We start from the raw sequence: 114,850 nt of genomic DNA on the forward strand, positions 1-114,850 counted from the left end.
GAACTTGCGGCACTGAACTTTCTCACGGGTGGTGTCACCACCGTCAACTCAATGGATGTCCGTCCCAGCGGAGGCGCAGAGACGTTCGGCGAGGCGGGTCTCCGCGGGTTCTTCGGGGTAGCGCTCTCGGACCTCTTCTGGGATATCCCGGTTGACGAGCAGTTCAACCGCGCCCGTGAGTTCATAGATGACTACCACGGCGCGTTCGACGGACGCATCCGGGCGACGATCGACCCCCACGACGACTGGTCGTGTACCCGCACGCTGTGGGAGCGCACTGCCGACCTCGCCGCCGACCACCCCGATTTACTCGTTCACACGCACCTGCTCGAACTGGAAGCGAGCAACACGATGGCGCGCTCGAACGGAGCCGAAGACTCGCTTGACCTTCTTGACGACGTCGGCCTCCTCGACGACCGGCTCGTGGCCGCGCACTTCCGGCTCGCCGATGATGAAGACATCCAGCGGACGGCCGAGGCGAACGCGTCGGTGGCACACTGCCCGTCAATCTTCAGCTACTGGAACACAGACGGTGATGTGCAGTGGACGCCGGTGCCGGAACTGCGCGCCGCGGGCGTCGATGTCGGTCTGGGCATCGACGACCACTACTGGCACGATTCCTACAGTTTGTTCGGCGAGGCGAGGCAGGCCCGGCTCGCAGCGAACCTCAAGCGCTCGACCGGCCAGTACGACTCGATGGGACTCGTGCGAATGCTCACTATCGAAGGGGCGAAGGCGCTTGGTGTCGACGACGAGATCGGGAGCCTCGAACCCGGAAAACGGGCCGATATCATTCTGCTCGACGTTGAGAAGCCGAAATTCACACCACTGACCAACATCCCAGCACAGGTGGCTAATAACGCAGCACCGGCTGACGTGGAGACGGTGATCGTGGATGGCGACGTACTGATGGAAGATGGCGACGTGAAGACGATGGATGCCGATGCGGTGCGCGACCGCGTTGAGACCGCGGTGGACCGTTTCGAATCGGAGACAGACTGGGAACTCGGCATCGGTAGGAGTGAGCCCCCGAGTACGATGGATGTCGTCCGCGACCTGCCAAAACGTGGCCCCAGTCAGTTGCTCGGAAGACTCGCGTTCCAATCAGTTAGAGATAAGTTTTTATTCTGATATGAGACATCGAACCTTGATATATCAAGTTATTGGATTTTAGCCTATAGAGTACTTCATTTCAGTTTCACCGAGCCTACTAGTAGAAACTCATCCGGTAGTGTCACGGGCGTACATTTCGAGTGTGCTATTAGAACTATCTGTAAATAGCATAGATCGTTTTATACAGCGTCTTCCGTTAAACGGGATACTTCGGTATTGACGCCACTTTCCCGCTGGATCTCTGAAAACAGTCGATGACGACGAGCCCGAGAAGCGGTCTACCGGGGGAACCCACATCCGTCGGGTTCGGCTGTCTCTGTTCTATACACCGTGGGAATGCACGACGGTCCGTTTTCTCATATTAAAACGATACGTCTTAGCATTCCTCCGTGGGGTATGTGGACTCCCCGTCTTGATTTGCTCGGACGAAGGCCCGCCGGAGGACTGTCAACAGAACGTACGTCTCGTATTTCTGGGTTCGGCAGTGCTCACAGGGTTGCATCTCTGCCGTGATCTCGTCGGTCACGTCGTCGTACTCGTCGGTCAGCGTGGCGAGTGCTGTCTCGATCTGTGGCTGGACTGCGTCGATCATCTCCTCGATAGCGGGATCAGCTGATTCCGGCAGCGAGTACGAGAGAACGGTCGTGTTTGCCCCGTAGTATTTGATTGTCCCACCCCGACCCTCCTCGAATCGAACCACATCGACGAGGCCCGCGTCCCGAAGTTCGTTGATGTGGTGGCGCACGGTGTTTTCTGTCCGGTCGATCCCGCGATCAGCGAGGCGCTCGTGTACGTCACTCGCCGTCAGCGTCTCCTCAGCAAGAATATCGAGAATTATCGCTCGCATCGGTTCATCGATAGCATCGGAGACCTTCGTATCTCGAACGGCGACATCCTCGAGTTCGTGCTCGACATCGGACGAGCTCATAAGCGAACTAACGGTCCGTGCACGCTAAGTAATAACGACCGTCATTCGAACGTGGCTCGACGCCCGCTCTCGAGGGAGTTCTGAAAGCTCTAGACGACTCGTTTGTCCGTTCAAACACCACGTATCCCCATTCAAACATATCATCTAAAAAATACTTATGGCATTGTGGATGCTACGTTGCATTGCAATGAGCAAGACAACGGAACTCCGCGTGATGGACTTCGACTGCCCGAGCTGTGCGAGCACGGTCGAACGCGCCCTCTCGAATCAGGACGGCGTCGAAGACGTCGAGGTACACTACTCGACCGGCCGCGTCGAGATCGACTATGATGACACCGTCGCCGACCCCGGCACGTTCGAACAGACTATCGAGAACCAGGGCTACACGCCCCAGCCCGCCTGAGGAGACTAATCATGGACACCCAATCAGCCACACAATACTATCGCAAACACCGGAAGGCCGTCGTCGTCGCGGTGAGCGGCCTGCTGTACGCCGGCGGGTGGAGTCTCGGCTACGTTTCGGCCTTCGACACGGCGAGCGCCGCGGTCTTGATCCTCGCGGCGATCGTCGGCGGCTACGACATCGCCAAGACTGCCTACTACGAGGTCAAGAGCCGGACGCTGGGCATCAAGACGCTCGTGACGTTGGCTGCCGTCGGCGCAATAGCCATCGGATCGTATTGGGAGGCCGCCGCGGTGGTCTTCCTGTTCGCACTGGGGTCGTACCTCGAAGGGCGGACGATGCGCAAGACGCGCAACGCCCTCGAAGCGTTGCTGGAGATGACGCCCGACACGGCAACAGTTCGCCGGAACGGCGAGCAACAAGAGGTGCCCGCCCGGGAAGTCGAAGAGGGCGAGGTCGTGATCGTCAAACCCGGCGAGAAGATTCCCGTGGACGGGGAAGTCGGTAAGGGTGAAAGCGCAGTCAATCAGGCGCCAGTCACTGGCGAGAGCGCGCCCGTCCACAAAGGTGATGGCGACGAAGTCTACGCCGGGACGATTAACCAGGAGGGCTCGCTGGAAGTCCGGACGACCGGCTCTGGGACGGATACCACGCTCCAGCGGATCATCCGCCGCGTCGAAGAGGCCCAGGAGGCCCAGTCACCGACCGAGAGCCTCATCGACCGCTTCGCGAAGTACTACACGCCCGGTGTGCTCGCGCTGTCTATCGGCGCCTACGCAGTCACACAGAACGCGACTTTGTCACTGACGCTGCTCGTCATCGGGTGTCCGGGCGCGCTGGTGATCGGGCCGCCGGTCAGTATCGTCTCGGCTATCGGTAACGCCGCACGTTCGGGCGTCCTCATGAAGGGCGGCGAGCATCTCGAACAGGCCGGCAAGATGGACCTCGTCGCCTTCGATAAGACCGGCACGCTCACCAAGGGCGAAACGACCGTGGCCGACGTTGCAGGGTTCGACGCCGAGGCCGGTGAGGTACTGAAACTCGCGGCTATCGCCGAGAAGAAGAGCGAACACCACCTCGGCGACGCCATCCTCGAGGCGGCGCAGAACCGTCCGACCGCGGTCGCCGATGGCGGGACGGCAGCTGTCCGGGCAGACACCGAATCAGCACCCACGGAAGCACGATCAGTCCCCGACCCCGAGAGCTTCGAGGTGATCGCTGGCAAGGGCGTCATCACCCACCATGGCGGCCGCGAGATCGTCGTCGGCAATCGAAAACTGCTCGACGAGCGCGACATCGAGATCCCCGAGAAAGTCGGCGACTACGTCCGCGAGCGCGAGGAGCGGGGCGAGACTGTCGTCCACGTGGTGCGTGACGGCGTCGCCGTCGGTGCCATTGCTATGCGCGACGCACTCCGCGAGGCCGCGCCCGGTGTCGTCCAGCAACTCCAAGACGCAGGCATAGAGACGGTGATGCTGACCGGCGACAACGAACGCGTCGCGGCCGCAGTGGCCGACGAGGTCGGCATCGACGACTATCGGGCGGAGCTACTCCCCGAAGACAAGCAGGCGGTCATCGAGGACTACCGCGAAGCGGGCCACGTCGTGGCAATGGTCGGCGACGGCATCAACGACGCACCGTCCCTGGCGACCGCCGACGTGGGCATCGCTATGGGCGCCGCCGGGACCGACACCGCCATCGAGACTGCCGATATGGCACTGATGGCCGACGACCTCGAGCGCATCCCGTACGCGGTAACGCTGAGCAAGGCGACGCGCTGGAACATCTACGAGAACGTCGGCCTCGCGGTGCTGACGGTGACGCTGCTGCTGGCTGGCGTGCTGACGAGCTACGTCACACTCGCGCTCGGGATGCTCGTCCACGAGGCCAGCGTCCTTGCCGTGATCGGCAACGGGATGCGGCTGCTGCGGTACTGAACGAAATCGAATCGCGAACGAGCGATTACACACAGCTCACAATGTCAGAGAACACGACTCCGACCGACACAGACCGTACTGAAGAGCACTGGGCCGTCGAATACGACGCTGAACCGATCCGCATCCGCGACCCCGTTGCGGAGGCGCTTGCGGTCCTCGAACCAGGCGAACCGTTCGTCGTCACGTACGAGGACGTAGTAAAGGCGGCAGGCCACTCCTGTCCGACCGCATCCGGCGCCTATCGCATCGCCCAGTTGGGCCTCGACGCGCTGTATCCGGACGGTCATCCGGTCCGAAGCGAGATCGGAGTGCTCGCCGCAGGGCCGCGCGACGACGCCACCTACGGCGTCATAGGGCGCCTCATCTCGTACGTGACCGGTGCAGCCCAGAAAGACGGCTTCGCTGGGCTCGCCGGTGGTCACGGCAATCGCCAGAATATGCTGGCGTTCGACGCGTTCGACTCTGATAGTGCTGCCCCAACGTTCCGTTTCCGCCGAACCGATACTGACGAAACCGTCGAGGTGACCTACCACGTCGGCGACGTTCCGGATGGCGGGACAGTACTCGGCAACCTCCAACAGATCATCGAGGGGACAGCGAGCAATGAAGACCGCGAACTGTTCGCCGACCTGTGGCACAGCCGCGTCCAGAGTGTCCTCTCCGACGACTCGCTATTCACTGTAACGATCATCAAACACTAACCAAAGAACGCTCGATTGTAGTTCCACAGAGCCTACTAGTAGATTTTCGCCCGGTAGTGTTCCGGGCGTACACTACGACCTTTTACTACGCGAGCGACTGCGTCGCTCGCTTGCAAAAGCTCGACCAAAAGCACTCCTCGCTCCCGTTGGTCGCTCGTCGGCCTCGCGCTCACAATCCGTTCGCGCGAGTGAACCGGGCGTCTTTGCGAGCGCAGCGAGCAAAGGCTCGGGAGACGACCGAAGGAAGGTCTCCCGGAGACCTACCGAGCTCTCTGAGCCACTCGGTCGCCGAACGCCCGATTACAAATTCCATGAACCTACTAGTAGAAGTTCGGCCGAGAGTGTTCCGGGCGTACATCCTTTCGATTGTCTCGGTCATAGATTGAGCCAACATGCAGCGTTCCTCCGTGAGTCACTCATCTGGAGAGAAAAGGATAGGTGAGTTGGACGTGAATCGCCGACGATGACGGACTCGCTCTGGTATCCGTCGGTCGAAGACGTCCTCGACATCCACGAGGACATTATCTCGGAGTACCCCAACACCAGCCCAGGCGTCCAGAGTCGCGGAGATATCGAATTCGCACTGGAGTACATCAGCGAAGGGAGCTTCGGATCAGTCCCAGAGACGATCCACGAGAAGGCCTTTCACCTACTTCGGCTTCTCGTCGCCAATCATCCGTTCGTGGACGGAAACAAACGAACCGCACTCAACACGACGACGGTGTTCTATCTGCTCAACGGTCACCGGTTCGAATACGACGACGAAATCAGAGAGACATTGGCGACGTTTGGCACCGACGAGACGGCCGTTGATGAGGACGACGTGATCGAATATCTCCGGATACACACGACAGAAGTCGATTTGAACGAAGTGATCGAACGATGGCGAGGTGACCTCGTCGAGTATGGACTCGATCAACTGTCCGACGAATTATCAGACCCGAACGATTAACTGGACTCGTAGTCAAGATGTTGATATGGCGACCGAAGAGCAGACAGGTGAACCAACGCCACTCGACGACGTGATGGAAGACATTCGTCGAGAGCTTGTGTTGCGAGTCGCCAAGGCAGACCGGGACGAACACCGCGATATTTACGACGCCCTCGAAAACGAATAGCGTGCTCACGTCCGTCTGTTCTCAATTCGCCGAAGCGTGAGTTTACTTCCACTGAGCCGACTAGTAAACTCGCCCGGTAGTGTTCCGGGCACACAATGGGCCGCTTCGAGCGCTTGCTTTGCCTGTCATCCGCTCGAGAGACGCTAGCCAAACCTCAAAATCGCGCACACATTCTCAGAGATGGCGACGATCGAAATCGACGACGTTTACGACGCGTTGCAGCTCTCAGAGAAGGAGCGGTCGTCCGCGATGAAGCGGGAGTTAGTAGTCTCGCTGTACGCCCGTGACGGTATGTCCGTCGGGAAGGCACGTGCGCTGGCGGCACTGTCGAGGTACACGTCGTGGGCGACGGACATGAGTACCCCGGAAGCTGGATCAACTGATTACGTTGGACCTTGCCAGCGGGCAACCACACCAGTGGCACCGTCGACAGTCGCGTACACGATGACTTCCTCGCCCGCTGGCTCTACGGCCGTTTCGAGGGTCGTACCGACATCGATGGGCGCGTGGCTGCCCAGTGAACCGACGCGATCAGCGAACAGTCCAGGTGCCTCCTGTGGCTGTGCGATGAGTGTCTCAGCGTCGGTGTCTGCGACAATCTCGATCGTGAGTGAGCCGAACTCACCACCGTCGGGTGAGTCGTAAGTGAACGACAGCGCATCTTCTGGAACCGCTTTGCTGGCTGTTTCCTCGGACAGTTCGGCCGTCGGGACGGACTGGGTTGTGAGTTTACCGACTGCACCCTCGTCGTTGAGTACGGAGACAGTCACAGCGTCTCCGTCCTGATCGACCGGCACAGATATACTATCACCGTTGCTGATAGAGCCCTCTTGGGGCCGGATTTCGGTAGAATTACCTGTATCAGTATCGAGTCGGATCGCCGCCGCGTCGGTCTCTTCGGTGATTGTAACCCAGAGTTCCCCGAACTGCTGGTCTGGTTGGGGCTCGTACTGGAAGGTGAGTGCGTCTGGAGCGACTAATTCTGCAGCTGCCGCCTCCGAAAGTTGCTCGTCTCCAGCACTGTCGGCGCTCGTCAGGCCCAGGCTCTCGACGCTGTAGGTACCACTCGCGATGAGACGGCCGTCACTCACGTCGATCGATGCCGAGTCGTCGACGGCCGCTGTCCCGAACGACGTCTCGATTGTCTCTTGTCTGCCCTCACCGAGATCGGCCGCGTCGAGGGCGAACTGCGCTTCGAACGTGTCGCTGCTCGCGTCGAAATCCACTGCCGCAACCACGTTCTCGCCAGAGCGGGGCCTGAACTGCGGGCCGGGATCGAGCTGTAGGTCCCCAAAGAGTTGCTCACTTGTCGCCGCCCCGAACTGACCGACCACGAGATCGCCAGTCCCGGCCTGTTCGAGCAGTGCTGTAGCGGCTTCGTCAGTCTCGAAGATTCGGGACCGATTCCCGACGTCGGTGGCAATCGTCTGGTCGAGTCGGCTGGCGTCTGGCCCAGCGATGACTGTCTCGTCTGTGACTGCTACTGCAGGCGGATCGTCTACCGAATCGGGAACGTCAACGGGCTCGTACCGGTCGTATCCCCGTTCTGTGCTAGTTTGTTCGTAGGCGATGCCAAACGTTTCGTCCGTGGACTCGATCAGTCGGTCGTGTAGCTGGTCGGTTGCGAAAGATCCCTCGGCGATTATAGTCTCGTTGGTGATGGTTAGCTCGTTCACCGTCGAGTCGGACGTAGCCCTGGGGTTGATGGCCTGGGCGAGTCCGACATACGAAAGCGACAGTCGGCCAATGCCGACAGCAGCCCCACCGAGCACGAGCGGATACAGAGCCAGCGGATCATCGACGGATCGATCCGAAGAGCCACCAGAGTCAGCGACGGTATCGTCGGGTAAATTGTCCAGATTAGCGTAGGCAAAGAACAACCCACGATTGTCTCTCGTCAACCACTGGCCGTAGGGCAAGTCGCCCGCCGGATCGAACGTCTCCGTTGGGGAGTCGTCGACCGGCGTCTCGTCCGTCGGACCGTCGTCGGTTGTGTTGTCGGTCGGAGCCTCGGTTGCTTGCTGACTGGTATCACCGCTGCAACCGGCCAAAGCTGCTGTCAGAGTGCCCATTCCGAGCAGGAATCGGCGTCGACTCTGGGTCGTCTGTATGGTACTGTCAGCGTCGTTGTTGAAGCGTGAAGGCATACGAGTGAACACCTCTATGAGGGCTAGGAGGATTGCTCTTTGATGAGTCTCCGAACAGCGTTTCACATCGAGAAACGGTCTGATTGTCGCTATGAGTAACTCCGAGTGTATTGATCCAGAAGTCACCACAGTGCTTGCTGTGGCCACGACTCGATCGATTTTCGTCGCCGATGGCGACCGCAAACAGGAAGACAGCGAGAGACGGAAGTTGCACGGGTGAGGTTTTCAGCGACGTCGTGCCCAGATTACACTCTCGTTGGACTGCTACCGACTCCAGTGAACTGAGTGAAAAAACAACGGACTATCGGGGGACGGCACTAGGTGTGATCAAAGAGTCAGGAGGTAGCCGATCCAGAGCAAGAGTGCGATCGTCCCCATGCCGACCAGCAAGTAGCTGTACAGCTCTTTGGTCTCACCATGCACCTTGTACCCGCTATAAATAGAGACAACGCCCGCAATTGGCATCAGGAGTAGTGAAATGACAGCACTGATTGCACCGACTGCAAGATACCGGTCTGTTTTGGTCTCGAGCATTTTCCTTCAACTATATCCTAAATACTTGGTTAGTATTTAAAGTTGTGGTGCCCAGGGGCCACAGACGTCATCACCGGGCTGTATGCGGAAGATACCTCGCTCGTTATCGGGGAGGTGACCCCAGTCGATGGTGGTGAGACCCAACGGTAATGCAATCCCTGGCTGCGTGATAGATAGCCAACCCAGCGCGCAGTGATTGTCCGTTCGCTGCTCGGGGCATCACTCACATTCGGCAGTGGTGATGCGATCGATTTGTGCTCCAATGGCAGTTTTCAAGGGCTCGATCGACTGTTCGGGCGCATAGACGGTCAGTCGACGCGTCCGCGTACCAATCAGCAACGAGACGAGCAACTCGGCTTCGACTTTCGTGTCGAGGTCCTCGAATTCACCGGCGTCGATGCCGCGTGTCAGAATATCTTCGATGAGATCCGTGATCGTCTCTTCGACGGCGAGGTATTGGTCCCGAACGGCCGTATCGTGTGGTGCGTTCATCCGAAGCTCGAACATCGCCAACATGACCCGATACGGCTCCTCGGAAACGGTCGTTGGCAGAAGGGTTTCGACGAGATTCTCAAGTTGTTCTCTCGGCGAATCGTCTTCATCGGGGAGTTCGTCGAGGAATCTGTCGAGGATGTAGCTGAGAAAGTCGACCAACAGCTCGTCTCGTCCGTCGTAATGATAATAAATCAGCGTCTTGCTGTGGTCGAATTCGTCAGCGATATTCTGGATCGTCAGATCGCTGTACCCGTACTGGCTGATCGCGTCGTACGTCGCTTCCATGATGTCCCGCTTTCCCGGATCCATATTCGATGGGAGTATCTTTGCGAGTCACCGTGGAAAGCGTTGTTTTTGACCGTCCCGCTCTTTTCGAGAGACAACACTCCATACGGAAGAGTTGTCAGGCCAGTATGGCAAAGTGCCACGCGTCAGGGCACGAGGGGGCCGCAATTTGTCGGTATTGCATACGTCGCTTCGACAGCTGTATTGTTTTAGATACGCAAATCTACATCCACAATTGAGTTCATCTGAGTTGTAGCGGACGTGTTCTGGGACCATTCCGTCTTGCAGTTCTTCCCGATCGTCCCAATACAAAAAGCTATACCCCTGGCCGTGTAAGTGAGTGTATGGAGCAAAACGTCGGTACGACGGACCGCCAAGTTAGGACGCTGCTCGGTGCGCTTGCGGGCGCTGTTTCGCTTGCGATCCTCGCAAAAGTCGTCTCGCTTCCGGCGATCCTCTCACCGATCCTCGGTGTGGTTGCACTCATGATGCTTGGCACTGCAGCGACGGGGAGTTGCGGGATGTATTCCTTGCTCGGGATGGACACCTGCTCGATGGATTCGACGACTCGATAGGCCAAGACTTCCTGTTATCGGTTGGATGCGACCGTCTCAGCGAGCGCCTGCTCTAGGTCAGCCTGCAGATCTTCGAACGACTCTAACCCGACACTCAGCCGGACGAGCCCGTCGGTAATCCCGGTTTCTCGGCGTTCAGCAGCCGGAACGGCCGCGTGGGTCATCGTCGCTGGATGTTCGAGCAGGCTCTCGACGCCGCCGAGACTTTCCGCAAGCGTGAACACATCGGTACTGGAAACGAACTCCCGGACAGCGTCGAGATCGGCCGCCAGATCGACGCTGAGCATCCCACCGAAGTCATCCATCTGTGCCGCTGCGATCTCGTGGCCAGGATGGGTGTCGAGCCCCGGATAATAGACCGTCTCGACGGCCGGGTGGTCGTCCAGCCACGCCGCCAGCTTCCGGGCGTTGTCGGTGTGTTGGTCCATCCGGACGGGGAGGGTCTTGGTCCCCCGAAGGACGAGGAAACACCCGAACGGGTCCGGCGTCGCGCCGACGCTGTTCTGATAGTAGCCGAGTTGTTCGTCGAGTTGCTCGTCGTCGGTGACCAGCGCCCCGCCGACGACATCCGAGTGTCCGCCGAGGTATTTCGTCAGCGAGTGGGCCACGATGTCCACACCGTGTTCGAGTGGACGTTGAAGATACGGCGTCGCGAACGTGTTGTCCACCGCGAGCAACGCGTCACCCTCGCTCGCGACCGCCGATATCGCTTCGATATCTATAATCTGCAGCAGGGGATTCGTCGGCGTCTCGATCCAGACGAGTGCGGTCTCGTCGGTGATCGCCTCGGCCACGACGTCCGGATCAGTCGCGTCGACGAACGAAAAAGCGAGGTCGTAGTCCTCGTAGACGCCGGTAAACAGTCGGTGGGTGCCGCCGTAGACGTCCCGTCCGACGACGACATGATCGCCCGCCTCGAGCAAGTTCAAAACCGTATTGATCGCCGCCATCCCGCTGGCGAACGCCCGGCCGTATTCGCCCCCTTCGAGGCTCGCCAGGTTGTCTTCTAGGGCCGTTCGCGTCGGATTACCCGTCCGTGAGTATTCGTAGCCGCGATCCTCGCCGGGCGCATCCTGAGCGAACGTCGAAGAGGCATAGATCGGTGGCATGATCGCGCCAGTCTCTTGATCCGGTTGCCAGCCGGCGTGAATCGCGCGCGTCTCGAAGTCCGCGGGATCGAATCCGTCGCCAGTCATTATTTCCCCTCCCACTCCTCGAAGGATCCGTAAATGTCCTTCGAGAGATATCGCTCGCCCCCATCGGGAAACACCGTCGCGACGGTCTCGAAGGGCGCATCTCGCTCACCGGCCGCGATCTCCTCGGCCACCTGTCGAGCCACGACGCTCGCCGCGCCGGCACTCGAGCCGACGAGATGACCCTCCGCGGCGGCGAGTCGCTTTACTTCAGCGTGGGCGTCTCGGTCGCTCACTGGCCGAAATTCGTCGATCTCGTCGGGGGCGAGCAAGTCGGTCACGTCGGGATCGTGCGTCCCGATGCCCTCGATTTTGTACGGCCCCTCCTCACGCTCGGAGCCGAGTAGCGAACCAAACATCGAGCCCTCGGGTTCGACGGCGACGACGTGGACATCGGGCACTACCTCGCGGACGGCGCGAGTGATCCCTGTCAACGTGCCCCCGGAGCCGACGCCGACGACGATCGCCCCGACCTCGCCGTCGAGCGCGTCGATGATTTCCGGGCCGGTCGTCCGGTAGTGTGCCTCGACGTTCAACGGGGTCCCAAATTGCTGGGGAACGACGGCGTTGTCGAACGTGTCGGCGATCTCGCGGGCGCGTTCGGTGGCCGCGGCCATGCCGCCATCGCCGGAAATATGTTCGATCTCCGCGCCGAGGGCGGCCATCAATCGCTCTTTCTCGACGCTAAAGCCATCCGGCACGACGAAGATCGCATCGAGATCTAACTGCGTCGCGGCGATCGCCATGCCGATACCAGTGTTACCAGCGGTCGGCTCGACGATCGTCCCGCCTGGCTCGATGTCGCCACGGTCGAGCAATCCTTCGAGGATGTACTTCCCGATGCGATCTTTCACGCTACCGCCGGGATTGAACGTCTCCAGCTTAGCGTAAACCGGGACCGTAGCCGGTGATACGTCGAGTTCGACCAGCGGCGTCTCGCCGATGGTGTCCAATACCGATGCCTTGGGAGTGTCGTGTGTTGTCATATCTGTCTGGGACTCGAAGTTAGTCGATGTCGATCCGATCGGAGATGAACGAACAATCAACAGCGACAACAGCGGGCCTGGGCAGAGACGAACGACGAAGAACGTGGGTCGGTTTCTGCGTGTCGGCGATTGCGCTGTCGCGGATCTGTCAGGCCGGAGCCGTCGACCGAGTACGATCGACTGCCCACAAACGTATCTCGGCTCGTCAGAGGCCGATCCATGAAAACCAGTAGGTGCTGCCGATTTATTGCAGTTGTCCTTTCGAAATCCGACGTAGAGTGGCCAAGCCAGCGTAGATCCCTCAACCGAGAAGCGAGGACCGCTTGTACAGCCACCAACGGAGACGGTCCCGTTTCGACTGTCCGTCGCGAGCGGACGAATCTCCGCCACGCGAAGGTTTAACACTCGATTTTGACTAGTGTACGGCGTGCCCTCTCCCTTCGAGGTACTGGGCGTCGACCCTGGCACACCCCAAGATGGAATCCACGACGCGTACCGAGAGCGTGTCAAAGAGGCCCACCCCGACCAAGGTGGGTCAGTCGCCCAGTTCCGTCGTGTTCAGGCAGCCTACGAGACACTCCTCGAAAGAGAGTACGAAGCCCAATCGGCCATCTCGGACCCACCAGCCGAGACAGGTGCGCGGACGGCCGTCGAGTTCGTCGAGTACGAAGCGATCGTCGATCGGGGCTGGGGTCTCGATGACTCCGATCTGTTCGAAAAATCACGAGCGGCCGGGATCAACGGGAGCGAGTACGGGCGAATCGCCGTCGACCAGGACGCCCCTTTGCTGGAGTCGATCGAAGACCGTGGGTTCGCCTGGCCCTATTCCTGTCGCGGTGGTGCCTGTGCGAACTGCGCCGTCGCCGTCCTGGAAGGAGAGCTCTCACAACCAGTTAACCACATCCTGCCGGAGGAAGCCATCGAGCAGGGCATCCGGCTGTCCTGTGTCGGGAAACCACAGACGGACCACCTGCGCCTCGTCTACAACGTCAAACACCTCCCGTCGATCGAGGACCTCAGACTCCCACCGCGCCCGGTCGACCGACGGGGGATTGAGTGACCAGCGTACCGGTCAAAGCACCATTTGAACGGGCTTGGGGATGGCTCGGGATACCGAGGCTGCCGATCAAAGAGCCGTTTGAGTGATCGCCAATCCCTTTTTGATGGGCACTGTACCTCGTCGTCATGGGAACGCTATTGCCACGCCGGGGTGAGCGGACCGAAACCGCGGACGAGCCACGGGTCCTGGGGCTGTCCGACGAAGCCGCAGACGAAGCGTTCGCCGCACTGTCCTCCCAGACGGCTCGACAGGTGCTGGCGCTCGTCTACGAAGACCCCGCAACACCGGTCGAAATCCGGGACGAGATCGGGACCTCGTTGCAGAACGTCCACTACCACGTCGAAAAATTAGAAGGGGCTGAGTTGATCGAATCTGTCGGGACTGATTACTCCGCGAAGGGCAACGAGATGAGCGTCTACGCCCCGACCAGCGAGGCCCTAGTGCTCGTGGCCGGCGAACAGGAAGACCAGTCGCTGTTGAAACGTGCGGTCGCTCGGGTGCTCGCTGGCGTCGGCGTCCTCGCTGGTGGGGCGGTGGCGTTCGGCGTTGTGGCAAACCAGTGGCTCGATGGGGAGACGACCCAAGAGTCCGGCGGGCAGATCGGCATCCAGGCCACGGAAACAGGGTCCGAAGAAGGACTCGCGGCGTTGCTGACCGACCCGGCAGTGGCGTTCTTTCTCGGCGGCGCGTTCCTCCTGGTCCTCGTCGGTGCCTGGTGGACTGTCCGCACTCGTTGACCCGCTTTGGCGGATTCGCCACCGTCGATGATCGGAGTCTCAGACACGGATGGCAAGTGGTTTTGGGGAGGACTGTCAATTGCCACTCGGTATGGACGTACAGTCCGTTTCCGCCCTCGATGCGGAGCAGCGACGTGCGCTCTTCGAGCGAGACTCCGGTATTGGCGAAATCCGAGAGGACGTTGCCGAGATCGTCGACCGCGTCCATCGTGAGGGCGACGACGCGCTCTATGAGTTCTGTGAGCGCTTCGACGGCGTCGAGGTCGAGGCTTTCGAGATCAGCGACCGTGCCGCCCAGGCCTACGAGTCCATCGACGACGAGGTACGCGAGGCCATCGAGACGGCCGCCGAGAACATCCGCACCTTCCACGAGCGACAGGTCCCCGAGGACTGGACGGTCGAAACCGATGACGGTCGCGAACTCGGCCGGAAGTACTATCCTCTCCAGTCGGCGGGCGTCTACGCGCCCGGTGGAACCGCAGCCTATCCCTCCAGCGTGCTGATGGGTGTCGTTCCGGCGAAAGTCGCAGGTGTCGATCACGTCGCCGTCGCGACCCCGCCCGCCGAACAGATCAACCCCGTTACGCTCGCAGCGATGCACGCCGCCGGTGCCGACGCTGTCTACCAGATCGGCGGTGCCCAGGCGATCGCCGCACTGGCGTATGGCACCGAATCGGTCGAGTCCGTCGACGTGATCGTTGGCCCCGGCAATCGGTGGGTCACGGCGGCCAAAGCCGAAGTCCGGGGCGATGTCCGGATCGACATGTTGGCCGGCCCCAGTGAAGTACTGACGCTCACGGACGACACTGCCGACCCCGAGGTCGTCGCCGCGGAAGTCGTCGCCCAGGCCGAACACGATCCCAACGCGGGCGTCGTCGCAGTGACGCCGAACGAGGGCCACGCCGAGGCCGTCGCCACAGAGATCGAGCGCCAGGTCCCCGAACGCGAGCGCGCAGACATCGCCAGAGAGGCCCTGGACAACGACGCAAGTGGCGTCTTCGTCGCCGACTCGATGGACGGGGCTGTCGAATTCAGCGACGACTACGCCCCGGAGCACATTTTCGTCCACGCCGCAAACGAGCGGGAGTTGCTCGAAGAGATAACCCACTACGGCTCGGCGTTCGTCGGTGAGTTCACGCCCGTCGCTGCCGGTGACTACGCCAGCGGGACCAACCACGTCCTGCCGACCGGTGGGTCGGCAAACATCGCCAGCGGACTGTCGGTCGATGACTTCATTCGACCGGCGACCTACCAGCAACTCTCCGAGGACGGACTCGAAACGCTCCGCGAGACGATTACGACGCTGGCCGGGGCCGAAGGGCTCGAAGCCCACGCCCACAGCGTCGAAGCGCGCTTCGAGGACTGAACCACACCCACGATCGCCACTGGTGTCGACTGGCTACTCGTTTTCCCAGCCAAGCCCCTCGCCAGCCGTCTGGTCGAGTTGGCCACCATCGACGGACGATAGTGGAGCATCGAGGATTCGAACCGCCTGCTGAGTGTCACAAGAGGTGTCTGGCTGGTCGCGTCGATGGTCCTGTCCGATGCGAGACTCGGGCACGCAGCCCCCACCCGTGGTCGACCCGTCGATAGGAGCCACGACAGCCTCCCTTCGCTCTCAGGAGAGTCACTCACCAGGCGAGGCCCCTTCACAGCTACCGCAGCCAGCAAGGCGAGACACGTTCGTGTCGCTGTCGCCTCAGTCGTCCGCAAGCGACTGGCCGAGGCGGTCTACGCCAAACGACTGCAGACTCTGTAAGCCGTTCAGCGCGATGAGGCCGAAGCCGACCTTCGCGACGACGTCGATGTACGTGATGACGAGTGAACTCGTCTCGGCGTCCATGAAGCCATACCCAGTGGGTGCGAGCAGCCAGATCACCGGGTAGATCAGCCACAGCACGATCACGAAGTTCCGGAGTTTCCGGTACAACCCCGCGGTCGTGACGTCCTGTTGATCGGCGGTCTCTGCGGCCTCGACGACCAACAAGTAGACGACGATGACGAAGACCAGACTCCCGGCGAGGAAGAACAGTTCTTTCAGGGGACTGGTCACGAGTGCCCCGGCAAAGCCGAGGACGATCGTCGCAGCTTGCAAGCCGGCAGCCGTGAGCGTCAGCCGGCGATCCGCACCGGCGATGACGGCGATGAAGACCACGTGCAGCGGCGTGGTCAGCAGCCAGTCGGCGTACCGTGGGAGCGACACCGTCGCTCCGTTGGCGGCCCCGATATCACCGATGCCCAGCGCCATCAGACCGTAGGCGACTGTCGCGATGAGTGTCACGACGACGACGTCCGCGTAGCTGCGGCGCCACTCCGATGGGAGCACCAACAAGCCGTACCCGAGGCCGATACTTCCGAGTGCCATTCCCAGCGTCCCGAGCGTGAACCAGAGCGTAATATCGAATTCGACCATCGATTAGTCCTCCCTCACGTCTGCAGTGGTTGTGTTCGTCTCTGCGACCTCGAAGCGATCGAGCAGCGACTGTAGCTCGTCGGCCTGTCGGCGTAAGGCACCCGCCGATTCGGAGACTTCTGCGATCGAGTCCGTCTGCTCGTCGGCCGCCGAAGCGACGGTATCTGCCTCCTCGGTCGTCTGGCGGCTGATCGCCGTCAGATCCTCGACCATGGCCATGACTTGCTGGGCCGTATTGGCTTGGTCTTCGGTCGCATCGTCGATCTCCTGGATGCCACGATCGGCTTCCTCGGCGTGTTCGACGATCGTTTCGAGTGACTCGACGGCCTCGGTGACCGTCTCGACGCCCTCGCCCATGCGCTCGCTCGTCGTCTCCATCGTTTCGACGGTCTCGTCGGCCTGTTCCTGAATCGCCTCGATACGAGCTTCGATGTCACCAGCCGCGTCTTTTGTCTCCTCGGCCAGGCTCTTGATCTCGTCGGCGACCACCGCAAAGCCTTCACCACCACCCGAGTGGGCGGCCTCGATCGAGGCGTTGATCGCCAGCATGTTCGTCTGTTCGACGATCTCGGTGATCAGATCGACGATCTCGCCGATCTCTTCGAGGTCGGCCGCGAGATCGTTGATCGCCTGTCGGGTCCGTTCGGTCTCGTCTTCGATCGCGCCCATCTCCTCGATCGCATCCTCGGCAGCGTCTCGACCCGTTTCGCCGACTTCGGCCGCTTCTCTGGACGTTGCGGCCACTTCCTGGGCCGAGCTGGCGACTTCCTCGGCCGAGGCCGAAAGCGTCTCCATCTCGTCGGCGATGTCCCGCAAGCGCTCGCTTTGCTCGCTCGCGCCGTCGAAAATTTCGTCGATCGATTGGCTGACTTGCCGGCTGGCGTCGCTAACGCGGTCGGCGTTTTGCCTGACTGTGTTGCTAGAGCTTGCGACTTCCGAGGCAAAGGATTCGACGTCTGCGATCGTCGACTCCAGGGCATCTAAGGTCGCATTGAGCTCTGTACCGACGATTTCCATCGCCTCGTTCTCGCTTTCGGGGTCGACTCGCCGAGTCAAGTCGCCGTCGGCAACGTCGTCGAGAACGTCGCCGTAGGCGGCGGCTTTCGCTTCTAGATGTGAGGACAGAGCCTCCATCTCCGCCCGCTCGGATTCGGCATCTTCGCGGGCCTGTTGGGCCGCTTCAGTCGCGCTTTCGGCCTCGTCGATTTTGTCACGGAGAGAATCACGCATGTTTTGGAACGATACGTACAGGGTGCCGATCTCGTCTTCACGGTCGGTCGACAGATCGACTTCGAGGTTCCCCTCGCCCATCTCCTGGGCACGACCGGCCAGGCGACGCAGTGAGAGGGCCGTGTTCGAGCCGATCGTCACCCCGATCAACCCGAGGTTGATGATCGCGAGCAACACGAGCCCGAGGAGATCGGCGTTGATCTGGTTCGAGACGGCGTAGGCGTCTTCGACGGACGTATGAACCATGACTGTCCAGTCCTGGCTCGTCAGCTTGCTCGAACCCATGAGCATCCCGTCATTCCGCGAGAACTCCGACTCACCGGCCGAAAGCGTACTACTATGGCCCTCGTGTTGGGTCAGAATCTTGCTCGTATTCGGATGTGCAACGTACTCGCCGGCGTCGTTTACGACGACTGTCTCCGTACTGTCCCCGGCCGAGAGGGCATTCGCGCGGGCTTCGAGGTCAGTCATGTACACGAGTGCGCGGTCGTCGGCGCCTTCGATCGGCGAGATGATGGCGATGATCGGATGATCGACAACCGGGACCGAAAACGGCGCCGAGACGTAGACGTCGTCCGGGCTGTCGAAAGCGGGCGGGTTAGTCGCGAAGGCCGCGCCCTGATCGGCCGGATTGACACCGACCATCGCATCGCTGGAGCTCGTCAGAAACTCCATCGACTCGGTATCTAAGTAGTGGACCGCAACGACGTCGTCGGGAACGGCGTTACCCTCGACCATTCCCGTCAGGCGGTCGCGGATGCGATCAGTCTCGCCGGACCCAAAGACCGGCAGTTGCGTTGTCTTCCGTACGTCCTGCTTGATCGCCGACACCCACGTATCCAGTTGGGCCGCTTGGGCGTTGGCCTGCGTCGTGAGATCCTGGTCGACATCCGAACGAAGCTGCCCGGTCGCCTGTGCGCTGATGACCAATCCGAAAGCGAGCATCACCACGATCGCGAACGCGAGGGCGGCCCCTAGCCGCGCCGTATACCGTTCGCGGACAAACGCCGGAAGCAATCCAGAGTTGTCTGCTGGCATTACCGGACCTCACGAGGCACCACACTGTAAATGCCTGCACCCGATTTTCAGCGGTGATAACCTGCGTTCGCCACGCCGATAGACGCTCAGCCACCCCAACAGTCATTATCGGTGCGTGTGAACGTAGCCCACTCGGAGAGAAAAATGGCCGAACGCGGCGACGCAAACGCCACTGAAGCGAACGACGTGTTGGAGCGCATTCTCACATCGCCTCCCGGAAGCGTCAAAGACCTCCCTGTGCTGTTGGGCGCTCTCGACGATGAAGATCGACAGCTCAGGCTCGTTGGGACGTTCGGTCTCTGTCTGCTTGCCGCCTCAGATCCAGAGTCGATCCCATCGATCGTGCGACGGTTGGCCGATCGATTCGACGGTTCGAGTCGGGCCGAGGCGAAACTCGCGTACGATTACATCGCTTCACAGTTCCCGGAACGCGTCGACGAGACCCATCAGGAACGCCGTGACGAGACCACGGGTGGTGACCCGACCGGATCGGGAGACGGCAGCACGCGTCACGAGGATGTCGGCCGCGTCCGTCCACCGGGAGGGATGTTCGGCCCGCGATCGGTCGAACCGGACCGTGACGTCATCGATCCGACCGACCCCCAGCGCCATCCAGATGCGGACCAGCCCCTAGAGCCTGAACACAATCCAGAAGACGTCGACGAACCACGAGCGAGCACCGGTGTGCGATCGGAACAAGCACGGGAGCGACGACAGTGGAATCGGCTCTTTGGTCGTTTGACGACGATCGTCGAACAGAGCCGCTTCGACGATCTGATGGTCCTTTCGGGGCGCAAACACAGCCGCTACGCGGAGATCGCACGGGTCCTGGCCGAGGACAGCGGCGTCGAACGAGCGATGGCGATCCGGTTGTTTCACCGTCCGACCGGCGAGAGTGATTCGTTCGCCCCAGATCTCGGTGAGGCCCTCGATCAGTGGGCCGAGATTGGCGATCACTCCGGTATCGTTAGGCTGTTCCATTGGGGGAGCCAGCCCCGGCCGTGGGCTGGGACCGATCCTTCCGACGCGACCCTGGCGGATCGGAGTGGGCCGATCGAGCCCGCAGCCGCCCTCTCGCTGACGATCGAGCTGGCCGACGCACTGGAATACGCTCACCAGCATGGCGTCGTCCACGGCGGGATCGATCCCGAAAACGTCGCGTTCCCGACAGAGGCTGGCGCGACCCCGCAGACCGCTTCCCTCGACAACCCCGGCTTGCTCGGCGTCTATCGCTGGCACGTCACGCCGGCGACCCTGCTCGATCCTCGGTATGCCGCCCCCGAATACTACGATCGCCGATTCGGCCGGATTCACCACGGCACGGACATCTATCAACTCGGGGCTGTCCTCTATCGCTTCCTGACCGGACGGCCGCCCGTGTCGGGTGAGTTCGAACAGATCCGCCAGCAAGTGATAGACGGCGAGCCGCCGGCCCCATCGAGGTCAGTCGACGTGCCTGGAGCAATCGACGATATCGTCGGGAAAGCGATGGCCAAACGGTCCCTGGTCCGATACGAAACAATCAATGACTTCCGCAGAGACGTCGTGGCCGTGCACGAGGAGTTGACCCATGCAGAGTGACGTCGCGTTCGCCCTCCAAGAGATCGCCGGCAACCCCAACCTCACGTTCATCTACTTCATCGGCTTCGTCCTGATCGGGGTGTTAGGCGTCCGGTTCTGTGTCTACGCGCTGTGGAATCGCCGCGCGAGCGACCTTCCATCCCAAGCGTCGATCTGGACGTACCTCGGGTTCGTCGGCGGGGCAGCCGCGATCTATGGCATCGTCGGAATCGCCGAAATCGTACTCTCGGGGATCCCGTCGGTTCGTGATGGGGTATTTCTTGGCTTCGTCCTGTTGCTTGCACTCACGATGCAGTTGATCGCCCGGCAAGGCACAGTCGCCGACAGTGATCGTGGGACGGCTGGGAGCGTCGTTCCGAGCCCCCTGGTCGCGGTATTCAGCCTCACAGTCGTTGGGGCGATCGCCGCGGAAGCGATCGGAATCGCCGAGCAACCGGTGCTCGCACTGGAAGGGGTCGGGGCGATCGCGTTCGGGACCTACGGGTACTGGCACGGGCGTACCCAACTCTCCCGATCGATGGTCCAGGGGACGATGCTGGATACCCTATTGCGCCATTTGCTGCCGGTCCTTGCGTTCAGTGCGTTCGTACCGGCGATTGCCCTGGTCACGCTTTTGGGCATCGAGCAGATAATCGTCCTGCACGTCCAGGTCGTTTTCATCATCATGGCGGCGACGGCACTGATGACAGCGAACATCAAGCTTCGGCAGAACCTTGCTCGTCTGTGATCGTGCGCCCCTGCTCTCCTCCCGTCCACGATCGCCGCTCCACTGGCGGCCCCACAGTCCGTTCGTGTCCGCACTCACTCCTCGATACACGCGACTGGATCGTCCGCGATGATGCCGTCGATACCCATTTTCGCGAAGGTCTCTGCGCGCTCGACATCGGTAATCGTCCAGGGGTAGACGCCCAAATCGGCTCGATGAGCCCGCTCGATGAGCGCGAAATCGACGAGACGCCAGTGGGGGGCCAGACCCGCACAGTCCAGTCCGGCCGCCCGTTCGATACCGGCCTCCGAGGAGTCACCGACGAGTAACACGACCGGACAATCCGTCTGTTCACTGGCCGCCTCAACGATCGAGATATCGAACGAAGAAAGCCAGATGTCACGGTCGACGTCTGCGATGCGGTCCCGAACGTCGGTGAGGAGGCCTGATTCTTTGAGTTCGAGATCGAGGCCGACGTCGGCGGGGACCGCCTCGATCGCCTCGGCGAGGGACGGCACACCCTCACCGGAGCCCTCGATGTTCAACCGCGACAGTTCCGTCGCAGTCATGTCCGCGACCCGCCCGTTGGCAGTCGTCAACCGATCGACGGTTTCGTCGTGATGGACGACGAGTTCACCCGACCCACAGCGCCGAACGTCGAGTTCGATCATCGCAGCCCGTTGGCCGGCCTGTTCGATGGCGGCGAGCGTGTTCTCCGGATACAGTCCGGCAAAGCCTCGGTGGGCGATACAGCGCATACTCGAGTCACGCCTGGCGGCGAGTTAGGCTTTTTCACCAGGCCGGGCCGACGCCAACAGCCACTCGTCGCTCAGAGAATGGTTTCGACGTGATCGGCGACGTCACTGGGCGTGTCACCGACGGGAACGCTGGCTGACTCCAAGGCGTCGATCTTGCTTTCGGCGGTGCCAGTCCCGCTGCCCGAGACGATCGCACCGGCATGGCCCATGCGCTTGCCCGGCGGGGCCGTCCGGCCGGCGATGAACCCGACGACAGGCGTGTCCATGTACTCGGCAATGTACCGGGCGGCGTCTTCCTCGTCTTCGCCGCCGATCTCCCCGCACATGACGACCGCTTTCGTGTCGGGATCAGCCTCGAACAGTTCTAAGGCGTCGATGAAGTCCGTCCCGATGATCGGGTCACCACCGATGCCGATGGCTGTCGTCTGGCCGATCCCGCGCTGGGTGAGGCTATCGACGATCTGGTAGGTCAGCGTCCCCGACCGGGAGACCAGCCCGACGTCACCGTCCGTGAAGATGTTGCCCGGCAGAATCCCGAGTTTGGCTTCGCCGGGCGTGATGATACCCGGACAGTTGGGGCCGATCAAGTGGGTATCGGTTCGACGGAGTTGTTCGTAGACCTCGCTGACATCCTGGGTCGGGATGCCCTCGGTGATCGCCACGACGACATCCAGGGGCGCGTCCAGGGCCTCGAACAACGCGTCGGCGGCGAAGGCGGGCGGGACGAACACGACAGAGGCGTCGGCGTCTTCCGCGCGTGCGGCCCGGTCGACCGTATCGTAGACGGGCACGCCGTGGACTTCCTGGCCGCCCTTCCCCGGGACCGCGCCGGCGACGACGTTGGTCCCGTACTCGATCATCTGCTCTGCGTGGAACTCGCCCTCGCCGCCGGTGATGCCCTGGACGATAACGCGAGTGTCTGCATCGACGAGTACGCTCATTCGAACCACCCCGTGGTGAGAATGAGGTTATCAGTCGCAGTCGACCGAGCGAAGCGAGTGTCGAATCGTCTGATAGAACTCATTGTGCCACCTCCTCGGCGTCGGCAACCGCACGCTGGACGGCTGCCTCCAGGGTCTCCTCGACGGTCACCAGCTCTGTGTTGAGTATCTCCATGCCTTCGACGCTGTTGGTCCCTGCCAATCTGACAGTGACCGGATTCGGAATCTCGTCGAACGCTTCCAGGGCGTCGTTGATACCGCGTGCAACCTCGTCGCCGCGCGTGATCCCCCCGAAGATGTTGAACACCACGCTGTCGACGTTCTCGTCGGCGAAGACGACCTCTAAAGCGTTGCGGACCCGACCGGCCTTTGCCCCGCCGCCGATGTCGAGGAAGTTCGCCGGCGCCCCGCCGTAGTAATCGACCAGATCGAGCGTCGTCATCACGAGTCCAGCGCCGTTCCCGATGATGCCGACGTTGCCATCTAGGCGGACGTAATCGAACCCGTACTCGCTGGCCATCGATTCGAGGTCGTCGCCGCTCGTTTCGCCCTCCAACTGGGCGATTTCGGATTGACGGAACAGGGCGTCGTCGTCGACGTTGAAGACGGCGTCAGCGGCGACGACCGCTCCGTCGTCGGTGATCATCACGGGATTGATCTCGGCGTCACTGCCGTCAGTCTCGTCCCAGAGGTCATACAGCGTCGAGAGGATCGCAGCGACATCGCCCGCGAATTCGCGCTCGACGCCCGCATCGTAGACGGCTTTCCGGGCCTGGTACGGGTGCAATCCGTGGGCCGGGTCGACGTGTTCCCGAGCGATCGCGTCGGGATCGCTTTCGGCGACCTCCTCGATGTCGACCCCGCCTTTCGTCGAGACCATCGCGACGGGTTTGCCCGCGCCACGATCCATCGTCACGCCGACGTACAGCTCGGTGACGAAATCGACTGCCGCCTCGACGAGGACGCGATCGACGGTGTAGCCCTTGAGATCCATGCCGATGATCTCCCCCGCGGCCTCGCGGGCCTCCTGGGCAGTGTCGGCGAGTTTGATCCCACCGGCCTTGCCCCGGCCGCCGACGTGGACCTGCGCCTTGATCGCGACCGGATACCCGATCGATTCGGCCGCCTCGACCGCTTCCTCGACCGTCGAAGCCAGTCCAGACGCCGGCGTCTGGATACCGGCCTCGCTGAACAGCCGCTTGGCCTGGTACTCGTGCAATCGCATGTGTCCCCCATGGGAAGGGCGGACGCATTAAATCTCGCCTTTTGGTACCGTCTCACAAATATCCGGTGAATGCTGCCGGGTATGCCACCAGAAACCAGTCTGTTTCTCCAGGGTCTGGGACCTACAGCTCGACACTGCCGGGGATGAGGCTGTCTGTGCGGAGCAGTTGGCCATCGACCCCATAGACCAGTAGCGTCTCTTTGTCGTACGTCCAAGCGTCCCCGTCAGTCTCGATCACGATCCGGTAGCGCTCGTCGTCGGCCTCTGCGGCCTGAACGATCCGATCGATCGCATCGAGATCGGCCTCGAGCTCGAAGACGAACGCCCCAGTGTGTCGATCGGCGATACTCAACACACCCCGTGTGTCGTCCTGTAAGCGAAACGCGACGTCGATCTCGTCGTCCGTTAGGGCCTCGTCCTCTGGGTTGTGTAATTGCTCACGAAGCAACGCTGTCGGCCCGTCGTAGGCAATATGCAGCGTCGGGCGGTCGCTCTCTTCGGGTTCGGGGGCAACGGTGAGGCTGAAGTGTTCGCGCTTCATCCGGTACTCATTGGTATGTGTTCTATTAGCATGAAGGTGACGGCGGCGTCAGGATCGGCCGGGGACCGTCGGTCGAGGTCACGCGGATCGGAATTGGCCACGGGGGCGACCTGTTCTCGCCGCTGAGAATCCGCCGGCCGAATTTAAGTAGTTGGACTTGCAATCCGCAACAAGGCACCACTACGACACTGGGCCAGAACTGACGAATGTCTGACAGCGATCCAGCCATCGACGATGTGGATGTCGGTTCACGCGCCGGTCAGGAGAGCCCTGCCAGCAAGGAAACTGATCGGGTAGCGGACGCGAAGGCGTGGCTCTCACGAGTTGGGCGTGTCCTCGCGGGCTCGCAGGTTGTCACCGAAAACTACGATCCGACGCGCCACGACCGGCTGGTCACGTTCGACGGCGACCCGAAAATGGACGAGCTAGAGCGCTACTGGTTGAATGCGCCCTACGCGTTCGCGTCGATCAACCACGATCCCCAACAGGACGAACACTACTACCACGTGGCCGAGCCGAATCTCGACGAGTTCGAGCGGGACCTCCTCGAACGCCTGTTCGAAGACGTACGGGACCCGCTCCTGTACCGCGAGAACGTCGACGACGATCCAGAAGGAGCCCTGCTCGCCGAACTGCGCGATCGGCTCGAAGAGTACGGCGTCAAAGTCCATCCAGAGACCGTCCACCGACTGTTTTACTACCTCTACCGAGAGTTCCAGGGCTACGGGAAGATCGATCCGCTCATGCACGATCCAGCGATCGAAGACATCTCGTGTGACGGGGTCGATCTCCCGATCTTTGCCTATCACGATCGGTACACCGATATCGAGACGAACGTCTCCTACAGCGCGGACGAACTCGACGACGTGGTCGTCCAGTTGGCCCAGCGCTCCGGTCGCCACATCAGCGTCGCCGATCCCGTCGTTTCGACGACGCTCCCGGACGGGTCACGGATCGAACTCGCACTCGGAAAGGAAGTCACGCCACACGGGTCGGCGTTCACTATCCGGAAATACGCCGACGACCCCTTCACGCCGATCGATCTAGTGGAGTATGGCACGTTCAGTCTGGATATGCTGGCCTACCTCTGGCTGGCAATCGAGCACAACAAGTCCCTGCTGTTTGCGGGGGGGACTGCCGCGGGCAAGACGACCTCGATGAACGCCGTCTCGATGTTCATTCCGCCGCGGGCGAAGGTCCTCACGATCGAAGACACCCGTGAACTCTCTTTGTATCACGACAACTGGCTTTCGAGTGTCACCCGCGAGCGCTTCGACGAAGACGACATCACGATGTACGATCTGTTGCGCTCTGCGCTTCGCCACCGTCCCGAGTACATCGTGGTCGGGGAAGTCAGGGGCCAGGAAGCGATTACACTCTTCCAGGCGATGAACACCGGGCATACGACGTTCTCGACGATGCACGCCGACTCCGTTCAGACAGTCATCAATCGCTTGGAGAACGAGCCGATCAACGTCCCGCGACCGATGGTCCAGAGTCTGGACATCCTCTGTGTGCAGGTGCTTGCACGGTACGGCGACGAGCGAGTCCGGCGGGCGAAAGTACTCGCGGAGATCGAAGGGATCGACCAGCGAACGGGCGAACTCGACTACGCCAACGTCTACGAGTGGAGCCCGACCGAGGACACCTTCGGGGAGAGTAACTCCACGCTACTCGACGAGATTCGAGAGGAGCGTGGCTGGAGCCAGTCCGACTTGCTCGAAGAGCTACGGGACAGACAGCGGTTCCTGCGTGCGATGCGAGACCAGGACGTCACCGACTACCGCCGGTTTACGGCCCACGTCAACAGGTACTACGCGGACAAAGAAGCCGCCCTCGACGCGATCGAGGGAGACAGCGACACCTAACATGAGTGTCGTCGGGTACCTGCCGCTCGTGGTCGCCGTTACGATCGCGGCGGCAGTCGCCTCAACCCGTCTCAGCAAGCGCCTCGATCGGCTCATCACTCGGATCGCACGCCGGTACTTCAGCCGATACGTGCCCGCCTCCGCCGAGCGACGCCGGCTCCTCGAATCGGCCTACGTCGATACGACCTACCGGGTCTACGCCGCCAAGACCTACCTGTACACGGCGACCGCCTCGGTCGTCGGTGGCGTCATCGGCGTCTATGCCGTCGGCGCGGCACTGGTCGTGCTCCCGATCGTCGCCGGTATCCTCGCCGAACTCCCTTCTGTCATGGGGGAGGTGCTGGGGGAACGAAACATGGAGATTCTTCTGTCCCCGAATCAGGTCTTCTTCGTCCTGACTGCGGGAGGCGTCGTGTTCGGCGTGCTCTCGGCAATTCTGACCTACGTCTTGCGCTGGCAGTTGCCATCCGGCCACGCGGAAGTCCGCCGGCGGGGGATCAACGAGGCACTACCCAGGACAGTGGCGTTCGTCTACGCCCTCGCCCGCGGTGGCATGGCATTCCCGGAAGTGATGCGAACGCTGGGACGCAACCGGGCGATCTATGGGGACGCCGCAGACGAAATGAGTGTCGCCGTCCGGGAGATGGATCTGTTCGGCCGAGACATGATCTCGGCGGTTCGTCGGACTGCCCACCGCAGTCCCAGCGACCCGTTCCGGACGTTTGCCGAGAATTTAGCGAGTGTGCTTTCGAGTGGTCAGAAGCTCCCACAGTTCCTCGAAGACCAGTACGAGCGACTCCAAGAGGAAGCCGAACAACGACAGGCGGAGGTACTCGAATTACTTGCGACGATCGCTGAGGCGTACGTGACAACGTTGGTGGCCGGGGTGTTGTTCCTGTTTACCATCCTGCTCGTGTTCGGGCTGACGATCACCGACACCCTCCCGATCTTGCAGATGCTGGCGTACGTCATCGTCCCGCTGTCGAACGCGCTGTTCGTCGTCTATCTGGCCCAGAAGTTAGAGGAGCTTGGAGTCGCCCGCGAGAGCGGACTAGAGGCCATTCAAACGGGATCGGAATCGGCGACACGCATGCCAAACACCGCGAGCTCGAAAAGAAGTAACCTGGCCTACGCGGCTGCGGGGCGAGCCCAGCTCGCACTGTACGACCGCGTGGCACGCATCAAACGAGTCTTGCGCCAACCAGTACAGACCATCCTCTGGAACCCGTCACGAGTATTTTACATCACGGTGCCGATCGCGCTGCTGTGGGTCGCGATCTCGCTCCCAGCGGCGGTTACCGAGTACGGGTTCAACCTTCGGCTCGCCGACGACGTGTTCGTCCAGGTAACGATCTTCCTGATCGGGACCTACGCTATTGTCCGGGAGCTATACACCCGACGGATCGACCGTATCGAGGCCGCGACGCCGGAACTCCTCGAACGACTGGCGAGTCTCAACGAAGCGGGGATGTCCTTCGTCGAGAGCGTCGATCGGGTTCGCGATACGGACCTCGGGATGCTGACAGACGAAGTTAACCGTATCTGGACGGACATGTCGATGGGAGCAAACGCGTCCAACGCCCTCCGCCGATTCGGTCGGCGTGTGCGGACATCTTCGACCGCCAGAGTCGTCTCGCTGCTGACCAACGCGATGAAAGCAAGCGGCAAGCTCGGGCCGGTACTCCGGATCGCTGCCACACAGGCCCGGTCTGACCTCCGCATGCGCCGAGAGCGCCGCCAACAGATGTTCACCTACCTCGTGGTCATCTACGTCTCGTTTCTGGTCTTTCTGGTGATTATTTTCGCTGTCCAAGAAGTCCTGGTGCCGAGCCTGCCGAACAACGTTCCCGTTCCGGATCAGTCAAACCGGCTGGGCGTCGACGTCACCGCCTTCGCTCGCCTCGGGCAAGTGAACAAACCGGCGTACACGCTCGTCTTTCTGCATGCCGCACTCATCCAGGGTGTCCTGTCGGGGTTCATCGCGGGCCAACTCGGCGAGGGCACGCTCAAGGACGGGGCGAAACACGCAGCGATCCTGTTGACGATCGCGTACGTCTTGATCCTCGTAGCCTCCTCGCCGGTTGCCTCCCTGACGATGCAAAATCAGCAGGCGATCGGACAGACCGTGACGATCGATTCCGTCTCGACGTCGGAAGGTGGGTTCGTCGTGGTTCACGAGCGGACCAAAGACGGACAAGTCGTCGGCCAGACCGGGTATCTGCCCCCAGGAGAGCATACGAACGTCGTCGTCGAGATCGACGAGCCCATACGCACCCAAGCGACGCTCGTGGCCGTGCCACATCAAGACACGGACGACGACGAACGCCTCAGCTACGCTGGCGGCTCGCTCGATCATCCGTACCGATCCAGCGACGGGGCGATCGCCGTCGATGCGAGGATCGATCCCCCCGACGACGGCGAAAACGAGTGAGCCCGTCTCTCGACGTCAACGGCGACGGTGAACTCTCACTGGACGTCGACAGACCCTACCGCTCGGGCGGGGACGCCGTCGCGGTCGAAGCGACGATCTCCCCGGCGGAGTCGGCCGAGACGACTGCGCTCGAACGCGTTGAGGGCTCTCTCACCGGGAAAGCGCCCGAGACGAGTCCGATCTTCGAGGCGGGCCAACCGATCACCGACATCCCAATGCCCAGGAAGGTTTGAGGGGTCGACTGCAGTTCGAGCGACTCGTCGAACGTGTCTCGCTCCCCTGTCAATCCCTCGCCAACACACGGTGGATGAGAACGTTTTAGCCGACCGTTGACTGCTAGTCGCCAATGAGCTACAAGATCGGCCTCGTGGGCAAGCCCTCCGTCGGGAAGTCCACGTTTTTCAATGCAGCGACGATGAACGACGTGCCTGAAGGAGCCTACCCGTTCACGACGATCGATCCATCGGTCGGTGAAGCCTACGTCCGCGTCGAGTGTGCCGCCCCCGAGTTCGACCACACCTGTACCCCGAACCACGGCTACTGTGCGGATGGCATCCGCTTCGTCCCGACTAAACTGGTCGACGTTGCCGGGCTCGTGCCCGGTGCCCACGAGGGCAAGGGGCTCGGCAATCAGTTCCTCACGGACCTGAACGAGGCGGACGTGCTGGTCCACGTCGTCGACTTCACCGGCGAGACGGATCTGGAAGGCGAACCGACGACGGATCACGACCCGCGTGAGGACATCGACTTCCTCGAGAACGAACTCGACATGTGGTATCTCGATATCTTCGAGAAGGGCATCGAGCGCTACCGCTCGGGCTACAACGGGGACGACGGGAATGTCGAGGCTGATCTGGCCGAACAGCTCTCGGCCTTCGGTATCGGCGAAGACGAGATCAAGCAGGTCATCCTCGGCGAAGGGCTCGAACTCGATCCCGACACGTGGGAGGAAGCCGATCGGCAAGCCCTCGCCCGCGAGATCAGAATGCGAACCAAGCCGATCGTCATCGCCGCCAACAAGATGGACACCGAGGCCGCACAGGACAACTGGGAGACGGTGACAACCGATCCAGAGTACGAGCACCTGACGTTCGTGCCCGTCTCGGCCCACGCCGAGAAGGCGCTGAAGAACGGCGACGAACAGGGCGTCCTCGAGTACCGCCCCGGTGACGAAGACTTCGAGGTGACGGCTGACCTCCCCGCAGAGAAAGCCGCCGGACTCGAGGAGATCCGCGAGTTCGTAGGGGCCTACGGCGGGACAGGAGTTCAGGATGTCCTCGAAACGGCGCTGTTCGACGTGCTGGGTGCGATCGCCGTCTTCCCCGGTTCCGGCGCTCCGAAGGACGACGGGACCTTCCTGCAGGACTGTTTCGTGCTCCCCGACGGCTCGACAGCCGAGGACTTCGCGTACTTCCTGCATACGGACATCGGCGAGGGGTTCCTCCACGCCCACGACGTCCGGTCGGAACGCCAGGTCGGCTCGGAGACGGAACTCGATCACCGCGATGTCATCGAGATTACGACGACGAACTGACGCAGTGCGCAGAAGAGCGGTCGTCCTCCAAAACCGCTACAGGACCCCCATCTCGTCGAGCCGCTCGGGGAGGTACGTATCGGTGACGAAGTCCAGGCCGTAGGAGGCCAGGGCCTGCTGTTCGGACTTCTTCTCGATGTCCAGCTGGAGTTCGATCTGTTCCTCCCAGTAGTCCGTCTGGAAGCGGGGGTCCTCGAGTTCCGATTCGAGGGCGTTCACGTCCGAGTCCGCGAGTGGATCGGTTGGGAGGTCGTACTCGACGATGTCCTCGGGCTGGACGCCGATGAACTGCGCCTCGGGCGTCGCAAGGTACTTCGAGAGGTGAGCCGACTTGATCGACCCGTAGGCGACCGAGCCGTAGATCCGGTAGGACCAGGGGTCACCGTCAGTGAACACCGTCACCGGCAGGCCGAGTTCGTCGTGCAGGCGCTTGGTCAGCCGCCGGGTCGCACGGGCGGGCTGGCCGCCCAGGTGGACGACTATCGCATTGTACTCGTCGTCAAACCCGTTTTCGACGAGTCGGTCACGCATACCGCCGGTTTCCACACACAGGACGAACTCAGCGTCGTTGTCCAGGAATTCGATCGTGTCGGGGTCGTTGGGGATCTGGTAGCCACCCTGGCCCACATCCTCCTGGCAGTGGATCTCCCGATCGCCGCGGTTGGTCTGCTCCCGGAGACGGAGAGGGCCCATCACCTTCGCGCCCGATTCCTCGGGACGCATGTGGAACTCCTCGCGGCGCACGTCCGAGACGATCTCCAGATCCTCGATGAGTTGATTCGACTCGTCCTGGCTGTTGAACTGCGCTTCGTCCAGATCCCAGGACTCGCTGAGGTAGTACAGTTCACGCAGGGTCGAGGAGCGGTCCTCCTCGAGTTGGTTGGCGAGGAAGTCGATCGAGTAGATGACCTTCAGGAGCTTCTGGGCTCCACGGACGCTGTTGGCCGATCGCGTACTCTTCCGGTCGCCGTAGACCCAGACCTTCTGCTCGGGGTCGTACTCGATGTTGGTCTTGGTCCGGGTCGGGACGTCCATGTGCGGGACATCGCCGCGCTCGAACTGGTCGTAAAACTGTGCTGCCAGATCGAGCAACCGCTCGCGGGCGTCCCCCTCGGTCGCGTCTGTCGTCTCGCTTGATTCAGTGCTCATTGTTCACCGTCCACGGTCAGTTTCGCGCTCTCGATCCCATCCACCGAAATGTCGAAGTCGGCGTCGCCATCGATCTCGTAGGTCAGGGCCGCCTCTTCGCCGCTGGCGACCGTTGGCGACCACTTGAGGAACCATTCGCCGTCCATCTCGACGACACGAGCGTCGTCGCCGTCCGCGTGTACGTCGTCTGGTTCGACCGTGACGATATCCGTAATCTCCGGCTCGGCGTTCGCCGAGTCGTTGTTCTCGACGACCAGCCGGACCGTCCCGTTCTCGACCTCGCGCTCGACCAGGACGTTGTTCATGATCCGGGCCAGCGAATCGTCGATATTCAGTGCCTTGCGGCCGGTCACCTCCGACAGCTTCGTGGCCATCTCCGGGAGGATCGTCCCGAGTTTGTCCTGTTTCTCCCGGCGCTTTCGCATCGACCGGCGCTTGTTCAGGAAGGACTTGAGTTCACGGGCGGCCTCCCTGATGGCGAGTTCGATCTCGTCTTCGATCGCGGGCACGTTCGCGATAGCGTCCTTCGATTCGCTGGTGAAGGGCACGTTCGTCGAGGCGACGTGAACCATCACGACGGCCGGCCCGTTGGGCAGGCCTGATCCGCCGGGCTGATCGAGGCCGTAGTTGCGCCAGTTGATCGTCTTGACGACGTCCGTCGTCGCACAGGCCCCACGCTGATAGACCAGCGGCACGCGGTTGGCAAAGCGCATCACGTCGACGGCGCCGCCGTCTTCCAGATCGCCCCCGTAAGCGATCCCGGCCTCGACGATAAATGGGTCGCCACCCGATACCGCGGCATCGCGGGTCGCCGCGGCGTAGAAGTCGGCGTCGAACTCCTTGCGCAGTCCTTCCTCGACTAAGCGCTCGGTGATCGGGGCCAGACAGTCCGTCGGCGGGGAGATGATATCTGTCTCCCGCATCGCTTCGAGGAGTTCCGAAGCCGTATCGCGCCCGTCTGCAACAGTCGAGACGTTCGGCGGCTCGTCGGGAACGGTCACCATAACGTCCCAAATCGCTTCGCAAACGTTCTCACGCGCGGTCTCGCCGATCGTCGCATCGTCGTACTCCTCAGTGCTCTCTGCGGCTCGCTGGACGTACTCCTCGAGTTCGTCCCGCGTACAGCGGTGGCGATTGTCGTCGCTGTCGAGGAACTTCGTGGCGATGCGATCGGCCAGGCCGTGCAAGGTAGCGTCGTCCTTCCGAGAACTCGTCGCGGCCTCGACGAGCCCGTAGAGGTCCGAAGCGAGGGTTTCGCGGGGCTCACCGTCGTCGGTGTCCCCGAGAACCGCCGCCCAGGCAGCGGCTGTGGCTTTCTCTCGGACCGTACTTCCGAAGGTCGTTCCGAATCCCTCGGCCGCATCCTCGGCCGCCACGTCGACGACCGCCCGGAGTTCGTGGTGGGCGAGCCGCTCGCGGTCACCGATCGTGTCAGCAACCTCACGGGCAAAGGACTTCGTGGCGTCTTTGCCCTTGTTGGCGACTGCAGCCCGGACGGTAACCTCGAGATCGCCCTCGTGGGCCTCGGGCGGTCGCCAGGCCATTTCACGACCGAAATGCCGGTCCCGGAAGTTGTTCAGGACCTTCTCGGCGGTCGTTGCACCCACGCGGGTGAACTCACCCTGCATGAATCCGGAGATCGAGTAGGAGTCCGTCGCCTCCAGCATCTTCAGGAGAGTGCCGAGTTCGACACCGTGTGGGTGGGGCCTGATCTCCTCGGTCTCGGCGGGCAGTGTAGCTCCCTCGGCGCGTTCGAACTTCAGCGGGTCGTCGATGTTCGGTTCGACGAACTCGATGCGGGCGTGCGGGTTGACGACTGCCGTATGCTTGATGTAGTCGTGCAATTGCTGACGGGCTCGCAGATTGGCCTCCATTTCCACCTCGATGCGGGTCCCGTGTGGGCGATCCCACGTGGTCGTCTCGTCGACGCTGATCTCCGGCTCGTTGGTATCTGTGTCGATGATCAACTCGAAGTAGTGGGCCGTCTCGCTGCCGTTCGTTCGTGACGTGATCTTCGCCGGTTTGCCGCTGGTCAATTGTGAATAGAGGACGGCTGCGCTGATCCCGATTCCCTGCTGGCCGCGATTTTGCTCGCGTTTGTGAAAGCGGCTGCCATACAGGAGTTTCCCGAAGACTTTCGGGAGTTGCTCCTTGGTGATTCCGGGGCCGTTGTCCTCGATGACGAGACGATAGTAGTCACCGAGATCCGCTATCTCGACGTAGATATCCGGCATGATATCGGCTTCCTCACAGGCGTCTAAGCTGTTGTCGACGCCCTCTTTGACGGCCGTGACCAGCGCCCGGGCGCCGGAGTCGAACCCGAGCATGTGCTTGTTCTTCTCGAAGAACTCGGCGATAGAGATCGAGCGCTGGCTCTGGGCCAACTCTTGGGCGATCCCCTCCTCGCCGAGTGTCGACTGCCTCCCTGACATCCTGTAGAAAGTGCAACCGTCCCGTGGTTAAAGACTTCCCGATGGCCGGTCACCGCCGGCGGAGACGTTACTACTCAGCGGCTTCGAGCGTGACTGTCCGGGCCTCGTACTCTTCGAGGAACGCGCCAGTGCCACCGATCGTGATTTCGCCTTCGTCCGTCTCGATGAGCAACGAGTGCTCGATCGGGAACTCGTTGCTAATCGGATCGACGATCCCCTGTCGCGTGTCGGCTACCCGCCCAGTAACCGTCTCTGTCTCGCTGTCCTCGGAGCTATGCAAGGCTTCGACGCAGGCGTCGATCGCGTCGCCGTCACGCAACCGGAGGGTAGCTTCGAAGACCGCCTGTTCGAAACTCTGGTAGGTTTGGGGGAGTGGTGCCGGATCGATAACCTGGACTTGCTCGGCCGAGACCCAGAAATTCGCCAGGAACGAGCCATACAGCGTCGGGACGATTCGCTCTTGGACGAGCGAAATCGCCTGCTCGTCGCTGTTGGCCGTCGTCATCATCTCTGAGGAGGAGACCATCCCGAGATCCCGATCGGCACCGAGGATCACGGGAATCGATGCGTCCCAGCTCCGGACGACACTGGCGATCGGCCGGTCGTAGCCAGCCAGTTCTTCGAGATCCGGTTCAGCATTCGTCACCAACAACAACACGAGGACGCCCCGATCGACGGCATCCTGGAGTTCCTCCGCGACGCGGGAGACAGACGAATACGGGATCGATAGCCCGACACGGCGGTCGGCCTGGCTGATGTACTCGTTGATTCGCTTGAGGACAGTAACCCGGGACTTGATGACGTCGAAGCGCTGGGGCCTGGCCTCGGACTCGGAGTAGCGGCGTTTGAGAGCTGGCTGAATCTCTTCGAGGCGGTTCGAGAGTAGTTCGATTACTTCCTCGGGAGGTTTGGCGCGGATTTTCGTCGGAACGACGTGATCGTTGACCTCGACGAACCCCTGTTCTTCGAGTTCTTCACAGACGCTGTAGACGTAGCGTTTCGAAACGCCGGTCGCATCGGCGATCGTGCTGGCCTTGGCTTCGCCGTTTTCCAGCACGGCCAGATACGTCTGGATCTCCGTCTCGGAAAGCCCGAACCGCTCTAGCTGTGTCCCGAGCGTCGAGTCATCGATTTCAGTCATCGGACCGGATACCCCCAAAGAGCTCGCGATCAGTTGCACATCCCCCACCCGCTCGACCCCGACCGGGAACCGAGGGGTTCATTAGTGTCAACGCCCGTTTGACTTCACGGCCGTCGGCACCGTACACAATTCCCAACATGTGTCGACGTTCGCTCCCCATATAAATAAATTGTTTGTATTATTTCTTCACATGCACAGAGGTCCGTGCGCGCGCGCACGAGGGGTTTAAGACCCACGAGACGAAACAACGAGACAGTGTTTTATGAGCGACGATAACGAGTACGGTGCCGGTCAAATCCAGGTTCTGGAGGGGTTACAGGCCGTCCGGAAGCGACCGGCGATGTACATCGGCTCGACGGATACGAGAGGATTGCACCACCTCGTCTACGAGGTCGTCGACAACGCCATCGACGAGGCGTTGGCTGGCCATTGTGACAGTATCGACGTGACGATCCACGACGATGGATCGGTCTCGGTAACCGACGATGGGCGGGGGATTCCAGTCGACCAACACGACGACCACGACGCACCTGCGGTCGAAGTTATCATGACTGTCCTACACGCCGGTGGGAAATTCGACAACAAGTCCTACCAGGTGTCTGGCGGCCTCCACGGGGTCGGCGTCTCGGTTGTCAATGCCCTGTCCCAGGAGTTAGCGGTCGAAGTGAAGCGAGACGGCGGTGTCTGGCGACAGTCGTTCGATCACGGCGAACCGGTCGGGTCGCTCGAACGGGTTCGGGACCTCACACCCGAGGACGGGACCGGAACGACGATCCGCTTTTTCCCTGACGAAGACATTTTCGAGACGACGGACTTCCAGTTTTCGACGCTAGCAAACCGGTTGCGAGAGCTGGCGTTTCTCAATTCCGGCGTCGCCATCTCTCTCGTTGATGAACGCGACGACAACGAGGAACACTTCCAGTACGAGGGGGGCATCAGGGAGTTCGTCGAGTATCTAAACGAAACGAAAGACGCCCTCCACGAGGAGGTCGTCTACTTCACCGACGAGGCGGAGGGCATCAAACTCGAGGTCGCCATCCAGGCGACCACCGAGTTACAGGGTTCGATCCACGCTTTCGCAAACAACATCAACACCCGAGAGGGGGGCACCCACCTCACCGGATTCAAGACGGCACTGACCCGTGTCGTCAACGACTACGCCAGCACGAACGACCTGCTGGGCGAGATCGACGACACCCTCAAAGGCGATGATATCCGCGAGGGGCTGACTGCGGTCATCTCGGTGAAACATCCCGATCCACAATTCGAGGGCCAGACGAAGACCAAACTGGGCAACAGCGAGGTCCGTGGCGTCGTCGAGAGTGCGATGCACGAGAACCTCGGGACGTACTTCGAGGAGAACCCCGACGTCGCCCAGGCGATCGTCCGGAAAGCCGTCGAGGCCGCAAAGGCCCGCAAAGCCGCAAAAAAGGCCGAAGAACTCACGCGCCGCAAGAGTGCCCTGGAGTCGACGGCGCTGCCGGGCAAGCTCTCTGATTGCCAGACACGCGATCCCGACGAGGCCGAATTGTTCATCGCCGAGGGAGACAGTGCCGGAGGCAGTGCCAAACAGGCACGCAATCCCGAAAACCAGGCCGTTCTCCCGATCAAGGGCAAGATCCTCAACGTCGAGAAACACCGCCTCGATCGGATCCTCGAGAACGACGAGATCAGAGCGATGATCACCGCGATCGGGACGGGGATCGGTGACGAATTCGACATCGAGGAGTGTCGGTACAAGAAGATCGTCATGATGACCGACGCGGACGTCGACGGTGCGCACATTCGGACACTCCTGTTGACGTTCTTCTATCGACACATGCGGCCACTGTTAGAATCCGGGTACGTCTATGCCGCCCGTCCACCGCTGTACCGCATCCGGTACCGTGGCGAAACCTACGACGCGATGACAGACGAAGAACGGGACGAGATCGTCGAAGAGAAGTGCAACGGCAACCCGACGCAGGTCCAGCGCTTCAAGGGACTGGGTGAGATGAATCCACAGCAACTCTGGGAGACGACGATGAATCCCGAAAACCGGTTTCTCAAGCAGATCACCATCGACGATGCTGCTGCCGCGGACAAGATGTTCTCGGTGCTGATGGGTGATGCCGTCGAGCCGCGCAAGCAGTTCATCAAGGAACACTCCCCAGAAGCCGAGTGGGTCGATATATGAGCTCAGATCTACCCGACAACCCGGACACAGACGTCGAAGCCGCACGCGTCGATCACGTCCGGATCGAAGACGAGATGGAGCAAAGTTACATCGACTACGCGATGAGCGTCATCGCCGGTCGCGCCCTGCCTGACGTCCGGGATGGCCTCAAACCCGTCCATCGACGTATTCTCTATGCGATGCACGAGATGGGAGTCACAAGTGGCTCCTCACACCGCAAGTCCTCGTCGATCGTCGGGGACACCATGGGGGATTATCACCCCCACGGCGACAGCGCGATCTACGACACCCTGGTGCGGATGGCCCAGGACTTCTCGATGCGCTACCCGCTGGTCGACGGCCAGGGCAACTTCGGCTCGATGGACGGCGATCCGGCTGCTGCGATGCGCTACACGGAGGCCCGGATGGCCCCCGTCGCCGAGGAGTTACTGGCTGACCTACAGAAAGAGACCGTCGACTTCACCGCAAACTACGACGATCGTCTCCAAGAGCCCGAGGTCCTCCCGGCGGCCTTTCCGAATCTCCTCGTGAACGGCTCGTCGGGCATCGCCGTCGGGATGAGCACGAACATTCCGCCACACAACCTCGGCGAGGTGATCGACGCGACGATCCACCTGATCGACAACCCCGACGCCGAGGTGACCGACCTCATGGAGTACGTCACGGGACCGGATTTCCCGACCGGAGCAAATATCGTCGGCAAAAACGCGATCCATTCGGCGTATTCGACCGGGCGAGGCCGCCTGACGGTCCGCGCAGAGTACGAAATCGACGAACTGGACTCGGGCCGCCCCCGGATCGTCATTACGGAAATCCCTTTCCAGGAGAACAAGGCCCGAATGGTAGAGCGGATTGCCGAGGACGTCAACGAGGGGCTCATCGAAGGCGTCTCGGACCTCCGAGACGAGTCCGACCGGGACGGCGTACGGGTCGTCGTCGAATGTAAGCGTGGCGCGAACGTGGATGTCGTCGAGAATCAGCTTCTGGACAATCACCTCGAGTCGACGTTCGGCGTGATCAACCTCGCCTTAGTCGATGGCGAGCCGCGGGTCCTGACGCTCAAGGAGACACTCCAGCACTACATCGACCACCGCAAGGAAGTCGTCCGTCGGCGGTCGGAGTACGATCTCGGAGAGGCACAAGACCGTGCCCACATCCTCGAAGGGCGCTTGAAAGCGCTCGAAAACGTCGAGGCCGTCGTCGACCTCATCCGGGAATCCGACGACCGGGACGCTGCCAAGACCGGCCTGCAGGAAACCTTCGATTTCTCGGCCGAGCAAGCCCAGCACATCGTCCGGATGCAGTTGGGGAGCCTCACGTCGATGGAGGCCGCCGAGGTCCAAGCCGAGTACGAAGAAGTCCAGGCCGAAATCGAGCGCCTAGAGACGATCTTGAACGACAAACAGGAACTGTTTGCGGTCATCAAAGACGAACTCCGGGCCGTCAAAGACGAGTACGACGACGATCGCCGGACGAGTATCGTCGAAGACGACGGGACAGTCACGCGTGAAGACCTCATCCCGGAAGAAGACTGCCTGGTCGTCATCACCGAAGACGACTACATCAAGCGGATGCCCGAAGACCGCTTTGACCCGCAAGGACGAGGCGGGAAAGGGATAATCGGGGCCGATCCCAAAGAGGGAGACAGCGTCTCGAAGGTGTTCCGGGCGAACACCCACGACTATCTGTTGGCCTTCACGAATCAAGGGCAGGTCTACCGGTTGAAGACCTACGAGATCCCCGAGATGTCACGTACCGCCCGCGGGAAGTCGGCGATCAACCTGCTGGATCTCGACGATGACGAAGAGATCACTGCCGTCGTCAGTACCGACGAACTCGACGACGACGAGTGCATCACGATGGTTACCCGGCAGGGCTACGTCAAACGGACCTGCTGTTCGGAGTTCGAGAATATCCTCTCGACGGGGATCATCGCTGCCAAGCTCGAAGCCGACGACGCGTTGGTAGACGTGGCCGTCACCGACAGCACGGAAGATCTCGTGATCGCAACGGAAGGTGGGATGACGATCCGCTTCGACGAAACAGACGTCAGACAGATGGGTCGGACAGCCCGTGGTGTTCGCGGTATCGATCTCGAAGACGGGGACGTCGTTGCCGGGCTGGTCGCGACCGAAGACGGCGACGACCAGTCGTTGCTGACCGTCACCGAGAACGGATTTGGCAAGCGGACACCCCTCTCTGCGTATCGGACGCAATCGCGATACGGCAAGGGACTGATCGACATCAAAACGGGTGAGCGAAACGGACGTGTCACGGCCGTGAAAGCCGTTGGCGACGACGATCACTTGATCGTCATGAGCGCGACGGGCCAAATCATGCGGTGTCCGGTCGCCGATGTTTCGGCCGTCGGGCGCAACACGATGGGCGTGACGATTATGGACGTCGAAGTCGGCGATACAGTCGCTTCCGTGGACGTCATTCCGGGGTCGACAGGCGAAACCGAAGAGTAACGGCCATTTCGAACCGGCACCGTCGAGCGCACTCACAGAATTTTACTCACGCCATCAGTAAGGTGGCTCTCAGCCGTCTCGGATGAGACGGGTACTGCGACGCGACGCCCACTCGCATACACAACCCGTGTTGAAGCGGTTCGCCAGGACAGCGCCCTTAGCCCAGGCACGGAAGAAGGCTGGAGATCCAATGGTCAAATCCCACAACAGGCCCCTTCGTGGGTTCCGCAACGAGAATCTGGCTAGTCGTTCGAATCGGACGTGGTGGCAGATATGTCAACATCCATATAACGGGGTTGGAATCGGATTACCGGCGGCGATGGCTATCTAGAATCTGTCGAGGTAACGGCTACCAAGAGACGTTCCCGAGAATCAGGTGTCACCGTCGCATTTAAGACCGGCTATCACGAAAAATAACTCATGTCATCAATCGAACTCACACCTAGCCAGAAAAACATCCTCCAGGAACTCATTAATCTCTACCGGGACAGTGAAAACGCTGTCAAAGGCGAGGAGATCGCCGAGAAGGTCAATCGAAATCCGGGGACGATCCGCAACCAAATGCAGTCGCTGAAAGCACTCCAACTCGTCGAAGGCGTCCCTGGGCCGAAAGGCGGCTACAAACCGACGGCCACTGCCTACGATGCACTCCAGATCCAGGACATGGATCACGCCGCCGAGGTCCCGCTGTATCACAACGGTGAGCGAAGCGAAGAGGCAAACGTCGCCGAGATCAACCTCGCAAGCGTTCACCACCCCGAAAACTGTCGCGCCGAAGTGACGTTGCAGGGCTCGCTCAGTAACTACGCGGAGGGCGACAGCGTGACCGTCGGTCCGACTCCCCTGTCGAAACTCCAGATCGTCGGGACACTCGACGGGAAAGACGATACCAGTAACAAACTCATTCTGACGATCGACGACATGGTCGCACCGGCCGAAACCCCCGAACACTGACCCAGCCGCGACGCCGCGGGCGACAGCCGGGCATTCTCACCGCGTTCGAAACAGCAATTACGACGTTGCCTTCCCGTAGCGACGGGATTTCAAAGGGTTTGTATCCACCCCTCACTGACGAGCGGGTATGACTGAGACGGTGGTCGTCCTGGGGTCCGGGTACGCGGGCGCGGGGGCGATCCAACGGCTCGAATCCGAACTCGACGACGGCCAAGATCTCGTGTGGGTCTCGGAGAAGCCCTATCACCTCGTTCTCCACGAATCTCATCGCTGTATCCGGGATCCGACTGTCCAAGACGACATCACGATCCCGATCGAGGAGATCAAATCCCCCGCAACAACGTTCCGTGAAGGTCGCGTCGAGACGATTGACACCGGAACCGACGGCCGGACGGTCCACCTCGCCGATGGCAGTACTGTCGAGTACGATTACCTGCTCGTTGCGGTCGGCAGTCGGACCGCATTCTTCGGTATCGAAGGGCTCGAAGAGCACGCACTCACGCTGAAGAGCCTCGATGACGCCCTGGCGATCCACGACGCGATCGTCGAGGCGACTGAGAACGCATCGCCGGACGATCCAGCCACCGTGTTGGTCGGCGGTGCCGGGCAGACGGGCGTCCAGGTTGCCGGCGAGATCGCGGCCTATCGTGACCACCACGACGCGCCCATCGAGATCACGCTCGTCGAAGGGCTGGAGTCGGTCGTGCCCGGCAACAGTCGGGCGTTCCGGGGAGCGATCCGCGATCGTCTCGAGGAACGGTCGGTACGGATCCAGACTGGCAAGTTCATCGATGACGTCGATGCCGAGACAGTCCACCTCGAAAATGGAGACCAGCTCCCCTATGACGTGCTGGTCTGGACTGGCGGTATCACCGGCCAAGAGGAAATGAACGACGTCGAGATCGGAAAAGATCGGGAGAGTAACAGGCTGCGAACGACGACGACGTTCCAGACCGACCACGACCAGGTGTTCGCGATCGGTGATGCAGCCCTCATCGATCAGCCCGGTGACGAGCCCGCGCCCGCAACGGCCCAGGCCGCCTGGCAGGCAGCAGACGTCGCCGCCGAGAACATTGCCCGGACACTCCGGGGGCAACCGCTGAAGGAGTGGCGCTTCGAAGACAAGGGCACGGTCGTCTCCGTCGGTGAGGACGCCGTGGCAACGAACGTTCTGTACTCGCCGATCGAGACGTTCGGCGGAATCGGTGCCAAAGTGCTCAAAAAAGTTATCGCAACGCGATGGATCGCCGACGTGTCGTCACTCTCTCGGGCGGTTTCTGCCTGGGGGAAGATGTAGGAACGCGGCCCGTCTAGACGCCTTAAACGTCCTCGAAGTCCGGGTATCCCTCGATATCAACACCGTCGTCGGTGATCTCGGCGACGTAGATGCCGTTGCCCGAGCCAGTGTCCCGCTCGGCGGCGGCCTGGATCGCCGCCGTGGCGACTGCGATTGCCTCGTCGTTGCTCATGTTTTCTTCGTAGCGCTCTTCGAGCGTCCCGTAAGCGACAGTCAACCCCGATCCGGTAACGGTGTAGTCGTCTTCCATGACGCCACCGGCGGGATCGATCGAGTAGACGTGATGGCCGTCGTCGTCGACGCCACCGAGGATTGGATTGATCGCCAGAAACGGACCGCCTCTCGCGAAGTTGCCGGCCAACGTCGCGAGTGCCTGCATACTCATGTCACGGCCCCGGCGGGCTTCATAGAGGTTGACCTCGGCCCGGAGCGAGCGGATAAACGACTGGGCACCGCCGACAGACCCGACGAGTGTCAACGCCCCTGTCGGATGGATCTGTTCGACTTTCTGGACACGCTTGTTCGAGACGAATCGCCCGCCGAGACTTGCCCGCATATCAGTCGCGACGACGACGCCCTCGGCCGTCGTAATGCCGATGGTCGTCGTCCCCGTCTCGTTGACCTCGCCATCGACCCCCGATTCGGGGAGCGACCCGAGTTCCGGTTCGTAGACTGGCGTCCCGCTGTCGGGGATGTGGCTGGGGCTGTCGAGGGAGAGATCAGCGTCGAACCCGTCTTCGAACATACCGACCGGCTACCGTCCCGGCAGTGATAAAACCATCCGTTAGGGTAGCTGCGGCCACGGCCCGGCTACACTGGGTCCCCGGATCACGATCCGTCGGCAGTTCGGTCGTAGGCGTTCCCCAAGCGAGTAACGAGGCGATCGAGTGGCAGCGTGAATCCAACGCGCCGGGCGAGCAGTGCGACCGGCAACAGGAGGATGCCAACGAGCAGCGTCAGCTGGTACAGCACGAACAGGCTGGCGCGGTACAGGTACGTGTCCATTGTCCTCATCTGAGGTGGTCACGTGAGGGTATAAAAGGATTATTGCTGCTTCCGTGATAGTTGGATAGATAATGAAAAACAAACGGGCCGCAGTATGGCGATTAAACCTCACTTGGATTCGTTCCAACTCGATAGGGATGGCTGGATGTCGATATATAACAGGGGGATGAGCGCACAGCGACGTACCCATAAGTTATGGCCATTATTAGCGTGACGTGCGCGGTGGGGCAAAATCAAAAAGCACGAATAGGCGCGCCGGTTGGGTTCGTACATGAACTACCTCGTGGCAATGGAAGCAGCCTGGCTGGTTCGTGACGTCGAAGACATCGATGACGCGATCGGCGTTGCCGTCAGCGAAGCAGGCAAGCGGCTCAACGACCAGGATATGGATTACGTCGAGGTCGAGGTCGGTGCCACGACCTGTCCCGCCTGTGGCGAACCGTTCGACTCGGCGTTCATTGCCGCCGATACGGCACTGGTGGGCCTCGTCTTGGAGATGAAGGTCTTCAACGCCGAGAGTATCGAACACGCCCAGCGGATCGCAAAGAGCGAGATCGGTGGCGCGCTCAGGGACGTTCCGCTGAAAGTCGTCGAGACAGTGGAATTCGAGGACGAAGCCGACGCACCCGCCGAGACTGGCAACTGAGCGGCCGCCGCCGGAGGGTTTTTGTATTACTTTCGGTTATTAGCGGGTATGGATCTACCAACGCCGGACGATCTACGCGAGCGCCGGACTGATCTTGGACTTACCCAGAGCGAACTCGCAGACAAAGCCGACGTTTCCCAGCCCTTAATCGCCCGCATCGAGGGTGGCGACGTCGATCCGCGCCTCTCGACGCTACGGCGGATCGTCAACGCGCTGGGCGAAGCGGAAGGTGGCGTCCTTCGAGCAGACGATCTGATGAACGCACCGATCGCCAGCGTGGCCCCGGACGATAGCGTCCACGAGGCAAAGCAGCTGATGGATGCTGAAGGGTACTCACAAGTCCCGGTCATCCGTGATGGGCGACCGAGTGGCCTCATCGGGAACGCGGATATCCGTCAACGGTCGGAAGACAACGTCGGCGAACTGCCGGTTGCACAAGTGATGCACGAATCGATGACGACGGTCGAACGCGGTGCGACGCTCGATGAGGTCGACACCTACCTCGATCACCACGACGCAGTCATGGTCGTCGAGAGCGGGCGGACAGTTGGGATCATCACTGATGCAGACATCGCTGCCCACGTGAGCTAAAGCTCGCACCTGACCGTGTACCGCCCGATAAGTGTCGAAGCCGTGATTTGACTGTGGGCGTACGTCTGTGCCATGATGAGAGATAACGCAACCGTTCGGAAAGCGTCGGTGCATCTCGCCCAGGCAAGAGTGCTCGCGGACGATCCACGGGGAACGTTCCACGTCCGACAAGCCCACATTACTGCTCGCGAGGGAGAAACGGACCGATACAACGAGTGACATCGACCATAGCGTGCTCTCGGCGTAGTCGACGACGAGAGGCGAGACGAGCAACGTGCCCGACAAGAACCCAGCCCACAGAGCCGACGGCCAGGGCCGTCAGGCCAGGTCCAATCCGCGAACCGAGACGGCCTGGTCGTCTTCGATAACGCGGCCGATGATCCGACCGTCGTCGGTCGCTTCGACGACACGCATCGCATCGTCCGGGTCCAATGTTGCGACGAACCCAGTACCCATGTTGAACGTCCGGTACATCTCCCTGTCCCCAACGGTACCTTCCGCCTGCACGAACTGGAAGATCGGTTGGGTGTCGAATGGCTCCTCTACCTCGTATCGATAGGCGCCCATCCGCGTGAGGTTCCGCCAGCCACCCCCAGTTACGTGTGCGGCCCCGTGAGCGCCGTACTCACGCAGCGGAGCCAGCAAGTCCGTATAGATGCGCGTGGGCTCCAACAATTCCTCGCCGATGGATTTCGAGGGATTCGGTGGGAATGGATCGGTGTACTCGTGGTTGCGGGTGACGGCCTCGCGAGCGAGGGTAAGCCCGTTCGAGTGAATCCCGCTTGCGGGCCAGCCGACGATCGCGTCGCCCGGTTGAGCTTCCCCCGAGAACAGTCCATCTTTCGGCGCGAGTCCGGCGGCAGTCCCTGCGATATCGAGGCCGTCGATCACCTCCGGCATAACGGCCGTCTCACCGCCGACCAGCGCCACGTCGGCGAATTCGGCACCGATCCCGAGGCCCTCCCCGATCTGTTCACTCGCCTGGCTATCCGGCTCTTCGACGGCCAGGTAGTCGACGAACGCGACCGGTTCGATACCCGCCGCAACCAGATCGTTGACGTTCATCGCCATGCAGTCGATGCCGATCGTCGAGTAATCATCGAGCGCCTCGGCAACGAGGAGTTTCGTCCCGACACCGTCGGTCGCCAACGCGAGGTACTTCTCTCCAATGTCGACCAGCCCTGCAAAATCGCCCTCGAAGTCCCCGGCAGCCCCGATCAATGCAGACGTGGCGGCCTCACTCGCCTCGATGTCGACGCCCGTCTCGGCGTAGGTCAATCCATCGTCGGTCGGCTCTGCCGGTGGATCCTCGGCTGTCTCAGCCGCGCCGCTCTCGTCGTCGGTCCCCGGTGACGTCTCGTCGTCGGTCATACCCGAGTGGGCGCGCGGCGGCCGCAAAAGCCCACCGCTTGTCGCTCTCAGAAGAATTCCCGGAGAAACACACGTTCAGTGGGGAACAGTTCGTCGAGCGTTCGCTCGACACCTGTATCCACGAACTCGACAGAGCCAGCACGCGCTGTAGCCGTCGCGTCTCTCGCTCCGACGATCAGCCCCGACAGTCCGGCCACACCGATCCGAGCGTCCGAGTCGGTGTCCGGATCGGATTCGACAACGCCCCTCCCGTCGGCGACGCGCAAGCGATACTGCCCCGCGTTGTCGGGAACGAGCGGGTCTGTCACGGTGAGCGTCACGTCAGCCTCGACTGTGTCGGGATAGGAGACGGCTTCCAGAGCCATCGCCACGTCGGTGGCCCGGACCATCGGCCCCGGCGTTAGTGTGCACTCGACGTCCTGGGGTCGAGAGAGGACGTCGAGCAGTGCAGCCCCCTCGGCTCGCTCGAAAGCAACGGTTTCGATCTGTGCGCGGTGGCGGCCCACAAAGGAGAGTAAGGCCCGTAAGGCGTCGTAATCGACGGCTCCCATGTACGCGACAGACAGCGTCCCATCTTCGACCTCGTAAGCGAGATACCCGGCCGGGGTTCCGGCCCGGTCGTACCGATACGCGTGGCGGCGGTCTTGACCCCACTGGCGGAGAATCCGGTTGCGCCACCACTGTTCGCTCCGCCGCACCGAGAGGGTCTCGCCGTCGCCAGCAGCCAGGTGGACCGCTTCGAGGGACTCCCAGTCGTCGGGACCGACAGGATGGAACGTCCCGCTATCGACATCGAACTCGGTCAAGGCGTCGGCGTGACAGTCGAACCGATGGACGTAATTTGCCGTTGTCCATCCAAACTGCCGGTAGAAGGCCGTCTCGAAGGGCCAGAGAGCAACGAGTGGCGTTTCCTCATCAGCCAGGCGTTCGACCGAGGCCTGTAACGATCGGCGAGCGTACCCCTGGTCGCGATATGCTGGTGGGGTCGCGACTGCGCCGAGTCCGGCCAGATCGACCCACTCACCCCGGAGTCGCGCGTCGAAAGCGTAGTGTTTGGCGATACTCACGAGCGTCCCGTCGTCGTACAGCCCGAACGGCTGGCCGATCGTCGGCCCGTCCTCGTCTTCGGGGTCCGGTCCGTCCGCGGCGTGGAAAGCGTATCGCCGAATTCGTCTGTGAGCGTCCACGTCCTCGCCTGCCACCGGGCGATGCTCGACCATGCCCGTCGATCACGGGGACACGAAAAGAGCGTATCGTTCGACGCCGAGCAGTGACGAACAGATCAGAAGCCGATACCGAACAGCGCTGTAACGGCCAGCGCGATCGACGGCACGGCAACGGCCACGTAGACGGCCCGATTCCACCGGACGACAGTCCGACCGTCGAGCGGGCCAACGGGGAGCATATTGAACCCGGCCAACAGGAGATTGACCGTGACGCCGAGGGCCGCGGCGTCAGCGACCGCGGGGCTGGCAACCAGTGTCGTCGCGAAGAACACGGCAGCGAGCACGAGGTTGCTTGCCGGACCGGCAAGCGAAATAAGCCCGGACTCACGTGGTGTGATGCGACCGCGATGGACGACCGCGCCAGGGGCGGCAAACAGGAACCCGGCCAGCGCAGAGACGATTGCTAACAACAGGAGGCCGTAGTCAGCGCGGAATGTAGCCAGTTGGCCAAACCGGACGGCGACGATTTTGTGGGCGAGTTCGTGACAGATGAATGCGACACCGACCGTGCCGAGGCTCGTCACAAACTGGCGGAGGAACGTCTCGACTACATCGTCGACGAGTCCCACTGTCGCGCCACCGAGCAGATACGGGTTGAGAAACACTGTGAACGCAACGCTCAAAGCAACCCACGCAGCGAACAGGTCCACCAACTCACGACGACTGAATCGAAGCTGCACACTCACGAGACGAGACCCCAGAGTAGTTCGGCACCGTTCCGTGCGCCATCCAGCATGTGGGCAGCCACCTGATCGACACCGCCGACTTCAGCGAACATGTACGGCAGTACCGTCGTCGCAAACAGCATGCTCGCGATGAAACTCCCGATGTTTGTGAGCGCGACGATCAAGATCAACCGGAACAGCGGCACCTCCCGCATCCGCCCAACCAGCTCAGAGATCGGCAACTCCTCGTTGTCCAGCAACTCGTTGAGTCGGTTGATGTCGCTGACGTTGACGGTCAGGTACCGCAGTTCGACGTAGCCAGCGAACCAGCCAGGAGCGAGCAGTGGGTTGACACTCGTCAACCAGGCAACAGCGCCGCCGACACCCGCACTCGACCAGTGGGCACCCGCCAACCGAGCCAGTCCGGCAGCGATGATTCCGTTGATGACAAACCACAGCGCGAACAACCGGAGGAGCCAGCCCTGTTCGGCCCCACCGAGCAGTAACAAGCCGAAAAACGCCGCGAATCCGACGGTGAAGAGATATCCGAACAGGCGATACAGCGAGAAACGGCTGCGGGAGATCGTCCCCGTCAACTCCTCCATCGGTGGCAGCGTCGATGGATCGTCGAGATAGCGCTGGATCCCCTCGCGGTGCCCGGCCCCGACGACGGCCACGACTGAAGCCCCTGCCTCCCGCAGGCCGACGAGCTGGTGGGCGATATACGCATCACGCTCGTCGATTAGGGCCTCCGCACCGCCCGGGGAGAACCGCCGAAACTCCTCCATCATCGCCGTCACGACGTCTGTATCGGTCAGATCCTCGATGTCGAATTCCTCGATATCCGCCTCGGAGTCACCAACGCGAGTGAAGACGAACAACAGCGGGAGGGCGATCGCACCGCCGATGATGCCGGCCAACACCGCCAGATTCGCGACGCTCGCGAGCGGACCGAGGACCGACGCGGCCCCACCCAGCACGGAGACGCCACCGAGCACCGAGACGAGGATAGCCCCGAAAAAGCCGACGGTCACCCCGATCGTCCCGGCTGCTGTCAGTGGGCCGGCGATGCCGACCAGCATGCTGCCAAACAGTTTGAGCTTCTCGCCCGCCGTGAGTCGTCGCCAAAAGCGTTGTACCGTCGTCTGGATATTCCGGTCGACCAACGCCACGTCGATACCACGTTCTTCCGCCGCTTCGATGCCGGCCAGCATATCTGCGCCAGGCGAAACGTCGAATCGATCGCCCAATCGCGACTGAACGTACGAGAGCATCCAGTAGGCCAGAAACTGAAAGACCGTATTGCCTTCGAGGAGATCGCCGGGTTCGATATCGTCCGGCGTCTCCCCTTTCATCTGTCGGTACCGGCCTTCGTCGAGTTCGACTGCGACGACGTCGGGATCGTCGTCTGCGACAGCCGCTTCGACGCGTTCGGCACTCTCCTCGGAGACGTGTGCCGTCCCGACGAGGCGAATCGATCCCGTTCCGGCCTCGCTCGTCGCCGGTCCCGCGTGATCGCTCATCGTCCATCCTACTGCCCCGGAGTTCCTTACGATTGTCGGGACGTCGCCGGGAGGCGGGCGGCGACGACCAGCGTCTCACGGCGATCGGCGGCACGTTCGATCCGAAAGCCGGCTCCCCTTAGCTGGTCGACGACGGTCCCAGCGTCGAAGCGCTGGGCAACTGGCGGACCACGCTGTCCGGCCCCCTTGGCCGACCAATCAGCGATCGCGAGTCGCCCACCAGGAGCGAGGACGCGAGCGAGTTCGGCCAGTGCGTTCGAACCCGAAAACTCGTGGTACGTCATCGTCGAGTAGACGGCATCCAGCCGGTCGGTCCGGATCGGGAGCCGACCGGCCCCAGCTGTGACCCGATCGACGTTTTCCGGGATCCCAAACTCCGCGAAGGCCGCGTGCATCGCAGGCTGGAGATCCGCCGCGACGATCCGTCGGACGTGGGGGGCGATCGAACGGGTATAGAACCCTGTGCCACTCCCGAGATCCGCGACAACATCAGCTGGGTCGGGCTCGAACAGAGCGAGCAACTCATCGACAGAGAGATACGCGTACCGGGAGTCGTCTTCGAGTCGCTTCGCCCCGTCTGGATCGAACGTGTGATGGCCCATAGCTCACTATGGGCACACAGACTCAAAAGCCGACGGCCACAACGCCCAGCGGCGAGTCGGGCCACTCCCAAACGGTGCCAGCCACGGCACGGGACAGGTCCTGTCGCGACATTCATATAGACGTGACACGTGGGCTGGCGTATGAGCGAAATCGAGCCACCGCGCAAGCGAGCCTGCGAACGATGTGGTCGACAGGAGGTCTGGGACGGTGACCGAGACGTCTGGCGCGCACTGGAAACAGACGGAGATCGACGCCTCGGCCAAGCACACTGTCTGCACGAATGGGATATCAACGGCACGTACAGCCCGATCGCCGAAGGCTGAAACGGGCGTCCGTTCTATTCTCCGAGTGACTTGTTGGCTAGTATTATATTCGGGGCGTTCGTACTGGACCCTATGAGTACAAAGTGTAAGCTGTGTCGCCACCGACTCGACAGGGCGACCCGCACACACTGTACGTGTGGGTGGGCCTTGGACGAAAACTGTGCCAGCAACCACGAATCCTGGTGTCCGACAGGAGATGGCGAGCGGTGGGTCGGCGTTCAGGAAATCTGATCGCCGTCAGTCAGACGGCTGGAATCAGTCCCTGGTCGAAGACACCGATGCCCGTTAGCAGACCGATCGCAAGCGTCATCACGACGATCGCGATCGCCGGCGGATCGACGTGGGTGTCCGCGTGAGCATACACCACTCGCTGGGCGAGTTCCGCGACCAGGCCACTCACAACGCCGAAGACAGCACCGACCAACAACACGGGTTCCGGGTCTGCCCCAGGAAGTGACAGCGCAGCGATGCTCGCGGGGAGTGCAAGATGATGAGTAACGGGGACTGCCTCCTGGCCGGCGACCACAAACAGCAGTGACGCGGCGGCGATCCCGAAGGCAAGATAGTAACTGGCGGTCACGTAGGCGACGTACGCAGCGAAAACGCCGACGACGAGGCCGAGAACGGCCTGTCGCTGCCAGCCGTACTGCTGTGGGGTCCAAGGCTCGACGGCAGGCCGGGCCGTCCCTGCTTGGTCGTCCTCACGGCCTTCCAGGGCCGTTCGGATCTCCCCTCGCTGGTAGGGCGTCATGTCGAGCAGGCCACTCGAAATCGACCCGAATAGCGGATACCCAAAGGCGATCCGGGCGAGCAGTCCGGTCAGGACCACGCTGAACATGACTGGCTCGACCGGCAGCGCCCCGGTCCGGGCCAGCGTTGCGATCCAGTACCCCAGCACGCCGAAGGCCCCACCGGCGAGCATGGCGTCCGATCGGGCACCGATGGCTGTCGAGAGATCCTTCGCGCGGTGGTACGAGAACGACGCGTCTGGCGATCGGTCGCGACCCACGTAGGCGGCGGCCGCGACACCGCCGGCAAAGGCGACGTGTGGACCGAGCGCCGGCCCGTAGCCGATCAACGCAGTGATACTCGTCCCTGCAGGCGATCCAGTTGCCGCTCCAGTCAGGAAGTTCCCGACTTCGCCGACAACGATCGTCAGGCCGGACAGGCTCAGGGCCGCCCGTGCCCCGACGACCGCACCGATCGCCCCGCCGGCGAACGCGACCAAGAGGACATCTGCTGTGAGAAGGCCCGCATCAGCGACCATCTATCGATCCCTCCTGGCGACGATACACCTGCGTGACTGCATTGCTCGAAGGCCACATGCGTCGGTGGACCGCGGCGACGTAGTTAGTAGTGACTATCCGTCGCGTTCACGGGACGTGCCACACCACGACAAACCCGGGCCTCACTCGACGTAGCCCAACGCGTCGAGTTGCTCTCTGGCTTCCTCCCCGACATCTTCGAGGACGTCATCGGCCTCGACGTCCGTCCACTCGCCGCCGACACCCGCTTCGAAGCGGGACAACGCCGCCTCGACGGCTTCGATCGCCGGATCGTCTCCCTCGATCACGTCACACTCCTCGGAAGGATCCTCGTCGATCCGATAGGCTTCGTCCGGGATACACTCGTTGCGGATGTACTTCGCGTCCGGACGACGGCCGGCCCGGATCCGTGAGTCAAAGCGTGAGTTTTCGGGGATCTCGACGCCCGCTGAGGAGGCTTTCGTCTGCAAGTTCCGGTACTCGATGACGGGGAAGTGGTATTCGGCGAACGCGAACTCGCCATCCGTGAACTCCCGATACTCGGCTGACAGCAGCGATCGCGTCGGTTCGAGGTTCGTTCCCAGTGGATCGACGCCCGTCGCGTCGAGAATCGTGTGATAGAGATCGAGGAGTTCGACCTGCGTCTCCTCGTCGCGGCCCGGGTCGACGTCCGAGTGTTTGACGAGCAACGGGACGTTGATCAGTGGTTCGTACAGGGCAAATTCGTGGCTGTAGATGTCGTGTTCGCCGAACAGTTCACCGTGGTCGGCACAGACGACGACCATCGTCTCCTCCCAGCGGCCAGTCTCTTTGAGCCACTCGAACAGTTGCCCGATTTGGTGGTCCATATAGGCGATCTCGGCGTCGTACAACGACCGAATGTCTGCCCACTCCTCGTCGTCGATCTCGTAGGCCCCGGCGTTGTACAGTTTCGTGTCTTGACAGACAGCCGCCGGATCGACGTCGGGCGCGAATTCCTCGCGATATGCCTCAGGTGGATGATACGGCAGGTGGCCATCCATCAGGTTGACAAACGAGAAGAACGGATCGTCGGCCTCGTCGATAAACGACTTCGTCCGCTCGATCGCCCGCGGCGTCTTCGAGTCGCCGCCCTCGCTCTCGAAGTACTTGTGGAAGTAGTTGCCGACGTTGATCAGCCCGGCGACGGCTTTCCGAAGGACGTCGTAGTCGTTGAGTGCCTTCCACCCTCGGGCCAACGGCCCCGAAAAGAAGTCACCGGGCAGTAGTTTGAAGAAGTTGTCCTGCCGTTCGAATCCGTCCGAGAGATGGGTATACGGTGTGATCCAGGCGTTGGAGGTGTAACAAGCGGTATCGTAGCCCGCTGCAGCGAGGGACTGGGCCAACGTCTGCTGGCCCTCCAGGTAGGGATTCTCCTGAGTCGCCCCGTGTTCGCTCGGGTACGTGCCGGTAAACATCGATCCGTGTGAGGGGACCGTCCACGGTCCCTGGGCGACTGCCTCCTCGTAAACCCGAGCTTCCTCGGCGAATGCGTCCAGATTCGGCGTTGTCGGTCGATCGTGACCGTAGACTGTGAGGTGATCCTTCCGGACCGTATCCAGTACCACGAACAGGACATTCTGGGACCCACCGGTGCTCATCGCCCGTCCAGAGTGGGGCCCACCACTTGAGGCTCGCGATTCGGGTCGCCAGGGCTGTGAAGTTCGACAGGCCAACCAGCCCGTCTCAAAGTGTCGCCGGATCCGCTCCGTCGAGCAAGCCGCGATAGATATCCACCAGCTGTTGGCCGACGCGATCGAGACTGTGCTGTTCGGCTGTCTCGCGGGCATTCTCGCCCAACCGCTCCCGGAGATCGGGGTTCTCGGCCAAGCGCTCGACGGCCTCGCGGAACTCCGCGTCGGTACTGGCCATCAGGCAATCCTCGCCGTCAGTGAAATACTCCCGGAAAACGGGGATGTCCCTGAGGACAACTGCCTTCCTGGCTGCCATCGCCTCCAGGACAGCGATCCCCTGATTTTCGGCCTTTGTCGGGAACAGATAGATATCCCCCGCGCCGAAGGCCTCACGGACGTCCTCGACCCAGCCCGTGAAGGTGACGTTTGCTGGCGGATCGGACGTCCAACGTTTGACTGTCTCAGAGGCCAGCGGGCTGGTGCTGTAGGGGCCGAACCACGCAAAGTCGTAGTCTGTCTGCTGGGCCACCCGACAGAACGTCGTCAGCCCCTTCCGCTCGAACACTTGACCGACGGAGAAGACGACGACGCCGTCGAGGTCGTGCTTCTCGCGAGCCGAGGCGCGGAACTTCTCGTAGCCCTCGAGAGCGTCCAGATCGACACCGTTGGTCATCGGACGGATCGGCCCGTCGACGGGATACGATTCGAGCACGTCTTTCGTGTACTCGCTGGGACAGAGTACGAGATCAGCCTGGGAGTAGAACCACCGGAGGTACCACCCCAGGGGCTTGGAGATTTGATTCGACCCGCGGAAACTCTCCTGGAAGTCCTCGCGAGTGACGTGTGAGTGCAGTATCAGCGGAATATCGTGTCGCTTGGCGTGTCTGGCCACGGCGATCGTCCCCGGGCCGACGAGGTTGCAATGCGCCACGTCGAAGTCGGTCCACAGCGAGTCCTCACCGAGGTTCGCGAGACCGGCAGTCAGCGGATTTCGGCCGTCCCACGGCGAGGTTTCGACGGTCACACCTTGATCGGCCAGCGCTTTCCGCTGCTGGCTGGCCGCCGTCGTGATCCCGCTAGAGCCGAGATACCGCTCGATATCCAGATAGTTGAGCGTGCGCATATGCCTGGCAAACCGGACCGGCGGGAAAACGCTACCGACTCGCAGTTGGGATTGCCCAAGCCGGTCAGTACGCCAGTGATTCGGTGTAATAATCGAGCAGGAGAACCACGATCACGCCGATTGCGCCCGCCAAGACCGTCACCAGCGTGGTCACAGGCGACCACGTCGCGGTGTTATCTAGGACTTCGATAACCGGGAGGCGAAGCGCACCGACCATCAAACTCACGAGAAACGTCAACGTCACGTACCGATAGTTCGCTAACGCCCACTCGACAATGCGTGCGAACACGAGCAACCCCAACAGCGCCCCGACAGCGAACGTAACGACGGTCGCCCCCAGGTCGAGGACGCCGGCCAGCGTGGCGTCACCGGTCACCAGCCCGACCAATCGGTCGACAAAGCGCTTCAACACCGTCGTGAGGTAGTCGTACTGCCCGAGCAACACGAGGAAGAAAGCCCCCGAAACGCCGGGGAGAATCATCGCCGTGATGGCGATTGTGCCGGCCCCGAACACGAACGGCAGGGCATGGGAGTACTCGGCACCGGCGGTGACACCTGAGACGAAGAACGCGAGCCCGAACCCGAGTACTGCGGCCCCGATGCGGCTCGGCGTGGCCACCGACACCTGATCGTACAGCACCACTGCAGAGGCAGCAATGAGGCCGAAGAAGAACGCGAACGTCAGCGCTCGCGCGTCGTTCAACGCCACGTGCATCACCCGGGAGACGAGGACGAGCGACGTCAGGACGCCGGTCCCCAGCGCGATCAGGAAGGGGACGTCCATTTTCCGAAGTTCGGCGACGAAGGCCTGCCGGCCACCCGGGCGGTGGAGTCGTCCGAGATGGACGATGGCCCGCGGGTCGAGGGACGCGATTGCCCCGATCAACCGCTCGTAGATGCCAGTGATGAACGCGATGGTCCCGCCGGAAACGCCTGGCACCGAATCGGCCGCACCCATCGCCAGCCCTTTCAGATAGATGGCGATCCAAGCCTCGACGGTGGATGGGTCGTCAGTCCCGCCGTCAGTTTGAGATTGCCCGCTCACGGCTCTCAGAGACCGGCACTCCGTGCGTTCAGTACGGGGTTCCAGGACACTGCCTCGCCAGTCTGTCCCGAGGGCGAATCGTCCGTGTCACCGTCCAGTGACCGAAGGGATGGCGGCGTCAGTGACTCGGAGCTCTCGTTACCCGCGTCGCTGCTCTCGGAGTTGTTGAACTCGCCCAGCACTTGGCGTTCGAGCTCGATCGCGACCGGCTCGTCCTCGACGCCGTTGACCTGGGCTTCCGAGACGTTTTCAGTGGCGGTGTAGCGATAGACGGATCCACTCTCGTTGAACGACGTCTCAGTACTGAACTGATAGGAACTGTTGGCCCGGACAGAGACGTTCGTGTAGCCGTCTTCCGGCCCCCAGTTCTCGTAGCCTTCCGTCGAGTACGGGAGCGTCATCGTGAACTCACCGTTAGCGTCAGTCTCGGCGTGCTGGCGATAGGTGAAGGTCTTGTTTGCGTTGGGCATCTCCATCTCGACGGCTGCGGTCACAGTCGCATTCGATGGCCCATCGCCCTGCACGGTCGCGCCGGGAACCCGCTCGAAGACCTTCGTATAGGAGTTGAACGGCTCACGAGCGAGGCCGAGCGCTCGGATGCCGACACCGGTCTGGTACTGTTGACTCCGCGAGAGGACAGTCAGTCCAGGCTGGCTTGCCATGAACTGCCCGAGTTGGCCGTATCGTAGTCCGACGGTCGGGTCACTCACCTGCACGAGCCGATAGTGTTGCAGGGCACCGACCGACTCACTCGGAATCTTACCGATACCACCGATCTGGGACGTACTGTCGTTGGCGACGAACTCCTCGGCAGCGCTCCGATTTTGGAACAGCTGCACGGTTTGTCCAGTCCCATTTTGACTCAGTTCCGGGAGGGCCACGCCCTGGTAGTCCTGCCAGTCGACGACGACCGTGCTCCCGCCGAGATCGAGACCAGGGACGTCAGTCGGTGAAGCCGCACTCCCGTGGTACCGGTAGAGTCTGACGGCCATCGTCTCGTAGTAGGCCTGTTTCTGGAGTGTGAAATACCGATTCGTCAGCGACTGCCCTTGCTGGGTTTGGACGAGTGCGCGGACGCGACGGAAGTAGTCAGATTCATTGACGTCATCGAGGAAGTTCGGCGGCGCGAAGAACTTGCCCCAGCGATACCCACCGAACCCGCCGTTTGCCGTGGCCATCTTCCAGTCGACCATGACATAGCGGGTCTGGGCGTCGGATTCGGACTCACTGACGACCTGTAGTGCGTCGTTGGCGTCATTCTCGTTCTGTGCCACGAGGAACGAGGCAGCCTCTTTGGCGTTCTGCTGGAAGGGGTTCGCGACCGGAATACGCTCGCCTTCCTGCGTTATCCAGTGGCCGTAGTCCCACCAGGACATCACGCCATAGGAACCGTCTGGGTACTCGTAGTCGTCCGTTCGTTCGTACGTCCCATAGAAGTCAAGTTGGTCGGCGTTGCCCGCGCCGCCATAGTTCCCCACTGCTGGGGTCTGCTCTTCCATATAGTCGAGGCTACTCTGCCAGCCCACGACACCGCCAGGTCCGTTGCTCGACGACCGATTGAGTGCGATAGGCGCAGGGAACACCATCGGAATGACGAGCAGGAAAATGACGCCGCCAATGACAAGCGCCTGGTAGGTCTCGACATCGTCGGTGTCGCTGATCGACCGCAGATATCCGAAGAGTCGCGTCACGACCAGTGCCGTCATCACCGCCGCTGGGACGGTCAGATAGTAGGCGAACCGTTGCTGGGTAAACGTCGCGGCGACGAAGAAGACGAACCACAGCGCGACGAAGAGATACGCCGGGTCAAGTTCGTCGGCGACGTACTGGTGAGCGAGCGCAAGGAAAACACCAATCCCACCGACGATCGGGGTGACGCCCAGCCAGGAGATGAGCGTGTCGGCCTCCCCGATTGGCAGCGGTTGGACCTCGCCGATTGTGATGGCCGCATTAGTATGTGGGTTGAAGGCGAACCCGACGAAGCGGAGGACCTGCCGGAGGAAATACCGGAAGAAATCCGGAAGTAACAGAGTGACCAACAGTACCGCGGCGACGAGACTCCCGAAAACGACGACTGGATACAGCCAGCGCGAGAGGTCGCGTTCATCCCACATACGAGCTAGCGCCGAAAGGACTCCGACCCACACTGCACCCGCAATTGCCAGTCCTGGCTGTGCCAACGTACGTGAAACCATCCCGAAACCGACCTCGTCAATTGAGGCTAATGATAACACAGCCGCGACGAGAAAGATCACTGCCGCGACAATCGAGATATGTTCCGGACTCTCTTTTCGAAGATACGTTATCGGAAGTTGGATCGTGACGTACACGCCGAGAATGCCGACGAGGAGGACGCCTGGTGGCCAGACCGAAATATAAAGTGCGAGGGCAGCGCCCGCGATGACGCCCCAGCCGAGTGGGCGACGTAACGCCGCCCAGTCGCGTTCGACGAGGAGTTCGTAGATCGGCTTCTCCTCTTGAGCCACACGGAGAGCGATCAATATGGCGAGGACAGCTACCACTTGGAAGAACACTTCCGCGACGTGGTGGTCGGAAAACCCGACGAGACTTCGTCGAAGTAACTCACCACCGGAGAGTGCAACGAGCACCGCAGCGATGACACCACCGATGCGGCCGCCGACGTGCTTGCCGAGATAGTACGTCGGGATGACGACTGCGGCACCGAGTATCGCTGGGAAGAACAAGTGGACGAGTCGGATCAGATGGTCACTCGGGTTTCCAAGTCCAATGAGTAGGGCAGTCGTAGCAATAAGTTGTTCGTACAGGGTACCGAACTGGCTGACCATCGTGCCTGTCGGAAATCTTGTCCAGGCTTCGAAAGGCATCGTATTCGGCCAGTTCGTGACAGTATAGGCGACTTCACGAAACACGTACCACGGGTCGTTGCCACTGAAAAGTATCTCGCCGTTGGCGACAAAGTTCTCCCACGTCCGTGCTCGCAGCCAGAACATAAACCCGAACAGCCCAGCCACGACAAACACATGATACCAGCATGATAGCCAATCAAGCGCCTGACCGGCTGTTGAATCGTCATCTGGCCACGATTCGAGTACGCTCATGCGACAGAAGCCCTCCGTTCACTCATTAGACGTGAAAACTGCCAACGCGCGCATAAACCTTATTCTTTGAATCAGGCTATCCGTCGTTCAACTGGATTTATCGAACGACTCACGCTCGAGCGAGATGGTAATAGTTGTCCCCGTACTCTCTGGCGGAGGTATTTTATTACGATGTGTGTAAACTGGGGTTATGGATCTGCTCGCCGTCGTTGCACTTGTACTCGTCGGGGTCACAGCAGTCCCGTATCTTTGTTTTCTCGCGCTATATGCTTGGCTCCGTCCGACAGGGTCGCCCGTTGATAAACGGAGCTGGGAGCCGACCGTCAGTATCGTTCTTCCGACGTACAACGAAGCAGACATCGTCGAGACGAAGTTGGATGATTTGTTGGCGGTAGATTACCCAAAAGAAAAAATCGAACTGGTAGTTGTTGATTCTTCAACTGACGATACCCTGAAGAGGATTCGAGAGTGTTTCGAGGGACTCGACGTACCTGAACTGGTGCTGCTGGAAGAAGATGAACGCCGAGGCCTCGCGCCCGCGCTAAACGACGCCTACAAAGCAGCGTCGAATGATGTTGTTGTCAAGACTGACTGCGACTCGAAACTGTCTCCTGATGCCCTGCGTGAAGCCGTTGCGAATCTCGCTGACGACGACGTTGCGGCCGTGACGGGCCAAAACGTAGAGGTCTTAGGTGGAAGTGAAGTCGAATCAGGATATAGGAGTGTCCAATCGCACATTCAGCAACTAGAGTCACATCTCGATTCGACACTTATCTTCCACGGGCCGTTTTCCGCGTTCGAGAACGATGCGATTATCCCAATCGATCCGAATTCGTTGGCTGACGATACTGAATTGGCGTTGAAGATTCGGCGAAATGGAAAACGCGTCATCTTCGATCCAGCAGTCCACTATATGGAAGCCTCTCACTCAGCCTTTCGGAAGCGGCGCAAGCAGAAGGATCGCAGGGGAATGGGATTGATCAGGTTATTAGTACAGCATCGGGATGCCTTGGGGAAATACGGCAAGTACGGAAAAATTGTTTTACCGTTCAACTGGTGGTTTATGATTGTCTCACCCTGGCTAGTAGCTGTGTCACTGATTATCACTACCGGAGCTGCAGTGTCATTATTCGGTGTCGGTGGAGTAGCGTTCCCAACTCTCGTTGGGGCATTCGCGTATCTCGGGCAGAACGACTGTTTGGGGCCATTTCAGGCGTTTTACTCGATCTTTGATACGCAGGTGTCGCTGTTCCGGGCGAGTGTGGAATTACTACGTGGCAAAGGTGATGGGACGTGGGAAGTGGACGCGGAATTACGGGAGGCCTTCGAGTGAAGATCATATTTGTCACACATCGATATCCGCCCCGGACTGGCGGGGTGGAAACACACGTTAGAGAAATCGCTACGCGGCTCGTGAATCAAGGTCACGAAGTGTCCGTCTTCAGTGCGGACGCCGGCTCAGATGTTTCGTCAAGCGAGTGCGACGATGGTGTTCGCATTCGACGGTTCCGCTCTTGCAGTCCTGGGGATGCATTCTACATTGCACCACAATTAGTGCGTGCCATTCGACAGGCTGAGGCCGATATCGTACACGCGCACAACTATCATGCGGTTCCAGTTCTGTTCGCCGCACTAGGTGTCAGCGACGAACGGTTCGTCGTGACGACGCACTATCACGGTGGCAGTGCGAGTCCGATTCGCGATCGATTGCTGTCATTGTATCGTCCGATCGGGAGATGGGCAGTCAAGCAGGCAGACGATGTGATTGCTGTGAGTGAATGGGAGCGGGAACAGCTACGCAAGGATTTCGGCGTTGAGGCGACAGTGATACCGAATGGGTTGAACGTCGATCGATTTGTCAACGCGGAACCCGAAGAGCGAGAACGACCCTATCTGCTGTGTGTCGGTCGCCTTGAAGAATACAAAGGAATTCAACATGTGATTCGCGCATTGCCGGAGTTACCCCAATATGAGCTGGTCGTTGCCGGCACCGGTCCCTATCGGGAAGTGTTGGTACAGATGGCTCGCACGGAAAGGGTAGCTGATCGTGTCGAGTTTTTGGACTTCGTGGACGACGAACGACTTTCTAGGTTGTATGCCGGGGCCGACGTGTACATCACACTCTCTGAATTCGAGGCATACGGGATGACCGTCGCGGAAGCGTTGGCGACAGGGACTCCATGTGTCGTAAATGCGAATACCGCTCTTGAGGAGTGGACTGTTACGCAAGGTGTCGTCGGAATTACCGATCTAAAGTCCGAAGTGATAGTCGAATCAGTCCGTCAAGCTCACGAACAAAGCGTCCTGAAGCAACCACCGACGTGGTCACAAACAGTGGAAAATCTGATTAATATTTATGCGAGATGAAGAATTCACAACACAAAAGCCGCCGAAAGTTCGAGAATGCTCATGACTCGAATCAATGACAGTGGCCTCCGAGGTTATTTGTATGTCCGTACTGAACGACGGATAACTGATATATGGACGACGTTACTGTCATCATTCCGACGATAAGCGAGACCGTCCTCACAAAGGACTCGATCCCAGATGAGGTCGAAGTTATCATCGTGCGTGAAGGAACCCTGAATGAGGCCAGAAATATCGGCGTAAAAGCCGCGGAGACTGAGAAGATCCTATTACTTGACGATGATGTCCGATTCTCAGAATCGTTTTTTTGGGACGTCATCGACCGTATCGAGCCGCAGAAGCTTGTCGGAATGAAAGACTGGAATTACGACCTCGTTGCCGGTCGTCTGATGGGGTTCACTACTGGAACGTGGGTAGCCGTCGGTGGGTTCGATGAACGTCTCCGCTCGCACATGGGTGACACGGACTTCGCGATCGCCTGTGACAAACGCGGGTTCACGATCGATCGCATCCCCCAGTCGGAGATCTACCACGAGGGCGAACCCGGCGCGCTCGAACGGACGAACGCCTGGGACCACGCCTGGCGAGGGCTCTATCTCGCTTCAAAACATCCCCGCTACGCCTGGCGCTTGTTCCGGGGTATGATCGGGCCGGCACTTTCCGGAAGTGCTTAAGGATCGCGCATCTCATTCCAAGGCACTGATGCTGCTCGTCGTAGCCCTCGACGCTCTCGATCACGAGCACGTTGAACACTTCGATGTGCCTTCACTCGAATTGACTCGCCACCGGCCGATCGAGACGTTCTCGTACATGAAAGATCAGCCCTACACCCTGGAGGTCTGGCCGACCGTCGCGACCGGGCTCGGGCCCGCCGAGCACGGGCTGACCGGCGGCGGAACCAGCGAGTGGTCCAATCCCGCCATCGATTTCCTCTCGCGGTTCACGGCTAAACTCGGCGGGAACACCCGCGACCGGCTGGGCAACCTCGCCGAGCGCGTCACCGGGGCCGAGTACAGTATTCCAGAAACGGACGCCGACCACGTCTTCGAGGGCGAGGGACGGGTCGTCCACAACTGGCCGGGCGTCGCAAACTCCGCGGAACTGATGCGCGTCTGGGACACCGCGAACCCGGACGAGGGCGAGCAGACGATTCAGGGCTTCGAACGCGAGATCTACGGTATCGCCGCCGAGCAGTTCGGCTGGGCCAGAGAGATGCTCAACCATGACCTCGCACTGGCGGGCGTCCACGTCCACACCCTCGACATGTGCGGGCACATCTATCGCTACGACGAGCAACGGTATCGCCGGACCTACGAACGCGTCAACGAGTGGGTCGGCGAACTCTGGGATCGCCTCAGCGAGGACGACGACCTGCTGTTGCTGAGCGATCACGGCATCCACACCGCCTGGGACTCGAGCGATACCGAACCGGGTCGTCACGCCGATCGCGCGATGGCCGCGACGACACTCGAGGAGCCGCTGTTCGACGACGTTCGAGACGCCAGAGACTGGATCGACCGCGTCACCGAGGACGTAGCCGTGGCCGACGATCATGTCGACGTGCCGACCGACCAGCTCGAGGATTTGGGATACATATGACGTTCAGAGACTGGGCGACCGAGACGAACGAGCGAGTCCGCGAAGACGGCTGGCGTGGCGTCAAAGAGTCTGCTTACGAGTTCTACGTCGGGCTCTGGCGCAACGTCGGCAAGCGCATCAACTACGGGACGCCGATCTGGGACGAAGAGTGGGACATCTGTCTCGTCCTCGACGCCTGCCGGTGGGACCTCATCCCCGAGGTCGACCGGCCGTATCTCACCAATGACTGGAAGTACTCGGTCGCGAGCAGTTCCGGCGAGTGGATTCCCAAGACGTTCGACGGGCGCGACACCTCCGATGTCGCCTACGTCACCGCCAATCCTTACTCGAAGAATCTCCTCGATGCCTCCTCGTTCGCCCTGCTCGACGAGGTTTGGGAGTATGGGTTCGATCGGGATCTCCGCACGATTCCGGCCGACGTCGTCACCGATCAGGCCCTCACCGCCTGGGCGGACGACCCCGACCGGATGGTCGTCCATTACATGCAACCGCACCACCCCTTCGTCCCGAACCCGATGGACCAGGGACTACCCCGCCAGGAGTTCGACAGCCAGCCCTGGGACAACGTCTGGCACAAACTCCGGAAAGGCGAGGTGGAGCGCGACGAGGTCTGGGACGGCTACGTCGCCAACCTCGAGTACGTGCTCAATCACGTCGAAACGCTATTGCACAACGCCGACGCCGACGTACTCATCACGTCCGACCACGGCAACGTCCTCGGCGAGTGGGGGATGTACGCCCACCCCGACTGGGTGCCGCTGCGATCGCTGAAACGGGTGCCCTGGATCACGACGCGGGCCGAGGACCGCGGCGACTACGAGCCAGTCGATCACTCGACTCGTGAAGACGAACGAATCGACCGGGACCATCAACTTGAGGCGCTCGGGTATAAATGACGAGTATCGTGTCCTGCCGTCCTCTCCCCCCGATAAGTTGTTCCCCTGTACGTCGAGCTATCGGATACCGACCACTTACCATCTAGATTTCCAGTACTGGCGGTCGGCCGGGATTACGCCGGAAAGCACGTTATCTGCGGTCCCTCTGAAGTGGGGGCTGACGATAAATAGCATCCCGAAATATACGACAGCACCTGAACCAACGACCACGAGCAGGGATGGCCAACCGACGATGTCGACCTGCGTGGAGAGCCAATAAACGACGCCGAACATAATTCCGCCACTCAACAGCTGTTCACCTAGGGGCCGCGTGACGAGTACCTCGTCGAACAACCAGTAGGCGATGACGAGATAGAGAGCCACTCTGAAAGCTTCGGACACGATTGTGGCGGCGATGACACCAATGAGTCCGAATTCGAGGCCGAGCAAAACAGCGAGGGGTAAGTGGATCACGAGGACCAAGAACTTCACACGAAAGTTGATTTCCGGCCGGTCGATCCCGAGGAGGACCATCCCGAACGGCTGTTTGTAGGTGTTGAACAATTGGAACAGTGCCAGCAGGACGAGCGCCGTCGCGCCCGCACCGAACTCTGGACCAAAGGCAATCGTCATCAGCTCCTCCGGCATTATGGCGGCCCCGAAGAAGATCGGAATCGCAATTAAACTAGTATACGAGATCGCATTTCGAAGGTCCGAAAGAACCGACTTATCTATAGAATCGAGCCCGCTTGACTTGACGTTCAACGAATCTCCGATACTTGCTGAAACAAATGTCGCTGGTACCGTCAAGCGAAGTGCAGGTTCGTAGAGCCCAACCGCCTCGTTGCCAACTATCGCGGCAAGCAACAATACGTCGACTCGTGAATACATGTTTTCGAGTAGGCCATTCAACACACTCCAGCGGGCGAACTCGTAGGTCCGAACAAGTGTCGTTCTGGACGGAAACAGGGGCTTGACCCGGACAATCAGGTAGACGATCAGCGTGGTGCTCGCCGTTCCGAAGACGAAGCCAATCAAGAGACCGAGAACGTTCCAGCCTTGCCAGAGCAACGCGACTTGCGCACCGAGTGTGAGGAGACTTCGCATTGTGTCAGTCCAAAACGATGCTCCCGGATTGCCGATCCCGCTGTACAGTCGATTGATCAACGAGAACGCTCCCAGGCTCGCGACGACCGCGACGAACGCGACGAGGAACACGAACGGCCCGATAATGGATTTGATGAAAGGATAGATTAGGGTCGCTACGATTGTCAGGACCGCGACGAACGCGACGTTGAACGCCACACCCAACCCGAAATATTCCCCGGTCGGCGTGTCAACCTCGCTGACCCGCTTCTTGATCGCTCCGTTGAAGCCGCTCAGTACCTGATTGAGGAGGTTCGCGGCGGCAAGAATCGCGTAATACTTCCCGACGCCACCGAGCCCCAGTACCCGCGTGAAGATAATCACGCCGGCGAATCCCGTAACGGCGAGTACCAACTTGGCGGCGACAGCGATCAGCGTCTCCCGACCCAAGTCGAGTTCGGCAGTATTTTTATCCATACTATGGAGATGTGGCGCGGTCAGCTTGGGCCATTGTGAGTGTCATTCGATGTAGCCCAGGTCTTCCAGTCGTGATTCGACCACGTCGTCGCGGTCGTCCTGATCGGTGTCGTCCGACCGTACCCGCGGACGGGGCACGGCGTCGTGGTTGAGCGTCGTCACCTCGCGGTCGATCGTCAGCAAATCCTCACGGACCCGTCCGTCGAACTCGGGCGACTGGGACTGCCCTAGAACGTGCAACACGGTCGGGAGTACGTCGACGATCGACATGCCCTCGACGGTCTCGTTGTCCTCGAAGGCGGGGCCCTCTGCGGCGATCAGGCCGCGATACCGGTGATTGTAGTTGTTGGTTGGGCTCACTGGCTCGCCGGTCGGCGAGTCCAGCATCGTCGGATACCGCCCAGGCGCAGGGCGAGCGATGAGGTCGGGGGCCCACTCGCCGGGGTCTTTGTAGGCTTCCTCGGCGAGCAAGACGTCCCGGAAGGCGGGATTGCCCTCGGAATCGGTGATCGAGGCGATCGCCGTTTTGAGCTCCGCGCGAAGCGCGGCGGGGTCCTCGACCGACGGGTGATCGAAGCGCTCGTCGTTGATGAACACACAGCCGTAGCGCAGTTCCCACGCCTGCGACGCGGGATAGTCTACCTCCGATTCGGCGGCGGCCTGCAGACTCTGGCCGACGTCCGTTCCGATGATGTAGTTGTAGACGCGCCGGATCTGCTCGTAGATCCAGTCCGAGCGCTTCCCGACGGCTTTCGCCGCCGCGACGGCGACGTGCTGTGGCCGGACGGCCTCGCTTTCGACCTCGAGATAGCCCGCGTCGGCGAGCCAGTCGTTGAGATGCACGTTGTGGGTTTTCTTTTCGAAGCCGTGATCGCTCATCAGGACGACGTTGTCCGCCAACTCCGCGAGGTCGGCTGCACACGAATCGACGACGGAAATGAGCTGCTCGTAGTAGCCCGCCCGCTCCTCGTCATCGGAGAAATTCGAGAGCAGATGGCCCGCCCAGTCGGGCGTCGAAAAGAGGACAAACCCGAACCGAGGGTCGTAGGTCTCGAACGCCTCGCGGGCGAAATCGCGTCGGCGCTCGGTGATCTCACAGACGTGATTGAAGTAGACGCTCGGGCGTTTCTTCTTGCTCTTGTCGTGGTCGAGGATGTACGCCTCGTAGCTGGCAAGATCCTGTAGATGGTCGGGCGTCGCGTCGGCTTTATCTTTCGCGAGCATCGCGCTGACGAGGTGGGTGTTCTCGGCGGCGGGTCGCCGGCCGACCGACGCGGGCAAGTTGATCACCACGGCGTCGTCGACGAAATCGTACAGCGCCGCGTCCGTCGTGTTGGTCTCGAAGGGGCCCGTTTCGTAGTCGGGCGCCTGTGTAATCATGTTCGTCAGTCCGTGCGAACCGGGGTCTTTGCCGGTCTGGAACGACGTCCAGGCTGGGAGTGTCGTCGGGGTGTCGACGCTCATGAGGTCGCCGGAAACGCCGTCATCAGTCACTCGATCGATGAATTCCGGCTCGATGCCGAATCGATCGAGCATATTGTAGGACAGGCCGTCCAGCCCGATGACGAGTAACTCCATTCCTACGTAGGGAATATACAAAAGGACAGTTGAGTGTGTCGATCCGCCGAGTTCGCTATCTGTAGCCAAGCGCCTCAAGGCGCTGTTCGGTCGCTTCGTCGACGGCGTCCGCGTCAGCGATGACGCCGGCGTCAATGAGTTCGCCGAACGCCTCGTTCACACGTTCGCGATTGTCCGCATCCGTCTCGCGGACCGTCTGGGCGTCCTCGATTTCGAGGGTGACGTGTCGATCTTCCCAGTTGACCATCTTCCGGACCGTTCCATCGCCCTGATCCTCGTAGAGAACGGCCGTCCGGCCGAGGAACCGGTCGGTGTCCCCATCGCAGAATTCCTGCATGCGCTCGTAGTTCACCCCGTTGAGGCCGTGTGTCGAGGCGAACACGCGCCCGTCATCCGGTGCGAACGCCGCCGCGTCCCAGTCGCCGTCGACCACAGCACGGACGACCCGGGGGAATGCTGTGAGCGAAGCCACTTCAGTGACATCACGGTTGTCAGTCTGACCGGGGAATTTCACGACCAGCGGGACGTGGAGCAGACTTTCATTTGAGCCGACGACGTGCTGGACGGTCGGGAGGTTCGGTCTGATCTCGTCGGGCTCGCCGAATCCTTCGCCGTGATCGCCCGTGATCACGACGAGGGTGTCATCGAGTGCCCCTCGCTCGCGAAGCGTCGCAATGATCTGTTTGAGGTAGCTGTCGGCCTGCCGAATCGTCCCGTCGTAGAGCCCTTCCAACTTCGCCAACTTTTCGATCGGCTCGTGGCCGCCCAGGAACTCCCAGTTACCGAATTCGAGATTGTCTTGGATCCGCCGCGCCGCTGGATCACTCCACTTGTCGTGTTCAGGTGCCGGATCGTACGCGTTGTGCGTACACATAAAGTTGAGACAGGCCGCCCAGGGTGCGTTTCGGTCGGACTGCCAGTCGAGGAACGCATCGACGTAAACGTCGTCTGGCGTCTTCCCGGCTGAGGTATTTCGGAGAATGCGATCCGGAACCAGATCCGGATAGTCCCACCCGAGTTTCATCAGGGCTCCATTTAACAGCGATCGGATCGGTTGATCGTGACGCACCGAGCGTTTCAGGTACTCCCGGTGCTGGCCACGGATACCCTGTGGATCCGCGGCGTTCGGGAACGGGGGATCACGGTACCCTTCGACGGTCTGAAAGCGATCGAGTCCTGAGTTGGTCGCCCCGTTAATGTACCCATTGTAAGAGAAGACCCCAGTGTCGTAGCCATCCTCTGCAAGTTCCTCGAAGATCGTGTGACCGGGTGTTAGTCGTCGCCCCTCGTCGAACAGCTGGTGTTCTGCGACGTGAAGGCCCGTGAAGAGGCTCGCATGACTGGGAAGACTCCATCGACCAGGGGCGCGGGCCTGCCGATAGACCGTCGCATCTTCGGCGAATGTATCGAGAAACGGCGTCGTGTTGTTCTCGTGCCCATAGAGTGAAACGTTGCGTGCCCGGACGGAGTCGAGTACGATCAGGAGGACGTTCGGACGGGCCATCTATCAAAGTGGTTTGCAAATGAGCCACTTCCGTCTTTCGGAGTAACCGGTTGGAGCGAGTCAGCGGTTGTTCGAGTCCCAGTCCAGTCCCCCCGGTATCATGTTCTTGACCAATGGACAAGGTATTTATCAGAATCTACCGATATTAGTACCAGTGGATGACACTCTTCGATTGGGCAAGTGACTCGGTCGCGGCCGTTCGTGAGCGCGGGCTCATCGACGGTGGCAAACAGAGTGCCACGGAGTTCTACCAAGGACTCTTTCGCCAGGTCGGCCGCCGGTGGAACTACGGGAGGTACATCTACGAGTACGACTGGGACCTGCTGATCGTCCTCGACGCCTGTCGGGCGGACCTCATGGCGGAAGTCGTTGAGGAGTACGACTTCCTTACTGACCAAGCGGCCTATTCCTCGGCCAGCAGTTCCGGTGAGTGGCACCGCAAGAACTTCACCGACGCGTATGCTGACAAGATGGCCCGAACAGGGCTCGTCTCGGCGAACCCGTACACCGACATGCACGTCGACGAAAGCGATTTCCAGTTACTCGACGAGGTCTGGCAGACAGAATTCGACGAGGAGTTGGGCACTATACCCGCAGACCGCGTGGTCGATCACACGATCGAAGCCCATCGAGAGGTGAACCCCGACCGCCTTGTCGCACACTTTATGCAGCCACACTACCCGTTTGTCCCGGACTCGGCGATCAACGTAGGCGACGGAATGGCGCTGGGGTACGATCATACGCCCTGGGACACCATCTGGGACGCGCTTAAGCACGGTGAGGTCGACCGTGACAAGGTCTGGGATGGGTACACTGACAACCTCCGGTACGTCCTCGACCACGTCGAAACGCTGCTGGAAAACGTGGACGCCGAGCGGGTCGTGATCACTGCCGATCACGGGAACTTACTGGGCGAGTGGGGGCTCTATGCCCACCCTCAGTACGTTCCAATTCGATCCCTAAAACACGTCCCATGGGTCGTCACATCGGCGACTGACAGCGGCGAGCATATAACCGTAACCAGTGACACCGGGCAAGTCGCCGTCGACGACCAGCTCGAAGCCCTCGGATACAAATGAATACACCCGACGATATCGCCGTCTACGGACCGCTGAATCGCGAGGAACTGGGACCCTCGGCGGTGACCCGCAAGCTCGTTCGCGCGCTCGACGACATCGGGTGTGGTGTGACACTGTACACCACAGGTGACGACACCCACGAGAGCGTCGAGACGGTCCACGTCGAGGGGTCGGTCGATTCCGTCCCAAACTTCATCAGAACGAAGCGGCGCGTCGCCCGCAGGGTGAGGGCGAACGATCACGCGATCTTTCACTCGATTCCCGGCCTCATTGACGGCGCCGACATCCAGACCTGTCTGGGGTTTGCCGGCGACATTCAGATGCTGCTCTGGGCCCCACAGATCCTCAACCCCCGCGAGTTCTTCGGGGCGAACGTCTACTCGGTGCTCAAGGCGATCGGCTACCACCGGACGGACAGAATCGTCGCCGCGAGCCCGATGGTCGCCGATCAGCTGCGGACCTACGCGCGGTGTTCGGCCGATGCCGTCATCCCGCTGGGCGTCAGCGAGGCGGATCGGACGCCACCCGGTTCGGTGTCGGACCCCGTTCGTGTGCTGATTCCGGCATTGATCGGCCCGATCAAAGGCCAGCACCGGGTCCTCCAGCACCTTGATCCCAACGACGATCGGTACGTCGTCGACATTGTCGGGCCAGTCACGGACGAGGCCTACGCGGCTAGGCTCTCGGAGTGGGACCACCGGATGCACGGGTACGTCCACGACATCGAGGAGTACTACGAAGCCGCCGACATCGTGTTGATCCCGTCGGAACACGATAACCACCCAACAACTGCGATCGAGACCGCGGGGGCAGGCTGTCACGTGATCATCACCGACACCTGTGGGTTCGCGACGCTGTCCGAGGTACAGTCGTGTGACGGCGTCGACGTCGTCGCGGACGGAGCCGAGATGGCGAGCGTCTTCGAGGCGACGATCAGCGATCCCGAGCGGCTCCAGGAGAAAAAGCGAGCGGCGTACGAACTCTCAGGGACGATGACCTGGGAGCAGGTCGCACGCTCTCACGTCGAACAGTATGCCTTACTCTAAGTAGTATCCGACCGTGCGCTCCAGCCCCTCCTCAAACGACCATTCAGGCCCCCAACCGAGCCGTTCGAGTTTGGCTGTCTCCAAAGCGTATCGCTGATCGTGACCGGGCCGGTCCTCGACGAACGTGATCTGGTCGTCCGACCCGCCGACGGCGTCGATGATCGCCTCCGCGACCTCGAGGTTCGTCCGCTCGATACCGGTCCCGATGTTGTAGATCTCGCCGGGCGACCCCTCCCGGAGGACCTGATCGATCGCCCGACAATTGTCCGCGACGTAGATCCACTCCCGGACATTCGAGCCGTCGCCGTACAGTGGCAGTTCAGCCCCCTCAGCAGCCCGCTGGACGAACTTCGGAATCAGCTTTTCGTCGTGCTGTCGCGGGCCGAAGTTGTTGCACGTCCGCGTGACGACGACCGGCAGCTCGTGGGTGTGCCAGTAGCTCATTGCGAGGAGGTCAGCCCCCGCTTTGCTCGCGGCGTACGGGTTTCGCGGCGTTAGTGGATCCGTCTCCGTGAACGCGCCGTCGAGAATCTGGCCGTACACCTCGTCGGTCGAAACTTGGAGAAAACCCTCCAGGCCAGCACCGAGGGCCGCGTCAAGGAGTGTCCGCGTCCCTTCGACGTTCGTCGAGACGAACGGTTCTGCCCCTTCGATCGATCGATCGACGTGCGACTCGGCGGCGAAGTTGAGAACGTAGTCGGCGTCGGTTAGCAGCGATGCCATCAGTTCGTCGTCACGGATGTCGCCTTCGACGAACTCGTGACGAGGATCGTCGAGTACGCCAGCGAGGTTCGCTTTCGATCCGGCGTAGGTCAGCGCGTCCAGCGAGACAATGGACACGTCCTCTCGGGCGTTGAGGAGGTATCGGACGTAGTTCGAGCCGATGAATCCCGCCGCGCCAGTCACGAGATACTGCATACGACGTCTTCGCAGAGGCTCCTTTTGTGTTTACCGCATCGAACAGCCACAGACCGCCAGCGTGGCCGCGATCCACCGCTATGTCTCAGGTGTCATCTGCGACGAAGCGGCTGGCCTTCAGGAGGCCGTCGTGGGTCCCGACATCGAACCACTCGCCATCGAGTTTACTGTACGTCAGCCGGCCGTCGTCGAGATAGCTCTTGTTGAGGTCCGTGATCTCAAGTTCACCTCGGTCGGATTTGGTGAGATCGGGGATGCGATCAAACACCTCGTCGGTATACAGGTACAGCCCGATGACGGCGTCGTTGGTCTCTGGTTCCGAGGGCTTCTCCTTGATGTCGACGACCACATCGCCATCGATTTCGGCGACGCCGTAGCGCGATGGATCCGACACCTCTTTGAGAAATATCATACAGTCGCTATCGCCCGCTTCGAACCGCTCAATACTATCGCTCAGATCGTCGATGACGATGTTATCTCCGAGCACCACCGCGAAGCGGTCGTCGACGAAGTCCTCAGCAAGATGGACGGCGTGAGCGATACCCTCGGGGGACTCTTGGACTTTGTAGCTGAAATCGGCGTCAAACTCGTCTTCAAGGAGTTGAATGTATCCACCGATATGCTCGGGAGTACTGATGACGAGAATCTCGGAAATGCCGTTCTCGATGAGTGTGCGAACCGGGTAGAAGATCATCGGCTCGTCGTACACCGGGAGAACGTGCTTGTTCATCACTTTCGTCATCGGTCGCAGTCGAGTTCCTTTGCCGCCGGCGAGCACTACGCCTTTCATATCTAACCCGTTTCGTCACCGAGTGATGAACGCTTCGGCTGAGAGATCGGACGGGACAACTTGCTGGAGCCAAGCGACCGTTAAATCCAGGATGTCTCCGTCCTTCATGCCGGCCTCACTCGTCCCAAGGGGCGAACTCGTAGTCGACGATCCGATATCGGGTGTTGATGTTGTCGATGCGGTCAAACGCTTTCGCATCTATCGACAGTGCCGTCGCGGCGAAGTTTTCCTCGATGTGCTCGCCCGTGGCTTTCGGAATTGGACAGACTTTCTTTCGATCGAGTAGCCACGCTAGCACAACCTGTGCGACGCTCACGCCCTGGTCATCGGCGAGGGCCTGCAGCGTCTCGGACTCGAAGACGCGCCCGCCGGCCAGCGGTGAGTGGGCAACGACATGAGACCCCACCTCGCGAGACGCCTCGATCAGTTCGTTCTGAGGGAGAAAGGGGTGAATCTCGAACTGGTGGGCGACGATCGGCACTGGCGAACAATCTACAGCCTCCCGAAGCAAATTCGGTGTGAAGTTACAGACGCCGACATGTCGGATGTCACCCGCCTCCTGCAACCTACCCAGCGTCTCGAAGGTTCGTTCAGGATCATACGCGTCGGTCGGCCAATGGACCGAAACCAGATCAATAACCTCGACGTTGAGGGCCTGTGACAGTGCATCTACCCGGTCTACGATGGAGTCGGGATCGAGATCGGCGGAGTGTAGTTTCGTGGCGACGAACAAATTCTCTCGCGGGACAGACTGCTCAGCGATGGCAGCCCCAACTGCGTCCGTATACTGGTAGTGATCAGCGGTGTCGAGGTGTCGATACCCGACCCCGAGTGCTCGTTTGACCGACTCAACCGCTACCGCTCGGGACTGAAAGTGCGCCGTTCCGAAGCCGAAAGGGAGTTGCATCATGGGCGATCGGTTCGTCCTCCGTTCGACCGCCAGCACACGGTGAGAATGGTGTTAGCCTGAAGGCGTACTGGCGAGGATGATCGATCAGCCAAACAGGGCATTGTATGCTCGCTCGAGGAAGTGTTCCTCGTTCAGTGGGAGTACCTTCCGTTTGATATAGCGTGCAACGCTACCAGTCCGGGAGTAGTTAGCGTCCGAAACAACCTTCTGCATGCCGATCGACGCCATGAAATCAGTCGGACAGCCGGGTTTGTTCAGATTCTGGAAGTTGTGGTAGTGGATGACCACCGCGTCATTGCGACACTGAAGCCGGAGGTGAAGCGGGTAGTTAAATCGGTTGTCCAACACCTCGACGTCGTAGGCCTGAGAGAGCAGGCCGAGTGCGACTTGATCGGCGTGCCACTCGTACGGAATGTCGGGGTAGAGTTCCTCGACGAGATCCATCCAGCGACTGCCGAAGCTCTCGATGCCCGACAGCACGAAGCCAGCATTCCAGTACGGCGGGATTCTGTTTTTATCGAACGTACTCGTGTATATCCACTCGGGGACGGGGAGATCGGCATCGGTAGCAATATCATGCCAGGTCTCACTCGACTGTGAAGCCCGTCCCCAGTACTGGAGGCCGACGTCGACTGGTTTGAGGTAAAGATCGCTGCCGGAGCGGTGCACGCTGATCTCATCGAGGACGAGCGTATCCGTGTCGAGCAAGAGGAGATACGGTTCGTCAGCGACCGCTTCGGCGGCGATTAGCGCGTCGATCTTTCGGGAGATACCGTACGAGGGGATCCGGGGTTCACTTCGAACGATCGTCGCCAGTTCCGACAGTTCGGATTTGTGTGTTGGGTATTCCCCGTCTGGGATATAGGCGTATATCTGTGCATCAGGATTCGTTCGCGTGATCGAACGAGCGAGATAGCGCCCTTGCTCGTCGAATTTTCCTTCTCCGGCTGCAAATACAAACGCTAAGTCGTCCATTACCTCGTTCTATATCACACGGGCCCTTAGTCATAGTGTCTGACCACTCCCAGTCCCGGCCTCGACAATACTGCTACAGCATCTGGTGATCCGATAAATCGCATTTCCCACTCACGCCAGTGATGGGGGGGCGGGGGGCTGCATCTGCAATTTGAGCAGTAAGCTATCGTGTATTCCACACATCGATCTTCCCGTCCCCGCTGCTTCTATTCCTCGAAACCACACTCAGGAGAGGATATGCGTGAGCAATTTCGAGAGCTCATTTTCCCACATCGGGGAACAGAATCGCTCTCTCCCCGACTATATCCATGAACTGTCGTTCCGGCAATGACATTCGTATGTGACACCGGTTCGTAATGAGTTGGCCCCAATACATGGTCCTCAGTTCCGTTGCATCATATCAGCACCTCACAAAGCGTCTTCGGCGAACTGTTTCTGACAAGTGAGTTCACTCCCGAGACCACAGCTGGGGCACAAGATGACGCTCACTCTTAGCCAGCGATGCCACGAAGCTGTCGGAGTCGGCGGCGAAGGGCTGGCGACGACGGCGTTGCCACTGCGTGAAGACCTGTCTCGGTCGGTGATTACCGTTCGAATCGGTCAGGTGGATGATTTGCTGGAATTGACCGCCGAACTAAGAGTGCCTTCCACATTTCGCGGGTGACCATGCGGATGAACTTTTGAAACGTTCGTGTGTTTCTACTCTCGGGAACCTTGAAATTAAACCGTGCGTTCAGTACGTAGCTGAAGATCATTCCGACGCCGAATCCGAATACGACGTTGGCCCATTGGAACGGCGAGACGAAGCTAGAGGCCCAGATAGTTGCGATCTCGAGGAACAGCGAACCGATCCCAATCAGAATATATTTGAGCAGGTATCTAAATCTATACAAGTAGTAGTCCACCTTTTGACGAACGTCAACTGATGAAAAGACGATGTACTTGCTTCCCGAGTAATTCATCACTGTTGTGAAACCGATGACGACCACGTTCGCTGTGAGGACCGGGACACCGAGGTAAACAAGGCCCCTAAGGAGAGCCAGACCCGCAACCAATGAAATCGTATATACCGTGATGTATTGCCCGCCTTGGCTAATGTACTGATCAGATCCCGCCTCGAAAGTGTAGATTTTATTAAAATAAAAACCAAATATCACTCCACTAATATATCCGATAGCAGACGATAGCAAGTAAAAAACTCCAATGTATTTGAACAAAACGAAGAACACCGAGTAATTCAGGATCGTAGAGGCTCCTCCGACAATACAAAATTTGAAGAAGCTTTCAAAGTTCTTCTCAAAGATATCCCTTATGGAGTCGTAAAACTCAGTATCGCCGTTCATCGTGTAGTAGTTAGTTATACGTGAGTTAATAAGCTCTGTGGGCGAAGATCCATGCAGACCGGTTGTGTCGGCGATATTGGTGGCCCCTACATGGGATGTGAAACGATCTCTACGAAGATCGTTTCGCGCCTCTGCGTTCTGGTTGCTCGTCTGTAGCTTCCCTGGACTCTGGCTCGGCGATTTTCTCGTCGCATCGGTGTCTATCATAGTCCCTGGCGGGAATCTCCCGAGAGTGGCCGTGGTCGTCCTCGGCGTGAACATGTCTCTTGTCGTGTGGCGACACCGCCCTAATTCAGTACGAGAGGGCCTCGAGTTTGTGGGTGTCCGGACCGGTTTTTGACATCCACACCGCTCCATATGGCCAGAACTCCAACACGGGACGGCGGGCCAGTTCAGTAGTTAACGCCGTTGTACTGATGAGGCCGCGTCAACTGCTCGAACGGGCGAGATACAGCTCTTGCTCGTCGAACGGACCGTCACCTGCTGCAAACACGAACGCCAGATCGTCCATCAGTTCCCGATACAGCGGACCCTGCTTAGTGTTGGTGTTCGGCCGGACCGGACACCCAATCGAACGCGGATGCCGGGATCATGGCCCACAGCCACGGCACTGATTTCGTCACTTTCGGTCCCCCGACAATTTCCCCCATCGATCATCGCATCGATGTCGTCCCCAATGACGCGAGACTGCCGCCGGACCGTGCGCAAGTCAGGTTTTGTACCCAAGGTTCTGCAGTTGCTCTTCGAGATTGTCATCGATATCGACGCTGTCGGAATCGGTCGACGTCTCTCGGACGTCTTCCAAAAACGAGTCAGTCGCCGCCCGATGCTCGGTGGCTCCCTCGCCGCCCAGGTTGACCGCTTCCTCGGGATCCGCTGCCAGATCGTACAGTTCGTGTGATTCGGCACCGGCGTCGTAGATGTACTTCTCGTCTATCGTCCGACTCATCAGGCGGACCGAATCGAGATCGCGGCCAACGTCGGGGGCCCACCCCCCAACGACGCGGTCGCGCTTGCCGTCGAGTGCGTTCGTCCCGCGATAGCCGTCCGGCGCGTCGACGCCGACGGCCTCGAGCAGCGTCGGCGGGACGTCGTTGAGTCCCACGAGGGCCTCCGAGCGGCCCGACCGATCGATCCCCCCGAGGACGAGCGGGACGTGGACGTGTTCGTCGTAAAACCGGTTCTTGTGCCCGAAGTTGCCGTGTTCGTAGAACTCCTCCCCGTGATCGGCCGTCACCGCCCAGACAGCGTCGCCGATGGCGTCGAGCAGGCGGCCGACTTCGCTATCCGTGTATCGGACTTCGGCGTCGTACAGATCGATCAGGTCGTCCCATTCGTCCTCCGAAAGCGCGTCGGGATCGTCGAGGACGCGCTGTCTGAGTTTCACGCCACGTTGCTGGGAGAGCGTGTCGCCGAACACTTGGTACTCGTCGGGCGGCACGTAGGGGTGGTGTGGGTCCATGTAGTGGATCCACAGAAACCATGGCTCCTCGGCCTGCTCGACCCACGCGATCGCGCGGTCGGTGAGACTCGTCGCGTCCTCGTAGTACGAGCCCACGTCGACCCCAGCGTGGACTTCCGTTTTCGTGTGGAGCCACGAGAGGAAATCGTACAGTCGCCCGTCGACGTTGTCGACGACCCACCGGCGTAGCGAGGCGGCCAGCGACGGGTCCGTCTCCGAGTCGTTGAACGTGTCGAACCCTCGGTCGTAGCTAAACTCCGCCGATAGATACGGGTTCGAGTGAAACCCCGCGGTCGCGTAGCCCGCCTCCGAGAGCGGGACCGACAGCGGAACCTGCTCGTCGGAGAGGTGGTCAAAGCCACCGTACAAGAGTCCATGGGTGGAAGTGAGAATCGACGGAAACGATGGTCGTGTCGCACAGGCGTGTGCGATCGCGTTCTCGAAGACGAGCGCGTCGTCGGCCAGCGCGTCGAGTTCCGGCGTTGTCTCCCGATCGTATCCGTACGTCCCGACGTGGTCCGCACGGAGCGAGTCGACAGTGACGAGCGCGATATTATCCATATCCCACTATGGAATATCGAGGGTAATTTAGCCATCGCAATTCCTCTCTAATAGTCGGGGTATTCCTTCCCCCCGAATGAAATCATTCAGACCCACCCCCTGCTGTGCATCGATGCACGACGAAGAAAAGCGCGCATGTCCGTCTAAATTCCCGCACACTTTTCCACCCTGCCTGCACACACACAGCCAATGGCCGACTACGACGACGTCTGCGTTCTCATCCCGACCTACAACGAGGCGGGCGCAATCGGAAAGGTAGTCTCATCGTTTCGTGCGGAGGGGTTCGACAATATTCTGGTGATTGACGGAGGATCGACCGACGAAACCCAGGACATCGCAAAGCGCGAGGGTGCTCGCGTCGTCCAGCAGTCCGGTCGGGGAGCGGGGAACATGAAGGGTCAGGCCGTTAGAGAGGGCCTCAACATGACTGACGCCCCGATCGTCTTGCTCCTCGACGGCGACTGGACCTACCGGGCCGAAGACGCTGACGCGATGCTCGAGCCCATCTTCGAGGGGCGGGCAGACCACGTCATCGGAAATCGATTCGCCGACATGGAATCCGGGGCCATGTCTCGACTCAACAAAATCGGGAACCGGATAATCAATACAGCGTTTCGCCACATTCACGGGCGTGATTACGCCGATATTCTCAGCGGGTATCGAGCACTAACGCGAGAGGCAATCGAACGCGTCACCCTCACAGAGGAGGGTTTTGGCATCGAGACGGAATTGGCTGTCGAGTGTGTCAAACACAACGTCCAGACCGAAGTCGTCCCGATCGTCTACCGGTCTCGCCCTGGCGGGGCGGAGACGAATCTACGGCCCGTTCGGGACGGCGCAACCATCTTCCTGACCCTTTACCGGATGGCCAAGACGAACAACCCGCTGTTTTACTTCGGCAGTGTCGGCATCACCAGTCTGCTGGCCGGCCTGGCACTCGGTGGCTACGTCGCTATCGAGTGGTTCACGCAGGGGGTATCCCACGAAGTGATGGCCTTCTTGAGCGGGATCGCGCTCATCTTTGGCGTCCAGCTGTTGATGTTCGGGACGCTCTCGGATATGATCGTCAAACTCCATCGCGAGCAGATGCAGCGACTGGATCGGGCGCTCCCAGAAGAAGGTAAACGATCCGGAGCAGGCCACGAGAGGCCAGCCAGTGCGCGAAGAAGTCAGACCCACACACAGCAGACCCAGGGGACGACCACGCAGACGGAGACCGCTGACTCGACGGCCGCGGAGGATTCACTGGACACCCAAAACGAAACCGACACGTAACCAACGCGTTCGGTGGGTCAAAACGGCAATAGCGATCGGAGACTACCCAAGACTCCACTAGGATCGCGTTCTCGGTGGCGTTCGAAGACAGGGTGTGCCGCGTCCAGCAACTCTCGTTCGGTCTCGAATTCCTCGCGGTCGAGTTCCTCTAACACCTCCGTCAGAGTCACGGTGCTCCCGGAGGCGTTGTACGGGACTTGCAGGTCGCCGTACGTGTTTCGAAGTTCGTGACTGGTGGCCGGAAACGAGACATCTTCGAGGCGCGCATCGAGTGCCGGAATCCCGAACTCGATGACGTCCGGTTCCGATAGGTCGTCGTCGGCAGGTGGACGGACTCCCATCAGGTGATATGAGGAAACGCCGCCCTGTAAAAACCTGGGTGCGAGGACCGCTTGGCGAGAGTCCAAGGCAGCGCGATCGGCCCAGTATCGTCAGACGGCGACCGTTCGTTCAAGTCCCGGCATCTCAGACAACGACATCGATCGGTCGCCCACACGCACACGCCCCGTCGAGATCGACTTCGAGACTCGTCCGGAAACCATGTCGCCGGATCCAGACTGCCCCACAGTCCGGACACCGGGTCGCGTTGTCCTCGTGGCCGGGGACGTTGCCGACGTAGACGAATTCCAAACCGATGTCGCGGGCAATCGACGCCGCCCGTTCGAGCGTTTCGACGGGCGTCGCCGGCCGGTCACGCATCTCGTGGTCCGGATGGAACCGAGTGAAGTGGACCGGCACCGACGGATCGAGTTCGTCTCGGGCCCACTCGGCGAATGCCCGGATTTCCGCGGCGTCGTCGTTGAGATCAGGGATCGTCAGGTAGGTGAGTTCGACGTGAATGCCCGCCTGGTGGGCCAGTCGTGCCCCATCGAGCGTCGGCTGGAGTTGCGCCCCCATGTGCTCGACGTGCGAGCGATCCCGGAACCCCTTGACGTCGACGTTCGCCGCATCGAGATACGGACCGACTTCCGTGAGGAATTCCTCAGTGAAGTAGCCGTTCGTGACGATCGCCGTGTAGCGTCCCGCTTCCTTGGCCAGACGTGCCCCATCCCGGACGTATTCGGCATAAATCGTCGGCTCGTTGTACGTCCAGGCGACGCCGGCACAGTCCTGTGTGGCCGCACTCTCGATGGCGTCGTCGGGCGAGACGTCTCGCAGTTCGACGTCCGCGGGGCCAGCGAAGGCGATGTGGTTGTTCTGGCAGAATTCACAGGCGAAGTTACAGGAGACGCCACCGAAACTCAGGACGCGCGTCGTCGGGTGGAAATGGTAGAGCGGTTTCTTCTCGATCGGGTCGGCGGTGCCCGGCGGGCCGGTCGGCCGGTCGAAGACCTGCCCGTAAGTCAGCAGGCGCAACTCGCCGTCGACGTTCCGCCGGACGTCACAGATCCCAGCCTGACCGGGCGAGAGTGTACATCGGTGGGCACAGGCAGTACACTGTAACCCGTCGTCGGTTTCGACGACCAGATCAGCGGGGACGCCCGCCTCGCCGTCGAACGTGGACATACGTGATCTTGGACCCAGACGCCCAAAAGCCTGCTCCGGTGGCCCGATCGGTCGTCCTGTGACGCGCAAGCTAAATACCACCGACGAGTACCACCCTGTGTATGAGCGAACCCGAACTGGGCAAGGCCGATCGCGAGTTCTTCGACGAGTACATCTACCCCCGTCTCGGGGCCGACCGGGACGATGTCCGCCTCAAGCCCCAGCACGGCGTCGACTTCGGTGTCGCCGACGTCGGTGGGCAAGCACTGGCGATGGCGACCGATCCCGTCTTTATCGTGCCCGCGGCAGGCTTCGAACGCGCGGCGTGGTTTGCCTTCCACGTCCTCATCTCGGATGTAGCAGTCTCGGGACTCGACCCCGCCTACCTCAGCGTGGACTTCAATCTCCCGCCGGAGATCACCGACGAACAGTTCGAGACCGTCTGGGAGACCTTCGACCAAGAGGCCGAGGAACTGGGCGTCTCGATCGTCACGGGCCATACAGGTCGCTATGCCGGCGTCAACTACCCCATGGTTGGGGGCGGCACGTCGCTTGCCACTGGCGACTTCGAGGATCTGGTGACACCTGATGGTGCGCGCCCCGGCGATCGCGTGATCGTCACGAAAGGGCCAGCCATCGAGGCGACGGGCCTGCTTTCGGTCCACTTCGACTCGCTGATGGAAGGCGACGTTCCGGCCGAGGAGATCCAGGCCGCCACGGACCGCTTCTACGACATGAGTCCGATCGAGGAGGCGATGATCGCCTCCTCGGCTGGACCGGTCACGGCGATGCACGACGCCACGGAGGGCGGCGTCTACGGCGGCCTCTTCGAGATGGCCCGTTCGGCGGGCGTCGGCTTCGAGATCGAGACAGACCCCATCCCGATCCAGCCCGGCGTCGAAGCAGCCTGTGACTTTTTCGACATCGATCCCTGGATCTCGATCAGCGAGGGGACGCTCCTGGCGACGGTCGATCCCGACGGCGTCGACGACGTTCTCTCGGCGCTGGAATCAGAGGGGATTCCTGCCGCCGATGCTGGGCGCGTCGTCGAGGGGGCAGGCCTGACTGTCGACGGGGAGAACATCGACCACCCCGGCAAGGACCCCTACTGGGCGGCCTTCGAGGAGTACATGAAGAAGTTGCAGGCCCAAGAGGAGTAACGTCGTCCGTCTCGACGGGACCCGCTAGGGCGCGCCGACGAGCACGAACGTACTCTCGATCTCGCCGTTCTGAATCTCCCGGGTCGCGTCGGGGGCGATCCGCACCGCGTCGCCCGCTTCCATCGAAACGTCCTCGCCGTCGACAGTTACTGTGGCCTCACCCTCGACAAGCAGGTACACTTCTTCGTGGTCTTGGTCTGTGTGGTCGTGGGCCTTCCCCGACCAGCCTGGCTCACAGTCCAGTACGGTCACGCCGACGGTTTCACAGTCCAATGGATCGCGCAGGAAGTGCATCGATCCGGCGACCGGGTCGACGTCTTCGTAGTTGACTTTGGTGTATGCCATCCCATTGCAGGATTCACCGGCGAGCGTCAAATATGCTGTCCCGTTGCTAGTTCACGTCGGAGAATCCAGCGTGACTCAGACGAAATCTACGTCGAGGACGTCGGTGAGTCCCGCGACGTCGAAGTCGGCGTCAGCGACGGCCAGCCGTTCGCCGAGCCGATCTGCCATGCCAGCAATAAACGCGTCCCGCGGAGCGAGGGCATCGCCACGCTCGTGCAGCGTTGCCTGAACTTCGGCGGCGCTCCTGGCGGCTCCAGTTGGCGCTTCGACGACGTCCACCCACGAAAGTGCACGGTCAACGGCCTCGAAATCAGCCGGTCCAGCCGTGAATACCTCTCCCTGATAGACTTCGAAAACGACCAGCTGGGGTGCGACGGCTCGCCGATCGTGGTGGTCCTCGACGTACGCCACTGTCTCAGATTTGCCATCGAGATAGTCGATCAGCACGCTGCTATCGTACAGCGTCATCGCCCGACGTCCTCTTTCATTGCTCGGCGCTTCTGGCGAGCCACCGTCGCGGCGTCACTGCCTTCCCAGATCCCAGCGCCGGATTGAATCGCTTCCCGCCGGTCCTCGATCAGCCGCGATAGCAACTCGTCGAAGGACTCGTCGTCTCCCTTCAATTCCGCGAGGGCCGCGTGTGTGTCTTCCGCGACCCGGATGCTCTTGCTCATGTTGAAATGTATACGCCGCCGTATACAAAGTCGTTCCGCCAATCCAGGCCCAGAGCATCATGGATTTGTATAACCCGTGAATAGACTCATCCATGACCCGCAACGAAGCCCCACACGACCCGCCGACCGTGCTGACGATCGCCGGCAGCGACTCCGGTGGCGGCGCGGGGATTCAGGCCGATCTGAAGACCATCGAGGCAATAGGGGCCTTTGGCACCAGCGCGATCACGAGCGTCACAGCCCAGAACACGACGGGCGTCCAGGGGAGCCACCTCCTGCCAATCGAGCAGATCAGGGCACAGATCGAGGCCGTCCGCGACGATTTCGACGTCCAGGCTGCCAAAACCGGGATGCTCGCGACGAGTGACGTCATCGAGACCGTCACGGAGTACGCCACGGACCTCCCCGCACTCGTGGTCGACCCCGTGATGGTCGCTGCATCGGGGGATCGATTGCTCGAATCCGACGCCGAAGCCGCCTACGAGCAACTGATCGCCCAGGCGACCGTGGTGACGCCCAACGCCGACGAAGCAGCTGTACTGACAGGAATCGCGCCCGACGACGAACCGTCGGCCGTCAAAGCTGGCGAGCGCATCGTCGAGATGGGAGCTGACGCGGCACTCCTGAAAGGCGGCCACATCCCCAGCGAGGACGTAATCGACGTCCTCGTCACGGCGGATGCGACAGGTGAACCTGCCGTGCGGACGTTCCGCCACGAGCGGATCGACACTGAGGCGACCCACGGCTCGGGCTGTACGCTCTCAAGTGCGATCGCGGCCCATCTCGCCCAGGGGGCCGATCTCCAGACGAGCGTCGGCCGGGCGATCGACTTGCTGGCGCGGGCGGTCCGGTATAACCTCTCAGTCGGCGAGGGACCCGGGGCCGTCCACCACCTCGTCGAAACTCGCGAGCGCGCCGCCCGGACCGAGACAGCCGAGGCCGTCCAGGCCCTACTCGAAGCGTTCAGTGATCGAGAGATCGCACCGCTCGTTCCCGAAGTCGGATCGAACGTCGTTGGTGGGACCCCGTTCGCCGAACGGCCTGGCGAGGTCGCGGCCGTCGACGGGCGTCTCAGGCGAGCGATGGACGGGATCACGACGACAGGAGGCGTGCGATTCGGCGCGTCGAGTCACGTCGCCCGGTACCTCCTGGATGCCCGTGAGGCCGACCCAAGCGTCCGGTTTGCGGTCAACTGGCGCTACGACGAGACGATCCCAACAGCACTCGAACAGTTCGACGGTGACGTCGTGACTCTCGAATCGACGCCGACGCTGGAAGCAGGTGCTGGTCGCGCGTTCGACGGCAGCACCGATCCTGCAGCGCTCATCAACCACGGTGGTAAGGGTCGCGTTCCTGTGACCGTGCTGTTCGGGCGGACGCCGGCGGAACTCGAAGCCAGGACGGCGACCCTGCTCGATGCCGTCTAACGTCGTTTGAGTCCCCCGATCGCCAGCAGGATTGCGACCAGCGCGAGCATGGCAGAGAAGCCGGGGCCAGCGGTAGTCGTCGGTGCGGACTCGTCTCCGGGCGGTGTCGTCCCCGTCTCGAATAGGGAAGTCGTCGTTGTCGTGACGGCGCTCGTCCGGTCTGTCGTTGGTGTGTCAGTTCGAGTGGGTGTCGGCGTTGGGGTAGCCGGCTCGCGTACCGTCACCGCCACCGATTTCTCGCCCACGGCGAGTTCGTAGACGCCCGGCTGGGGCAGATTGATTGTCGTCTCGATCGACTGGCTTTCACCGGGAGTGAGACGGACGCGTTCCTCGGCGTGAACGCTCCCGTTTCGCGTCATCGTTATCGTCCCCGCCGCCGGGATCGAGTCGTTGCCGCGAACGGTCGCGACTACCGAGACGTCACCCGCTCCCTCGACAATCGTCCGGTTGACCGCGATCGCCTCGACGGTCGGCGTTGCCGGCTCGCTGACTGTCACCGTCGTCGAGACGTCGCCGACGCGGAGGCGATACGATCCCGGCGCGTCGAATGTATACGGGACCGTAACGATCGCCGACTCGCCGGGGGCCAGTTCGCCGTTCACGCGAGCGATGGCCGCGCCGTCGATCGTTACCGGTGTGTCGTACGTGCCAGCGGTGCCGCCGACGTTCGTGACGTTCACCGGGATGTGGATGGACTCGCCGACGACGAGAGTCGGCAGTGTCTCGACGGACACGTTCCGGAACCGACTCTCGACGCGGTAGGACTCGCTATCCGGTGGGAGCTGAGAGGTGAACTGAGCCGGGGCAGCGCCAAACGCTGCATCGTGTTCGGCCTGCTCCCACATCGAGGGCCGGTCAGTCGTCGTCACGTATCGGTCGGCCAACTGGGCGACAGATTGTGACGACGCTCCGGCAACGATGTCCACGAACTGCTGGTGATCGAACTGGGCGTCGCGGGCGTTCAGTGTCTGAAAGACGGCATCGAAGCGACTCGTCCGGTTCGTTTCGAGTCTGATTTGCCGGTCGAGTTCGCCCGCGACGAGACCGCCCTTGTCGTACTCGCCCCGATACGACCAGGTTGGGGGGTCAGCGAGAACGTCGTCCTCGTATCGGTTCGCAGTGCCGCGGTCGACTGTCCGGTGAAACTCCTGGAAGTCGACGAGATCGCCCTCCAGCGCCAGCTTCGCGGCATAATAGGTGGCACTGCCCTCGTAGAGCCACTGGGTCGAGGTCGTCGTATTCAGTCGCTGGCGGGAGTGAACGTACTCGTGGAGCCAGGTATTGTCCGCTTCTGCGAGGGGCTGGTCGGCTGCCACCCACATGTCGCTGTCCCCTGTCTGGAGGCCCCTGACGCCCCAATCGACCTCACTCGGTGCGGCGATGGTGAAGACCTGCTCGTCACGATCGCCAACCCGCAATCTGTCCGACGCCGTGGCGAAAGTATCCAGTACTCGCTCGGGGGCTGGGGTCATCGACGCCTCCTTGGGCACGATCACCTCGAAGGTTTGGCCGTGAGCCGTCCGGTTGTACGTGCGAGCGGGGCCGAGATACGCCATCCGCTCGCCGGCAACGCCGTCGCCAGGGACGGTGAGGCGACGGTCGACGCTGACGTCTTCCCCGCGCCATTGATAGCCGATGCCGGGACCCGGTGGCGAGACGATCGCCCACGGGCCGGTATCGGCGTAGAGATACGTGCCAGAGCCGGGTTCGGGTCCCTCGCCAGTCGTGGTCCGGTTTGCCGGCAGATCGTAGGTGATCGTCGGTTCGGCACCGTCTCCGGTCCACTCGTAGCGGTCGCTCGCGACCTGTTCGAATCCGTCAGTACCTGTCACCGACACGCCATCAGGGAGCCGCAATTCCACCCCTTCGACTCGATCGGGGATCGTCACGGCGACAGTCACGCCGATCTCGCCCGGCCGATCCGGTGTCAGCCGAAGGCGTTGCGTGATCGTGATGGGAGACGCATCTGTCCTTGCCAAGGCAGTCGCCGTGGATTCGGCTTCCTGCTGCGAGCCCGAAACTGTGCCCGCAGCGACCGGCGCTACCGTCCCGAGAAGGACGATACCCAGCACCCCGACGGCGATCCAGACCCGAGTCATTGTCGGATCGAAGAGCCACGGATATATGAGTCCGCTGGCCATCCGGGTGGACACCACAGGGACTCCGTACCTGTCGGATCAGTCCCGTAGCCTTTTACCGCGCCTCGGTCGCAGGTACTGGTATGACTGACGCCGAGGGGATCGTCGGGGAATTTCTGTCCCTCAAAGCCGAGACTGACGCCGACCTGCTGGCGATGCAGGTCGGGGACTTCTACGAGTTTTTCGCTGAGGACGCCGAGACGGTCGCCGACGAATTAGATCTGCAAATCTCGAAGAAATCTAGTCACGGCTCCTCGTATCCGATGGCCGGCGTTCCCGTCGACGAACTGACGCCGTATCTCAAGGGACTTGTCGAACGGGGCTATCGCGTCGCCGTCGCCGAACAACACGAGACGGCAAACGGCCACGCCCGCGATATCGAACGCGTCGTCACGCCCGGGACATTGCTCTCGGCGACCGATGCTCAGGCACGCTATCTGGCGGCCGTTGTTGTGGGCGACGACGAATGGGGACTGGCCTTTGCCGACGTGACGACCGGCCAGTTCTTCGTGACGAGTTCGCCCGACCGGGACGCCGTGTTCAGCGAACTCTACCGGTTCAACCTGACGGAAGTCCTCCCGGGACCGACGGTCCGGACCGACGACGAGACGCTGGATCGGCTCCGCGAGCGAACCGACGCCACCCTGTCGCTGCACGCGACTGAGGCGTTCGCCCCCGGACGAGCGCGCCACCGGTTGCGCAACCAGTTCGGCGATGAGACACTGGACAGTGTGGGACTGGACACAGATCCAGTAATCGCGGCTGCCGGGGCCGTCCTCGCGTACGTCGAGGAGACCGGCCAGGGTGTGCTGGCTTCGATGACACGCTTGCAGCGATACGGCGGCGGGGAACACGTCGAACTCGATGCGACCACCCAGCGGAATTTGGAACTCACCGAGACGATGCAAGGCGAGCAGTCAGGGTCGCTGCTCGATACGATCGATCACACGGTCACGAGCGCCGGAACCCGGACGCTGCGAGCCTGGTTGCAGCGCCCGCGTCGATCGAAAACGAAGCTCCATCGCCGACAGGACAGCGTGGCCGCACTGGCCGGGGCGGCGATGGCACGAGAGCGCTTGCGCGAGGAACTCGGCGACGCCTACGACCTCCAGCGACTGGCCAGCAAGGCCGCCTCCGGCAGTGCCGATGCCCGGGACCTCCGGGCGGCAGCCGAGACGCTCGCGCTCTCCGGGACCGTCCGAGAAATCGTCGCCGAGACGCCCGATCTGTCGGACTCGCCACTTGCCGATCGGTTGGCTGAAGTAGATCAGTCGGCCGTACGCGAACTCCAGGAAAAGTTGGACGCGGCCATCGTCGAGGACCCACCGGGGACGATCACCGAGGGCGGAATCATCCGACGGGGATACGACGACGAACTAGACGAAATCATCGAGAACCACGAGGCCGCCCTGGAGTGGATCGAGACGCTTCCCGACCGCGAGAGTCGCGAACACGGTATCACCCACCTCTCGGTCGACCGCAACAAGACCGACGGCTACTACATCCAGGTCGGCAACAGCGAGACCGAGAAGGCTCCCGATCACTACGAGAACGTCAAGTCACTGAAAAACGCCACGCGCTACACCACCGACGAACTCGAAGAACGCGAACGCGAGATTCTCCGGCTGGAGGAACAGCGCCACGAGTTGGAGCGAGAGCTGTTCGAGCAATTGCGCGATCGCGTGGCAACGCGGGCACAGCTGCTTCAGGATGTCGGTGCCGCGCTGGCCGAGGTCGACGTACTCACCGCCCTGGCAACCCACGCCGTCCGCAACGACTGGACGTGTCCGGAACTGGTCGATTCTCGCACCCTGGACATCGAAGCGGGCCGTCACCCGGTGGTCGAACAGGCGACGGAGTTCGTCCCCAACGACCTCCGGATGGACGGGGATCGCCAGTTCCTGATCGTCACCGGGCCGAACATGAGCGGGAAGTCAACCTACATGCGCCAGGCGGCACTGATCGTCCTGCTGGCCCAAATCGGCTCGTTCGTCCCGGCCCGCTCGGCGACCATCGGCCTCGTCGACGGGATCTACACCCGCGTCGGCGCACTGGACGAACTCGCCCAGGGTCGCTCGACGTTCATGGTCGAGATGCAGGAACTCTCGAACATCCTCCACTCGGCGACCGACGAGTCACTGGTCATCTTAGACGAAGTTGGCCGAGGCACGGCAACCTTCGATGGCATCTCGATCGCGTGGGCCGCCACCGAGTACCTCCACAACGAAGTGCGGGCGAAGACGCTCTTTGCCACCCATTACCACGAACTCACGAGCCTGGCCGAACACCTGCCTCGCGTCCAAAATGTCCACGTCGCAGCCGACGAGAGCGACGGCGACGTAACCTTCCTCCGGACGGTCCGGGACGGTGCGACCGATCGCTCCTACGGCATCCACGTCGCCGATCTGGCCGGCGTGCCCGATCCGGTTGTCGATCGCTCCCGGGACGTGCTCGACCGCCTGCGCGAGGAGAAAGCGATCGAGGCCAAAGGCGGCTCTGGTGGCACGACCCAGGCTGTCTTCGATCTCTCGGCCGGCGAGTTCACCGCCGGAAACGCGGCGGGTGCCGACAGTGGCGACCCGAAAGCCCGCGATCAGATCGCCGACCGGTTCGGTGATGACGCCGAGGCGGTCCTCGATGAATTAACCGCCCTGGACGTCAACGAGACGCCGCCCGTCGAACTCTTATCACAGATCCAGGCCTGGCAGGACGAACTGGACAGGCGCTGACGGGCCGCGGCGATCGCTGCTCGTCTCACCCGTCGAGTCGGAACGCCAGGCTATACATCTCGCCGACCGATTCCGAGCCGATCGCTTCGATCAGTCGATCAGCTTCGGCCGCGAGTGCGTCACCGAGATCGCCGTCGAGGGACGTTGCAGCCGCTCTGGCGACGTCAGCGTGGGCCTCGACGTGCGTCTCCGTCCACGGGACCGGATCGAGGAGGGCCTTCCGGCGCTGGAACGTCCAGCTACGCGATTCGAAGACGCTCCGGAGCAGCGATTCGGGATAGAACGTCAGCGGCGGGCGACCGTCGGCGAGTTGCCCTGCTGCGTTTTCGAGGGCGAAGATGTCGGCCATTGCCGCCCTATCCGGAAGCGGCGCGTAGTCGTCGACCACCAACTGCGCCCCCGGCGCGGCGACCCGCGTGAGTTCGTCCGCGATAGCCGGCAATTCGGCCGTCGTGACGACGTTGCACAGCGCGTGGGCCGTGACGACCTCGACGGTCTCGTCCGCCAGTGGAATGTCCCGGAGATCGGCTTCGATCGTGCGGACGGACTCGGATTGGGTCGCCGCGACACGCTCACGAACCGTCGCGGCGTGCTCGCGATCGTCCGTCACCGCTAAGACCTCACGAGCCCCCGCAGCCAGAAGGCCGAGCGTCGCGTTCCCCGCGCCGGCACCGGCCTCCAGACAGCGCTTGCCAGCCACGGCTCGATCCGCAAGCGCCGTCGCGACCGTCTCCGGAACGTCCATCGTCAGTGGTGCAGTTGTTCGGGGACCGGACTCTCGGCGTGGCGAGCTTGCTCGACGATCGCACGTTGGGCCGCCTCGTCGAGTGCCTCGTAGCGATCGCCGGCCGAAAGCACCATCTTGACGAGTTTGGGATCGCCAGGGGTAACAACCGTATCGACGCCACGCGAGAGGGTGTAGTTCAAGCGGTCCTGGATGACGTCGGGTTCGTCGACCGGTTCGTACCAGTTCGCGTACGGTCGCTCGTGTTCGGGCAATTGCGCTGTGTCGGGCCAGGACCCCTTCGCGAAGGCCTTGATCGCGAGCGTGCCGATGTTCGCCTCGTCGGCTTGCTGCAAGACGGCATCGTAATCGTACTCCTCGCCGTCCTTGGCGTCGACGACGGGATTCAGCGGGAACATCAGCGTCTCCAGATCGTCGATCTCCTCGATCGCGTTTCGAATTAACCCTGGGTTGCCGTGGCTCGTCAATCCGATATGGTCGATCAAGCCCTGTTCCTGGGCTTCCCGGAAGGCAGCCAGCGCGCCGTCGTCGGCAGTGATCGTCTCCAGTTCTTCCTCGTATTCTAAGCCGTGGACCTGATAGAGGTCGATCTTTTCCACCCCGAGACGGTCTATGGATCGTTCGAGTTTCTGCCAGGCTCCCTCGTAGGAGCGTTCTTGAGTCTTACAGCCCAGGAAGATATCCTCCCGATACTGGCGAAGTTTCGGCCCGAGTTTGAGTTCGGCGTCGCCGTAGGTCGGGGCGACGTCGAAGTGGGTGACGCCGTGCTCACGGACGAGTTCGATCAGCTGGTTTGCGCCCTCCTGTTCGAGCCAGTTCAGTGCGATCGTCCCGAACGTGACGACGCTACTTTCCTGGCCAGTTGCACCGAGTGGACGGGTTTGCATACACGACGGTACTCGCGTCCGGACCATAAGTCACCGTGACGGGGGCCTAGAGGGAACCGACCGTTCACTCCAGGACAGTCGAGGGGCGCTTGAGGTAGTAGTCCTGCTCGGTGACACGCTGGTAGATGCGATAGAGCGTTTCGACCGCGGTGGGATCGGGATCGAACTGGATGTGTGGGGCCATGTGATACCCTTTCGCGCTGATCAGGAAGAAATACAGCGTCTGGTGGTGTTTCGGTGTCGCGTCGACGACGCCCATGTCGTCGCCACCCAGATCCTCGGAGAAATCGTTGAGCATGGTCGCGACGTCATCGTTGAGTTGTTCGTCCGGGCGATAGGATGGCGTGCCGAAGGTCTGCTGGAGGAATTCGGTGGTGTTCGCGAGGAACGGATTCGAGTCCATCCCGGTCGGGTCGACATCGGCGAAAGTTTCATACAGAGCCAACAGTGCGTGGAGTTCGTCGTCGGTCACGGCGACTGGCATCACCGGGTCGCCCTGCGGGATCGCGTAGTCGGGAAACGAGTACGCACTCGGGTCGGGAAGCTCCTCGAAAACGTCTGTCAGGTCCATAGGTATTCCTACAGCGGCAGATGCCGTAACTGTTTGGCGAGACCGCACACTCAAGGTCGCGGCCTGCAAACGGGTGGTCAACACGCCCACATGAGCGAACGCGAAGAGATCAGGGAGCTCGACGACACCACCGTCGAGCGCATCGCCGCCGGCGAGGTCGTCGAGCGTCCCGCCTCGGCGGTCAAGGAACTGCTCGAAAACGCCCTCGACGCCGACGCCTCTCGAATCCACGTCGCGGTCGAATCCGGCGGGAAAGACGCCATCAGCGTCAGCGACGACGGCGTCGGCATGACCGAATCCCAGGTTCGGACCGCGGTCCGGGAACACACCACGAGCAAGATCCGGGACATCGCGGATCTCGAGGGCGGCGTCGGGACGCTGGGGTTCCGCGGCGAGGCGCTGCACGCGATCGGGGCCGTCTCCCGGGTGACGATCACGACGCGCCCGCAGGGAGGCGACCACGGCACGCGCTTGCGAGTCGAAGGCGGCGAAGTGACGACCGTCGAACCCGCAGGCTGCCCGGAAGGGACGACGGTGACTGTCGAGGATCTCTTTTACAACGTGCCAGCCCGCCGGAAGTATCTGAGTCAAGACGCCACGGAGTTCGATCACGTCAACTCGATCGTCACCAACTACGCGCTGGCGAACCCGGCCGTCGCCGTCGAACTCGAACACGACGGCCGGGAGACCTTCGCCACGAGCGGGCAGGGCTCGATCCAGGAGACGATTATGGCTGTCTACGGCCGTGAGGTCGCAGAATCGATGATCGAGGTCCGGGCGGCGGATCTGCCCGCGGGACCGCTGACTGACGTCTCCGGACTGGTCAGCGACCCGGAGACGACCCGTGCCGGCCGGGAGTACCTCTCGACGTTCGTCAACGGCCGGTTCGTCCGGTCGAACGCCGCCCGTGATGCCGTCATCGAGGCGTACGACACGCAACTGTCGCCCGACCGGTACCCGTTTGCGGTGCTGAATCTCTCCTTGCCGGCCGACGTGATCGACGTCAACGTCCACCCTCGGAAGATGGAAGTCCGCTTTGCCGAGGAGGCCGGCTTGCGCGAACAGGTCCGGACCGCCGTCGAGAACGCGCTCCTCCGGGAAGGGTTGGTCCGATCGAGTGCACCCCGCGGTCGGTCGGCCCCCGACCAGACGACGATCGAGCAGGGCAAAGGGCAGCCAGCAGCGGATGGCGAGACAGATCACGGGACTCAAGAGGTCGACGCCTCGCGTGGCGTCGGCGAGACCAAGCCAGACAGCGGACGGCAGACAGCACCCTCAGATCCAGCCTCAGAGACGGGGCCATCCTCCGAGCAAACCCCCGACAGCGGCGACGCGACCGACGGGCGAGACGACCGCGGCGTTCGGACAGACACCGCGACAGCGCCAGAGAGGACCGATCCGCCGTCGACGCCGGATCGCGAGCGATCCAGCCCGGCTTCGGACAGCCAGCACGCCGAGCCAGCAACAGCCGGCAGCCGACCAGCCGACAGCGACGAGGGAGAGCCAGCACCGACTCGCATCCGAGAACGCGGGGCACAGACCACACTCGGAGACGGCGAGAACGCACTCGACAACGAATTCGACTCGCTGCCGTCGATGCGGGTGCTCGGACAGTTCAGAGACACGTACGTCGTCGCCGAGACGGACACCGGACTGGTCTTGATCGACCAGCATGCCGCCGACGAGCGGATCAACTACGAGCGACTGACGGACGCTTTCGCCGCCGACACGACGACGCAGGCGCTGGCCGAGCCGGTCGAGCTATCGCTGACCGCCAGGGAAGCCGAACTGTTCGAACGATTCCAGCCGGCACTCGAAGGAATCGGCTTCACTGCAGACCGTACTGACGAAGAGACCGTGGCCGTCAGCACTGTCCCGACCATCCTGGCCGGGACAGCCGACCCCGAACTCCTCAGAGAGGTCCTGGCGTCGTTCGTTACCGACGAAGCGGACCCCGACGGCACTGTCGAGGCAGCGGCCGACGAATTGCTCGCAGACCTGGCCTGTTACCCGTCGATCACAGGCAACACGTCGTTGACGGACGGGTCGATCGTCGACTTGCTGGAGCGACTCGACGAGTGTGAGAACCCCTATGCCTGTCCGCACGGCCGGCCAGTCGTCATCGAGATCGACGCTGCGGAACTCGCCGAGCGCTTCGAGCGTGACTATCCCGGGCACACGACGCGCCGATTCGAGTGACTGGTATGAGTATCGAAGGGGCCCGGAGTGGCTTCAAATCCTGCAGCTGATCGTGTCCATTATAGCGAGTGGGTGTGATGTGACGAGCATGAGTACGCTTATCACCGTAGGGGAGACGCCGCTGAGAATTTCACCACCGGGTGCACAGCAATTCGTCGGCAGTGACGAAGTGTCGATGTCTGCCGTCGGGACCGAGAGCAACGTGGCCATCGCCGCCGCAAATCTCGGGACCAACACGCGGTGGCTGTCGAAAGTGCCGGCAACCCAACTCGGAAAGCGAGTTATCAGCGAGTTACACCGATATGGGGCGAAAACGGACGTCACCTGGTGTGAGGGTGGTCGACTCGGGATCGAGTTCTACCAGCGGGCCAGCCCTCCCCGTGAGGCGGTGGTCGTCCACGACCGTGACGGGGCCGCGGCCGCCTCGATGACGCCCGGCGAGTTGTCGATGGATCGCATCCAGGCGGCCGATGCCGTCTTCGCTGCGGGCAGTACCGCTGCCCTCTCTGGGACGGCCGCCGACACGATCGAAGCAGCGTTACGAGCCGGCAGAGCCGACGGCGGACTGTCCGTATTCGAACTCGATTTCAGGCCCCGGTTGTGGTCGCCGGAAGATGCGCGTCAGGCCCTCCAGAAGATCCTCCCCGAAGTCGATGTCCTGATCGCCAACGAAAGTCAGCTTCAAACGGTCTTCGAGCGCAGCGGGGAGTATCGGGAGGTTGCCCACGGCGTCGCCTCGGAGTGGGACTTCGATCTCCTGGCGATGACGAGAGGCGAGTACGGTGCGATCGCTATACAGGATAGTGTCTTTCACGAGTGTGAGTCGATCGAGACCGAGACAGTCGACGCGGCCGGCCAGCACGATGCCTTCGCCGGCGCGTTCATCCAGCAGCTGCTGACCGACGCGCCACCGGACGAGGCACTCTCGTATGGCGTCGCCGCAGCGGCAGTCTGTCGGACCATCCCCGGCCCGATTCCAGCGATCGATCGATCGGCTGTCGATCGGGTCCGCGAGGAATTGTAACACAACGCGGTGGTCGTCTCTCGCATCTATCGGTGTCGTTAGAGATTTATGATCACTCGTCGTGGTGTCGCATATGTCAGTACTCGGCAGCCGTGTGGCCGTCGGACTCTGGGTGGTCGTCCTCGTCGGGGCGATGGCCGTCGCTCCCTTCGGAGGGATTGGCCTCGCTCAGGGGCAAGACAAAGTGACGCTTACCCTCGCCGTGGGGGATTCCGACGGGAACGATGTCGGTGATGTAACACTCACTGTCTCGTGGGCAGACGGCAACGAGACAGTGACGACGAGAGCGAACGGACAGGCTCTGGTCGACGTGCCACGGGGATCGAACGTGACGATCGCCGTCGAACCCGGGGACTACGTTCGGAACGTGCCGGTCGAGATAACCGATGCGAGTGCAGAGACTGTCAGCATCGACGTCGCCAGGAAAGGATCGATAGATCTGCAGGTGGACCGTTCGGGCACAGCCGTCCCGAACGCGACAGTTCGCCTCACACAGGACGGACAGACAGTCCTCACGGGCGAGACGAATGGGAACGGACAGTTACAGACCGGACCGATCGAACGCGGCTCCTACGAGATCGCAGTCACGAAGCCGGGGCACCTGAACTACAGCAAGCGCTATCGGGTTACCGGCGACGTTTCGCGAGCGATTCCCCTCGAAGAAGCATCGGTGTCTGTGACCTTCGACGTCCGAGATGGGCACTTCGATACCCCACGGGCAGTCACGGAGGCAACGGTCGATGTCGACGGGATCGGATCAGTGACGACACTTTCGAACGGTGAAGCGACGTTACGCGTCCCCGTCAACACCGAGCAGACCGTTACCGTTCGGAAAGACGGATACACCACCAATACGACGACGGTCACGATCAGCGAATCAGCGATCGAACACAATGTGACGGTTTCGCGCACGCCGGAGTTAGCACTGCGACCCGCAAACGACCGGATCGTCGTCGGCGAGACCGTGCGAGTCGTTGTCACCGACGAGTACGGCCAGACGGTCTCGGGGGCGACAGTCAGCGTCGAAGGCGAGAGCGTCGGCACGACGGACAGCAACGGCGCACTGACGGTCCCGATCGAAGCCGCCGGCGAGTTGGCAGTCGTGGCGACAGCCGACGGGCTACGGGCCGAGGCGACCGTCGAGGGAGTCGACCCCGGAGGCGGTGAGACAGCAACGGCGACCGAGACCGAAACTGAAACCGAGACAGCGACGCCGACGGAGGCCACGACGACTGTCACGGGGACGGACACGCCCGGATCGACGACTGTGACGACGACGAGCGGGCCGGGCTTTGGTATCGGCATCGCGATCGCGACAGTGCTTTCGGTCGCCCTGCTGGCCCGGCGGCAGTGAGGGGAGTCCTGCAGTGACGACGCGCGAGTTTTATGCGCCGGCCCCGGTTACGCTATCGAATAGATGACGGGACTTCCGGAACGCCACGAGCAGTACGGCGGCATCGTCACAACGCGGGCGGGCACCCGTATCGTCGCACACTACGGCCGGCCAGAACGAACGTATCGGGCCGTCCGCAACGGGGCCGGCGTCATCGAGCACGGCGTGGGCACGATCGTCGTCAAAGGGGCCTGGCGTGAGCAAGTCGTCGCGGAACGGTTCTCGAACGAACTGCCGGACGTCGACGCCGGACAGTACGGATTCATCCGCTCAGATGGATCGATCGTGGCCGACGCGTACGTCTTCACCGTCGAAGACCGCGTTCTGGCGTTCGTTCCCCCTGATCGAACCGACGCCGTCGTCGACGCCTGGAGTGCCGACGGAGTCCTCGTGCGGGACAAGGCTGCTTCCTTCGCGGTCTTCGGCGTGTATGGCCCGGAAGCGACCGAAAAAGTCGCCAGCGTCTGTTCGGCGACGACACCGGAGACAGCGCTGTCGATCGATCGTGGTGCGATCCAGAACAGCGGCGTCACTGTCGTCCGTGATGATGGGGTCACTGGCGAAGAGGGTTATCTGCTCATCGCGGCAGCTGACGATGCCGACGACGTCTTCGACGCGCTGGTCAATCGCGGGCCAAGCGCCGCGCCGTTCGGGTACGAAACGTGGGAGACGCTCACTCTCGAAGCCGGGACGCCGCTGTTCGAAACTGAGCTACGGGATGTCGAACCGGGCGCTATCGGCATCACAAACGCGTTTCCGCCGGGCGAGCGCCCGGCCCGCGGCGAGCGCCGCTTGCGAGCGTTCACCGCAGCCACAGCGCCCACAGCTGGCACCACGGTCTATGCGGGCGATCGAGCGATCGGTGAGGTCACTCGCGCCCGAGCACAACCCAAAGAGGAGGGTGCGGTCGGGTTTGCGATGGTCGAGACAGACGAAGAAACCGTCACGATCGGCGACGAGGGGCTCACTGGGACGATCGCGTCACCCCCGTTCGTCGAGGGGTCCGACCGCTCAGCACGGTTGCTGGAGCCGTAAGCCACGCACCGAACGGGCTCGCTGTTGTGATGCTTTCAGCGTGAGAACAGCGCCCGCAGTTGTGCCCGTGAGAACAACGACGAGGGTTCGTCCATGTGGACGCCGATCTGCCCCGAAAACAGTCTGAGCCCAACTCGCTGGATCGGTTCCGGCAGAGAGTACCCCCGCCGGACCCAGGCACCGAGACGGATCTCCCGGCCCAACTCCGCCCGCCAGGCGTCTTCGTAGTCGGCAAGCGTCTCCGGGCGGGCGGGATCGATCGTCCGTGCGGCGTGATCGGCCGCCGTCATGCCGTAGCGGATCCCCCCGCCGGTGAACGGCTTGGTCTGGGCCGCTGCGTCTCCGAGAAGGAAGACTCGATCGCTCGTGACCGAATCGGGTGGGCCAATCGGGATGAGACCGGAACACCGGCGTTCGGTCTCGACGCCGTAGGCGTCGGTGAGCGCATCGAACCGGTCGCCGACAGATTCCCCCGGCGGCGCGGCGAGCCCGTATTCGACGCCGGCCTCGCCACGCGGGATGCGCCAGGCGAAAAACCGCGGCACGTTCAGGTGGACATCGACGAACTCACCGGCGTCGGGAGCCGGATCGAATCCGAGGACCCCATGCAGGAGTTCGTCGGGTTCCGGCAGCCCGACTGCATCCCGGACGCGGGATTGGGGGCCGTCACAGCCGGCGACCAGTCGTGCCCGGTGGGTCTCGGTGCCGTCCGCTCCTTTGACGGTCACCTCGACGTGATCTGCGCGTTCGTCGACCTCGGTGACAGTGTGGCCGTCCCGGACCGTCGCCCCGGCATCGCTGGCCGCGTCGGCGAGTGTCTGATCGAGACCGACGCGATCGATCACCTGCGAGATGACATTTTCCTTGTAGAATGGGTAGGCACGGCTATCTGGCCCGCCGAGGTGGAAGTTCGCACCGTAGATCTCGTTTTGGCGCAAGTCCGCACGGTCGTCTTCGGGGACGTATTCGAGGACATCGGTGCTGACGTGGCCCGAACAGGCCAACGGCTCACCGATGGCCCCCTGTTCGAAAACGAGGACGTCCAGGCCGTCTTCGGCCGCCCGGCGAGCGTAGCGGCTGCCGGCCGGTCCCGCACCGACGACGATCACGTCGCGCATGTGTCTGGGTCAACGGGTCGAGGCGTATAGGTTTTGACGGTCGCGGTCGCCAGTGGGGACCCACTCGTCCACGAGGGCTACGCGTCGGTCTCGAACTCGAATCGAGCACCGCCGTCAGTCCCGTCAGTGACCGAGACGTCCCAGCCGTGGGCGTGAGCGATATCCTCGACGATCGAGAGACCGAACCCAGTCCCGCCCTCGTTGGTCGTGACACCGTGGTCGAAGACCGTTTCCCGGCGGTCCGGCGGGATGCCGTCGCCGTCGTCTTCGACGTAGAAGCCGGGGCGATCGGCCAGCGACCCGACGGTGATTTGGACGTCGGTGCCCCCGTGTTCGACCGCATTCCGGAACAGATTCTCGAACAGTTGAGTCAGGCGTCCCGGGTCGCCCGCCACGACGGGAGCCTCCTCACGTACAGTGAGGGCCGCCGCGTCCGTATCGACGTAGCCCCACGCTTCCGTCGAGATGGCATCGAGGGCGATCCGCTCGGCGTCCTCGACGGTGGATTCCCCACGCGCGAGGGTGAGCAAGTCGTCGATGAGTCGTTCGATTCGGTCGTGAGCCGATTCGATCTTCTCGAAGTGTTCCGGATCGCCTGACTCCGCCGCAACGTCGAGAAAGCCCATGGCCACAGTGAGGGGGTTGCGCAGGTCGTGGGCGACGACGCTGGCGAACTGATCGAGTCGCTCGTTCTGTCGCTTCAGTTCCGCCTCGCGGTTCGCTCGTGCCAGTGCCGCCTCGGCGGTCGCCCCAAGGATCTGGAACAGATCGACGTCGGTCTCCGAGAAGACGTGTGGCGATTTCGATCCAGTCGAGATGAGGCCGTATTCGCCGAGCGGGACCATGATCTCGCTTCGCATTGCCGTGTCCGGATTGTACAGGTCATCGGCCGAGTGGAGGTCGTCGTACCGGCGCAACTCACCGGACTCGAAGGCCTCCCAGGCGAGACTCTCCCCGCCCTCGAAGCGAGGGAGTTCGTCGAAGAATTCCGCTGCGGTATCGGTCTGAACGAGCGGATCGAGTGTGTCCGCCCGCTCGTTGTACTCCCAAACCCCCGTGACTGTGAGATCGAGGACGTCAGCGGCTGCCGTCACCGCGATGGTCGCGATCTCCTCGGTCGACTGTGCGCCACTGAGTTGTTGGGCAGTCTCCTGAAGGGCCCGAAGCCGATGTTCCAGTTGCTTTTGGTCACTAATGTCTTCGAGGACGGCGAGAATACTGGTTGGCTCACCGTCAGCTCCGTCGATCGTCGTGACCGACAACAAGAGGTCGAGCCAGTCGCCGTCTTTGGTCTTGCGTCGAATTTCGACCCCACGGATCCGCTCGCCGTCGAGTGCCCGCTGGCGGAGGTCGGCGAATTCATCTCGCTTGTCCGGGGGCACCATCGGATTGAATTCGTCGACGACTTCCTCGGCGGACCAGCCGAACATCTCCTCGGCACCCTGGTTCCAGCGGCGGACGGTGCCGTCGGGATCGATCTCCATGATCGTCAGCGGTGCCGCATCGATGAGTGATTCGAGTCGCTGTTTGGTCCGTTCGAGTTCGCGTTCTCGCTCGACCTGTTCGGTGACGTTCCGGGCGATCCCGAGAATCCGGATCACCTCGCCGTCGACGGCGACCGGCGCCAGACTGGTCTGCCAGAAGCGTGCATCGTCCGCGACCGAAAGTTCCTCCCGATAGGAGATCGGCTCGCCGGCGTCGAGACACCGCTGGTAGTTTGCCGCGAGTTCCGCCCCGCGCTCGTCCCCGAAGACGGCACTCGGGGTCTTGCCTCTGACCTCCGCCGTCGTCAGGCCGGTCTGGGTCTCGTAGCCGGGCGAGAGGCGCGAAAAGCGGAACTCGGGATCACCGTTTGTATGCTCGACGTCCAGCAGGAAGATCGCGTCTCCGGAGTTGCTCAACAGCGCATCGTACTCCTCTGCGAGTCGGCGGCGTTCCCGCTCGAGTTCTCGCTGTTCGGTGATCTCCTGGGAGAAAACGGTCAATCCATCCTCGTCCGGGAACGCCCGGATTTCGACCCAGTACTCGAAAGGGGACGGGACGTACTGTTCGAAAGAGACTGCTTCGCCCGTTTCCATCGCGGTGCGATACTTCGATTCGATTTCCGTCCCGGCGATCGTGGGAAATTCGTCCCAGAGATTCGCACCGATCACAGCCGCTCGATCGCGCTCGATTCTATCGGCCATCCGCTCGTTCATGTACTCGATACGCCAGTCAGTGTCGACGGCGTAGATCGCATCTGTCGCCCGCTCGAGGGTTCGCTCGAACCGATCGGAGATCCGCTCGGCGACCTCGTGCTCGCGTTTGGCCTCGGTTAGCGTGCGGATCCGACGGGCAAGCAACGCGAAGCTCTCCTGGTTCGAACGGACCGGAATATAATCCGAGACGTTCGCCTGGAACGCCCGACTCGCGATCGTCTCACTGCCCCGGCCAGTGAACAGGATCGTCGGGATCTCGCTGTCACGTGACTGAACGTCTTCGAGGAGATCGAGCCCGGTGTGTTCCGGAAGCGCGTAGGAGGTCACGACACAATCGAACGTCGACGCTTCGAGGGCATCGAGGGCCGCCTGGGCGTCACTCACAGTGCTGACCGCAAGGTCGGGATCGATCCGAGGGAGTTTCGTCCGGACGAGATCAGCGAACGCTTCGTCGTCGTTCACGTAGAGAACCTGTAGCGAATCAGGCTCCGTCTGGACGTGTGCCATTGGCTGGTCTTGGTGCTGATAGCATTTGAGTGATGGGTCGTCGTTCCCTGAAATGATAGCGCCCACCGGTGAGAGAGTCGCGATCGTGTCATCGTCCAGGCGTGGGCCGTCGGGACTGATTGGCACGCCTCGGCGCTATTGGCCGTCCGCACGTCACTCCCGACGACGGTGCCCGGAGAGCGGTTAGGACAAGACAGGGTCTGCGGGCACAGCACAGTCGAACGTCCCCGAGAGGACGACAGCATCTGTCTCAGTCAGTTCAGCCGTTACCTCGACGCTGGGTCGTGGATCCGAGTCGACCACGGTCGCCGTCGCACGGACGGTCTCGCCAACGCGCGTCGGATTCGGATAGGTCACCGCAGAGCCGGTGAGGACGACAGTCGGTTCGTTGACGGCGAGCATCGCCGCGTAGTCGGCCACCCCGTAGACGAAACCGCCGTGAACGAGGCCGGTCTCGTCGACGGCCATCTCCGCAGTCGTCGCCAGTTCGACGACGGCGGTGTCCGTCCCGATCTCGATGGGCTGTCCGACGTATGCTTCGGACGTCTGTTCGTGCGTTTGCGGCTCGACCATCGTCGATCAATGGCGCGCCGATGGCGTTTCTGCCTGTTGGTTTCACGTCAGTCGTCGGCCGCTGGGGGCGTCGCCAGTTCGCGATCGGCTCGCGGCCCGTCCATGTCGATTTCGGGCAAGAGATCCCGCAAGTACTGTCCGGTGTAGGAGCCGTCGGTCCGTGCCACGTCTTCGGGTGTACCATGGGCGACGATCTGTCCACCGTGTTCACCACCCTCGGGACCGAGATCGATGATCTGGTCGGCGTTTTTCACGAGGTCGAGTTCGTGCTCGATGACGACGACCGTGTTGCCCTCGGCGGTCAGGCGGTGGAGCACGTCGATCAACTTCCGCTCGTCTTCGGGGTGGAGGCCGGTCGTCGGTTCGTCGAGTAAGTACAGCGTCTCACCGCTGTCTTGCTTGCCCAGTTCCTCGGCGAGTTTGACACGCTGGGCCTCCCCGCCCGAGAGTGTCGTCGAGGGCTGACCGAGTTTCATGTACCCCAGTCCGACATCCTTCAGGAGTTCGAGGCGGCGGCGGATCCCGGGGTGGCTCTCGAAGAACTCGGAGGCCTCGGCGACGGTCATCTCCAGGACGTCCGCGATGGTTGCGTCCTTGTAGGTCACGTCCAGGGTCTCGGCATTGTATCGATCGCCGCCACACTCCTCGCAGGGAACCTCCACATCCGAGAGGAAGTTCATGTCGATGGTGACGGTGCCCTGGCCGCCACAGGCCTCACATCGGCCACCTTTGACGTTAAAGGAGAACCGTCCCTTGTCGTAGCCCCGTTGGTTCGCGAGATTCGTCTCGGCGAACAGCTCGCGGATGTGATCGAAGACGTCCGTGTAGGTCGCCGGATTAGACCGCGGTGTCCGGCCGATCGGCGACTGATCGATGAGTCGGACGGTTTCGATCTGCTCGATGCCCTCGATTGTGTCGTGCTCGCCCGGGTCGACCTCGGTGTTGTCGTTCATCTCGCGGGCGAGACCCTTATACAGCACGTCGTGCATCAGCGTGGACTTGCCAGAGCCCGAGACACCCGTGATCGCGCTAAAGGTCCCGAGTGGAATCTCGACGTCGAGGTCTGTGAGATTGTGCTGGCGGGCCCCGCGAATCGTCAGCGTTCCCGTCGCCTCTCGACGCTCGTCGGGGACGGAGATTAGCCGCTCGCCAGCCAGATAGTCACCGGTGATCGACTCCTCGGTGTCGAGGACGTCTTCGAAGGACCCGTTGACGACGATCTCACCGCCGCGTTTCCCCGGCCCCGGTCCCATGTCGACGATGTTGTCCGCCCGCCGCATCGTCTCGGTGTCGTGTTCGACGACCAGAAGGGTGTTCCCCAGGTCGCGCAGTTCTGCCAGGGTGTTCAACAGGCGATCGTTGTCCCGCTGGTGGAGCCCGATCGACGGCTCGTCGAGGACGTACAGCACGCCCACGAGTCCCGAGCCGATCTGGGTCGCCAGCCGGATGCGCTGGCTCTCGCCACCGGAGAGCGTCGACGCTTCCCGATCGAGGGTGAGATACTCCAGGCCGACCTCTTCCATGAACCCGAGCCGGGCGCGAATCTCCTTGAGAATCTCCGTGGCGATCGTGGCGTCACGCTCGCTCATCCCGTCTTCCATGCCCTCGAAGTGAGCCAGGGCGTCACCGATCGACAGCTCGTTGACGTCGGTGATCGACGTGCCTTCGACGAGGACGGCCCGCGATTCGGCCTTCAGCCGAGTCCCCTCACAGTTCGGGCACGTCGTCGTCGCCATGAACTCCTCGATGTGTTCACGCGCCCGGTCGGAGTCGGTCTCGACGTGACGACGCTCCAGATTCGGGATGACACCCTCGAAGCGCTCGGTCTTTTCCCGTGTCCCGTTCTTGGTCTGCCACTCGAAGTGCACGACGTCGTCGGTCCCGTAGAGGAACTGCCGCTGGATCTCGGGATCGAGGTCCTCGAAGGGCGTCTCCAGACTGACGCCGAAGTGTTCGGCGACGTTGTCGAGCTGTCGGGAGTAGTACGTCCGGTTGTAGCTCCAGGGTTCGAAGACGTGTTTCAGTGGCTTGCTGGGGTCGGTGATAACGAGGGCTTCGCTGACCTCCTTGGTCTCGCCGAGGCCCTCACATTCGGGGCAGGCCCCGTGCGGAGAATTGAAGGAGAAGCTCCGGGTCTCGATCTCGCTGATGTCGATGCCACAGTGGGTGCAGGCACGCTCCTCGGAGAACTCGACGACGAGCCGATCGTCGGCGTCTCCGTCGTCGGTATCGGCTTCGTCGGCGAGATCACCAGTCGAGCGGGCACTCGCACCGCCCAGTGCGACTCCCTCGGGCGGATCAGGGACGAGGACCTTGAGCACGCCGTCGCCCTGGGTGAGGGCCGTCTCGACGGAGTCGGTGATCCGCGAGCGGGCGTCGGGGGCGACCTGAACGCGGTCGACGATCACGTCGATCGTGTGGTCGAAGTTCTCGTCGAGGTCCGGGCGATCCAGCGTCAGGTCATAAGCCTCGCCGTCGACCTCGACGCGGCTGTAGCCCTCCCCGACCAGTTGCTCGAAGCGATCTTCGAAGGCACCCTTCTGGTCGCGGACGATCGGCGCAGCGATCTTGAGCTTCGTGCCCTCGGGCAACTCGAGGATCCGGTCGACCATGTTCGTCGCACTCTGTTCGCCGACCTCCCGGCCACACTCGGGACAGTGGGGTGTCCCGACACGGGCATACAGCAAGCGGAGATAGTCGTGGAGTTCCGTGACGGTCCCAACCGTCGATCGGGGGTTGTTCGCGGCGTTCTTCTGATCGATCGAAATTGCGGGCGAGAGCCCCTCGACTGACTCGACCTGTGGTTTGTCCATCTGGCCGAGGAAGTTCCGTGCGTAGGCCGACAGCGACTCGATATAGCGGCGCTGCCCTTCGGCGTAGATCGTCTCGAACGCGAGCGAGGATTTCCCCGACCCCGAGAGGCCGGTAACGACCGTCAACTGCTCGCGGGGGATCTCGACGTCGACGTCTTTCAGGTTGTGTTGCTCGGCCCCGCGAACCTCGATAACGTCCTTACTCATTCGATGTTTGCCACGGCCTGGACCCGTGAAACCCTGTCGGTACAGGCCCGTCTCGGGTGAGTGACCGGTCAGATACCGAATTGGTTTGGTACGGTCATTACCCGAAACCGGCAACAATCTTTCATTGTCGCATGGTAGACCTAACCAGTATATCGCTGTGGGCAGGCACGGCAGGAATGTTCCTGGGAATGCTGTACTTCATCGCAACCGGCTGGAACGTACGGGATTCCCGGCGAAAGAAATTTTACATCGTCACGACGTTCATCGCGGCGATCGCGTTCGTGAACTACCTGGCGATGGCAACCGGGTTCGGCCGGTTGCCGATCGAAGTCGTCAACGACATCATCGGGACCAGTTTCGAGGAACCCGAGACGATCTACTGGGCACGGTACACTGACTGGATCCTGACGACGCCGCTGTTGTTGTACGACATCGCGTTGCTCGCGGGCGCTGACCGTAACACCATCTCGACGCTCGTCGGGCTGGACGTGCTGATGATCCTCACCGGCGTCGTCGCGACGCTGCAGTTCACTGGCGCGGCCGGCCTGGAAGCAGAAGCCCTCCGGATCGTCTGGTGGGGCGTCTCCACCGGCTTCCTGCTGGTGTTGCTGTACTTCCTGTTCTCGACGTTGACGACCAAAGCCAACGAGTTGTCGCCGGACACGCGCAGTACGTTCAAGCTGCTCCGGAACATGATCGGCCTCCTGTGGCTGGTCTACCCGGTCTGGTGGATCATCGGGACCGAAGGCCTCGCGGTCATCGGCATCGGCCCGGAGACCGCCGGCTTCGCGGTACTCGACGTAACTGCGAAGGTGATCTTCGGGATCATCTTGCTGCGCAGTCACAACGTCCTTGACGACGCCGCACCGGCGTCTGGCGAGTCCGCACACGCAGCTGACTAACTGGACGTCCGCTCTCACGTCCATTTTCGCGATTTGTACCCGGATCGCACACGGTCGAGTGTGTACGTCGTTGCAGGCACTCTGAACGCGTCCAATGAGCTGATTGTCGTCTGGCGAGGTCACGACTCGCCTCACTCGGAGAGGCGTCGACCCCGTACACTCGGACGTGTCCGGCGATTCGCTCGCCCCGTCGGGTCGGTCGCTCCCGGCGAGGTGACCGCCATCGCCGAACAATCGTGCGACACCGTTGTAGTGTGAGTCGGCACGTCGAACTGGGACAGCGAGACAGCCAGCGCGAGGCGTTACTTGCTCGGTGCATCCGACCGCCCGCGAGCGAGGGCTCAGCTTCGCGCCACCGCCGGGCCGGCCCGCGAGAGCCCGATTCGATAACTGGCGGAGCCGGAACTGGGCGTTCGCTCGCTCAGCGGAGTGACCGTCAAGGGATCGAGCGTCAAGTGGGACGTCTCGGTGGTCTGGGGGTCACTCAGTCCGCTCCGGGACAGTACCGAGAGCCGCCGATAGCGAGGGGAGTACGCCGCGTTCGACGACCCAGCCGAACAGGACCAGTCCCTGGACGAGGAACACGTTCGTCACCAGGAAGAACATCGCTTCCTCGATGGGGAGCCCGAGTACCGAGATGCCAGTGGTGTACGTCGGTGAGAACATCCACAGTCCGAGGCCGATCGCCAGCCGATCGGCAACCCAGAGATATATCGTCGGGACGGCCAGTGCGGCCAAGACGCCGCGTCGCTTTGCCAGCAGGACAGGCCAGCCAAAGCCCCACTGGAGGGCGAGTACTGGTCCCGCCCAGGCCAGGATCGCGCCGAGATACCGGAACGTCGTCACAGTCAACGCGAGCAGTCCAAGCCCACCGACGAGCAACCCGCCAACGACGCCGGCGATCCGCTGTCGGGTCCTCACGGACGGCCCACGACCGTCCGGGCGAACAACCAGCGCGGTCCACAAGCCAGTCAGGACCGTCTGGCCACCGATAAACAGCACTTCCTCGTAGGGGACGGCGCCGACGTGCCCGACGACGATCGAGCCGTACTCCCAGACACCCGTTCGGATCAGGTAGGCGTCCCACGGCAATGTATAGACGAGTGCGACACCGAGCAACACGATCGTACCAGCCAACTGGGCCGGATGCACGCGGCGGGTGGCAAACAGGGCAATAGCCAAGCCGACGATCGGGAGCCCGACGAAAAACAGCGTAAACTGCAGGTACGTCAGGCCCATATCGCCTCCGCTCGGACCGAGAAGACAGCCCGAGTCACACAACGCGAACCGCCGGCCACTGTCTGTCGGGGCCAGTCATTTGTCGCGGCGAGTACTCGATTGCTCATGGCTAGCAGTGTTACTATGTCCCCACCACGGCTCAAAAGCGTACCCAGTCAGTTGGGGTCTGACACCGATTGCCTCGATAGTGTCCTGAACCGCCGGCCTGAACCCGTCGCCGAGGGGAGAACTGTCGAGAAAACTGAAAGTCGTGCCCAGAGAGTCGCGACCAAACCAGTTCGGTACAAGTTACAACTCAGTGACCGACGAAGTACGTGTTGGCGGTCGAGCCGGGGTTGTCTGTGAAACGCCGACCGATCGCCCCCACGTATCCACCTCGGAGCGGTGATCGCCAGTGTTTACACACGAAGCTTCAATCTGCGTCGGCGTGCCCCCCGGGACGGGGTTCGGGTTCCTGGCTGACCCCCGAAACCAGGTGAAAATCACCCCCGGCCTGGTCGCCGTCAGTGCGACACCGCCCGAAGACGGCTTCGCGACCCGCTATCAGTACGAACTCGCCGGCGTCACGCTGTCTGGCCAGTTGACCGACAGCCTGCGTCGCCCGCCGACGCGACTCGTCCGCTCGCTGTCGGGCGCACTCGATGGTACTGTCCGGTATCGGCTCACTGCGACCGGCAACGGAACGCGGATAACCTGTGCGATGGCGATTCGAGTGCCGAGGGCGGTCCTCAACGCTGTCCCGACCGCCGTCGTCGAAACGAGAGTCGAACAGGAAGTAACGGCGACGCTGTCGACGTTGCAGTCGTATTTAGAGCACTAACCAAAGCGACGGCGGACGGCCCCGCCCAGGCAATCTCAGTCGTCTTCGAAGAACGCTCGCATGAGTTTCTTTTCGGCCGTTCTGAGGTGCTGGTAGTACGTCGAGGGCACCACGTCCATCGACGCCGCGAGATCCTCTCCCTCACACTGGCGGGGCCACTCGAAAAAGCCGCTGGTGTAGGCTTTTTGCAGCGCCGTCAGCTGCCGATCGGTGAGGTCAGCCTCGACAGCTTCGGCAAACGATCGGGGGGCCTGCTTGGCGTCTCCGGACTCGTGATACGCGATCAATTCGACGTCCTCGTAGGCTGTTTCGAGTGCTTCGACGATCGCCCGGCCGTTCTGTTCGGTCGCAACCGTAAACCGGACGCGGACACTTTGGCTGTCGATGGCGACAGTGCCGACGTTTGCCCCGTAGCTTGCGAGCGCATCGACGAACTCCGCTCCAGCCGTAATGATCTCGACGACTAGTTGCTCACCAGCCCTCGAAAGGACCGAGACGTCCGTGACAGCCTCGTACCGGTCCTCGGCCGCGAGGATAGTGTCCTCGTCGGCCGCGGAGACGGCAAACAGAAACGCGACGCGGCCGTCGTCGTGGACCTGGGTACCGCGATAGGCGATGGGATCGGTCGCCGTACTCGCCAAGTCCGCGAGGAACAGCGATGGATCGTGCAGGTCGACTTCGATCGTAATCGTCACGTCGGTCGTGAGCGTCCGCTTGCTGAGGACGTCGTTGATCGCCGCCCCGATCACCCGGCCAAGCGCCCCCAAGATCGCCCGTTCGGTCCCGTCGAACGCTTCCGGGTCGGCATCGAACACCGCGAGGACGCCGTAGGTCGTCCGGCGGTAGGACAGTGGAATGAGGACACCCGATCCAGCCTGTCCTGATTCGAATCCGAGCGGCGGGTCCAGCGTCGCCGCGTCTTCGAGTCGCTGGATCTCGTCTGCTTCGAGGGTCGCCGCGAGACGGTCGGCGCTCGGACGGTCTGCATCGAGTGCGATCGTCTGCTCCCCGAGACGGTCCTGGTTGTGCGCCGCGATGGAGACGGTATGGGTGGTCGGATCGTACGTGCCGATCCAGGCCCGATCGAACTTCGCGACCGAGCCGAGTCGGCTGACGGTCATCCGGTGAATTTCGTCCCGATTGTCCGCCCGAACCAGAATCTCCGAGAGGTCACTGACCAGCCCCTCGACGCGATCGAGCAGCCGACGGAGGGTTTCTCGTTCTTCGCGGATCGCAGCCTCGGCCTCCTTGCGTTCGGTCACGTCCTGCTGGAAAGCGACGAAGTTCGTCACGTTGCCGTCGTCGTCCCGGATCGGTGAGATGGCCAGATTGTTCCAGAATGTCGAACCGTCCGCCCGGTAGTTCAACAGTTCGGCCGACACCGATTCGGTATTCTCGACGGCTTCACGGATGTCGACGGTCGTTTCGGCGTCGGTATCCGCGCCCTGGAGGAACCGACAGTTGACACCGATGGCCTCCTCTTTGTCGTAGCCGGTGATCGCTTCGAAGGAATCGTTGACGTAGATGAGCGGTTCGTCCGGTTCGGTGGCATCACCGATCGTGATGCCGACCGGTGCCTCGTCCAGGGCGCGCTCTTTGAGGCGTTGCTCTTCGGTCGCGGTCCGGTCGTGGATCGGCATCCTGACTCGATCCTCGCGAGTCTCCGGGACAGCGTCGTCGAGTGCCTGTAGTACTTGATCGACCAACTCCGGTGAGGATTGGGGGAGAAACGCCGTGACGTCAGCGCTGACAGCGCGTCGTGCGACAGCACCACTCTCGGTCGCTGGAAGCAAAAACACTGGAAAGTTCGGCCGTTCCCGCCGAATCGCTTCGAGCAGCGACAGACCGTCGAACCCATCCGAAGCGTGATCGGCGATCACACAATCGACCGCCCCGGATTCGACCCGCGAGAGCGCAGCAGAGAAGTCCCGTTCTGTGTCTACGACCACGTTCCCCGTCCGGGAACGTAACACGTCCGCCGGCAAGGGGTCGCCGTCGGGGGTACTCCCGACACGCAGCAAGCGGCGCCCATGGGCTGACTCGCTCATGGGACTGGTATAGGCGGACGATCGACCTAAAGGTCGGGGCTGTCGCGATCAGCGAGCAGCCCGGAGTGTCGACAACAACCCACCCGCTCGCTGGGCGTCTTCGAGAACGGCATCGGCGGTGTGTTGGCCGCTGATAAACGCCATCGGGACGCCGATCCCCGGCGAGGTGAACCCGCCAACGTAGTACAGTCCGTCGACGGATTTGGCGCGATGGGCGGGTCGAAGCGGGCCAGTCTGGAACAGCGTGTGGGCAAGTCCCAGTGCCGTTCCCTGGGGATAGTTCAATCGCTCGGCGAAGTCATCGACACACATCGAAGACTCATAGACGATCCGATCGCGGATGTCGACGCCAACGTTGTCTGCCAGATCGTCGACGACCAAATCACGATACTCCTGGCGGCGCTCCGGCGTGTCGTCGAGGCCGGGGGCGAGCGGCAACAGGACCACCACAGCGTGGTGGCCCTCGGGCGCGACCCCGTCGTCGGTCAGGGACGGGACCGCGAGGTAGTAGGCCGGATCGTCGGGCCAGGCCGGATCCTCGAAGATCGTCTCGAAGTGGGGGTCCCAATCGTCGGGGAACACGAGCGAGTGATGGGCGAGTGGGTCAACGTCGCCCTCGACGCCGAGATACAGCAAGAGTGCGGACGGGGCGTAGGTCTGGTCGTCCCAGTGGTCGAGCTCGTGGTCGCGATTGGCCGGCGAGAGTAACTCGCGCTCGACGTGGGCCTGCGGGGCGTTTGAGACAACCCGATCGGCCCGGCGCCGGCCCGCGCTGGTCTGGAGCGAGAACCCGGTCGTCGTCGACTGGAGATCGGCCACTTCCGTGTTCGTCCGGTACGTGACGCCGAGTTGCCTCCCGAGGTCGGCCAGCCCCTCCACGACGCTGTATATCCCGCCATCGGGGTAGTAGACGCCGAGGTTGAAATCGACGTGAGCCATGAGGTTGTACAGCGCCGGCGTATTGTGGGGCGCACCGCCCAGAAACACGAGCGTGTACTGCAGCAGTTGCTGGAGTTTCGGGTTCTCGACGTACGAGGAAACGTGATCTTGCATCGACCCGAGCATTTTCAGCCCCGGCCCCAGTCGCACGACGTCGAGGTCTATCAGGTCACGGAAGCGAGAGCGATCCTCGTAGACGAAGTGCTCCATCCCCACGTCGTAGGTGTGTTCGGCCTCCGCCAGATACGCGTCGAAGGCCTCACCACCGCCAGTCTCGTAGGCCGCGAACGTTCGGCGCGTCCGCTCGATGTCGGGCGTGATCGTCACCCAGTCACAAGGCGGGTCGATCCCCTCGTCGTCGAGCGTCCCGGCACCCGGAACTGGCTCACTATCGCGATAGAACACCCGGTATTGTGGATCCAGTTGGTGGAGGGTATAGAAGTCCTCGGGGTCGTGGCCGAAGTGATCGAAAAAGCGCTCGAAGACGTCCGGCATCAGATACCAGGAGGGGCCGGTGTCGAACCGAAACCCGTCGGCTTCGATCACGTTTGCCGCGCCACCCAGGCGGTCTTGCTGTTCGAGGACGGTCACGTCGGCCCCAGCGTCGGCCAGGTAACAGGCCGTCGTGAGGCCGCCGAAGCCGCCGCCGATGACGTCGATCGTCTCGCCCGCAAGCGGTGATTGCTCGCGCATGTTAGGGTACGTACCAGATACCGCGGCCCTGGTCTAAAAACGATCCGACGACCACGTGGGGCAACGCGATGATACTGATCGCGATGCTCCAGAACGCTACCCCGCCCGCAAGCAGCGGTGCGCCGGCCAGCGGTCGGGTCGCAGCCAGATAGATCGCCCCGACGACTGTCGCGGTCGCGACGGCCCCGACGATCAACACGCCCCAGGCCGTCATCGCCACGACGCGAGGGTCGTCGCTGTCGATCGATCCCGAGAGGATCCCGCCGTTGGCCGGAACGTCGTCCTCGACGGCGACGTGGCGGCCGACCTGACGCAGCGAGTACCACAGCGGGAAGTACAGCCCGACCGCCACGACCACCGGGACGACCGCGAAGTACCCGATCAACAAGAGGGTCTCGGCGGCGTCGACGAGCCACGATCCGCTGCCGTCACGGCCAAGATACCCCCACGAGAGGTGGACAGCCCCAAGCCCCCCAAATCCGACGGCGATCAGTGGGCGGGTCACCCCAAAGAGGTGACTGAACTGGCCGAGCGCACCCGGATCGAAAATCGAGACCATATACGAGCTGAACGTCTCGAACGTGCCCGGCCAGAAGACGATCGGGACGGCCATGACCGCACCGCCACGGACCAGTGCGGCGAGGTGTCGCTGCGGGGACGAGCGGAGATGGCCACTGCCAGTCACAGCGTCCATGACGTGGACGCCACCGTATCCGCCCTTCAGCACGGCGACGACGATTGCCAGGACCAGTCCAGCCACCGGCACAATCACGAACAGCGCGAGAAACGCCCCGATCAGCGCCAGGTAGCCGGCGACGTACTGCCACTGAAAGTTCAACCCGCGCTGGCGGATATTGTTGAAGTGTTCGTACCCGCCGTGGGGGAGGTTCAACGCGACCATCCCAAAGAGGTAGATCGCAGCCTGGGCCTCCATGCCCAGTCGGACCCCGACAGCGTGGGCCAGCACGAACGCTGCGGCTATCCCACCGAGCGCAACCCGTGAGACCGTCACGACGAGTGGCTCGGCGGCCGACGGGCGAGCCACGGACGTGCGGTGCGTGTTTGCAGTCTGTCCCATAGTCCGAGGTTACCCACGGAGTGGCCTCAATCGCCACCCCAACTGGTTAGGCACGGACGAGCGCGCACTCGCCAGAGATTTAACACGAACGCGACCGAACTGAGAGTGATGGCCATCGAAACCCTCGCTTGCCCGGACTGCGGTGCCGAACTCCAGATGGGACTGCCCCGGAATTCGACAGTGCGGTCGGTCGCCCCCGAACCGCGAGAGGAGCCAGCCGACGATCGCGTCAAAGAGCGTGAAAATGCCTGCCCGAACGGGCACCGGCTGTACGTCACCTTCGAGTTTTGAGAGGTAACTCGGCAAGAAGCTACTCCGAGCGCTCGGCCCACGCCTGCTCCTGGTGTCGCTCGACGACGTGGCGCCGCCCGTCGGCCACAGCCTCGTGTGCCGCCCGATCGAACGCTTGCAGGTCAGCGTAGACGCCCGACTGAAAGTCCTCGACGACGTCGTAGGACCACCGGTCCTCGTCGACGACACCCCGGGGCAACAACTCGTCTCTGAGCGTATCGGCAAGGTCCGTCTGCCCCCCTTCGCGCAATGCCTGCTCTGCAGCCGCGAAGTGGTCCATCGCGTGGCCCGTATCGTGGTGAAACGCGATCAGGTGGCCGTGTGCCCGGTGGAGCCACTCGATACCGAGTTCGATCCGATGCAATGCCTCCCGTTCGGTCGCATCCGGTGGTGCTGAGGAACTGTCCCCCGCCATGGTGTATGGTACCGTGTACCGAAGTAAAACGGTGTCGTCGGGAACACATTCAATTACGAGGCCACCGAGGGGTCAAGACATGGATCACGAAATCGAGCATCGGCCCTCGTATGCGCTCCTCTCGGTCGAACTCGACCAGAGCGAGCAAGTGCAGGCCGAAGCCGGCGCGATGGTCAGTCACACAGACGGCATCGAGATCGAAACCGGTGCGCAGGGCGGGATCGTCGATTCGCTGAAACGCAAGGCCTTCGGTGGGGAGTCGTTCTTTATGAACACGTTCACCGCCGAGCGGCCGGGCCACGTCACGCTCGCGCCGCCACTACCTGGCGATGTCGTCGACAAGGACCTCCAGAGTGAACGTCTGCTCGTCCAGTCGGGGTCGTTCCTGGCTGCCCAATCCGGAGTCGACATCGATACGCAGTTTGGCGGCGGACGGACGTTTTTCGGCGGTGAAGGGCTGTTCCTGTTGGAACTGTCTGGGACCGGCCGGGCCTTCCTGTCGAGTTACGGTGCGATCGAGCGCGTCGATCTCGACCCGGGAGAAACCTACACGGTCGACACTGGCCACATCGTCGCCTTCGAGGGCTCGACGAGCTTCGATGTCCGGAAAGTCGGTGGCCTCAAGTCGACGCTATTCAGCGGCGAGGGGCTGGTCTGTGAGTTCGAAGGCCAGGGCTCGGTCTGGTTGCAGACCCGCAGTACCGACGCTTTCCTCTCGTGGCTGATTCCGAACCTCCCGTCCGGAGACGGCGGCGATCACGACAGTGGGTTCAGCGTCGACTTCTAAGCACGGTCGATTACCCGGTCGGCGCGAGGCGGTGGCCGATGACACCGCTCACAGTGCGTTTTCGACGGCGCTGGCGACGTCCCGGGCCTTTGCCGCGAGGGCTTCGGGGACGTGCCCGGCTTCGACCGCCGCGTCGAGTTCGTCGTCGTCGACGCGCTCGACGGTTCCATCGGCGTGTTTGACGACATCGACGTGGAGGTCGACGTATCGCACTTCGTCCGGGAACACTTCGACGGGCGTACAGATGTTGACATACGTGCCGCGCTTCTGTCCATCGTTACCCCGGTAGACCGTCGGATACCACCACTTGCCCTCGGTGAGTTTCGTCACGGCGACGTCGCCGGCCTGGCGTTCGATCCCCAGCCCATCGTAGGTACCACCCGGCGACATCTCGCGCTCGACCCGGACGGTTCCATCGGGGTCGCGGTCGGTGACTTCGCCGCGACCGAGACTGATCGTCCGGCCGTCGGGTTTGCCGTGGGCAATTCTCACCCGGTCGCCCACCGTCGGGCCGAACTGACGAGTAACGACATCGAAGGGGAACGACCCCTCGAAGTCGGGGGCGAGCGCCTCGACGAAATCGACGGCGGCACTGGCCTGTTCTGCGCCCGCCTTGATGCGGTGGTGGCCGGGCATCGTCGGCGTGACGGCCCGGCGACGCGAATCGAGTTCGAACCGCGACGCCCGGCCGAACTGGACCCAGGTCGTCGACTCCCCTGGGAACACCTGGCCCGTCCGGGTGCGATCGTCGGCCTCGGCGAGTGCTCGATCGAGATCCTCGGCGCGATCGAGCAGCGGTTCGAGAGCGGCTTCGAGCACCGCGAACTCAGCCTCGTCGGCCTCGCGGTCCCAGGAGACACGCCACCCGTCGGGGATCTCCACGGAAAGGACATCGAGCAAATCGGGACCACTCGTCGCTGTCGATTCCTCACGCACTAGCGACGCGAGCGCGCCCCGAATCGAGAATTGGGTCGTCACTTCGGGACGCGCGTCACTCCAGGGGCCAACAGGGCGGTCGATCTGGACGCGCACGCGATCGTCGGTCTCGACGTGGGCCGCTGTCGCGCCGTAAGGGAGAAACGCCTCGTCGTCGCCAAGATCGACCAGTGCGCCGCTTCCAAGCGTGTCCGTGACGACGCCGTCGAAGACAGCCCCCCGCGGGGTCGAATCTACCCACGTCAATGTGTCTGTAGCGACCCTGAGTCGGTCGACGACCGCGCCGACGGCTGCCTCGTCACCGAGAACGCCCACACCGAGACGATCGTCGTCGGGCACGATCGAGGCGTCGGGTGGGGCCGTCTCGAAGTCGACGTCGAACCGGCGGGCGATCGGACCGGACGGCCAGCCGACCGCGAATCGCTCGTCTGCGACGAGCAAGTCAGTGAGTGCCGTCGCGTAGATCCCACGGCACTGGACCGTGAATGGCGCAGTAGCCGTCATAGTGTGTCAGTGTCGAGCGCGAACCGAACCCGGTCGTTGACCGTCGAGCCGAGGGCGAGTTCGACGAGTTTGCCGTCTTCGAGGACGCGACCGCCCTCGATAGGGACGCCCCAGTCGTCGAACCGGAGATAGCCCCTGATGTCGTCGGCGTGGGTGTAGAGATCGATATACTCGACGACGTGGGTCTGGTGGTCGGCGTCGCTGTGGGCCATCGTCATGTCGGAGACGACCTGCTGGTGAGTCTCGAAGAACGATTCGATCGCCTCGGCCGTCTCGTCCGTCGCTTCGACGACGATCTCGGCCGCCGTCTGGATGTCTTCAGTAGAGAGGCCAACTTCCCGGAGTGCCCGCTGGGTTCGCGGATCGAAGTGCATGTGCTCGCGGTTGGCAGGGCGCGTTTGAAAACGTCGCGGTCGACCGCGAATGGTGGCCCTTGGGTGCTCAGGCGACGATGTTCAGGACGATAACCAGCACGCCAAACAGTGCACCAAAGGCGACAATCGTCTTGGGATCGATCGTGATTGCGTTACGGTCTTCGGCGTCGAAATACCGGACGAGACCGGCACTCGACATCAGGCCGCCGCCGTCGTTGCTGCTCATATCGTGGTGGACGCCACCGATCGGCCTAAGGCTTACGACACGTCAGCCCCGGCTGGTAGAGGGGGAGTTGCCCAGTGAGAGTCGGACAGTGAAAACCCTTATTTCGCCGCCTCGGCTAACCACAGTAGGCATCATGTCCGTCACTCTCAAGGACTTTCAAGCAGACTGGTGTGGCCCGTGTAAGACCCAGGATCCGATCCTCGAAGACCTCAAAGACGACTGGCCGGACGTCGAGTTCGAGAAGATCGATGTCGACGAGAACCAAGACGTCGCCAACGAGTATCAAGTGCGGTCGCTGCCGACCCTGAT

103 protein-coding genes and 1 pseudogene (2 of these 104 running past the window's edge) are annotated in these 114,850 nt (G+C 61.8%); 46 read left to right on the top strand and 58 right to left on the bottom strand.

All coding sequences use genetic code 11. The annotated features are described in order from the left end of the window. A protein-coding gene (locus FR699_RS04535; RefSeq protein WP_233263368.1) for an amidohydrolase family protein crosses the window boundary here: on the top strand, positions 1-1,131 show its 3' portion. It extends 300 nt beyond the left edge of the window; 1,131 of the gene's 1,431 nt are visible here — the last part of the coding sequence; its start codon lies off the left edge, out of view; its stop codon occupies positions 1,129-1,131. A 358-nt stretch (positions 1,132-1,489) separates the two neighbouring features. Here the strand turns inward: FR699_RS04535 and FR699_RS04540 are convergent, their stop codons facing one another. Then, the gene (locus FR699_RS04540; RefSeq protein ID WP_158854371.1) at positions 1,490-2,041 is read right to left on the bottom strand and encodes a helix-turn-helix domain-containing protein; all 552 of its coding nucleotides are present in this window, start codon (positions 2,039-2,041) and stop codon (positions 1,490-1,492) included. 187 nt (positions 2,042-2,228) lie between these two features. Between FR699_RS04540 and FR699_RS04545 the strand changes: the two genes are divergently transcribed. The 6 genes and pseudogenes from FR699_RS04545 to FR699_RS13400 all read left to right on the top strand — a co-directional run. Continuing rightward, positions 2,229-2,444, top strand: a complete 216-nt coding sequence (locus FR699_RS04545; protein ID WP_158854373.1) for a heavy-metal-associated domain-containing protein — start codon at positions 2,229-2,231, stop codon at positions 2,442-2,444. A gap of 11 nt (positions 2,445-2,455) precedes the next feature. After that, complete coding sequence (locus FR699_RS04550; protein ID WP_158854375.1) at positions 2,456-4,381, top strand: cation-translocating P-type ATPase; 1,926 nt, start codon at positions 2,456-2,458, stop codon at positions 4,379-4,381. A gap of 41 nt (positions 4,382-4,422) precedes the next feature. Then, the gene (locus FR699_RS04555; RefSeq protein ID WP_158854377.1) at positions 4,423-5,082 is read left to right on the top strand and encodes a hypothetical protein; all 660 of its coding nucleotides are present in this window, start codon (positions 4,423-4,425) and stop codon (positions 5,080-5,082) included. A 463-nt stretch (positions 5,083-5,545) separates the two neighbouring features. Next, on the top strand, positions 5,546-6,034 hold the full coding sequence (locus FR699_RS04560) for a type II toxin-antitoxin system death-on-curing family toxin (protein WP_158854379.1): 489 nt from the start codon (positions 5,546-5,548) through the stop codon (positions 6,032-6,034). 25 nt (positions 6,035-6,059) lie between these two features. Then, positions 6,060-6,200 carry a hypothetical protein gene (locus FR699_RS13110; protein ID WP_199268286.1) on the top strand — a complete coding sequence of 47 codons (141 nt, stop codon included), beginning with the start codon at positions 6,060-6,062 and terminating at the stop codon, positions 6,198-6,200. A 180-nt stretch (positions 6,201-6,380) separates the two neighbouring features. Then, positions 6,381-6,527, top strand: a pseudogene (locus FR699_RS13400) (UPF0175 family protein); the annotation flags it as partial. Positions 6,528-6,583: 56 nt separating this feature from the next. Here FR699_RS13400 and FR699_RS13300 read toward each other — a convergent pair. Further along, positions 6,584-8,347: a hypothetical protein gene (locus FR699_RS13300; protein ID WP_233263369.1), complete on the bottom strand. Its 1,764-nt coding sequence runs from the start codon at positions 8,345-8,347 to the stop codon at positions 6,584-6,586. Positions 8,348-8,438: 91 nt separating this feature from the next. Here FR699_RS13300 and FR699_RS13405 point away from each other — a divergent pair, with 91 nt between their 5' ends. Continuing rightward, positions 8,439-8,567 (top strand): hypothetical protein, encoded by a 129-nt coding sequence (locus tag FR699_RS13405; protein ID WP_255470251.1) that lies wholly within the window; start codon positions 8,439-8,441, stop codon positions 8,565-8,567. Positions 8,568-8,674: 107 nt separating this feature from the next. Here the strand turns inward: FR699_RS13405 and FR699_RS04570 are convergent, their stop codons facing one another. Together FR699_RS04570 and FR699_RS04575 are read right to left on the bottom strand one after the other, a co-directional pair. After that, the gene (locus FR699_RS04570) at positions 8,675-8,881 is read right to left on the bottom strand and encodes a hypothetical protein (protein WP_154551560.1); all 207 of its coding nucleotides are present in this window, start codon (positions 8,879-8,881) and stop codon (positions 8,675-8,677) included. A 219-nt stretch (positions 8,882-9,100) separates the two neighbouring features. Next, complete coding sequence (locus FR699_RS04575; RefSeq protein WP_229770530.1) at positions 9,101-9,685, bottom strand: TetR/AcrR family transcriptional regulator; 585 nt, start codon at positions 9,683-9,685, stop codon at positions 9,101-9,103. Positions 9,686-10,005: 320 nt separating this feature from the next. Here FR699_RS04575 and FR699_RS04580 point away from each other — a divergent pair, with 320 nt between their 5' ends. Continuing rightward, positions 10,006-10,236, top strand: a complete 231-nt coding sequence (locus FR699_RS04580) for a DUF2892 domain-containing protein (RefSeq protein ID WP_154551559.1) — start codon at positions 10,006-10,008, stop codon at positions 10,234-10,236. Between the two features lie 14 nt (positions 10,237-10,250). Here the strand turns inward: FR699_RS04580 and FR699_RS04585 are convergent, their stop codons facing one another. Beyond that, positions 10,251-11,432: a cystathionine gamma-synthase gene (locus FR699_RS04585; RefSeq protein ID WP_154551558.1), complete on the bottom strand. Its 1,182-nt coding sequence runs from the start codon at positions 11,430-11,432 to the stop codon at positions 10,251-10,253. Next, positions 11,432-12,415: a PLP-dependent cysteine synthase family protein gene (locus FR699_RS04590; RefSeq protein WP_154551557.1), complete on the bottom strand. Its 984-nt coding sequence runs from the start codon at positions 12,413-12,415 to the stop codon at positions 11,432-11,434. Before FR699_RS04590 ends, FR699_RS04585 begins: the two co-directional genes overlap by 1 nt. A gap of 427 nt (positions 12,416-12,842) precedes the next feature. On the opposite strand from FR699_RS04590, the gene fer reads away from it, so the two are divergent. From fer to hisD, 3 genes are all read left to right on the top strand, one after another. Next, entirely contained in the window at positions 12,843-13,475 is a 633-nt protein-coding gene (fer, locus tag FR699_RS04595; protein ID WP_158854383.1) for a ferredoxin Fer, read from the top strand. Between the two features lie 125 nt (positions 13,476-13,600). Then, on the top strand, positions 13,601-14,212 hold the full coding sequence (locus FR699_RS04600; protein ID WP_158854386.1) for a helix-turn-helix domain-containing protein: 612 nt from the start codon (positions 13,601-13,603) through the stop codon (positions 14,210-14,212). A 91-nt stretch (positions 14,213-14,303) separates the two neighbouring features. Then, positions 14,304-15,578 (top strand): histidinol dehydrogenase, encoded by a 1,275-nt coding sequence (gene hisD, locus FR699_RS04605; protein ID WP_158854388.1) that lies wholly within the window; start codon positions 14,304-14,306, stop codon positions 15,576-15,578. Positions 15,579-15,611: 33 nt separating this feature from the next. On the opposite strand, the gene FR699_RS04610 is transcribed toward hisD, so the two are convergent. The 3 genes from FR699_RS04610 to FR699_RS04620 all read right to left on the bottom strand — a co-directional run bounded on the left by FR699_RS04610 (position 15,612) and on the right by FR699_RS04620 (position 18,893). Beyond that, the gene (locus tag FR699_RS04610) at positions 15,612-15,773 is read right to left on the bottom strand and encodes a hypothetical protein (RefSeq protein WP_158854389.1); all 162 of its coding nucleotides are present in this window, start codon (positions 15,771-15,773) and stop codon (positions 15,612-15,614) included. A 138-nt stretch (positions 15,774-15,911) separates the two neighbouring features. Continuing rightward, positions 15,912-16,625, bottom strand: coding sequence for a bacteriorhodopsin (locus FR699_RS04615; protein ID WP_154551553.1), 714 nt, complete (start codon positions 16,623-16,625; stop codon positions 15,912-15,914). 3 nt (positions 16,626-16,628) lie between these two features. After that, the gene (locus tag FR699_RS04620) at positions 16,629-18,893 is read right to left on the bottom strand and encodes a methyl-accepting chemotaxis protein (protein ID WP_158854391.1); all 2,265 of its coding nucleotides are present in this window, start codon (positions 18,891-18,893) and stop codon (positions 16,629-16,631) included. A 144-nt stretch (positions 18,894-19,037) separates the two neighbouring features. Here FR699_RS04620 and FR699_RS04625 point away from each other — a divergent pair, with 144 nt between their 5' ends. Next, positions 19,038-20,474 carry a serine/threonine protein kinase gene (locus FR699_RS04625; protein WP_158854393.1) on the top strand — a complete coding sequence of 479 codons (1,437 nt, stop codon included), beginning with the start codon at positions 19,038-19,040 and terminating at the stop codon, positions 20,472-20,474. Next, positions 20,464-21,201, top strand: a complete 738-nt coding sequence (locus FR699_RS04630) for a hypothetical protein (RefSeq protein WP_154551550.1) — start codon at positions 20,464-20,466, stop codon at positions 21,199-21,201. Before FR699_RS04625 ends, FR699_RS04630 begins: the two co-directional genes overlap by 11 nt. Before the next feature lie 74 nt (positions 21,202-21,275). Here FR699_RS04630 and FR699_RS04635 read toward each other — a convergent pair whose 3' ends face one another. From FR699_RS04635 to FR699_RS04650, 4 genes are all read right to left on the bottom strand, one after another. Further along, a complete protein-coding gene (locus tag FR699_RS04635; RefSeq protein ID WP_158854395.1) occupies positions 21,276-21,938 on the bottom strand; it encodes a glycerophosphodiester phosphodiesterase in 663 nt (220 codons plus the stop codon). A 71-nt stretch (positions 21,939-22,009) separates the two neighbouring features. Further along, positions 22,010-22,879 carry a succinate--CoA ligase subunit alpha gene (gene sucD, locus FR699_RS04640; RefSeq protein WP_154551548.1) on the bottom strand — a complete coding sequence of 290 codons (870 nt, stop codon included), beginning with the start codon at positions 22,877-22,879 and terminating at the stop codon, positions 22,010-22,012. Positions 22,880-22,958: 79 nt separating this feature from the next. Next, positions 22,959-24,104, bottom strand: coding sequence for an ADP-forming succinate--CoA ligase subunit beta (gene sucC, locus FR699_RS04645; RefSeq protein WP_158854397.1), 1,146 nt, complete (start codon positions 24,102-24,104; stop codon positions 22,959-22,961). Positions 24,105-24,225: 121 nt separating this feature from the next. Continuing rightward, positions 24,226-24,645, bottom strand: coding sequence for a DUF5793 family protein (locus FR699_RS04650; RefSeq protein ID WP_158854399.1), 420 nt, complete (start codon positions 24,643-24,645; stop codon positions 24,226-24,228). 206 nt (positions 24,646-24,851) lie between these two features. Here FR699_RS04650 and FR699_RS04655 point away from each other — a divergent pair, with 206 nt between their 5' ends. From FR699_RS04655 to FR699_RS04670, 4 genes are all read left to right on the top strand, one after another. Continuing rightward, positions 24,852-26,513: a type II/IV secretion system ATPase subunit gene (locus FR699_RS04655; protein WP_158854401.1), complete on the top strand. Its 1,662-nt coding sequence runs from the start codon at positions 24,852-24,854 to the stop codon at positions 26,511-26,513. A gap of 1 nt (position 26,514) precedes the next feature. Further along, positions 26,515-28,944: a type II secretion system F family protein gene (locus tag FR699_RS04660; protein ID WP_158854403.1), complete on the top strand. Its 2,430-nt coding sequence runs from the start codon at positions 26,515-26,517 to the stop codon at positions 28,942-28,944. Further along, positions 28,941-29,177: a hypothetical protein gene (locus FR699_RS04665; RefSeq protein WP_158854405.1), complete on the top strand. Its 237-nt coding sequence runs from the start codon at positions 28,941-28,943 to the stop codon at positions 29,175-29,177. The genes FR699_RS04660 and FR699_RS04665 overlap by 4 nt, the downstream gene beginning before the upstream one ends. 113 nt (positions 29,178-29,290) lie before the next feature. Continuing rightward, positions 29,291-30,478, top strand: coding sequence for a redox-regulated ATPase YchF (locus tag FR699_RS04670; RefSeq protein WP_158854407.1), 1,188 nt, complete (start codon positions 29,291-29,293; stop codon positions 30,476-30,478). A 36-nt stretch (positions 30,479-30,514) separates the two neighbouring features. On the opposite strand, the gene FR699_RS04675 is transcribed toward FR699_RS04670, so the two are convergent. From FR699_RS04675 to FR699_RS04685, 3 genes are all read right to left on the bottom strand, one after another. Next, the gene (locus FR699_RS04675; RefSeq protein ID WP_158854409.1) at positions 30,515-31,627 is read right to left on the bottom strand and encodes a DNA topoisomerase IV subunit A; all 1,113 of its coding nucleotides are present in this window, start codon (positions 31,625-31,627) and stop codon (positions 30,515-30,517) included. Further along, entirely contained in the window at positions 31,624-34,059 is a 2,436-nt protein-coding gene (locus FR699_RS04680) for a DNA topoisomerase VI subunit B (RefSeq protein ID WP_158854412.1), read from the bottom strand. Before FR699_RS04680 ends, FR699_RS04675 begins: the two co-directional genes overlap by 4 nt. A 70-nt stretch (positions 34,060-34,129) precedes the next feature. Beyond that, positions 34,130-35,191 carry a TrmB family transcriptional regulator sugar-binding domain-containing protein gene (locus tag FR699_RS04685; protein ID WP_154553188.1) on the bottom strand — a complete coding sequence of 354 codons (1,062 nt, stop codon included), beginning with the start codon at positions 35,189-35,191 and terminating at the stop codon, positions 34,130-34,132. 271 nt (positions 35,192-35,462) lie between these two features. On the opposite strand from FR699_RS04685, the gene gyrB reads away from it, so the two are divergent. The 4 genes from gyrB to FR699_RS04705 all read left to right on the top strand — a co-directional run bounded on the left by gyrB (position 35,463) and on the right by FR699_RS04705 (position 42,098). Further along, entirely contained in the window at positions 35,463-37,376 is a 1,914-nt protein-coding gene (gene gyrB / locus FR699_RS04690; RefSeq protein WP_158854414.1) for a DNA topoisomerase (ATP-hydrolyzing) subunit B, read from the top strand. Then, the gene (gene gyrA, locus FR699_RS04695; protein WP_158854416.1) at positions 37,373-39,847 is read left to right on the top strand and encodes a DNA gyrase subunit A; all 2,475 of its coding nucleotides are present in this window, start codon (positions 37,373-37,375) and stop codon (positions 39,845-39,847) included. The genes gyrB and gyrA overlap by 4 nt, the downstream gene beginning before the upstream one ends. A gap of 420 nt (positions 39,848-40,267) precedes the next feature. After that, positions 40,268-40,801, top strand: a complete 534-nt coding sequence (locus FR699_RS04700; protein ID WP_154551539.1) for an Rrf2 family transcriptional regulator — start codon at positions 40,268-40,270, stop codon at positions 40,799-40,801. 127 nt (positions 40,802-40,928) lie between these two features. Further along, entirely contained in the window at positions 40,929-42,098 is a 1,170-nt protein-coding gene (locus FR699_RS04705; RefSeq protein ID WP_154551538.1) for an NAD(P)/FAD-dependent oxidoreductase, read from the top strand. 22 nt (positions 42,099-42,120) lie between these two features. Here the strand turns inward: FR699_RS04705 and psmB are convergent, their stop codons facing one another. Continuing rightward, complete coding sequence (gene psmB / locus FR699_RS04710; RefSeq protein WP_158854418.1) at positions 42,121-42,843, bottom strand: archaeal proteasome endopeptidase complex subunit beta; 723 nt, start codon at positions 42,841-42,843, stop codon at positions 42,121-42,123. A gap of 83 nt (positions 42,844-42,926) precedes the next feature. Next, positions 42,927-43,112 (bottom strand): hypothetical protein, encoded by a 186-nt coding sequence (locus tag FR699_RS04715; RefSeq protein WP_158854420.1) that lies wholly within the window; start codon positions 43,110-43,112, stop codon positions 42,927-42,929. Between the two features lie 262 nt (positions 43,113-43,374). On the opposite strand from FR699_RS04715, the gene FR699_RS04720 reads away from it, so the two are divergent. From FR699_RS04720 to FR699_RS04730, 3 genes are all read left to right on the top strand, one after another. Then, positions 43,375-43,749 (top strand): DUF555 domain-containing protein, encoded by a 375-nt coding sequence (locus FR699_RS04720; protein ID WP_154551534.1) that lies wholly within the window; start codon positions 43,375-43,377, stop codon positions 43,747-43,749. A gap of 48 nt (positions 43,750-43,797) precedes the next feature. Further along, entirely contained in the window at positions 43,798-44,340 is a 543-nt protein-coding gene (locus FR699_RS04725) for a CBS domain-containing protein (protein ID WP_154551533.1), read from the top strand. A 72-nt stretch (positions 44,341-44,412) separates the two neighbouring features. After that, a complete protein-coding gene (locus FR699_RS04730; protein ID WP_158854422.1) occupies positions 44,413-44,559 on the top strand; it encodes a hypothetical protein in 147 nt (48 codons plus the stop codon). Between the two features lie 99 nt (positions 44,560-44,658). Here the strand turns inward: FR699_RS04730 and purM are convergent, their stop codons facing one another. The 5 genes from purM to FR699_RS04755 all read right to left on the bottom strand — a co-directional run bounded on the left by purM (position 44,659) and on the right by FR699_RS04755 (position 49,727). Next, positions 44,659-45,711, bottom strand: a complete 1,053-nt coding sequence (purM, locus tag FR699_RS04735) for a phosphoribosylformylglycinamidine cyclo-ligase (RefSeq protein WP_158854424.1) — start codon at positions 45,709-45,711, stop codon at positions 44,659-44,661. Positions 45,712-45,758: 47 nt separating this feature from the next. Next, positions 45,759-46,931, bottom strand: a complete 1,173-nt coding sequence (gene eis / locus FR699_RS04740; RefSeq protein ID WP_158854426.1) for an enhanced intracellular survival protein Eis — start codon at positions 46,929-46,931, stop codon at positions 45,759-45,761. 62 nt (positions 46,932-46,993) lie between these two features. Next, positions 46,994-47,617, bottom strand: a complete 624-nt coding sequence (locus FR699_RS04745) for a metalloprotease (protein ID WP_154553187.1) — start codon at positions 47,615-47,617, stop codon at positions 46,994-46,996. A 2-nt stretch (positions 47,618-47,619) separates the two neighbouring features. Then, a complete protein-coding gene (locus FR699_RS04750; protein WP_158854428.1) occupies positions 47,620-49,125 on the bottom strand; it encodes a TraB/GumN family protein in 1,506 nt (501 codons plus the stop codon). A gap of 26 nt (positions 49,126-49,151) precedes the next feature. Then, positions 49,152-49,727, bottom strand: a complete 576-nt coding sequence (locus FR699_RS04755) for a class I SAM-dependent methyltransferase (RefSeq protein ID WP_158854430.1) — start codon at positions 49,725-49,727, stop codon at positions 49,152-49,154. Between the two features lie 141 nt (positions 49,728-49,868). Here FR699_RS04755 and FR699_RS04760 point away from each other — a divergent pair, with 141 nt between their 5' ends. Beyond that, positions 49,869-50,051 (top strand): HEWD family protein, encoded by a 183-nt coding sequence (locus FR699_RS04760; RefSeq protein WP_158854432.1) that lies wholly within the window; start codon positions 49,869-49,871, stop codon positions 50,049-50,051. 241 nt (positions 50,052-50,292) lie between these two features. Here FR699_RS04760 and FR699_RS04765 read toward each other — a convergent pair whose 3' ends face one another. The 5 genes from FR699_RS04765 to FR699_RS04785 all read right to left on the bottom strand — a co-directional run bounded on the left by FR699_RS04765 (position 50,293) and on the right by FR699_RS04785 (position 58,216). Continuing rightward, the gene (locus tag FR699_RS04765) at positions 50,293-51,318 is read right to left on the bottom strand and encodes a hypothetical protein (RefSeq protein WP_158854434.1); all 1,026 of its coding nucleotides are present in this window, start codon (positions 51,316-51,318) and stop codon (positions 50,293-50,295) included. 141 nt (positions 51,319-51,459) lie between these two features. Next, on the bottom strand, positions 51,460-52,935 hold the full coding sequence (locus tag FR699_RS04770) for a sulfatase (RefSeq protein WP_158854436.1): 1,476 nt from the start codon (positions 52,933-52,935) through the stop codon (positions 51,460-51,462). 85 nt (positions 52,936-53,020) lie between these two features. Further along, positions 53,021-54,091 (bottom strand): glycosyltransferase family 4 protein, encoded by a 1,071-nt coding sequence (locus FR699_RS04775; protein WP_158854438.1) that lies wholly within the window; start codon positions 54,089-54,091, stop codon positions 53,021-53,023. A 64-nt stretch (positions 54,092-54,155) separates the two neighbouring features. Then, positions 54,156-55,049 carry a DUF368 domain-containing protein gene (locus tag FR699_RS04780; protein WP_158855710.1) on the bottom strand — a complete coding sequence of 298 codons (894 nt, stop codon included), beginning with the start codon at positions 55,047-55,049 and terminating at the stop codon, positions 54,156-54,158. A 92-nt stretch (positions 55,050-55,141) separates the two neighbouring features. Continuing rightward, a complete protein-coding gene (locus FR699_RS04785; RefSeq protein WP_158854440.1) occupies positions 55,142-58,216 on the bottom strand; it encodes an oligosaccharyl transferase, archaeosortase A system-associated in 3,075 nt (1,024 codons plus the stop codon). A 190-nt stretch (positions 58,217-58,406) separates the two neighbouring features. On the opposite strand from FR699_RS04785, the gene FR699_RS04790 reads away from it, so the two are divergent. From FR699_RS04790 to FR699_RS04810, 5 genes are all read left to right on the top strand, one after another. Then, on the top strand, positions 58,407-59,549 hold the full coding sequence (locus FR699_RS04790; RefSeq protein WP_158854442.1) for a glycosyltransferase: 1,143 nt from the start codon (positions 58,407-58,409) through the stop codon (positions 59,547-59,549). Between the two features lie 44 nt (positions 59,550-59,593). Further along, positions 59,594-60,583, top strand: a complete 990-nt coding sequence (locus tag FR699_RS04795; protein WP_233263371.1) for a glycosyltransferase family 4 protein — start codon at positions 59,594-59,596, stop codon at positions 60,581-60,583. 113 nt (positions 60,584-60,696) lie between these two features. Then, on the top strand, positions 60,697-61,257 hold the full coding sequence (locus tag FR699_RS04800) for a glycosyltransferase family 2 protein (RefSeq protein ID WP_158854446.1): 561 nt from the start codon (positions 60,697-60,699) through the stop codon (positions 61,255-61,257). 28 nt (positions 61,258-61,285) lie between these two features. Beyond that, the gene (locus FR699_RS04805) at positions 61,286-62,182 is read left to right on the top strand and encodes an alkaline phosphatase family protein (protein WP_233263372.1); all 897 of its coding nucleotides are present in this window, start codon (positions 61,286-61,288) and stop codon (positions 62,180-62,182) included. After that, complete coding sequence (locus tag FR699_RS04810) at positions 62,179-63,078, top strand: hypothetical protein (RefSeq protein ID WP_158854448.1); 900 nt, start codon at positions 62,179-62,181, stop codon at positions 63,076-63,078. Before FR699_RS04805 ends, FR699_RS04810 begins: the two co-directional genes overlap by 4 nt. A gap of 75 nt (positions 63,079-63,153) precedes the next feature. Here FR699_RS04810 and FR699_RS04815 read toward each other — a convergent pair whose 3' ends face one another. From FR699_RS04815 to FR699_RS04825, 3 genes are read right to left on the bottom strand one after another with little or no spacing between them, the layout of a single operon-like run. Beyond that, on the bottom strand, positions 63,154-64,620 hold the full coding sequence (locus FR699_RS04815; protein ID WP_158854450.1) for an oligosaccharide flippase family protein: 1,467 nt from the start codon (positions 64,618-64,620) through the stop codon (positions 63,154-63,156). A 42-nt stretch (positions 64,621-64,662) separates the two neighbouring features. Continuing rightward, a complete protein-coding gene (locus FR699_RS04820; RefSeq protein WP_158854452.1) occupies positions 64,663-66,198 on the bottom strand; it encodes an alkaline phosphatase family protein in 1,536 nt (511 codons plus the stop codon). A gap of 55 nt (positions 66,199-66,253) precedes the next feature. After that, entirely contained in the window at positions 66,254-67,702 is a 1,449-nt protein-coding gene (locus FR699_RS04825; protein ID WP_158854454.1) for a sulfatase-like hydrolase/transferase, read from the bottom strand. Positions 67,703-67,860: 158 nt separating this feature from the next. Between FR699_RS04825 and FR699_RS04830 the strand changes: the two genes are divergently transcribed. Continuing rightward, complete coding sequence (locus tag FR699_RS04830) at positions 67,861-68,781, top strand: hypothetical protein (protein ID WP_158854456.1); 921 nt, start codon at positions 67,861-67,863, stop codon at positions 68,779-68,781. Further along, positions 68,778-69,827, top strand: coding sequence for a glycosyltransferase family 4 protein (locus tag FR699_RS04835; RefSeq protein ID WP_158854458.1), 1,050 nt, complete (start codon positions 68,778-68,780; stop codon positions 69,825-69,827). Before FR699_RS04830 ends, FR699_RS04835 begins: the two co-directional genes overlap by 4 nt. Here the strand turns inward: FR699_RS04835 and rfbB are convergent. The 6 genes from rfbB to FR699_RS04865 form a co-directional block, all read right to left on the bottom strand. After that, positions 69,819-70,745 carry a dTDP-glucose 4,6-dehydratase gene (rfbB, locus tag FR699_RS04840; protein ID WP_158854460.1) on the bottom strand — a complete coding sequence of 309 codons (927 nt, stop codon included), beginning with the start codon at positions 70,743-70,745 and terminating at the stop codon, positions 69,819-69,821. The two genes, FR699_RS04835 and rfbB, sit on opposite strands and share 9 nt — an antisense overlap. Positions 70,746-70,830: 85 nt before the next feature. Further along, entirely contained in the window at positions 70,831-71,535 is a 705-nt protein-coding gene (locus tag FR699_RS04845) for a sugar nucleotidyltransferase (RefSeq protein ID WP_158854462.1), read from the bottom strand. Between the two features lie 115 nt (positions 71,536-71,650). Continuing rightward, entirely contained in the window at positions 71,651-72,445 is a 795-nt protein-coding gene (locus FR699_RS04850) for an aldo/keto reductase (RefSeq protein WP_158854464.1), read from the bottom strand. 84 nt (positions 72,446-72,529) lie between these two features. After that, on the bottom strand, positions 72,530-73,420 hold the full coding sequence (locus tag FR699_RS04855) for a hypothetical protein (protein WP_158854466.1): 891 nt from the start codon (positions 73,418-73,420) through the stop codon (positions 72,530-72,532). Positions 73,421-74,004: 584 nt separating this feature from the next. Further along, a complete protein-coding gene (locus FR699_RS13305) occupies positions 74,005-74,970 on the bottom strand; it encodes a GtrA family protein (protein ID WP_158854468.1) in 966 nt (321 codons plus the stop codon). 502 nt (positions 74,971-75,472) lie between these two features. Beyond that, entirely contained in the window at positions 75,473-76,786 is a 1,314-nt protein-coding gene (locus tag FR699_RS04865; RefSeq protein WP_158854470.1) for a sulfatase, read from the bottom strand. A gap of 189 nt (positions 76,787-76,975) precedes the next feature. Here FR699_RS04865 and aglJ point away from each other — a divergent pair, with 189 nt between their 5' ends. Next, a complete protein-coding gene (aglJ, locus tag FR699_RS04870) occupies positions 76,976-78,061 on the top strand; it encodes an S-layer glycoprotein N-glycosyltransferase AglJ (protein WP_158854472.1) in 1,086 nt (361 codons plus the stop codon). Positions 78,062-78,078: 17 nt separating this feature from the next. On the opposite strand, the gene FR699_RS04875 is transcribed toward aglJ, so the two are convergent. Together FR699_RS04875 and amrS are read right to left on the bottom strand one after the other, a co-directional pair. Beyond that, entirely contained in the window at positions 78,079-78,402 is a 324-nt protein-coding gene (locus FR699_RS04875; protein WP_154551507.1) for a hypothetical protein, read from the bottom strand. 124 nt (positions 78,403-78,526) lie between these two features. Further along, entirely contained in the window at positions 78,527-79,567 is a 1,041-nt protein-coding gene (amrS, locus tag FR699_RS04880; RefSeq protein ID WP_154551506.1) for an AmmeMemoRadiSam system radical SAM enzyme, read from the bottom strand. A 101-nt stretch (positions 79,568-79,668) separates the two neighbouring features. Here amrS and FR699_RS04885 point away from each other — a divergent pair, with 101 nt between their 5' ends. Continuing rightward, the gene (locus FR699_RS04885) at positions 79,669-80,706 is read left to right on the top strand and encodes an AIR synthase family protein (RefSeq protein WP_158854475.1); all 1,038 of its coding nucleotides are present in this window, start codon (positions 79,669-79,671) and stop codon (positions 80,704-80,706) included. Between the two features lie 24 nt (positions 80,707-80,730). On the opposite strand, the gene FR699_RS04890 is transcribed toward FR699_RS04885, so the two are convergent. From FR699_RS04890 to FR699_RS04900, 3 genes are all read right to left on the bottom strand, one after another. Continuing rightward, positions 80,731-81,051 (bottom strand): cupin domain-containing protein, encoded by a 321-nt coding sequence (locus tag FR699_RS04890; protein ID WP_158854477.1) that lies wholly within the window; start codon positions 81,049-81,051, stop codon positions 80,731-80,733. Positions 81,052-81,126: 75 nt separating this feature from the next. Further along, entirely contained in the window at positions 81,127-81,519 is a 393-nt protein-coding gene (locus FR699_RS04895) for a PIN domain-containing protein (protein ID WP_154551503.1), read from the bottom strand. Continuing rightward, positions 81,516-81,725 carry an antitoxin VapB family protein gene (locus tag FR699_RS04900; RefSeq protein ID WP_154551502.1) on the bottom strand — a complete coding sequence of 70 codons (210 nt, stop codon included), beginning with the start codon at positions 81,723-81,725 and terminating at the stop codon, positions 81,516-81,518. Before FR699_RS04900 ends, FR699_RS04895 begins: the two co-directional genes overlap by 4 nt. Positions 81,726-81,817: 92 nt before the next feature. On the opposite strand from FR699_RS04900, the gene thiD reads away from it, so the two are divergent. After that, complete coding sequence (gene thiD / locus FR699_RS04905; protein WP_158854479.1) at positions 81,818-83,152, top strand: bifunctional hydroxymethylpyrimidine kinase/phosphomethylpyrimidine kinase; 1,335 nt, start codon at positions 81,818-81,820, stop codon at positions 83,150-83,152. Here the strand turns inward: thiD and FR699_RS04910 are convergent. Beyond that, a complete protein-coding gene (locus FR699_RS04910) occupies positions 83,149-85,251 on the bottom strand; it encodes a hypothetical protein (RefSeq protein WP_158854481.1) in 2,103 nt (700 codons plus the stop codon). The genes thiD and FR699_RS04910 overlap by 4 nt on opposite strands. Before the next feature lie 122 nt (positions 85,252-85,373). Here FR699_RS04910 and mutS point away from each other — a divergent pair, with 122 nt between their 5' ends. Continuing rightward, the gene (gene mutS / locus FR699_RS04915; RefSeq protein WP_158854483.1) at positions 85,374-88,019 is read left to right on the top strand and encodes a DNA mismatch repair protein MutS; all 2,646 of its coding nucleotides are present in this window, start codon (positions 85,374-85,376) and stop codon (positions 88,017-88,019) included. A gap of 25 nt (positions 88,020-88,044) precedes the next feature. Here the strand turns inward: mutS and FR699_RS04920 are convergent, their stop codons facing one another. From FR699_RS04920 to FR699_RS04930, 3 genes are all read right to left on the bottom strand, one after another. Continuing rightward, on the bottom strand, positions 88,045-88,764 hold the full coding sequence (locus FR699_RS04920) for a class I SAM-dependent methyltransferase (RefSeq protein WP_158854485.1): 720 nt from the start codon (positions 88,762-88,764) through the stop codon (positions 88,045-88,047). Positions 88,765-88,766: 2 nt separating this feature from the next. After that, a complete protein-coding gene (locus FR699_RS04925; RefSeq protein ID WP_158854487.1) occupies positions 88,767-89,651 on the bottom strand; it encodes an aldo/keto reductase in 885 nt (294 codons plus the stop codon). 64 nt (positions 89,652-89,715) lie between these two features. Further along, the gene (locus FR699_RS04930) at positions 89,716-90,222 is read right to left on the bottom strand and encodes a hypothetical protein (protein WP_158854489.1); all 507 of its coding nucleotides are present in this window, start codon (positions 90,220-90,222) and stop codon (positions 89,716-89,718) included. 90 nt (positions 90,223-90,312) lie between these two features. Between FR699_RS04930 and mutL the strand changes: the two genes are divergently transcribed. From mutL to FR699_RS04950, 4 genes are all read left to right on the top strand, one after another. Continuing rightward, positions 90,313-92,421, top strand: a complete 2,109-nt coding sequence (gene mutL / locus FR699_RS04935) for a DNA mismatch repair endonuclease MutL (protein WP_158854491.1) — start codon at positions 90,313-90,315, stop codon at positions 92,419-92,421. Between the two features lie 88 nt (positions 92,422-92,509). Further along, the gene (locus FR699_RS04940) at positions 92,510-93,445 is read left to right on the top strand and encodes a sugar kinase (RefSeq protein WP_154551494.1); all 936 of its coding nucleotides are present in this window, start codon (positions 92,510-92,512) and stop codon (positions 93,443-93,445) included. 73 nt (positions 93,446-93,518) lie between these two features. Further along, positions 93,519-94,799, top strand: coding sequence for a PGF-CTERM sorting domain-containing protein (locus tag FR699_RS04945; protein ID WP_158854494.1), 1,281 nt, complete (start codon positions 93,519-93,521; stop codon positions 94,797-94,799). 63 nt (positions 94,800-94,862) lie between these two features. Further along, entirely contained in the window at positions 94,863-95,873 is a 1,011-nt protein-coding gene (locus FR699_RS04950; RefSeq protein WP_158854496.1) for an aminomethyl transferase family protein, read from the top strand. A 35-nt stretch (positions 95,874-95,908) separates the two neighbouring features. Here FR699_RS04950 and FR699_RS04955 read toward each other — a convergent pair whose 3' ends face one another. The 4 genes from FR699_RS04955 to uvrA all read right to left on the bottom strand — a co-directional run bounded on the left by FR699_RS04955 (position 95,909) and on the right by uvrA (position 103,289). Beyond that, complete coding sequence (locus FR699_RS04955) at positions 95,909-96,991, bottom strand: geranylgeranyl reductase family protein (protein WP_158854498.1); 1,083 nt, start codon at positions 96,989-96,991, stop codon at positions 95,909-95,911. Between the two features lie 77 nt (positions 96,992-97,068). Continuing rightward, positions 97,069-99,696: a PAS domain-containing protein gene (locus FR699_RS04960; RefSeq protein ID WP_158854500.1), complete on the bottom strand. Its 2,628-nt coding sequence runs from the start codon at positions 99,694-99,696 to the stop codon at positions 97,069-97,071. Positions 99,697-99,879: 183 nt separating this feature from the next. After that, a complete protein-coding gene (locus FR699_RS04965; protein ID WP_158854502.1) occupies positions 99,880-100,269 on the bottom strand; it encodes a thioesterase in 390 nt (129 codons plus the stop codon). A gap of 47 nt (positions 100,270-100,316) precedes the next feature. Then, positions 100,317-103,289 (bottom strand): excinuclease ABC subunit UvrA, encoded by a 2,973-nt coding sequence (uvrA, locus tag FR699_RS04970; RefSeq protein WP_158854504.1) that lies wholly within the window; start codon positions 103,287-103,289, stop codon positions 100,317-100,319. A gap of 131 nt (positions 103,290-103,420) precedes the next feature. Between uvrA and FR699_RS04975 the strand changes: the two genes are divergently transcribed. Further along, positions 103,421-104,191 carry a bacteriorhodopsin gene (locus FR699_RS04975; protein WP_154551487.1) on the top strand — a complete coding sequence of 257 codons (771 nt, stop codon included), beginning with the start codon at positions 103,421-103,423 and terminating at the stop codon, positions 104,189-104,191. Between the two features lie 480 nt (positions 104,192-104,671). Here the strand turns inward: FR699_RS04975 and FR699_RS04980 are convergent, their stop codons facing one another. Further along, the gene (locus tag FR699_RS04980; protein ID WP_154551486.1) at positions 104,672-105,430 is read right to left on the bottom strand and encodes a lycopene cyclase domain-containing protein; all 759 of its coding nucleotides are present in this window, start codon (positions 105,428-105,430) and stop codon (positions 104,672-104,674) included. Positions 105,431-105,824: 394 nt separating this feature from the next. On the opposite strand from FR699_RS04980, the gene FR699_RS04985 reads away from it, so the two are divergent. After that, positions 105,825-106,250: an SRPBCC family protein gene (locus FR699_RS04985; protein WP_255470252.1), complete on the top strand. Its 426-nt coding sequence runs from the start codon at positions 105,825-105,827 to the stop codon at positions 106,248-106,250. 35 nt (positions 106,251-106,285) lie between these two features. Here FR699_RS04985 and FR699_RS04990 read toward each other — a convergent pair whose 3' ends face one another. Genes FR699_RS04990 through FR699_RS05000 form a run of 3 tightly spaced genes read right to left on the bottom strand, consistent with a single transcriptional unit; the run spans position 106,286 to position 111,008 of the window. Beyond that, a complete protein-coding gene (locus FR699_RS04990; RefSeq protein ID WP_154551484.1) occupies positions 106,286-108,298 on the bottom strand; it encodes a bacterio-opsin activator domain-containing protein in 2,013 nt (670 codons plus the stop codon). A 48-nt stretch (positions 108,299-108,346) separates the two neighbouring features. Next, a complete protein-coding gene (locus FR699_RS04995; protein ID WP_158854508.1) occupies positions 108,347-109,930 on the bottom strand; it encodes an NAD(P)/FAD-dependent oxidoreductase in 1,584 nt (527 codons plus the stop codon). A gap of 1 nt (position 109,931) precedes the next feature. Then, entirely contained in the window at positions 109,932-111,008 is a 1,077-nt protein-coding gene (locus FR699_RS05000) for a Brp/Blh family beta-carotene 15,15'-dioxygenase (RefSeq protein WP_158854510.1), read from the bottom strand. Positions 111,009-111,116: 108 nt separating this feature from the next. On the opposite strand from FR699_RS05000, the gene brz reads away from it, so the two are divergent. Further along, positions 111,117-111,299 (top strand): transcriptional regulator Brz, encoded by a 183-nt coding sequence (gene brz / locus FR699_RS05005; RefSeq protein ID WP_158854512.1) that lies wholly within the window; start codon positions 111,117-111,119, stop codon positions 111,297-111,299. Between the two features lie 19 nt (positions 111,300-111,318). On the opposite strand, the gene FR699_RS05010 is transcribed toward brz, so the two are convergent. After that, entirely contained in the window at positions 111,319-111,714 is a 396-nt protein-coding gene (locus tag FR699_RS05010) for a hypothetical protein (protein ID WP_154551480.1), read from the bottom strand. 79 nt (positions 111,715-111,793) lie between these two features. Between FR699_RS05010 and FR699_RS05015 the strand changes: the two genes are divergently transcribed. Continuing rightward, positions 111,794-112,501, top strand: a complete 708-nt coding sequence (locus FR699_RS05015) for a TIGR00266 family protein (protein WP_154551479.1) — start codon at positions 111,794-111,796, stop codon at positions 112,499-112,501. A gap of 48 nt (positions 112,502-112,549) precedes the next feature. Here FR699_RS05015 and FR699_RS05020 read toward each other — a convergent pair whose 3' ends face one another. The 3 genes from FR699_RS05020 to FR699_RS05030 form a co-directional block, all read right to left on the bottom strand. Next, complete coding sequence (locus FR699_RS05020; protein WP_158854514.1) at positions 112,550-113,941, bottom strand: DUF402 domain-containing protein; 1,392 nt, start codon at positions 113,939-113,941, stop codon at positions 112,550-112,552. Further along, a complete protein-coding gene (locus FR699_RS05025) occupies positions 113,938-114,315 on the bottom strand; it encodes a hypothetical protein (RefSeq protein WP_154551478.1) in 378 nt (125 codons plus the stop codon). Before FR699_RS05025 ends, FR699_RS05020 begins: the two co-directional genes overlap by 4 nt. A 67-nt stretch (positions 114,316-114,382) precedes the next feature. Beyond that, on the bottom strand, positions 114,383-114,541 hold the full coding sequence (locus FR699_RS05030) for a preprotein translocase subunit Sec61beta (RefSeq protein WP_154551477.1): 159 nt from the start codon (positions 114,539-114,541) through the stop codon (positions 114,383-114,385). Positions 114,542-114,674: 133 nt separating this feature from the next. Here FR699_RS05030 and FR699_RS05035 point away from each other — a divergent pair, with 133 nt between their 5' ends. After that, positions 114,675-114,850, top strand: the 5' portion of a protein-coding gene (locus FR699_RS05035; RefSeq protein ID WP_154551476.1) for a co-chaperone YbbN. The gene runs 91 nt beyond the window's last position; 176 of the gene's 267 nt are visible here — the first part of the coding sequence; the start codon lies at positions 114,675-114,677; the stop codon falls past the right edge of the window.

The organism is Halorhabdus sp. CUG00001, assembly GCF_009797925.1.
Classification (GTDB): Archaea; Halobacteriota; Halobacteria; order Halobacteriales; family Haloarculaceae; genus Halorhabdus.

What these genes read in the sequence shown, in the direction of transcription:
- FR699_RS04540 (WP_158854371.1), bottom strand. Translation starts at nt 2,041, where the DNA reads ATGAGCTCGTCCGATGTCGAGCACGAACTCGAGGATGTCGCCGTTCGA.
- FR699_RS04545 (WP_158854373.1), top strand. Translation starts at nt 2,229, where the DNA reads ATGAGCAAGACAACGGAACTCCGCGTGATGGACTTCGACTGCCCGAGC.
- FR699_RS04550 (WP_158854375.1), top strand. Translation starts at nt 2,456, where the DNA reads ATGGACACCCAATCAGCCACACAATACTATCGCAAACACCGGAAGGCC.
- FR699_RS04555 (WP_158854377.1), top strand. Translation starts at nt 4,423, where the DNA reads ATGTCAGAGAACACGACTCCGACCGACACAGACCGTACTGAAGAGCAC.
- FR699_RS04560 (WP_158854379.1), top strand. Translation starts at nt 5,546, where the DNA reads ATGACGGACTCGCTCTGGTATCCGTCGGTCGAAGACGTCCTCGACATC.
- FR699_RS13110 (WP_199268286.1), top strand. Translation starts at nt 6,060, where the DNA reads ATGGCGACCGAAGAGCAGACAGGTGAACCAACGCCACTCGACGACGTG.
- FR699_RS13300 (WP_233263369.1), bottom strand. Translation starts at nt 8,347, where the DNA reads ATGCCTTCACGCTTCAACAACGACGCTGACAGTACCATACAGACGACC.
- FR699_RS13405 (WP_255470251.1), top strand. Translation starts at nt 8,439, where the DNA reads ATGAGTAACTCCGAGTGTATTGATCCAGAAGTCACCACAGTGCTTGCT.
- FR699_RS04570 (WP_154551560.1), bottom strand. Translation starts at nt 8,881, where the DNA reads ATGCTCGAGACCAAAACAGACCGGTATCTTGCAGTCGGTGCAATCAGT.
- FR699_RS04575 (WP_229770530.1), bottom strand. Translation starts at nt 9,685, where the DNA reads ATGGATCCGGGAAAGCGGGACATCATGGAAGCGACGTACGACGCGATC.
- FR699_RS04580 (WP_154551559.1), top strand. Translation starts at nt 10,006, where the DNA reads ATGGAGCAAAACGTCGGTACGACGGACCGCCAAGTTAGGACGCTGCTC.
- FR699_RS04585 (WP_154551558.1), bottom strand. Translation starts at nt 11,432, where the DNA reads ATGACTGGCGACGGATTCGATCCCGCGGACTTCGAGACGCGCGCGATT.
- FR699_RS04590 (WP_154551557.1), bottom strand. Translation starts at nt 12,415, where the DNA reads ATGACAACACACGACACTCCCAAGGCATCGGTATTGGACACCATCGGC.
- FR699_RS04600 (WP_158854386.1), top strand. Translation starts at nt 13,601, where the DNA reads ATGGGAACGCTATTGCCACGCCGGGGTGAGCGGACCGAAACCGCGGAC.
- hisD (WP_158854388.1), top strand. Translation starts at nt 14,304, where the DNA reads ATGGACGTACAGTCCGTTTCCGCCCTCGATGCGGAGCAGCGACGTGCG.
- FR699_RS04615 (WP_154551553.1), bottom strand. Translation starts at nt 16,625, where the DNA reads ATGGTCGAATTCGATATTACGCTCTGGTTCACGCTCGGGACGCTGGGA.
- FR699_RS04620 (WP_158854391.1), bottom strand. Translation starts at nt 18,893, where the DNA reads ATGCCAGCAGACAACTCTGGATTGCTTCCGGCGTTTGTCCGCGAACGG.
- FR699_RS04625 (WP_158854393.1), top strand. Translation starts at nt 19,038, where the DNA reads ATGGCCGAACGCGGCGACGCAAACGCCACTGAAGCGAACGACGTGTTG.
- FR699_RS04630 (WP_154551550.1), top strand. Translation starts at nt 20,464, where the DNA reads ATGCAGAGTGACGTCGCGTTCGCCCTCCAAGAGATCGCCGGCAACCCC.
- FR699_RS04635 (WP_158854395.1), bottom strand. Translation starts at nt 21,938, where the DNA reads ATGCGCTGTATCGCCCACCGAGGCTTTGCCGGACTGTATCCGGAGAAC.
- sucD (WP_154551548.1), bottom strand. Translation starts at nt 22,879, where the DNA reads ATGAGCGTACTCGTCGATGCAGACACTCGCGTTATCGTCCAGGGCATC.
- sucC (WP_158854397.1), bottom strand. Translation starts at nt 24,104, where the DNA reads ATGCGATTGCACGAGTACCAGGCCAAGCGGCTGTTCAGCGAGGCCGGT.
- FR699_RS04650 (WP_158854399.1), bottom strand. Translation starts at nt 24,645, where the DNA reads ATGAAGCGCGAACACTTCAGCCTCACCGTTGCCCCCGAACCCGAAGAG.
- FR699_RS04655 (WP_158854401.1), top strand. Translation starts at nt 24,852, where the DNA reads ATGTCTGACAGCGATCCAGCCATCGACGATGTGGATGTCGGTTCACGC.
- FR699_RS04660 (WP_158854403.1), top strand. Translation starts at nt 26,515, where the DNA reads ATGAGTGTCGTCGGGTACCTGCCGCTCGTGGTCGCCGTTACGATCGCG.
- FR699_RS04670 (WP_158854407.1), top strand. Translation starts at nt 29,291, where the DNA reads ATGAGCTACAAGATCGGCCTCGTGGGCAAGCCCTCCGTCGGGAAGTCC.
- FR699_RS04675 (WP_158854409.1), bottom strand. Translation starts at nt 31,627, where the DNA reads ATGAGCACTGAATCAAGCGAGACGACAGACGCGACCGAGGGGGACGCC.
- FR699_RS04680 (WP_158854412.1), bottom strand. Translation starts at nt 34,059, where the DNA reads ATGTCAGGGAGGCAGTCGACACTCGGCGAGGAGGGGATCGCCCAAGAG.
- gyrB (WP_158854414.1), top strand. Translation starts at nt 35,463, where the DNA reads ATGAGCGACGATAACGAGTACGGTGCCGGTCAAATCCAGGTTCTGGAG.
- gyrA (WP_158854416.1), top strand. Translation starts at nt 37,373, where the DNA reads ATGAGCTCAGATCTACCCGACAACCCGGACACAGACGTCGAAGCCGCA.
- FR699_RS04700 (WP_154551539.1), top strand. Translation starts at nt 40,268, where the DNA reads ATGTCATCAATCGAACTCACACCTAGCCAGAAAAACATCCTCCAGGAA.
- FR699_RS04705 (WP_154551538.1), top strand. Translation starts at nt 40,929, where the DNA reads ATGACTGAGACGGTGGTCGTCCTGGGGTCCGGGTACGCGGGCGCGGGG.
- psmB (WP_158854418.1), bottom strand. Translation starts at nt 42,843, where the DNA reads ATGTTCGAAGACGGGTTCGACGCTGATCTCTCCCTCGACAGCCCCAGC.
- FR699_RS04715 (WP_158854420.1), bottom strand. Translation starts at nt 43,112, where the DNA reads ATGAGGACAATGGACACGTACCTGTACCGCGCCAGCCTGTTCGTGCTG.
- FR699_RS04720 (WP_154551534.1), top strand. Translation starts at nt 43,375, where the DNA reads ATGAACTACCTCGTGGCAATGGAAGCAGCCTGGCTGGTTCGTGACGTC.
- FR699_RS04725 (WP_154551533.1), top strand. Translation starts at nt 43,798, where the DNA reads ATGGATCTACCAACGCCGGACGATCTACGCGAGCGCCGGACTGATCTT.
- FR699_RS04730 (WP_158854422.1), top strand. Translation starts at nt 44,413, where the DNA reads ATGATGAGAGATAACGCAACCGTTCGGAAAGCGTCGGTGCATCTCGCC.
- purM (WP_158854424.1), bottom strand. Translation starts at nt 45,711, where the DNA reads ATGACCGACGACGAGACGTCACCGGGGACCGACGACGAGAGCGGCGCG.
- eis (WP_158854426.1), bottom strand. Translation starts at nt 46,931, where the DNA reads ATGGTCGAGCATCGCCCGGTGGCAGGCGAGGACGTGGACGCTCACAGA.
- FR699_RS04750 (WP_158854428.1), bottom strand. Translation starts at nt 49,125, where the DNA reads ATGAGCGATCACGCGGGACCGGCGACGAGCGAGGCCGGAACGGGATCG.
- FR699_RS04755 (WP_158854430.1), bottom strand. Translation starts at nt 49,727, where the DNA reads ATGGGCCATCACACGTTCGATCCAGACGGGGCGAAGCGACTCGAAGAC.
- FR699_RS04760 (WP_158854432.1), top strand. Translation starts at nt 49,869, where the DNA reads ATGAGCGAAATCGAGCCACCGCGCAAGCGAGCCTGCGAACGATGTGGT.
- FR699_RS04765 (WP_158854434.1), bottom strand. Translation starts at nt 51,318, where the DNA reads ATGGTCGCTGATGCGGGCCTTCTCACAGCAGATGTCCTCTTGGTCGCG.
- FR699_RS04770 (WP_158854436.1), bottom strand. Translation starts at nt 52,935, where the DNA reads ATGAGCACCGGTGGGTCCCAGAATGTCCTGTTCGTGGTACTGGATACG.
- FR699_RS04775 (WP_158854438.1), bottom strand. Translation starts at nt 54,091, where the DNA reads ATGCGCACGCTCAACTATCTGGATATCGAGCGGTATCTCGGCTCTAGC.
- FR699_RS04780 (WP_158855710.1), bottom strand. Translation starts at nt 55,049, where the DNA reads ATGGGTGCGGCCGATTCGGTGCCAGGCGTTTCCGGCGGGACCATCGCG.
- FR699_RS04785 (WP_158854440.1), bottom strand. Translation starts at nt 58,216, where the DNA reads ATGAGCGTACTCGAATCGTGGCCAGATGACGATTCAACAGCCGGTCAG.
- FR699_RS04790 (WP_158854442.1), top strand. Translation starts at nt 58,407, where the DNA reads ATGGATCTGCTCGCCGTCGTTGCACTTGTACTCGTCGGGGTCACAGCA.
- FR699_RS04800 (WP_158854446.1), top strand. Translation starts at nt 60,697, where the DNA reads ATGGACGACGTTACTGTCATCATTCCGACGATAAGCGAGACCGTCCTC.
- FR699_RS04805 (WP_233263372.1), top strand. Translation starts at nt 61,286, where the DNA reads ATGCTGCTCGTCGTAGCCCTCGACGCTCTCGATCACGAGCACGTTGAA.
- FR699_RS04810 (WP_158854448.1), top strand. Translation starts at nt 62,179, where the DNA reads ATGACGTTCAGAGACTGGGCGACCGAGACGAACGAGCGAGTCCGCGAA.
- FR699_RS04815 (WP_158854450.1), bottom strand. Translation starts at nt 64,620, where the DNA reads ATGGATAAAAATACTGCCGAACTCGACTTGGGTCGGGAGACGCTGATC.
- FR699_RS04820 (WP_158854452.1), bottom strand. Translation starts at nt 66,198, where the DNA reads ATGGAGTTACTCGTCATCGGGCTGGACGGCCTGTCCTACAATATGCTC.
- FR699_RS04825 (WP_158854454.1), bottom strand. Translation starts at nt 67,702, where the DNA reads ATGGCCCGTCCGAACGTCCTCCTGATCGTACTCGACTCCGTCCGGGCA.
- FR699_RS04830 (WP_158854456.1), top strand. Translation starts at nt 67,861, where the DNA reads ATGACACTCTTCGATTGGGCAAGTGACTCGGTCGCGGCCGTTCGTGAG.
- FR699_RS04835 (WP_158854458.1), top strand. Translation starts at nt 68,778, where the DNA reads ATGAATACACCCGACGATATCGCCGTCTACGGACCGCTGAATCGCGAG.
- rfbB (WP_158854460.1), bottom strand. Translation starts at nt 70,745, where the DNA reads ATGCAGTATCTCGTGACTGGCGCGGCGGGATTCATCGGCTCGAACTAC.
- FR699_RS04845 (WP_158854462.1), bottom strand. Translation starts at nt 71,535, where the DNA reads ATGAAAGGCGTAGTGCTCGCCGGCGGCAAAGGAACTCGACTGCGACCG.
- FR699_RS04850 (WP_158854464.1), bottom strand. Translation starts at nt 72,445, where the DNA reads ATGATGCAACTCCCTTTCGGCTTCGGAACGGCGCACTTTCAGTCCCGA.
- FR699_RS04855 (WP_158854466.1), bottom strand. Translation starts at nt 73,420, where the DNA reads ATGGACGACTTAGCGTTTGTATTTGCAGCCGGAGAAGGAAAATTCGAC.
- FR699_RS13305 (WP_158854468.1), bottom strand. Translation starts at nt 74,970, where the DNA reads ATGATAGACACCGATGCGACGAGAAAATCGCCGAGCCAGAGTCCAGGG.
- FR699_RS04865 (WP_158854470.1), bottom strand. Translation starts at nt 76,786, where the DNA reads ATGGATAATATCGCGCTCGTCACTGTCGACTCGCTCCGTGCGGACCAC.
- aglJ (WP_158854472.1), top strand. Translation starts at nt 76,976, where the DNA reads ATGGCCGACTACGACGACGTCTGCGTTCTCATCCCGACCTACAACGAG.
- FR699_RS04875 (WP_154551507.1), bottom strand. Translation starts at nt 78,402, where the DNA reads ATGGGAGTCCGTCCACCTGCCGACGACGACCTATCGGAACCGGACGTC.
- amrS (WP_154551506.1), bottom strand. Translation starts at nt 79,567, where the DNA reads ATGTCCACGTTCGACGGCGAGGCGGGCGTCCCCGCTGATCTGGTCGTC.
- FR699_RS04885 (WP_158854475.1), top strand. Translation starts at nt 79,669, where the DNA reads ATGAGCGAACCCGAACTGGGCAAGGCCGATCGCGAGTTCTTCGACGAG.
- FR699_RS04890 (WP_158854477.1), bottom strand. Translation starts at nt 81,051, where the DNA reads ATGGCATACACCAAAGTCAACTACGAAGACGTCGACCCGGTCGCCGGA.
- FR699_RS04895 (WP_154551503.1), bottom strand. Translation starts at nt 81,519, where the DNA reads ATGACGCTGTACGATAGCAGCGTGCTGATCGACTATCTCGATGGCAAA.
- FR699_RS04900 (WP_154551502.1), bottom strand. Translation starts at nt 81,725, where the DNA reads ATGAGCAAGAGCATCCGGGTCGCGGAAGACACACACGCGGCCCTCGCG.
- thiD (WP_158854479.1), top strand. Translation starts at nt 81,818, where the DNA reads ATGACCCGCAACGAAGCCCCACACGACCCGCCGACCGTGCTGACGATC.
- FR699_RS04910 (WP_158854481.1), bottom strand. Translation starts at nt 85,251, where the DNA reads ATGACTCGGGTCTGGATCGCCGTCGGGGTGCTGGGTATCGTCCTTCTC.
- mutS (WP_158854483.1), top strand. Translation starts at nt 85,374, where the DNA reads ATGACTGACGCCGAGGGGATCGTCGGGGAATTTCTGTCCCTCAAAGCC.
- FR699_RS04920 (WP_158854485.1), bottom strand. Translation starts at nt 88,764, where the DNA reads ATGGACGTTCCGGAGACGGTCGCGACGGCGCTTGCGGATCGAGCCGTG.
- FR699_RS04925 (WP_158854487.1), bottom strand. Translation starts at nt 89,651, where the DNA reads ATGCAAACCCGTCCACTCGGTGCAACTGGCCAGGAAAGTAGCGTCGTC.
- FR699_RS04930 (WP_158854489.1), bottom strand. Translation starts at nt 90,222, where the DNA reads ATGGACCTGACAGACGTTTTCGAGGAGCTTCCCGACCCGAGTGCGTAC.
- mutL (WP_158854491.1), top strand. Translation starts at nt 90,313, where the DNA reads ATGAGCGAACGCGAAGAGATCAGGGAGCTCGACGACACCACCGTCGAG.
- FR699_RS04940 (WP_154551494.1), top strand. Translation starts at nt 92,510, where the DNA reads ATGAGTACGCTTATCACCGTAGGGGAGACGCCGCTGAGAATTTCACCA.
- FR699_RS04945 (WP_158854494.1), top strand. Translation starts at nt 93,519, where the DNA reads ATGTCAGTACTCGGCAGCCGTGTGGCCGTCGGACTCTGGGTGGTCGTC.
- FR699_RS04950 (WP_158854496.1), top strand. Translation starts at nt 94,863, where the DNA reads ATGACGGGACTTCCGGAACGCCACGAGCAGTACGGCGGCATCGTCACA.
- FR699_RS04955 (WP_158854498.1), bottom strand. Translation starts at nt 96,991, where the DNA reads ATGCGCGACGTGATCGTCGTCGGTGCGGGACCGGCCGGCAGCCGCTAC.
- FR699_RS04960 (WP_158854500.1), bottom strand. Translation starts at nt 99,696, where the DNA reads ATGGCACACGTCCAGACGGAGCCTGATTCGCTACAGGTTCTCTACGTG.
- FR699_RS04965 (WP_158854502.1), bottom strand. Translation starts at nt 100,269, where the DNA reads ATGGTCGAGCCGCAAACGCACGAACAGACGTCCGAAGCATACGTCGGA.
- uvrA (WP_158854504.1), bottom strand. Translation starts at nt 103,289, where the DNA reads ATGAGTAAGGACGTTATCGAGGTTCGCGGGGCCGAGCAACACAACCTG.
- FR699_RS04975 (WP_154551487.1), top strand. Translation starts at nt 103,421, where the DNA reads ATGGTAGACCTAACCAGTATATCGCTGTGGGCAGGCACGGCAGGAATG.
- FR699_RS04980 (WP_154551486.1), bottom strand. Translation starts at nt 105,430, where the DNA reads ATGGGCCTGACGTACCTGCAGTTTACGCTGTTTTTCGTCGGGCTCCCG.
- FR699_RS04990 (WP_154551484.1), bottom strand. Translation starts at nt 108,298, where the DNA reads ATGAGCGAGTCAGCCCATGGGCGCCGCTTGCTGCGTGTCGGGAGTACC.
- FR699_RS04995 (WP_158854508.1), bottom strand. Translation starts at nt 109,930, where the DNA reads ATGCGCGAGCAATCACCGCTTGCGGGCGAGACGATCGACGTCATCGGC.
- FR699_RS05000 (WP_158854510.1), bottom strand. Translation starts at nt 111,008, where the DNA reads ATGGGACAGACTGCAAACACGCACCGCACGTCCGTGGCTCGCCCGTCG.
- brz (WP_158854512.1), top strand. Translation starts at nt 111,117, where the DNA reads ATGGCCATCGAAACCCTCGCTTGCCCGGACTGCGGTGCCGAACTCCAG.
- FR699_RS05010 (WP_154551480.1), bottom strand. Translation starts at nt 111,714, where the DNA reads ATGGCGGGGGACAGTTCCTCAGCACCACCGGATGCGACCGAACGGGAG.
- FR699_RS05015 (WP_154551479.1), top strand. Translation starts at nt 111,794, where the DNA reads ATGGATCACGAAATCGAGCATCGGCCCTCGTATGCGCTCCTCTCGGTC.
- FR699_RS05020 (WP_158854514.1), bottom strand. Translation starts at nt 113,941, where the DNA reads ATGACGGCTACTGCGCCATTCACGGTCCAGTGCCGTGGGATCTACGCG.
- FR699_RS05025 (WP_154551478.1), bottom strand. Translation starts at nt 114,315, where the DNA reads ATGCACTTCGATCCGCGAACCCAGCGGGCACTCCGGGAAGTTGGCCTC.
- FR699_RS05030 (WP_154551477.1), bottom strand. Translation starts at nt 114,541, where the DNA reads ATGAGCAGCAACGACGGCGGCGGCCTGATGTCGAGTGCCGGTCTCGTC.